At 57.5% G+C, this 115,343-nt stretch carries 96 protein-coding genes and 1 pseudogene (1 of these 97 running past the window's edge); 69 read left to right on the top strand and 28 right to left on the bottom strand.

Annotated features, from left to right (window positions below; genetic code table 11):
• The 4 genes from GOW48_RS19600 to GOW48_RS19615 form a co-directional block, all read left to right on the top strand.
• A partial coding sequence (locus tag GOW48_RS19600; protein ID WP_331251839.1) for an L-fuconate dehydratase occupies positions 1-1,357 on the top strand: 1,357 nt, incomplete at its 5' end.
• Between the two features lie 67 nt (positions 1,358-1,424).
• Entirely contained in the window at positions 1,425-2,399 is a 975-nt protein-coding gene (locus tag GOW48_RS19605; protein WP_170755798.1) for a sialic acid TRAP transporter substrate-binding protein SiaP, read from the top strand.
• 57 nt (positions 2,400-2,456) lie between these two features.
• Positions 2,457-2,999: a TRAP transporter small permease gene (locus GOW48_RS19610; protein WP_170755799.1), complete on the top strand. Its 543-nt coding sequence runs from the start codon at positions 2,457-2,459 to the stop codon at positions 2,997-2,999.
• On the top strand, positions 2,990-4,270 hold the full coding sequence (locus tag GOW48_RS19615) for a TRAP transporter large permease (RefSeq protein ID WP_170755800.1): 1,281 nt from the start codon (positions 2,990-2,992) through the stop codon (positions 4,268-4,270). The genes GOW48_RS19610 and GOW48_RS19615 overlap by 10 nt, the downstream gene beginning before the upstream one ends.
• Before the next feature lie 57 nt (positions 4,271-4,327).
• Here GOW48_RS19615 and GOW48_RS19620 read toward each other — a convergent pair whose 3' ends face one another.
• Together GOW48_RS19620 and GOW48_RS19625 are read right to left on the bottom strand one after the other, a co-directional pair.
• Positions 4,328-6,220 carry a DEAD/DEAH box helicase gene (locus GOW48_RS19620; RefSeq protein WP_170755801.1) on the bottom strand — a complete coding sequence of 631 codons (1,893 nt, stop codon included), beginning with the start codon at positions 6,218-6,220 and terminating at the stop codon, positions 4,328-4,330.
• 273 nt (positions 6,221-6,493) lie between these two features.
• Positions 6,494-7,246 (bottom strand): TetR family transcriptional regulator, encoded by a 753-nt coding sequence (locus GOW48_RS19625; RefSeq protein ID WP_234899532.1) that lies wholly within the window; start codon positions 7,244-7,246, stop codon positions 6,494-6,496.
• Between the two features lie 139 nt (positions 7,247-7,385).
• Between GOW48_RS19625 and GOW48_RS19630 the strand changes: the two genes are divergently transcribed.
• The 8 genes from GOW48_RS19630 (at position 7,386) to GOW48_RS19665 (ending at position 16,754) form a co-directional block, all read left to right on the top strand.
• Positions 7,386-8,492, top strand: coding sequence for a sugar ABC transporter substrate-binding protein (locus tag GOW48_RS19630; RefSeq protein WP_170356329.1), 1,107 nt, complete (start codon positions 7,386-7,388; stop codon positions 8,490-8,492).
• Positions 8,493-8,580: 88 nt separating this feature from the next.
• Complete coding sequence (locus GOW48_RS19635) at positions 8,581-9,546, top strand: ABC transporter permease (RefSeq protein WP_170356330.1); 966 nt, start codon at positions 8,581-8,583, stop codon at positions 9,544-9,546.
• Between the two features lie 10 nt (positions 9,547-9,556).
• Positions 9,557-11,065: a sugar ABC transporter ATP-binding protein gene (locus GOW48_RS19640; protein ID WP_170755802.1), complete on the top strand. Its 1,509-nt coding sequence runs from the start codon at positions 9,557-9,559 to the stop codon at positions 11,063-11,065.
• Between the two features lie 10 nt (positions 11,066-11,075).
• On the top strand, positions 11,076-12,017 hold the full coding sequence (locus GOW48_RS19645; protein ID WP_170356332.1) for an ABC transporter permease: 942 nt from the start codon (positions 11,076-11,078) through the stop codon (positions 12,015-12,017).
• Positions 12,014-13,048, top strand: coding sequence for a zinc-dependent alcohol dehydrogenase (locus tag GOW48_RS19650; protein WP_170755803.1), 1,035 nt, complete (start codon positions 12,014-12,016; stop codon positions 13,046-13,048). The genes GOW48_RS19645 and GOW48_RS19650 overlap by 4 nt, the downstream gene beginning before the upstream one ends.
• Positions 13,049-13,072: 24 nt before the next feature.
• Positions 13,073-13,630, top strand: coding sequence for a hypothetical protein (locus GOW48_RS19655; protein WP_170755804.1), 558 nt, complete (start codon positions 13,073-13,075; stop codon positions 13,628-13,630).
• Positions 13,631-13,653: 23 nt separating this feature from the next.
• The gene (locus tag GOW48_RS19660; protein ID WP_170755805.1) at positions 13,654-15,156 is read left to right on the top strand and encodes an aldehyde dehydrogenase family protein; all 1,503 of its coding nucleotides are present in this window, start codon (positions 13,654-13,656) and stop codon (positions 15,154-15,156) included.
• Complete coding sequence (locus GOW48_RS19665; protein ID WP_170755806.1) at positions 15,156-16,754, top strand: GMC family oxidoreductase; 1,599 nt, start codon at positions 15,156-15,158, stop codon at positions 16,752-16,754. Before GOW48_RS19660 ends, GOW48_RS19665 begins: the two co-directional genes overlap by 1 nt.
• 54 nt (positions 16,755-16,808) lie before the next feature.
• On the opposite strand, the gene GOW48_RS19670 is transcribed toward GOW48_RS19665, so the two are convergent.
• A complete protein-coding gene (locus tag GOW48_RS19670) occupies positions 16,809-17,627 on the bottom strand; it encodes an aldo/keto reductase (RefSeq protein ID WP_170755807.1) in 819 nt (272 codons plus the stop codon).
• Positions 17,628-17,773: 146 nt separating this feature from the next.
• Here GOW48_RS19670 and GOW48_RS19675 point away from each other — a divergent pair, with 146 nt between their 5' ends.
• From GOW48_RS19675 to GOW48_RS19685, 3 genes are read left to right on the top strand one after another with little or no spacing between them, the layout of a single operon-like run.
• Complete coding sequence (locus GOW48_RS19675; RefSeq protein ID WP_170755808.1) at positions 17,774-19,354, top strand: acyl CoA:acetate/3-ketoacid CoA transferase; 1,581 nt, start codon at positions 17,774-17,776, stop codon at positions 19,352-19,354.
• Positions 19,354-20,118, top strand: a complete 765-nt coding sequence (locus GOW48_RS19680) for an enoyl-CoA hydratase/isomerase family protein (protein WP_170755809.1) — start codon at positions 19,354-19,356, stop codon at positions 20,116-20,118. The genes GOW48_RS19675 and GOW48_RS19680 overlap by 1 nt, the downstream gene beginning before the upstream one ends.
• Positions 20,119-20,142: 24 nt before the next feature.
• Entirely contained in the window at positions 20,143-20,454 is a 312-nt protein-coding gene (locus GOW48_RS19685; protein ID WP_170755810.1) for a Dabb family protein, read from the top strand.
• Positions 20,455-20,474: 20 nt separating this feature from the next.
• Here the strand turns inward: GOW48_RS19685 and GOW48_RS19690 are convergent, their stop codons facing one another.
• The 4 genes from GOW48_RS19690 to GOW48_RS19705 are packed head-to-tail and all read right to left on the bottom strand — an operon-like array spanning position 20,475 to position 24,411.
• Entirely contained in the window at positions 20,475-21,335 is an 861-nt protein-coding gene (locus tag GOW48_RS19690) for a sugar phosphate isomerase/epimerase family protein (protein ID WP_170755811.1), read from the bottom strand.
• 5 nt (positions 21,336-21,340) lie between these two features.
• On the bottom strand, positions 21,341-22,489 hold the full coding sequence (locus GOW48_RS19695) for a dihydrodipicolinate synthase family protein (RefSeq protein WP_170755812.1): 1,149 nt from the start codon (positions 22,487-22,489) through the stop codon (positions 21,341-21,343).
• Between the two features lie 9 nt (positions 22,490-22,498).
• Entirely contained in the window at positions 22,499-23,269 is a 771-nt protein-coding gene (locus GOW48_RS19700; RefSeq protein ID WP_170755813.1) for a 3-ketoacyl-ACP reductase, read from the bottom strand.
• On the bottom strand, positions 23,266-24,411 hold the full coding sequence (locus GOW48_RS19705; protein WP_170755814.1) for an acyl-CoA dehydrogenase family protein: 1,146 nt from the start codon (positions 24,409-24,411) through the stop codon (positions 23,266-23,268). Before GOW48_RS19705 ends, GOW48_RS19700 begins: the two co-directional genes overlap by 4 nt.
• A 158-nt stretch (positions 24,412-24,569) precedes the next feature.
• Here GOW48_RS19705 and GOW48_RS19710 point away from each other — a divergent pair, with 158 nt between their 5' ends.
• The 3 genes from GOW48_RS19710 to GOW48_RS19720 are packed head-to-tail and all read left to right on the top strand — an operon-like array spanning position 24,570 to position 26,466.
• Positions 24,570-25,586 (top strand): aldo/keto reductase, encoded by a 1,017-nt coding sequence (locus GOW48_RS19710; RefSeq protein WP_170755815.1) that lies wholly within the window; start codon positions 24,570-24,572, stop codon positions 25,584-25,586.
• The gene (locus GOW48_RS19715; RefSeq protein WP_170755816.1) at positions 25,583-26,035 is read left to right on the top strand and encodes a MaoC family dehydratase; all 453 of its coding nucleotides are present in this window, start codon (positions 25,583-25,585) and stop codon (positions 26,033-26,035) included. Before GOW48_RS19710 ends, GOW48_RS19715 begins: the two co-directional genes overlap by 4 nt.
• Positions 26,036-26,046: 11 nt before the next feature.
• Positions 26,047-26,466: a GlcG/HbpS family heme-binding protein gene (locus GOW48_RS19720; RefSeq protein ID WP_170755817.1), complete on the top strand. Its 420-nt coding sequence runs from the start codon at positions 26,047-26,049 to the stop codon at positions 26,464-26,466.
• A gap of 60 nt (positions 26,467-26,526) precedes the next feature.
• On the opposite strand, the gene rtcR is transcribed toward GOW48_RS19720, so the two are convergent.
• Positions 26,527-28,095, bottom strand: a complete 1,569-nt coding sequence (rtcR, locus tag GOW48_RS19725; RefSeq protein ID WP_170755818.1) for an RNA repair transcriptional activator RtcR — start codon at positions 28,093-28,095, stop codon at positions 26,527-26,529.
• Between the two features lie 173 nt (positions 28,096-28,268).
• On the opposite strand from rtcR, the gene GOW48_RS19730 reads away from it, so the two are divergent.
• Positions 28,269-29,825, top strand: coding sequence for a vWA domain-containing protein (locus GOW48_RS19730; RefSeq protein ID WP_170755819.1), 1,557 nt, complete (start codon positions 28,269-28,271; stop codon positions 29,823-29,825).
• A gap of 476 nt (positions 29,826-30,301) precedes the next feature.
• Entirely contained in the window at positions 30,302-31,714 is a 1,413-nt protein-coding gene (locus GOW48_RS19735; RefSeq protein ID WP_234899533.1) for an RtcB family protein, read from the top strand.
• A gap of 161 nt (positions 31,715-31,875) precedes the next feature.
• Here the strand turns inward: GOW48_RS19735 and GOW48_RS19740 are convergent, their stop codons facing one another.
• Positions 31,876-32,208: a YegP family protein gene (locus GOW48_RS19740; RefSeq protein WP_170356350.1), complete on the bottom strand. Its 333-nt coding sequence runs from the start codon at positions 32,206-32,208 to the stop codon at positions 31,876-31,878.
• A 144-nt stretch (positions 32,209-32,352) separates the two neighbouring features.
• On the bottom strand, positions 32,353-32,976 hold the full coding sequence (locus GOW48_RS19745; RefSeq protein WP_170755821.1) for a TetR/AcrR family transcriptional regulator: 624 nt from the start codon (positions 32,974-32,976) through the stop codon (positions 32,353-32,355).
• Between the two features lie 128 nt (positions 32,977-33,104).
• On the opposite strand from GOW48_RS19745, the gene GOW48_RS19750 reads away from it, so the two are divergent.
• From GOW48_RS19750 to GOW48_RS19770, 5 genes are read left to right on the top strand one after another with little or no spacing between them, the layout of a single operon-like run.
• A complete protein-coding gene (locus tag GOW48_RS19750) occupies positions 33,105-34,157 on the top strand; it encodes an extracellular solute-binding protein (protein WP_170755822.1) in 1,053 nt (350 codons plus the stop codon).
• Between the two features lie 2 nt (positions 34,158-34,159).
• On the top strand, positions 34,160-35,005 hold the full coding sequence (locus tag GOW48_RS19755; protein ID WP_170356353.1) for an ABC transporter permease: 846 nt from the start codon (positions 34,160-34,162) through the stop codon (positions 35,003-35,005).
• Positions 35,002-35,775: an ABC transporter permease gene (locus GOW48_RS19760; RefSeq protein ID WP_170755823.1), complete on the top strand. Its 774-nt coding sequence runs from the start codon at positions 35,002-35,004 to the stop codon at positions 35,773-35,775. Before GOW48_RS19755 ends, GOW48_RS19760 begins: the two co-directional genes overlap by 4 nt.
• On the top strand, positions 35,772-36,821 hold the full coding sequence (locus GOW48_RS22810) for an ABC transporter ATP-binding protein (RefSeq protein WP_170755824.1): 1,050 nt from the start codon (positions 35,772-35,774) through the stop codon (positions 36,819-36,821). The genes GOW48_RS19760 and GOW48_RS22810 overlap by 4 nt, the downstream gene beginning before the upstream one ends.
• Positions 36,821-37,558 carry an MBL fold metallo-hydrolase gene (locus GOW48_RS19770; RefSeq protein ID WP_170755825.1) on the top strand — a complete coding sequence of 246 codons (738 nt, stop codon included), beginning with the start codon at positions 36,821-36,823 and terminating at the stop codon, positions 37,556-37,558. Before GOW48_RS22810 ends, GOW48_RS19770 begins: the two co-directional genes overlap by 1 nt.
• A 5-nt stretch (positions 37,559-37,563) precedes the next feature.
• Here GOW48_RS19770 and GOW48_RS19775 read toward each other — a convergent pair whose 3' ends face one another.
• Positions 37,564-39,222 carry an amidohydrolase gene (locus GOW48_RS19775; protein ID WP_170755826.1) on the bottom strand — a complete coding sequence of 553 codons (1,659 nt, stop codon included), beginning with the start codon at positions 39,220-39,222 and terminating at the stop codon, positions 37,564-37,566.
• A 15-nt stretch (positions 39,223-39,237) separates the two neighbouring features.
• Positions 39,238-40,020 carry a carbon-nitrogen hydrolase family protein gene (locus GOW48_RS19780; protein ID WP_170356358.1) on the bottom strand — a complete coding sequence of 261 codons (783 nt, stop codon included), beginning with the start codon at positions 40,018-40,020 and terminating at the stop codon, positions 39,238-39,240.
• On the opposite strand from GOW48_RS19780, the gene GOW48_RS19785 reads away from it, so the two are divergent.
• The 9 genes from GOW48_RS19785 (at position 40,019) to GOW48_RS19825 (ending at position 47,605) form a co-directional block, all read left to right on the top strand.
• Positions 40,019-41,059 (top strand): LysR family transcriptional regulator, encoded by a 1,041-nt coding sequence (locus GOW48_RS19785; protein ID WP_170756545.1) that lies wholly within the window; start codon positions 40,019-40,021, stop codon positions 41,057-41,059. The genes GOW48_RS19780 and GOW48_RS19785 overlap by 2 nt on opposite strands.
• Before the next feature lie 93 nt (positions 41,060-41,152).
• Positions 41,153-42,115 carry an agmatinase gene (speB, locus tag GOW48_RS19790; protein ID WP_170755828.1) on the top strand — a complete coding sequence of 321 codons (963 nt, stop codon included), beginning with the start codon at positions 41,153-41,155 and terminating at the stop codon, positions 42,113-42,115.
• 22 nt (positions 42,116-42,137) lie between these two features.
• Positions 42,138-43,214: an ABC transporter substrate-binding protein gene (locus GOW48_RS19795; RefSeq protein WP_170755829.1), complete on the top strand. Its 1,077-nt coding sequence runs from the start codon at positions 42,138-42,140 to the stop codon at positions 43,212-43,214.
• Positions 43,215-43,286: 72 nt separating this feature from the next.
• On the top strand, positions 43,287-44,345 hold the full coding sequence (locus GOW48_RS19800) for an ABC transporter ATP-binding protein (RefSeq protein WP_170755830.1): 1,059 nt from the start codon (positions 43,287-43,289) through the stop codon (positions 44,343-44,345).
• Between the two features lie 10 nt (positions 44,346-44,355).
• Complete coding sequence (locus GOW48_RS19805) at positions 44,356-45,195, top strand: ABC transporter permease (RefSeq protein WP_170755831.1); 840 nt, start codon at positions 44,356-44,358, stop codon at positions 45,193-45,195.
• Positions 45,192-45,977 (top strand): ABC transporter permease, encoded by a 786-nt coding sequence (locus GOW48_RS19810; RefSeq protein ID WP_170755832.1) that lies wholly within the window; start codon positions 45,192-45,194, stop codon positions 45,975-45,977. Before GOW48_RS19805 ends, GOW48_RS19810 begins: the two co-directional genes overlap by 4 nt.
• A gap of 7 nt (positions 45,978-45,984) precedes the next feature.
• A complete protein-coding gene (gene nthA / locus GOW48_RS19815; protein ID WP_170755833.1) occupies positions 45,985-46,572 on the top strand; it encodes a nitrile hydratase subunit alpha in 588 nt (195 codons plus the stop codon).
• A gap of 9 nt (positions 46,573-46,581) precedes the next feature.
• Positions 46,582-47,244 (top strand): nitrile hydratase subunit beta, encoded by a 663-nt coding sequence (gene nthB / locus GOW48_RS19820; protein ID WP_170755834.1) that lies wholly within the window; start codon positions 46,582-46,584, stop codon positions 47,242-47,244.
• Complete coding sequence (locus GOW48_RS19825; RefSeq protein ID WP_170768171.1) at positions 47,237-47,605, top strand: nitrile hydratase accessory protein; 369 nt, start codon at positions 47,237-47,239, stop codon at positions 47,603-47,605. Before nthB ends, GOW48_RS19825 begins: the two co-directional genes overlap by 8 nt.
• 81 nt (positions 47,606-47,686) lie before the next feature.
• Here GOW48_RS19825 and GOW48_RS19830 read toward each other — a convergent pair whose 3' ends face one another.
• From GOW48_RS19830 to GOW48_RS19850, 5 genes are read right to left on the bottom strand one after another with little or no spacing between them, the layout of a single operon-like run.
• The gene (locus GOW48_RS19830; RefSeq protein WP_170755836.1) at positions 47,687-49,063 is read right to left on the bottom strand and encodes a DUF4384 domain-containing protein; all 1,377 of its coding nucleotides are present in this window, start codon (positions 49,061-49,063) and stop codon (positions 47,687-47,689) included.
• Positions 49,060-49,470, bottom strand: coding sequence for an ExbD/TolR family protein (locus GOW48_RS19835; RefSeq protein ID WP_170755837.1), 411 nt, complete (start codon positions 49,468-49,470; stop codon positions 49,060-49,062). Before GOW48_RS19835 ends, GOW48_RS19830 begins: the two co-directional genes overlap by 4 nt.
• The gene (locus tag GOW48_RS19840; protein ID WP_170755838.1) at positions 49,467-49,895 is read right to left on the bottom strand and encodes an ExbD/TolR family protein; all 429 of its coding nucleotides are present in this window, start codon (positions 49,893-49,895) and stop codon (positions 49,467-49,469) included. The genes GOW48_RS19835 and GOW48_RS19840 overlap by 4 nt, the downstream gene beginning before the upstream one ends.
• Before the next feature lie 10 nt (positions 49,896-49,905).
• Positions 49,906-50,526 (bottom strand): MotA/TolQ/ExbB proton channel family protein, encoded by a 621-nt coding sequence (locus GOW48_RS19845; protein WP_170755839.1) that lies wholly within the window; start codon positions 50,524-50,526, stop codon positions 49,906-49,908.
• Positions 50,527-50,529: 3 nt separating this feature from the next.
• A complete protein-coding gene (locus tag GOW48_RS19850) occupies positions 50,530-50,946 on the bottom strand; it encodes a hypothetical protein (protein ID WP_170755840.1) in 417 nt (138 codons plus the stop codon).
• Between the two features lie 382 nt (positions 50,947-51,328).
• Here GOW48_RS19850 and tssA point away from each other — a divergent pair, with 382 nt between their 5' ends.
• From tssA to GOW48_RS19955, 22 genes and pseudogenes are all read left to right on the top strand, one after another.
• Positions 51,329-52,375 (top strand): type VI secretion system protein TssA, encoded by a 1,047-nt coding sequence (gene tssA, locus GOW48_RS19855; protein WP_170755841.1) that lies wholly within the window; start codon positions 51,329-51,331, stop codon positions 52,373-52,375.
• 67 nt (positions 52,376-52,442) lie between these two features.
• Complete coding sequence (tssB, locus tag GOW48_RS19860) at positions 52,443-52,958, top strand: type VI secretion system contractile sheath small subunit (protein ID WP_170356373.1); 516 nt, start codon at positions 52,443-52,445, stop codon at positions 52,956-52,958.
• A gap of 3 nt (positions 52,959-52,961) precedes the next feature.
• Positions 52,962-54,458 carry a type VI secretion system contractile sheath large subunit gene (gene tssC / locus GOW48_RS19865; RefSeq protein ID WP_170356374.1) on the top strand — a complete coding sequence of 499 codons (1,497 nt, stop codon included), beginning with the start codon at positions 52,962-52,964 and terminating at the stop codon, positions 54,456-54,458.
• Positions 54,459-54,554: 96 nt separating this feature from the next.
• Positions 54,555-55,049, top strand: a complete 495-nt coding sequence (locus tag GOW48_RS19870; protein WP_170755842.1) for an Hcp family type VI secretion system effector — start codon at positions 54,555-54,557, stop codon at positions 55,047-55,049.
• 79 nt (positions 55,050-55,128) lie between these two features.
• Positions 55,129-55,950, top strand: a complete 822-nt coding sequence (locus tag GOW48_RS19875; protein WP_170755843.1) for a type VI secretion system accessory protein TagJ — start codon at positions 55,129-55,131, stop codon at positions 55,948-55,950.
• On the top strand, positions 55,943-56,437 hold the full coding sequence (gene tssE, locus GOW48_RS19880) for a type VI secretion system baseplate subunit TssE (protein ID WP_170755844.1): 495 nt from the start codon (positions 55,943-55,945) through the stop codon (positions 56,435-56,437). Before GOW48_RS19875 ends, tssE begins: the two co-directional genes overlap by 8 nt.
• 4 nt (positions 56,438-56,441) lie before the next feature.
• Positions 56,442-58,319 (top strand): type VI secretion system baseplate subunit TssF, encoded by a 1,878-nt coding sequence (gene tssF / locus GOW48_RS19885; RefSeq protein ID WP_170755845.1) that lies wholly within the window; start codon positions 56,442-56,444, stop codon positions 58,317-58,319.
• Positions 58,283-59,350 (top strand): type VI secretion system baseplate subunit TssG, encoded by a 1,068-nt coding sequence (gene tssG, locus GOW48_RS19890; RefSeq protein ID WP_170755846.1) that lies wholly within the window; start codon positions 58,283-58,285, stop codon positions 59,348-59,350. The genes tssF and tssG overlap by 37 nt, the downstream gene beginning before the upstream one ends.
• A 5-nt stretch (positions 59,351-59,355) precedes the next feature.
• The gene (gene tssH / locus GOW48_RS19895; protein WP_170755881.1) at positions 59,356-62,073 is read left to right on the top strand and encodes a type VI secretion system ATPase TssH; all 2,718 of its coding nucleotides are present in this window, start codon (positions 59,356-59,358) and stop codon (positions 62,071-62,073) included.
• 62 nt (positions 62,074-62,135) lie between these two features.
• Positions 62,136-63,371: a hypothetical protein gene (locus GOW48_RS19900; protein ID WP_170755847.1), complete on the top strand. Its 1,236-nt coding sequence runs from the start codon at positions 62,136-62,138 to the stop codon at positions 63,369-63,371.
• 67 nt (positions 63,372-63,438) lie between these two features.
• Positions 63,439-64,293 (top strand): ion transporter, encoded by an 855-nt coding sequence (locus tag GOW48_RS19905; RefSeq protein ID WP_170356381.1) that lies wholly within the window; start codon positions 63,439-63,441, stop codon positions 64,291-64,293.
• A pseudogene (gene tssB / locus GOW48_RS22510) lies at positions 64,286-64,759 on the top strand (type VI secretion system contractile sheath small subunit); the annotation flags it as partial. The gene GOW48_RS19905 and the pseudogene tssB (GOW48_RS22510), both read left to right, overlap by 8 nt.
• Positions 64,760-65,419: 660 nt before the next feature.
• On the top strand, positions 65,420-67,972 hold the full coding sequence (locus GOW48_RS22815; RefSeq protein ID WP_414478923.1) for a type VI secretion system contractile sheath domain-containing protein: 2,553 nt from the start codon (positions 65,420-65,422) through the stop codon (positions 67,970-67,972).
• A 34-nt stretch (positions 67,973-68,006) separates the two neighbouring features.
• Positions 68,007-70,136, top strand: coding sequence for a type VI secretion system Vgr family protein (locus GOW48_RS19915; protein WP_170755849.1), 2,130 nt, complete (start codon positions 68,007-68,009; stop codon positions 70,134-70,136).
• Between the two features lie 11 nt (positions 70,137-70,147).
• Complete coding sequence (locus GOW48_RS19920) at positions 70,148-70,738, top strand: DUF6931 family protein (protein ID WP_170755850.1); 591 nt, start codon at positions 70,148-70,150, stop codon at positions 70,736-70,738.
• Between the two features lie 2 nt (positions 70,739-70,740).
• Complete coding sequence (locus tag GOW48_RS19925) at positions 70,741-71,046, top strand: PAAR domain-containing protein (RefSeq protein WP_170356385.1); 306 nt, start codon at positions 70,741-70,743, stop codon at positions 71,044-71,046.
• Between the two features lie 10 nt (positions 71,047-71,056).
• Positions 71,057-72,520: a type VI secretion system-associated FHA domain protein TagH gene (gene tagH, locus GOW48_RS19930; protein ID WP_170755851.1), complete on the top strand. Its 1,464-nt coding sequence runs from the start codon at positions 71,057-71,059 to the stop codon at positions 72,518-72,520.
• A 36-nt stretch (positions 72,521-72,556) separates the two neighbouring features.
• Positions 72,557-73,897 (top strand): type VI secretion system baseplate subunit TssK, encoded by a 1,341-nt coding sequence (tssK, locus tag GOW48_RS19935; RefSeq protein ID WP_170755852.1) that lies wholly within the window; start codon positions 72,557-72,559, stop codon positions 73,895-73,897.
• A gap of 93 nt (positions 73,898-73,990) precedes the next feature.
• Complete coding sequence (gene tssL / locus GOW48_RS19940; protein WP_170755853.1) at positions 73,991-75,424, top strand: type VI secretion system protein TssL, long form; 1,434 nt, start codon at positions 73,991-73,993, stop codon at positions 75,422-75,424.
• Entirely contained in the window at positions 75,421-78,993 is a 3,573-nt protein-coding gene (gene tssM / locus GOW48_RS19945; RefSeq protein WP_170755854.1) for a type VI secretion system membrane subunit TssM, read from the top strand. Before tssL ends, tssM begins: the two co-directional genes overlap by 4 nt.
• Positions 78,993-79,679, top strand: coding sequence for a type VI secretion system-associated protein TagF (tagF, locus tag GOW48_RS19950; protein ID WP_170755855.1), 687 nt, complete (start codon positions 78,993-78,995; stop codon positions 79,677-79,679). Before tssM ends, tagF begins: the two co-directional genes overlap by 1 nt.
• Complete coding sequence (locus tag GOW48_RS19955; protein WP_170755856.1) at positions 79,676-80,398, top strand: PP2C family protein-serine/threonine phosphatase; 723 nt, start codon at positions 79,676-79,678, stop codon at positions 80,396-80,398. Before tagF ends, GOW48_RS19955 begins: the two co-directional genes overlap by 4 nt.
• Before the next feature lie 8 nt (positions 80,399-80,406).
• Here GOW48_RS19955 and GOW48_RS19960 read toward each other — a convergent pair whose 3' ends face one another.
• A complete protein-coding gene (locus GOW48_RS19960) occupies positions 80,407-82,590 on the bottom strand; it encodes a serine/threonine protein kinase (protein WP_170755857.1) in 2,184 nt (727 codons plus the stop codon).
• Positions 82,591-82,626: 36 nt separating this feature from the next.
• Positions 82,627-83,160 (bottom strand): OmpA family protein, encoded by a 534-nt coding sequence (locus GOW48_RS19965; RefSeq protein ID WP_331251840.1) that lies wholly within the window; start codon positions 83,158-83,160, stop codon positions 82,627-82,629.
• Between the two features lie 247 nt (positions 83,161-83,407).
• On the opposite strand from GOW48_RS19965, the gene GOW48_RS19970 reads away from it, so the two are divergent.
• From GOW48_RS19970 to GOW48_RS19985, 4 genes are all read left to right on the top strand, one after another.
• Entirely contained in the window at positions 83,408-84,208 is an 801-nt protein-coding gene (locus GOW48_RS19970; protein ID WP_234899534.1) for a M15 family metallopeptidase, read from the top strand.
• A gap of 174 nt (positions 84,209-84,382) precedes the next feature.
• Complete coding sequence (locus GOW48_RS19975; protein ID WP_170755860.1) at positions 84,383-86,122, top strand: ShlB/FhaC/HecB family hemolysin secretion/activation protein; 1,740 nt, start codon at positions 84,383-84,385, stop codon at positions 86,120-86,122.
• On the top strand, positions 86,049-89,699 hold the full coding sequence (locus GOW48_RS19980; RefSeq protein WP_170756547.1) for a two-partner secretion domain-containing protein: 3,651 nt from the start codon (positions 86,049-86,051) through the stop codon (positions 89,697-89,699). Before GOW48_RS19975 ends, GOW48_RS19980 begins: the two co-directional genes overlap by 74 nt.
• Before the next feature lie 19 nt (positions 89,700-89,718).
• Entirely contained in the window at positions 89,719-91,653 is a 1,935-nt protein-coding gene (locus tag GOW48_RS19985) for a caspase family protein (protein WP_170755862.1), read from the top strand.
• A gap of 5 nt (positions 91,654-91,658) precedes the next feature.
• On the opposite strand, the gene GOW48_RS19990 is transcribed toward GOW48_RS19985, so the two are convergent.
• Positions 91,659-92,714, bottom strand: coding sequence for an OmpA family protein (locus GOW48_RS19990; RefSeq protein ID WP_170755863.1), 1,056 nt, complete (start codon positions 92,712-92,714; stop codon positions 91,659-91,661).
• 150 nt (positions 92,715-92,864) lie between these two features.
• Here GOW48_RS19990 and GOW48_RS19995 point away from each other — a divergent pair, with 150 nt between their 5' ends.
• Entirely contained in the window at positions 92,865-94,328 is a 1,464-nt protein-coding gene (locus tag GOW48_RS19995) for a caspase family protein (RefSeq protein ID WP_170755864.1), read from the top strand.
• A 4-nt stretch (positions 94,329-94,332) separates the two neighbouring features.
• Here GOW48_RS19995 and GOW48_RS20000 read toward each other — a convergent pair whose 3' ends face one another.
• The 4 genes from GOW48_RS20000 to GOW48_RS20015 all read right to left on the bottom strand — a co-directional run bounded on the left by GOW48_RS20000 (position 94,333) and on the right by GOW48_RS20015 (position 98,179).
• Positions 94,333-94,737: a hypothetical protein gene (locus tag GOW48_RS20000; protein WP_170755865.1), complete on the bottom strand. Its 405-nt coding sequence runs from the start codon at positions 94,735-94,737 to the stop codon at positions 94,333-94,335.
• Positions 94,738-94,748: 11 nt separating this feature from the next.
• Positions 94,749-95,450, bottom strand: a complete 702-nt coding sequence (locus GOW48_RS20005; protein WP_170755866.1) for a hypothetical protein — start codon at positions 95,448-95,450, stop codon at positions 94,749-94,751.
• Positions 95,420-96,964 carry a caspase family protein gene (locus tag GOW48_RS20010; RefSeq protein WP_170756548.1) on the bottom strand — a complete coding sequence of 515 codons (1,545 nt, stop codon included), beginning with the start codon at positions 96,962-96,964 and terminating at the stop codon, positions 95,420-95,422. Before GOW48_RS20010 ends, GOW48_RS20005 begins: the two co-directional genes overlap by 31 nt.
• 324 nt (positions 96,965-97,288) lie before the next feature.
• Positions 97,289-98,179: a LysR family transcriptional regulator gene (locus tag GOW48_RS20015; RefSeq protein ID WP_170755868.1), complete on the bottom strand. Its 891-nt coding sequence runs from the start codon at positions 98,177-98,179 to the stop codon at positions 97,289-97,291.
• Positions 98,180-98,465: 286 nt separating this feature from the next.
• Between GOW48_RS20015 and GOW48_RS20020 the strand changes: the two genes are divergently transcribed.
• The 8 genes from GOW48_RS20020 (at position 98,466) to GOW48_RS20055 (ending at position 110,506) form a co-directional block, all read left to right on the top strand.
• Positions 98,466-100,091: an AMP-binding protein gene (locus GOW48_RS20020; RefSeq protein ID WP_170755869.1), complete on the top strand. Its 1,626-nt coding sequence runs from the start codon at positions 98,466-98,468 to the stop codon at positions 100,089-100,091.
• A gap of 195 nt (positions 100,092-100,286) precedes the next feature.
• A complete protein-coding gene (locus GOW48_RS20025) occupies positions 100,287-101,942 on the top strand; it encodes a BCCT family transporter (RefSeq protein WP_170356405.1) in 1,656 nt (551 codons plus the stop codon).
• Between the two features lie 117 nt (positions 101,943-102,059).
• The gene (locus GOW48_RS20030) at positions 102,060-102,866 is read left to right on the top strand and encodes a crotonase/enoyl-CoA hydratase family protein (protein WP_170356406.1); all 807 of its coding nucleotides are present in this window, start codon (positions 102,060-102,062) and stop codon (positions 102,864-102,866) included.
• A gap of 199 nt (positions 102,867-103,065) precedes the next feature.
• Positions 103,066-104,565, top strand: a complete 1,500-nt coding sequence (locus GOW48_RS20035) for a CoA-acylating methylmalonate-semialdehyde dehydrogenase (RefSeq protein ID WP_170755870.1) — start codon at positions 103,066-103,068, stop codon at positions 104,563-104,565.
• Positions 104,566-104,588: 23 nt separating this feature from the next.
• Positions 104,589-105,866 (top strand): CaiB/BaiF CoA transferase family protein, encoded by a 1,278-nt coding sequence (locus tag GOW48_RS20040; protein ID WP_170755871.1) that lies wholly within the window; start codon positions 104,589-104,591, stop codon positions 105,864-105,866.
• Between the two features lie 97 nt (positions 105,867-105,963).
• Positions 105,964-106,737 (top strand): enoyl-CoA hydratase-related protein, encoded by a 774-nt coding sequence (locus GOW48_RS20045; RefSeq protein WP_331251841.1) that lies wholly within the window; start codon positions 105,964-105,966, stop codon positions 106,735-106,737.
• A gap of 18 nt (positions 106,738-106,755) precedes the next feature.
• Entirely contained in the window at positions 106,756-107,727 is a 972-nt protein-coding gene (locus GOW48_RS20050; RefSeq protein ID WP_170756574.1) for an enoyl-CoA hydratase/isomerase family protein, read from the top strand.
• Positions 107,728-108,166: 439 nt separating this feature from the next.
• Positions 108,167-110,506, top strand: a complete 2,340-nt coding sequence (locus GOW48_RS20055) for a hybrid sensor histidine kinase/response regulator (RefSeq protein ID WP_170755874.1) — start codon at positions 108,167-108,169, stop codon at positions 110,504-110,506.
• A gap of 5 nt (positions 110,507-110,511) precedes the next feature.
• Here the strand turns inward: GOW48_RS20055 and GOW48_RS20060 are convergent, their stop codons facing one another.
• The 4 genes from GOW48_RS20060 to GOW48_RS20075 all read right to left on the bottom strand — a co-directional run.
• Complete coding sequence (locus GOW48_RS20060; protein WP_214648689.1) at positions 110,512-111,129, bottom strand: hypothetical protein; 618 nt, start codon at positions 111,127-111,129, stop codon at positions 110,512-110,514.
• Positions 111,130-111,190: 61 nt separating this feature from the next.
• A complete protein-coding gene (gene torA, locus GOW48_RS20065; protein ID WP_170755876.1) occupies positions 111,191-113,650 on the bottom strand; it encodes a trimethylamine-N-oxide reductase TorA in 2,460 nt (819 codons plus the stop codon).
• A gap of 123 nt (positions 113,651-113,773) precedes the next feature.
• The gene (locus GOW48_RS20070; protein ID WP_170755877.1) at positions 113,774-114,403 is read right to left on the bottom strand and encodes a TorD/DmsD family molecular chaperone; all 630 of its coding nucleotides are present in this window, start codon (positions 114,401-114,403) and stop codon (positions 113,774-113,776) included.
• Positions 114,396-115,343: the 3' portion of a NapC/NirT family cytochrome c gene (locus GOW48_RS20075; protein WP_170755878.1), read on the bottom strand. Its footprint extends 231 nt past the window's final position; 948 of the gene's 1,179 nt are visible here — the last part of the coding sequence; its start codon lies beyond the right edge, outside the window; the stop codon is at positions 114,396-114,398. The genes GOW48_RS20070 and GOW48_RS20075 overlap by 8 nt, the downstream gene beginning before the upstream one ends.

Below are 115,343 nucleotides of genomic sequence, written 5' to 3' on the forward strand. Positions count from 1 at the left end.
CCGGCGACAAGATGGAGCTGGGGATCGAGGGACTGGGCGTGCAGCGGCAGGATGTAAAGGCCAGCGCATGACCCGCATCACCGGCATCCGAACCGAAGACCTGCGCTTTCCGACCTCGGACAGTCTGGACGGATCGGATGCAATGAACCCCGATCCCGACTATTCCGCCGCGTATGTGGTGCTGGAAACGGATGGTGCGCATGAGGGCCACGGCCTCACGTTCACCATTGGGCGCGGCAATGAGATCTGCGTGACCGCGATCAAAGCGCTTGGCGCGTTGGTCAAGGGTTTGGAATTGGATTGGATCACCGAAGATATGGGCCGCTTCTGGCGTCATATCACCGGGGACAGTCAGCTGCGCTGGATCGGGCCGGACAAGGGTGCGATCCATCTGGCGACTGGCGCAGTGGTGAATGCCGCGTGGGATTTGTGGGGGAAAGAGGCGGGGAAACCCGTCTGGCAATTGGTGGGCGACATGTCTCCTGAAGAGATCGTGCGCCTGATCGACTTTCGCTATCTGACCGATGCGATCACCCCGGACGAAGCGCTGGACATGCTGCGCGCCGCCGCGCCGGGCAAAGACGACCGCATCGCCAAGCTGAAAGCCGAAGGCTACCCGTGTTACACAACCTCGGCCGGGTGGCTGGGCTATCCCGACGACAAGCTGCGCCGCCTGTGTCAGGAGGCCAAGGATGCAGGCTTTACCCACACCAAATTCAAGGTGGGCCGCGACCTGGACGATGACATCCGTCGTCTGACCATCGCCCGCAAGGTTCTGGGCGAAGACATGAACATCATGATCGACGCCAATCAGGTGTGGGAGGTGGATCAGGCCATCGACTGGGTCAAAGCCCTGTCCTTTGCGCGCCCGTACTTCATCGAAGAACCCACCAGCCCCGATGATGTATCTGGCCACAAGGCAATCCGCGAAGGGGTCGCGCCGGTCAAGGTGGCGACGGGCGAGATGTGCCAGAACCGCATCATCTTCAAACAGTTCATCAAGGAAGGCGCGATCGACATTGTTCAGATCGACAGCTGCCGGATGGGCGGGCTGAACGAGGTTCTGGCCGTCATGCTGATGGCCGCGAAATACAACTTGCCCGTCTGGCCCCATGCCGGGGGCGTGGGTCTGTGTGAATACGTCCAGCATATGTCCATGATCGATTACATCGCGATCTCGGGCGAGAAAGACAGCAAGCGGATCGAATATGTCGATCACCTGCACGAGCATTTCGTCGATCCCTGTGTGGTGAGGAACGGGGCCTATATGGCGCCGGAAAAGCCAGGGTTCTCGATCGAAATAAAACCCGAAACCATCGAAGACTTCCGCTTTTCAGAGGAACTGGCGGCGGAATGAAACAACCGCCTGACCGGGCTGAAGAAACCGGCGGGCATCTTAAATCAACCTGGAGGAACTACCCTAAATGTTTAACTTTGGAAAAACGGCCTTTGGGGCCGCCTGTATTTTTGCGCTTTGCGCAACGGCTGGCCTGGCACAAGAGACCCTGCGGTTTGGCCACGTCTATGAGGCTTCGACGCCTTATCACGCAGCAGCTGTACGTGCGGCCGAGCTGTTGGAAGAAAAGACCGACGGGCGCTACAAGATGGAGGTCTTCCCGGCTTCGCAATTGGGCAAAGAGGCCGCGCTGAACGAGGCGCTGTCGCTGGGTACGGTTGACGCGATCTATACCGGCGTGGCTTTTCTGGGTCAGTCCTATGGCCCGATCAGCATCTCGGACTATCCGTTCACCATGCGGTCCTATGATCACTGGAAAGCTTATGTGAACTCGGATCTGTTCAATGAAATGGCAGCAGAATACAAGAACATTTCGGGCAATACCGTCGCGGCAATGACCTATTACGGCGCGCGTCACGTGACCTCGAACAAGCCGATCCTGGCGCCCGCAGATATGGACGGGCTGAAAATCCGTACCCCGAACGCGCCTGCCTATCAGATGTTCCCCAAGGCCACCGGCGCAAACCCGACACCCATGGCCTTTGCCGAAGTTTATCTGGCCCTACAGCAAGGTGTTGTAGACGCACAGGAAAACCCGCTGCCCACCATCCAGTTCAAAAAGTTCTACGAGGTGCAGTCGAACATCAACCTGACCGGACATATCACCAACTCGCTTGCGGTTGTGGTGTCACCTGTGACGCTGGGCAAGATGGGCGATGACGGGCAGGCGCTGCTTGACGCATTGGCCGAAGCGGCCTCGAGCACATCGGATGAAATTGTTCAGTCAGAGGCTGAACTGGCTGATTGGTTCCGTGAACAGGGTGTTACCGTGAACGAGGTGGATCGCGCACCTTTCATGGCCGCCGTCGCGCCGCTGTTGACGGGCAATGACGTGCCTTGGGATGCTGAGACGTTCGAACGTCTTCAGGCAATCCAGGACTAATCTAGACTGTGCCCGGCCTCGCGCCGGGCGCATTCTGACCGCACAAGGTGGCCCCGAATGACCCAGACCGAAACCCCGCCCGAGATCGACTTTGACGCACTGGCCGCCGAAGACGACGCTCATTTCCAGAATTTCCGCATCACAATCGGAGACTACGGTTTACTGGCCCTGTTCGGGTTGCTGTTTGGCGTGGTCTTTTTGCAGTTTTTCACGCGCTATGTGCTGAACGATTCAGTCGCGTGGACGGAAGAGGCCGCGCGATATCTGCTGATCCTTCTGGGCTTTGCCGGGGCGATCCGGTGTCAGGTTGTCGGCAGCCACATCGTTTTGGAATTTGTCGACAAATACTATGGGTTCCGCCTGCGTTGGGTCCATATCTTTGCGCTGGCGGCAACCTTCGTTTTGTTTGCCGTGATCATGTGGTCCGCGTGGGAGCTGATCCAGAGGACATCGTTCCAGCAAATGGTCTCATTGCCTTTCCCGAAATACTACCTGCACGCATGCGTCATGGCCTTGGCCGGGGCAAACCTGTGCGTCGTCGGTTGGCAGATTGTCACACGTTTGAAGCAGATTGCAAAAGGTGAAGACAAATGGGTCTGACTATTCTGTTCGTTTCGCTGTTCGGCCTGATGCTGCTGCGGGTGCCGATCGCTTTCTCGCTCGCGCTGTCCTCGTTTGCTTACATTCTGTATTCTGGCCTGCCACCGGTTCTGTTGATGCACAATATGGTCAACGGGATGGACAGTTTCCCGCTGCTTGCCATTCCATTCTTTATACTCGCGGGCGCATTGATGAACTCGGCCGGGATCACCGCGCGGATCTTCGGATTTGCGCGCGCCATCGTCGGCTGGATGCATGGCGGTCTGGGTCACGTGAATGTGGGCGCCAGCATCATCTTTGCGGGCATGTCCGGCGCTGCCGTGGCCGACGCTGGCGGACTGGGTGCGATCGAGATCAAGGCCATGCGTGAGGCAGGCTATGATGATGATTTCAGCGTCGGGGTCACTGCCGCTTCGTCGACTATCGGGCCGATCATCCCGCCGTCCTTGCCGCTGGTGATCTTTGGCGTCATGGCGTCGGTGTCGATTGGCAAGCTGTTTGTGGCCGGGATTGTTCCGGGGTTGTTGATGGCAGCGGCGCTGTCGGCGATGATCTGGTGGATGTCACGCACACGCAACTACCCGCGTGATGTCAGCTTTAGCCCCTCGGTCATCGTCACCCGGTTTCGGGCCGCGTTCCTGCCGCTGATGACACCGGTCATCATCGTGGGCGGCATCGTCTCGGGGGCGTTCACTCCGACAGAGGCCGCTATCGGGGCTGCCGCCTATGCGCTGTTTCTGGGCACCATCGTCTATCGCACCCTGACTCCGCGCAAGCTGGCGGTGATCTCGCTGGAAACCATTGAGACGACGGCTGCGATCATGATGATCGTTGGCGCGGCCTCGGTGTTCGCATGGATCCTGACCGCCAATCAGGTCGCCACGCATTTCGCAGAATTTGTGCTGTCATTTACCGACAGCAAGGCCGTTGTGCTGCTGTTGATCATGGCGGTTGTGCTGGTCGTGGGCCTGTTCATGGAGACCATCGCGGCGATTTCGATCCTCGTGCCGGTGCTGATGCCGGTGGCGGCGCAGTTCGGGATTGATCCGGTGCATCTGGGCATCATCGTAATCTTGAACCTGATGCTGGGTCTGCTGACCCCGCCGGTGGGCATGGTGTTGTTCGTGCTGTCGCGCGTCTCGAAGGTGCCATTCGAACAATGCGTCCGCGCCACGTTACCGTTTCTGGTGCCGTTGTTGGCGGTCTTGCTGTTACTGACCTTCGTACCTTCGCTGGTTCTGTGGTTACCGAACCTATTGTACGGCTCGTAAGGAGCGTTCAGGCGTTTAGTCAAGTTTTGAGCCGGTCATTGATTGCCGGCTCGAACTTTACTTGGACCGCCTTGGCATCGCATTGCCGCCTTTTGCCGCTGCAGCGCGCGCGCGATTTTTCTTGCTGCTCGGTTTGCCCTTTGGTGGCGGCGGGCCTTTTGGGCGACGCGGAGGTTTGGCCGCCTGATCGCCAGCCTTGCCAGAGTTGCGCTTGGGTTTAGCGTCGGTTTTCGGCGTGTCAGGGGACTTTCGCTCGGGCTTCTTCCACGCCTTGGCTGGTTTAGGCTCGACACTGCGCGGGGGCTTTTTGCCGGTTTTGGCAAATTCCTTCTTGCTCTTTTCGCCTCGCTTGAAGCTGGGTTTGCCTGCTGCGTGGAAATCGGGGGCGGCGTCCAGTTGAACGATTGCCTTTGTACTCTCAATCGTCATCTCGGGACCGATGGCCTCCAGAAAACCCGCAACGCTGCTTTCGCGGATTTCGATATATGTCTCGGTTTCAGCGATGCGGATCGCTCCGACGTCCGATTTGGTAATGTTGCCCGCTTTGCAGATCATCGGCAGCAGGTATCTTGGAGACGCGTTTTCGTTGCGTCCTTCGGACACTGCAAACCAGACGCTCGGGCCGAACGGAGCACTTGGTTTGGGTCCAGGTTCTTTGACTTCGTTTAGTTCCTCGGGCGCAGAATGTTGTCGCGCGTATTGACGGACATAAGCCGCGGCAAGTTGTTCTGGTGAGAACTTCGACAGCAATTCATCCACGGAGTTACGTTCAGAGTCGGAGATGTCCAATTGCCAGTCATCTGAGTTGAACATTCTCTGCAGGTCTTGTGCATTCACCTCTTCGGCGGAGGGTGCGGCGCCCCATTCAGCCGTCAGCTTGGCGAATTTGAGCAGACGCTGAGCCTTTTTGAATGAAGCCGGGGGCACGATCAGTGCGCTGACGCCTTTGCGGCCCGCACGCCCGGTCCGGCCAGAGCGATGCAATAGGGTTTCATGACTGTTTGGCAGTTCAGCATGGATCACCAGATCCAAGTTCGGCAGATCAATCCCGCGCGCGGCAACATCTGTGGCGACACAAACACGGGCGCGTCCGTCCCGCATGGCTTGCAGGGCATTGGACCGCTCACTCTGTGTCAACTCGCCTGACAGCGCGACTACGGGGAATCCGCGGTTCGACAATCTGGCGGTCAGACGGCTGACCATGGCACGCGTGTTGCAAAAGACGATCGCGTTGGGGGCTTCGTGATACCGCAGCACGTTAATGATGGCGTTTTCGCCGTCGCGTGGGGCGACGCTCATGGCTTTGTATTCGATATCGGCGTGTTGTGTACGCTCGCTGACGGTGCTGACACGCTGAGCGTCTTGTTGGTATCGTGTTGCCATGCTAACGATGGCGCGCGGCACGGTCGCGGAGAACAAAAGGGTCTGACGGTCGATTGGGGTTTGCTCGAGAATGAACTCCAGATCTTCACGGAACCCGAGGTCCAGCATCTCGTCGGCTTCGTCCAGAACTACGGCGCGAACGTTCGTTAGATCTATCGAGCCGCGCATGATGTGGTCCCGCAAGCGCCCCGGTGTCGCCACAACGATATGCGCGCCTCGAGACAGGGCCCGGCGTTCATCCCGCATATCCATGCCGCCAACGCAGGATGTGATGTAGGCACCGGCATCTGCGTAAAGCCACCCCAGCTCTCGCTTAACCTGCATTGCAAGTTCTCGGGTCGGTGCGATGACCAATGCCAGGGGCGTATCCGCTGTGTCAAACGCCTGTGCATCGCCCAGAATGGTTGGGGCAATCGCCAAACCGAATCCGATGGTTTTACCTGATCCGGTCTGTGCCGATACCAACATATCCCGCATCTGCAGTTCGGGCGCGGTGACGGCCTGTTGGACGGGGGTCAGAGTGTCGTATCCCTTGCGCTTCAGCGCAGTTTCGAGCGTTTGTTTCATGGTTCAGCTTTCCTGGGTGATGCTGTCACCCTCAGAGCGTCCAACACACGGATCATAATCGAAGCGCTGCTCATACCGACAGAAGCTGAGGATGTATAGAGCGGAAAATGTGCGGCCCGACCGCTTGCGAACCTCGGAGCCTGTTTGCGCAACAGGTGGGTTTTCGCAGTCACAGAAGGTTGGTTACCCTTCAAAGTGATTGGCAAGAACCTGTTTCTTCAAGGCCGCACTGCAAAAGATTTAAGGCCGAAAGCGACTGGTCAAAAGCGGTTCTCAATTCCCCTGTGCGTCAGCTCGGACCAATCTTAAAACAGTTTCAATGTTGAAGGCCAAACGTTCGTCCAGCGCCTTTTCTTCCATAAGATCGCGCCCGAACAGAAACGAGCCCGTATGCCGGTTTGTCAGGTAATAATAGCCGATCGCGGCGATCGTGATATTCAACTGAGCAGCGTCGATGCCGCTTCTGAATTCACCTGTAGCCTGTCCCTTGACCAGGATTTCGTCCACCATTCCAACCAGACCGCGCATAGTTTCTGGCAAGTTATCAAGCGACTTTATGTGTCGCGCGCCATGCAGGTTTTCGCTGTTAACCAGTGTAATAAATTCAGGATTATCAAGATAATACTGCCAAGTGAACCGCACCAGGGTTTCCAGTGCATCAGTCGGGGACAAATCTTCGAGGTTCAATTCCCGCTCGGCCTTGCGGATATCCAGATAGGCTTCCTCCAGTACGGTTCGAAACAGGTCTTCCTTACTGCCAAAGTAGTGGTACAGCATGCGTTTGTTGGCTTCGGCCAGTTCAGCGATTTCATCAACGCGTGCGCCACCCAGACCCCGTTTGGCAAACTCACTCTTTGCGGCCATCAGGATTCTGGACTTGGTCGCCTCGGCGTCTCTTTTCTTTTTTGTTTTCGGTATTTCGGCCACGGCTAAACCCTTCTGATGAACCTTTCTATTACTCTGATGAGCCGCAGAGGTGTAGCCACATCTGTTTTGAATGAACGATTGCCCCCTGTTTTCCATCATTCTTAACGCTTGACACATCATTTCGTAAAGAAGTAACTAGTTAGTGCATTAAAGGCGTGCATAGCCGCGATCAATGCCGCGCGTCCGAACCGGGTCATCAATCGCGGACCCAAGGTGCAGATCGTAATGGGAGGAAAATATGTCGTTCATCAAAAACTATATCGCGCAGGAGACGATAACCCGTCGCAACCTGTTGCTGGCATCAGCGTATGGTGTTGGCGGTGCAGCAATCTCTAGCATGTTGGGTGGAATGGCGCGTGCTGCCATCACGGACCCAACTGTTGCTTGGTCTTATCGCAATCGCACGAACCCATATTGGAATGAGATCGTGTCCGGCGGCGAGGCTTTTGTTGAAAGTCTGGGTAAACCTAAGGATTTCCTGACGCATCTGATCAACGAAGGCTCATCTGAGAAATCGCTGGCGGATGTAAAAGCGCTTTTGTCCAAGACAAACGGCGAACTCGCGTTGGCCATTGACACCAACGATGCTCCGAATGCGCGTCCGGTTGTGGAATCCTGTGTCGAAGCAGGGGCCTATGTTTCGACCCTGTGGAACAAGACCGACGACCTGCACCCCTGGGATTTCGGCGACAACTATGTCAGCCACATGAGCTGGTCCGACGAAGGCCCGGCCGAGCAAACCGCGCGCATTCTATTGGATGCCATGGGCGGTTCCGGTGGCGTTGTTCATCTGGGCGGTATCGCCTCGAATAACCCAGCGATCGAGCGGCTGGCCGGTCTGAAGAACGCGTTGAAAGACTACCCGAATGCCGAGTTGCTGGCGGCAGAGCCCGCCGACTGGGATACGCAGAAAGCCAATCAGGTCATGAGCGCGTTCCTCACTCGGTATGGGGATGACATCAAGGGTGTTCACTGCGCCAATGACACCATTGCTTACGGCGTGCTCGAGGCCCTGCGCGCGGAAGGCATCGAAGATATGCCCATCGTATCCTATGATGGTAACCCGCAGGCGGTTGAGCTGGTGGGCGAGGGCAAGATCCTGGCCACCGTCTTCACCAACCCGCACTGGGGTGGCGGTATCACGGCGGCATTGGCGTATTACGCGGCCACGGGTCACTTCAAGCCCTCTGACGAACCAAACGAACACCGCGAATTCTATGGCCCGACCATCATGGTCCGCCCAGAAGACGCCCAAGCGTTCAAGGCCGAGTATCTGGACAGTGTCCCGACCTATGACTGGAAAGATTTCTGGTCCACGTCGAACGGCCAAATTCAATACAAATAATGTGATTGCGAGCCGGTCTCAGAGCCGGCTCGTACATTCGGGTCCGACTTGATCGACCACCACCAGTTCACTCAGTGGGAGGAAGCACGTGAGCAATGTGCTGACACGGGATGTTCTGATCAAATGGGCGCCCCTGATCGTCCTTTTGGTTTTGGTCCTGTTCTTTACGGCGATGGAGCCGCGCTTTTTTTCACTGCGCAACTTTGCGCGGATCGGAATTTCTTCGGCTCCGGCGCTGATGGTCGCTATTGGCGTGACATTCATCATCATTATGGGATCGATCGACTTGTCGATGGAGGGCACAGTTTCGGTTTGTGCCGTGGTGTTTGCTTTTGCTTTCATTGCTTTGGGTGGCACGTTGGCGTCCTGGGCGTGGCTTGCCATCCCTCTGGCCTTGCTTGTCGGCGGGGCAATCGGGTTAGTGAACGGGCTTGTGCATGTCTTGCTGAAGATACCGTCGTTTATGGCGTCTCTGGCGATGGGTTTCGTCGGCACTGGTTTCGCGCTGCTGCTGACAGGGGGCGACCGCATCCGAGTGGAGGATGACCTGTTCCGTTCGCTGCTGACCGAGCGTTGGTTCGGATTTCCCATCATGTGCTATGTCGCACTTCTGTTTCTACTGATCGCTTGGTTCATCCAGTCCCGTACGACACTGGGCCGTAACTTCTATGCTGTTGGCGGGGGCGAGGAACTGGCTCATGCTTCAGGTCTAAACGTCAACCGCGTGCGGATCATGGGGTTTGCACTGGCCGGTGTCTTTTATGCGGTCGGCGCGTTGTTGGCCGTGGGGCGGATCGGTATTGCCGAGACAGCGACAGGGTCGAATTTCATGTTCGTGTCGATCACCTCGGTTGTGGTGGGTGGTACTGCTCTGTGGGGCGGGATCGGCGGTGTCTGGAATACGCTGATCGGTGTGTTGATCGTGAATGTCATTAACAACGGCATGGTTGTGATCGGATTGCCCGGCTACGTGCAAGACGGTGTTCTGGGCATATTGGTCATCGCCGCGGTGGTTCTATCGACCGACCGCAAATCCGTAACCTTCGTGAAATAGGGGCGGGCAGATGTACGAACTGATCAATGTCGACAAGAAATTCCCCGGCGTCCACGCTCTGAAATCCGTGGACTTCAAGATCGGGCGCGGCGAGATCGTGGGCCTCGTTGGCGAAAACGGTGCGGGCAAATCCACCCTGATGAAGGTCATCTATGGGGCACACCAACCCGACGGCGGCGACATCACCATCGACGGCACTAAGGTTCGGTTCCAGAACCCGCGTCAGGCGATGGATCACGGTATCGGCATGGTGTTTCAGGAACAATCGCTGATCACCAACCTGACCGTGATGGAGAACATCTTTCTGGGGTTCGAGCAGCAATTCGTCAGCTACGGCGTTATCAACTGGAAAGCCATGGCCGAGGCCGCGCGCAAGCAGTTGGCTAAAGTCAAACTGGACATCGATCCGGGCACCACAACCTCGAAACTGTCATTCGCGCAGCGACAACTGGTCGAGCTGGCCAAGGTTCTGACGCTAGAGGAACGGATCGACGGCGATCTTGTCATCCTGCTGGACGAACCAACCTCAGTTTTGGCAAAGGAAGAGGTCGAGTTGTTGTTCTCGCTGGTGCGTGAGCTGACAAAACGGGCGTCGTTCATCTTTGTCAGCCACCGAATGGACGAGGTTCTTGACCTGTCCGACCGTATCTATGTGATGAAAGATGGCGAAGTTGTAGACGTCGTCGCCCATGACGATGCGAATGTTGATGCGATCCAACACAAGATGGTCGGGCGCGATGTCGACAAGGAATATTACCGCGAGCAGAAGCAAAAACCTTATCAGGTTGAGGCAAAGCCGCTGGTTGCCTTCCAGAACGTGACTGCAACGGGAAAGTACTCGGACATTTCATTCGATCTGCGCCCCGGCGAGGTTTTGTGTCTGGTCGGCACCGAAGGCTCGGGACGCGAGGCGATCTTGCGCACGATCTTTGGGCTCGAAACTCCATCTGCCGGTGCCGTAAGCATCAAGGGCGTGCCAGTCAGCAAATTCAACGCGCAAGTCGGGGTCGCCAACGGCGTTGGTTACATCCCTCGCGAACGCAAGGTTGAAGGGATCGTCGCAGGCATGAGCGTTTACGAAAACATGACGCTCAGCCAGATGGGAAACTATGCCAATTCGGGCGTGTTGCGGATTGGTGAGGAAAAAACGCTGGCTCGCCGATGGATCGATCGTTTGGCGATCAAGACACCAGATGTCTACAAGGATTGTGGCGGGTTGTCGGGCGGCAACCAGCAAAAGGTTGTGCTAGCCAAATGGCGCTCGGCCGGGTCCGATATCATCCTGCTGGATCACCCGACGCGCGGTCTGGATATCGGCGCCAAAGAAGATGTCTATGACATGGTACGCGAGATGTCGGATGACGGCGTCGGCATCATTCTGGTCGCTGACACTTTGGAAGAGGCCATTGGCCTCAGCCACACGATTATCGTCCTGAAGGACGGTAACGCCCAGAAACGTTTCGATTGCAGCCCAGGGGACAAACCGTCGCTGTATGACCTTGTCCATCACATGATCTGAGGGCGAACACATGAGTTTTGAACGTATCAAACCGCATTTGCCCTGGATCACTCTGTTGGTTCTGGTTCTGGTTGTCGGGGCTGCAGATTCCAACTTTTTGCGCCCTTCCAACTTGATTTCGATGGCGGCGGATATCGTGCCGCTGTTCATCATGGCGCTTGGCATGACGTTCGCGATCTATATCGGCGGGATAGATTTGTCTGCGCAGTCGGTTGCCAACATGACCACAGTCGTGGCCACGATTGCCTTGCCAACCTTTGGCATTGGTGCCGCGTTGATCTGCATTCTAGCCGGTGTGGTTCTGGGCGGGGTTTCGGGCTTTGTCACGACGCGTCTATTTGTGCCGTCCTTTATCTCGACCCTTGCGGTTGGCGGCATCGCCTTTTCCGCCGCACAATACATGTCAGGGCAGCGCGCGCTGTTCATGGACGCTTCGCTTCGGGATTCGACCTTTGGTTGGATGACCGGATCGCTGGCGGGCATCCCCAGCGAATTGTTCATCGCCGCCGCGTTGGTTCTGGGTGCATGGTTCCTGCAATCACGCACCACCTTTGGCCGTGCGCTCAAGGCTGTGGGGGCGGGGGAACCTGCCGCCGTGGCCTCGGGCCTGAATGTCAATCGCATCAAGATCATGGCGTTCGCTCTGTCCGGTGGACTGGCGGCGATTGCGGGCTTGCTGTTTGCAGTGAAATTGTCCGGAGGCTCTCCCACTCTGGCAAACGGATTCCTGCTGCCTGCGATCGTCGCGGTTTTGGTGGGTGGAACACCGCTGACAGGTGGTGTGGGCGGAGTGATCAACACCCTGATTGGCACTCTGATCGTGGCTGTGATCCGGTCTTCGATGCTTTATTTTGAGGTCGACGCGACGCAACAGCAGATGGTGTTTGGCCTTATTCTGATTGTGGCCATCGCACTGACTATCGACCGAACCAAGCTGAGGGTTGTGAAATGACCCCGACCATGCGAGCGGCGGTGCTGACCGAACCCGGTCGGTTCGAGGTCACTGACGTCGCACGCCCCAACCCAGGCCGGGGTGAAGTTCTGGTTCGCATCATACGGGTCGGGATTTGCGGGACCGACATGCATATCTTTAACGGCCACTACGCGGCCGACAGCATGCCCCTGATACCCGGTCATGAATTTACGGGCACAATTGCCGAGTTGGGCGAAGGCGTAGCCGGCCTGACGGTTGGTGCGCCGGTTGTGGTCGATATGAATATCGGTTGCGGCACATGCTATTGGTGCCGCCGGAATGAAATCCTGAACTGCCCCGAGATGCAGCAGATGGGTATCACCATGGATGGCGCCTTTGCCGAATACATCTGCGTCCCCGCGCGCCTTGTTATTCCAGCTCCGCAGGACACAGCTGCCGAAGTGTTGGCGTTGACCGAACCTTTGGCCTGTGTTGTGCGCTGTGCTCGTAAAGCCAACATCACATTCGGCCAGTCGGTCGTGGTGCTGGGCGCGGGCCCCATCGGTAACCTGCACGTACAACTCTTGCGCACGATCGGGGCGGCGCCGATCATCGTTGCGGATTTGTCCAAGGCGCGTGTGAACATGGCGCTCGAGGTCGGAGCGGATGTTGGTGTCACCGATCCAGACCAACTGGAACAGGTGGTCAGGGATCATACGGATGGGCGCGGTGCTGATGTGGTGATCGAAAGCGTTGGCCTGCCTGCTCTTTATAAACAGGCCACCAAACTGGCTCGAAAAGGGGGTCATATCGCGGCCTTTGGACTGACTGGTGCAGGAGAGACCCTGCCTGTCGATATCCTGCAAACCATCCTGCAAGAGAATTCGATCAAAGGTTCTGTCGCTGGGATGGGGCAGGATATGCATGACGCGCTGACCCTGTTGACCCACGGTCGGATAAAAACTGAACGCTTTATCCAAGCGATTTATCCGCTGGATCGCATTCAGGAAGCTTTCGACAGTTTCCAGGATCGTCCGACTGATCTGAAAACCCAAATAACGATGACGTAAACGCCAGAGAGGGAGGAGCTCAGCATGACCGTCGAAGTCTATACATCCAAACCAGAAGGCATGATCCCAAACAGCCGTTTTCCCCTGCTGATCCATCGAGGAGCAATCCCAGGTGGCGGCGTGGATGCCGTCAAGGCCCGGTTCCGCGCAAATGGCTGGGGCAACAACTGGGAATATCCGGGCGTTTACGAGTACCCGCATTTCCATTCGACATCTCATGAATGTCTGGGATGTGCGCGGGGCTGGATGGAGTTTAACCTATCTGTCGAAGGTTGGACTCGGGTCCGGATCGAGGCTGGTGATGTTATCGTCATGCCTGCGGGTGTCAGTCATGAGATGGTCGGACGATCCGACGATATCATGATGTGCGGCGGTTACGCCGGGGGCCGCGACTGGGACAATATTCAAGAGGCTTTTTTGACTCCGGAAATGTTCCAGGCGGCCGCCAAACGGATCATGATGCTGCCGATTCCGGATAAAGACCCTGCGACCGGTGAAATTCTGCACCAATGGCATGACGCGCCGTCCTCGGTGGATGGTGGGTGGAACGATTTCCGCGATGGCCTGGACGCCTCTGCCTGACGCTTTTTTTCGGAGCCCCGACTATGGACCAAAACGCACAGATACTTACACCGCCTTCCGAGCCCCGTGAATTTGGGTTCTTCATGGCCGGCAAATGGGTTCCCGCCGGTGATCGCGACGTGTTCGAGCGGTCCTCGCCGGGTCATGGCGTGCCGGTCACGCGCATCCCGCGCTGTACCGAGGATGATCTGAACGAGATCGTCGCATCGGCGCGCACGGCGTTCGATGATCGCCGCTGGTGCGGGTTGTCCGGGTCTGACCGCGCGGCTGTTTTATTGAAAGCGGCCGATCTGATCCGCCAGCGCACCGATAAGATCGCCTATTGGGAAACGTTGGAGAACGGCAAGCCCATCGCGCAGGCGCGGGGCGAGATTAGCGGTTGCGTTGGTATGTTCGAATTCGCTGCCGGTCTGGCGCGAGCTTTGCATGGGGAGAGTTTCAACAACAGCGGCGATGGCGCGTTGGGGATTGTCACCCGTGAGCCGGTTGGCGTTGTCGGCCTGATCACGCCTTGGAACTTCCCTTTCCTGATCCTGTGCGAGCGGGTGCCTTATATCCTCGCTTCGGGCTGCACGATTGTTGCCAAACCTTCCGAGGTGACCAGTGCCACGACTTTATTGCTGGCCGAGATCCTGTCGGAAGCAGGACTGCCGGATAGTGTGTTCAATGTGGTCACCGGATCAGGCAGCGTGATCGGCCAGAAGCTGGCGGAACACATGGATGTGGATATGCTGTCCTTTACCGGCTCGACCGCTGTTGGCCGCTCGGTCGTTGCGGCGGCGGGGCAGAGCAATTTCAAAAAGCTGGGGTTGGAACTGGGCGGTAAGAATCCGCAGATTGTCTTTGCTGATGCGGACCTTGAAGATGCAGCCGATGGTGTGGCCTTCGGCATCGCGTTCAACACCGGCCAGTGTTGCGTTTCCGGTGCGCGCCTTTTGGTCGAACGCTCGATTGCAGAAAAGTTTGCAGGCATGGTCGCGGACAAGCTGCGCAAGGTCCGCGTGGGCGATCCGTTGGACGAACGCACCCAGGCGGGCGCGATCACGACAAACGCGCAGAACCGCACCATCCTGTCCTACATCGCCAAGGGTCAGGAAGAGGGCGCGACCCTGCTGATCGGGGGCGGAACGCCCGAAATCTCGGGCGGGCAATATATCGACCCGGTGGTATTCACTGATGTGACCAACGACATGGCCATAGCGCGCGAAGAGATTTTCGGCCCGGTTCTGGTTGTGATCCCGTTTGATACGATTGACGAAGCGATCTCGATTGCCAACGATACTGAATACGGTCTGGCGGCAAGTGTTTGGACCAAGAATATCGACAGGGCGCTGACCATCTCTCGCCGCGTTCAGGCCGGACGGTTCTGGGTCAACACAACTTTAGCTGGGGGGCCTGAACTGCCGATTGGCGGGTTCAAGGCGTCCGGTTGGGGCCGCGAGGCCGGGATGCACGGCGTCGAGGAATATACGCAGATCAAGTCGATCCATGTCGAGATCGGCAAGCGGTCGCATTGGGTAGAGTAATGGCAAACGGATTTGACTATATCATCGTTGGTGGCGGATCAGCGGGCTGTGTTTTGGCCAATCGCCTGACCGAAGACGGCGCCGTCAGGGTGTTACTGCTTGAGGCGGGCGGAAAGGACAATCACCCGTTGATCCACATGCCTGTGGGCTTTGCCAAGATGACGGACGGGCCGCATACGTGGGGTTTTAACACCGTCCCGCAAGTCAACGCCAATAACCGCGAGATCCCCTATGCTCAGGGCCGGGTGATCGGTGGTGGAAGCTCGATCAATGCCGAGGTGTTCACGCGCGGCAACCCGGTCGATTATGACCGTTGGGCCAATGAGGAAGGATGCGAGGGCTGGGCCTTCAAGGATATCCAGAAGTACTTCATTCGCTCCGAACGCAATGCGATCCTGTCCGGAGACTGGCACGGGACCGAAGGGCTTTTGGGTGTGTCCAACATCCCGGACCCGCAAGAGATGACCCGCGCCTTTATACGCTCGTGCCAAGAGGCGGGCATCCCTTATAACCCCGACTTCAACGGGGCGGTTCAGGAAGGTGCAGGTGTTTACCAGACGACCACCTGGAATGCGAAACGCTGCTCGGCCGCTGTGGGATATCTGAAACCGGCGATGTCGCGCGGGAACCTGACGGTCAAAACTGGGTGTCAGGTGCATCGGATTGTCATCGAAAATGGCCGGGCGACCGGAGTGGAATTTGATCAGGGCGGACAGGTTGAAACCGCATCGGCGGATCAGGAGGTGCTGGTCACTTCGGGCGCGATCGGAACACCCAAGCTGATGATGCTGTCGGGTGTCGGCCCCGCCGCGCATCTGCGCGAGCACGGGATCGAGGTGAAGCAAGACTTGCCCGGTGTGGGTGAGAACCTGAACGACCATTTCGGCATCGATATCGTGGCCGAACTGAACGGGCACTATAGTCTGGACAAGTACAACAAACCTCATTGGGCGGCCTGGGCCGGAATACAGTATTACTTGTTCGGCTCGGGGCCTGTGACCTCGAACGTGGTTGAAGGCGGGGCGTTCTGGTATGGCGACGACACGGCCCCCGTGCCGGATTTGCAATTTCATTTCCTTGCAGGTGCCGGTGCCGAGACCGGGGTACCCAGCGTGCCCAAAGGCAGCTCGGGTATTACGCTGAACTCATACACTGTGCGTCCCAAGGCCCGTGGTACAGTGCGCCTGCGGTCAAACAAGGTCGAGGATATGCCGCTGGTCGATCCCAATTTCCTGGGTCACCATGATGATCTGAAAATCTCGGTCGAAGGGGTGAAACACAGTGTCGAGATTTTCCGGCAGAAAAGTCTGCAAAACTACATCCGCAAAATTCACTTCCCCGGTGACAACGTGAAAACACAGGCCGAATACGAGGCCTATGCCCGCCAATATGGCCGGACATCTTATCACCCGACATGTACCTGTAAAATGGGTGTGGATGAGATGGCGGTCGTTGACCCGCAAATGCGGGTGCGCGGGATTGACGGGCTGCGGATCTGCGACAGTTCAGCCATGCCCAGCCTGATTGGGTCTAACACGAACGCACCGACGATCATGATGGCCGAAAAAGCGGCGGACATGATCCGGGGCAATCACTGAAATCGATTTACCTCCCCGAACTGGCGGCGCCTTGAATGGGCGCCGCTTTTTTCTTTAGTCCCAATCGGGGGCCCAAGGCACCAAGTCCTCGGTGACGATCCGATAACCTACCTGGGTCATGGCGTCGATCCGATCCATATCGACGTTGGACAAGATGAAATTCATCACGTCAAAATTGGCCTGAATGTTGGCGCGTTTTGTAGACATGGTGTTGATCGGAACACCCTTTTGCAAAATCCAACGCAACACGACTTGTCCGGCGGTTTTTCCGTAGCCTTGACCGATCTCGGCAAAAATCGGGTGCTTGAAAACCTCTCCACGCGCCACTGAGCAATAGGACGACAAAGGGATGCCCGTTTCAGAGGCGGCTGCCAGAAGCACATCTTGGTTCAGCAGCGGGTGAAACTCGACCTGATTGGACACGATCGGTGTTTCGATGATCTTGACTGCGTCTCGCATCATTTGCGCGGTATAGTTTGAGACGCCGATGTTCTTTGCCAGACCCTTTGCATGAGCCTGTTCAAGCAATTTCAAAGATGGCGCGATATCCCCCCCTATATGTGGCCAGTGCAACAACAGGACGTCCACGTAATCAAGGCGAAGCTTCTTAAGGCTTTCTTCCACGGATGGCAGGAACGCGTCGTCACTGAAATTGTCCGGATGCACTTTGGTCGTGACGCACATTTCATCTCGTTTCAGGCCAATTTCGGCCAGCGCGTCACCGGTTTCCTTCTCATTTTCATACATTTGAGCGGTGTCAAAGGACCGATACCCGATCTCGGCTGCAATCGCCATCGAGTCGCGAAGTTCTGCTCCGGTCAGGGGGAATGTGCCGAAGGTACGCTGATAAGTGTTTTGAAAATAGATGTTCACGGTGATCCTCCCAAAGAACAAACTCAATAAGTAACTTATTAGTTACTTGAGGTTCGGTCAATTCCCTTGTTTTGGTTATTTTTGTTGCTTTTCGGTGCACCTGAAGGCATAACTTATAACCAATTAGTTACTTTCGTGAGGATCGCATGAGCAAGCAGATGACGGCACGCGAAGCGGCAAATCTTGTACCCGATGGTGCGACGGTCGCGGTGAATTCTTCAAGTGGTTTGTGTTGTCCGGATGCAGTTCTGAAAGGCCTTGGCGAGCGCTTTGATGAAGAGGGTGCGCCAACAAATCTGACGACCATTCATCCCATAGCTGCAGGTGACTTTTTTGGCACGAAGGGGGTAGATCATATTGCCAAACCGGGTCTGCTAAGTCGGATAATTGGCGGGTCTTACCCATCGGGGCCGAGCAATGCGGAACCGCCGCTTGTCTGGCAGATGATCACGGGCGAACAGGTGCGCGCGTATAACGTACCGTCGGGTATTATCTTTGATATGCTGCGCGAGGCTGCCGCCAAACGTCCGGGTGTCCTGACCAAAGTTGGTATGGAAACCTTTGTCGACCCCGAGATCGAAGGCTGCGCAATGAATGCCGCTGCCCGTGCCGAGCCCATCGTGAAACGGATGGAGTTCGAAGGTGAAGACTGGCTGTATTTCAAATCAATGGCGCCGAATGTGGCGATTATTCGGGCAACCACAGCCGATGAAAAAGGCAACCTGAGTTTCGAACACGAGGGGGCCTATCTGGGCGCGATGGAGATGGCCTTGGCGGCGCGCAACAACGGTGGCGTGGTGATTGCTCAGGCCAAACGCATCGCGGCGGCAGGAAGTATCCGACCACATGACGTGCACGTACCCGGTATTTTGATCGACGCGATTGTCGAAGCGCCCGACCAGTTACAGACCACGGCTACGGAATATGACCCGGCAATTTCGGGCGAATTGACCCGCCCGATCGAAAGCTTTCGAACGGCCGACTTCAACGTCGGGAAAGTCATAGCGCGCCGTGTGGCGAAAGAGTTGAAGGATGGTTGGGCTGTAAATATCGGGTTCGGAATCTCGGCCAACGTTCCGCGTATTCTGGTCGAAGAGGGTTTGCATGGCTCGGTCACGTGGATGATCGAGCAAGGCGCGGTTGGCGGGGTTCCATTGTTGGATTTCAAATTTGGCTGTTCCGCCAATGCCGAGGCCTTCGTGCCGTCGCCACATCAGTTCTGTTATTTCCAGGCGGGCGGGTTTGATGCCTCGCTGCTGTCTTTCCTCGAGGTTGACAAACACGGCTCGGTCAACGTCTCGCGTCTGTCAGCCATTCCGCACCGGACTGCCGGAGCAGGAGGGTTCGTGGATATCACAGCGAGGGCGCGCAAGATCGTTTTTTCTGGCAACTTCAACGCAGGAGCCAAGATGACCATTGAGGATGGTCAGCTGAAAATTCTGAAAGAGGGGAAAGTGGCCAAGTTTGTTGATGAGGTCGATCAAATCTCATTTTCAGGTAAGCGGGCACAGATGCAGGGGCAGGACGTGACATACGTGACCGAGCGCTGCGTGATCAAGCTGACCGAAAAGGGCCTTATGGTGACCGAGATCGCGCCCGGGCTGGACCTGCAACGCGATATTCTGGATCAGGCGGCGACACCCTTGTTAGTTTCAGATGACCTTGTCCGGATGGACGCGGCCCTGTTTGACCCGGCCCTGATGGAGCTGCAACTCGCGGCGGGCTAATGGAGCATTTCCTTCTGGATATACGGGACGGCATCGCGCGGTTGACCCTGAACCGCCCCGAGCGCCTGAACGCCATGGATGAGGCGATGATGGATGCGCTCATGGCGCTGTGCCGTCAGATCGAACACACCCAGGACGCGTATGTTGTGATCCTGACCGGTGCGGGAAAGGCGTTTTGCGCAGGGGGCGATATCGACGCGTGGTCCAGCCAATCGGCAGACGCATTCGGCCGCCATTGGCTCCGCGATGGGCATCAGGCACTGGATGCCCTGACGCGGCTGCGACAGCCTGTGATTGCGGTGTTGAACGGGCATGTTTTGGGCGGTGGTCTGGAACTTGCGGCGTGCGCCGATTACCGCATTGCCGAGGATCACATTCGGATCGGACAGCCCGAGCCGGGGCTGGGGATCATTCCCGGCTGGTCCGGCACTCAGCGCGCGGTCCGGCGGTTCGGTGCCCAGCTTGTCCGGCGCATGGCGCTGTTCGGCGAGCAGTTCTCGGCCCATGATGCGTTGACTGCGGGGATTGTGGATCAGGTCGTCGAAAAAGGGCAGGGCCTTTCCGCTGCGGATGAGCTGGCCAACCGGATGCGCCATCGTGGGCCGGTGGCGACAGAGCTTGTCAAAATGCTGATCAACGCCGCTGAGGGCGAGGAACGTGAGCGTGTTTTCGAAGCGCTGGCAGGTCGGATCGCCGCCGTCCAACCCGAGTTGAAAACCGGTTTGGCCGCGTTCAAGGATCGCAAAAAACCTGATTTCTGGTAAGCATCAAATCATGAGGGCCTAAATATGATACGTCACCTTGTTCACCTGCGCTTTAAGGACGACGTGTCCGACGAAGAAAAGGCCACGCTCTATCGGGATCTGGCCGGCCTGTCGGGTCATATCGAGGGCATTCTGGATTTCCAAAGCCGAAGCAATGTGTCGGTCGAGACCGATCTGGTGCGGGGCTTCAATGACATGTTCTGGTTTGACTTCCGCGATGAGTCCGTGCGCGATGTTTATTTGGTCGACCCTGCGCATCAGAAGGTCGGAGGCCGGATCGTGGCCAAAACGGTCAATGGCCCGGACGGTGTATTCGTGTGTGATATCGAGGTGTAGAAGACGCGGCTAAACCAAGGTCAGCAACAGGTGCGGTACCGGTCCACGATCACGTCCAATACCTCGTTTGGGTCGCGTTTCCACCAGTTGCCGGCCGAGAAGATCTCGACTTCGCACAGCCCTTTGTAGCCTGCTTGTTCTACAGCGGAGCGTAGGGCCCGAAGATCCGCGACACCGTCGCCCATCATGCCGCGATCCAGCAGGATATCCGTGGTATCGGCCAGCCAGTCACACAGGTGATAGCCCAGAATGCGCCCGTTCGCGCGTCGCGCCAATGTATCGGCCAGCGTGGTGTCCCACCAGACATGATAAACGTCGACGGCCATGCCCACATTCGGTGCGCCTATCGTATCGCAGACATTCAAAGCATCGGCTGCTGTCATCAGGCAAGTGCGGTTGCCCGCGGTGGCGGGGTTCAGCGGCTCGAGCGCCAGGTTTACGCCGCGGTCGGCCGCATAAGCTGCGGCCCGTGCGACGCGGTCCGCCAGGATTTTCTGGCTGTCCAGAACGCCCTTGGTGCCAGGCTCTGGTCCGCCCGTGACAATGGTCAGAACATCCGTGCCAAGCCCTGCGGCCTGATCGATAGAGAGGTAAAAATCATCCATGATCTGTTGGTCCGAGGGCAGCGCCAGTGGTCCGATCAGGAACGGCGTTCGGCATAGGCCAACAACTTGCAGCCCGGCTGCGCGGACCTTGTCGCCGATCTCGGCCTCACGTCCGCCCAATTCTCGCCGCCAGAAGGTGATGCCTCCATACCCTCGCGCGGCACAGGCGTCGATGATCTGCTCGGGTGACCATCCCGCACCAAACCCGTCCAGATTATGGCCCAGTGTCGCGGTATTCAGCGCGAGTGCAGAATGATCCTGCGAGAAATCGCGCATCCGGATCAGACCCCGTAGAGTTTCAGCATGTGGCGCATCCGTTCGACCGCCAGATCGGGATCGCGCAGCAAACCGCATTCGTCAGCCATTTTAAAGCAGTCAGTAAAATAGGGCAGAGACCGCGTTGCCTGCGCCCCATTCAGCATGATGAAGTGATCCTGAAACCCGTTCAGCCAGGCCAGGAATACTACGCCCGTTTTATAATATTGTGTGGGTGCCCGAAAGATATGGCGCGCGAGCGGCACAGTGGGGTCCAGCGTGGCGCGAAAGGTTGACGCATCACCTTCGCTCAGTTTGCTGACCGCATAGGCAGCCGCTGGGGCAAGTGGATCGAAGATTCCAAGCAAGGCATGAGAATACCCTTGATCATCACCTTCGATCAGTTCGGGGTAATTGAAATCGTCGCCGGTATACATTCGAACGCCAGCGGGAAGGCGGCGACGCATGATGACCTCTTTTTCAGCGTCTAGCAGCGAGATTTTGATCCCGTCCACCTTGTCTGCATTTGCGCTGATAACGGTCAAAGCAGTGTTCATCGCATCTTCAAACGCGTCGGAACCCCAGTACCCGGTCAGTTGTGGATCAAACATCTCTCCCAACCAGTGCAGGATGACCGGTTGGTCACAGGCGGCCAGAACATCGCTGTAGACCGAGATATAGTCCTCTGGACCCCTAGCAACCCTGGCCAGCGCACGCGAGGCCATCAGGATAATGCGACCGCCGATCTTTTGGATGGCTTCGACCTGCTGCAGGTAGGCGCGGCGCACGTCGTCCAACGTCTTGGCATCTGCAGGATCAAGGTGGTCGGTGCCACACCCATTCCCGACCAGGGCATCCGGCAGTTCCTCTTTGGTGCGCCGGATCAGTTCCAATGCGCCTGTCCAGTCCAGACCCATGCCGCGTTGGGCGGTATCCATCGCTTCGGCAATGCCCATCCCCATATCTGCAAGATAGCGTCTGAACTCCAACGTCTTTTCCCAGTCCACATGGGCTGGACCCGTGGGGTCGTGGTCGCCGAACGGGTCTGCGACCACATGCGCCGCAGAATACAGCACCCGTGCGGAATTCGGCGTCAGTTTCGAGGGCGCAACCGGTGTGCCTGTCAGGTGATAGTCCTGCAAAGCGCCGGTTGTATCGGGAAGCTGAATTTTCATCGAAACACCTTAGAACCGAGGGACCAGCATACCGGCATCCGCCGAGATCGCTTGTCCGGTTGTGTAGGGAAGCTTGCCGCTGGCCAACGAGGCTATGATGCGCCCCATATCTTCGGGCTGGCCGACGCGGGGAAACAGGGTCAGGCCATCTTTGGCGCGCTGATCATACATCTCGATCACCGGTGCGGTCATGTCGGTCGAGATCAGTCCGGGCTGCACGTCATAGACCGCGATATTCTCTTGGCCCAACCGCACTGCAAAGGTTTTCGAGATCATCGCAGCGGCTGCTTTCGAGGCGCAGTATTCCGCACGCGGGGCCGCCACCGCCACAGCGTTGGATGAGGTGACATTAACGATGCTGTGGAACGCGTCGGCGTCACGCGTACGGCTTAGCAGCCGCTTGGCGAAGGCTTGCGACAGAAAGAACATCGCTTTGGTATTCACAGCCATGCAGCGATCATAGCTTTCTTCGGTCACTTCAAGAAGATCACCGCGTTGCATAACGCCAACGCCTGCATTGTTCACCAAGGTCGTAAGCGGGCCGATTTCTGCCTCGATTTCCGCCAGCTTGCTATCGTGCAAGGCGATATCGGACACGTCGAAAGGTGCCGTAACGACCGGTACGCCCATGGCGCGAATGGTTTCGGCGGCAGCTGCAAGTTCGTCATCCGCCACGGGGCCGTTCAGGGCGATCGAGAACCCCTCCTGCGCCAGTGCAACCGCAGCGGCCAAACCGATCCCACGGGACGACCCGGTCACAAGTGCGGCCTGAGGTGTCATGCTGCGGCCCCTTTCGCCAATAGCTCTCGTGCGATGATCATACGCTGAATTTGATTTGTGCCTTCGTAAATCTGCGTGATCTTGGCGTCCCGGTAAAGGCGCTCGACTTCGAACCCCCGGATATAACCTGATCCGCCAAACACCTGCACCGCGTCCGACGATCGTTGCACAGCCATATCTCCAGCAAAACACTTGGCCATCGAGCACGCCTTGGTCGCATCCAGCCCAGCGTCGATCTTGTAAGCAGCTGAATGTACCAGCAGCCGGGCCGCTTCGACATCTTTGGCAATATCGGCCAACAGCCATTGAACGCCTTGGAAATCCGCAATTTGCTTGCCGAATTGCTTGCGTTGTTGGGCATAATCGGTGGCGGCCTCCAAGCCGGCCTGACCAATCCCAACGGCCAACGCAGCTATGCCGACGCGACCCTTGTCCAGCACGCTCATCATCATGTGGAACCCGCGCCCCTCAATGCCCAGCAATGCGTCGGCGGGTAGCCGGACATCGTCGAAGGACAGAGGGCCTACCTGACTGGCGCGCTGGCCCATCTTGATCTCTTTCGGCCCGCGCGTCACACCCGCTGCGTGAAGGTCGACGACAAAGATCGACATGCCGCGATGACCGGCTTCGGGATCCGTTCTTGCAAGGACAAAGCCCAGATCAGCCACGGGCGCGTTGTGAATCCAGATTTTACCGCCATTCAGAACCCAGCTGTCCCCATCGCGCACGGCGGTTGTTCGGATGCCTGACACATCCGTGCCAGCCTCGGGTTCCGTGATACAGTAAGCGGGGCGCAATTTGGCAGCCAGCAGGTCAGCCAACCACTTACCTTGTTGGTCCGCGGTGCCGTGGCGCACCAGCAAGGTGGTGACCAGCTCCAGCAATCCACACTGATCCGCAATGGACGCATAGCCGCGCGAAAGCTCTTCCATCACCAGTGCGTAGGTGATCGTGTCAAAGCCGGGTCCGCCCATTTCTTCTGGAACGCAGATTCCAAACAGACCCAGCTCGGCCATTTGGTCGTAGATTTCGGCTGGAAAGCGGGAATCCCGATCCAGGTCTTCGGCCAGTGGTCGGATCACATTGTCGGCGAACTGGCGGGTCATGTCCCGAACCTGAATGTGGGTTTCCGTGAGAAACATAGTTGCGTCCCATAATGTAACTAATCAGTTACTAATATGCGTTGCACCCCTGCTGCGTCAAGTGGGTTGATCGCGTCAGTCGATTGCGATAAATAACCAAACAGTTACTTATTTGAAGTGCAGTTGGGCGGGCGTAGGCTTGCTTTAGGGAGGCTTGCATGAATCCGAACACAAAAAACAAATTTGGCCGCGTCGATCTGGAGGTTACCGCATTTGGCTTTGGTACCGCGCCCATCGGGAACATTTTTCGTGAGATCGACGAAGAGACTTCGGATGCGATGATCCAGCATTCGTGGGACAAAGGCGTTCGGTATTTCGACACCGCGCCGATGTATGGCCACGGGCTTTCGGAATTGCGAACAGGCCAAAGCCTGCGCTGGAAGAACCGGGACGATTATGTGTTGTCATCTAAAGTTGGCCGCGTACTGAAACCGGCCAAACGCAGTGATATCAATTTTGAACCGTGGACCAATGCGGCCCCATTCACGATGCATTTCGATTATACTTATGACGGTGTTATGCGATCCTTCGAGGACAGCCTGCAGCGCATGGCGCTGGAGCGGATGGATATTTGCTTCATCCACGATATCGACGTTTTTACCCGCGGCGACGAACAGCCTGAAGTGTTCAGACAGGCGATGGATGGGGCTTGGAAAGCACTGGAATCTTTGCGTGATCAGGGTGTCGTCAAAGCCATTGGCGTTGGGGTGAATGAATGGGAGGTCTGCCACGCCGCACTCGAGCAGCGAGACTTTGACTGTTTTCTGTTGGCCGGGCGCTACACGCTGCTAGAACAGGATGCATTGGATAAGTTCTTGCCTTTGTGTGAAGAACGGGGTGCGGCCGTGGTTGTAGGCGGTGGTTTCAACTCGGGCATTCTGGCAACGGGCGCCAAAGACGGGGCCAAATATAACTACGCTCCAGCCCCGGCCGAGATTATGGAAAAAGTTCGTAAGGTCGAGGCGGTCTGTGCAGACTACGACGTGCCATTGCCCGCCGCTGCATTGCAATTTGTTGTAGCGCACCCGGCAGTTCCCACTTTTATGGCAGGCACTCGGACGGTCGAACAACTGGACCAGAATCTCAACTGGTTCAGCCACGACATTCCGGCTGCCTTCTGGGCGGATCTGAAAGCCAAAGGGTTGTTGCGCGAGGACGCGCCCGTTCCGCAATGACCAAACGGCTTTCAGCGGGGCAATACGGGTATAACGACCTAAAGGTCGGCGACGTGATGAAAACCGGTTCTGCGACGATCACGACGGACTTGATATCGTCCTTTGCTGACCTGACCGGAGACAAATACGCCTTGCACATCGACGACGACCTGGCGCGCGGGCTGGGGTATAAGGCCCGCGTTGCTCATGGGCTGTTGGTGCTGTCGGTTGTCGATGGGCTCAAGTTTCAATCGGATGCGAAGCCGGCAGGTCTGGCGTCGCTTGGGTGGAACTGGCGTTTTGAACAGCCTGTCTTTGCCGGAGATGAGATCAGAGCCGAGTTGACTGTAACCGCGAAACGCCTGACGTCATCGCAAAGCCGTGGCATCGTCACGTTTCAGTTCAATGTGTTCAATCAACACGATCAAATAGTGCAATCGGGCACCAATGATCTGATTTTTGACCTGTAGGTGGAGGCGATATGGTTGTTTCGATCCCTAGGCACGTAATTTCTCAGATGGCGGCAAATAAGGCTGTCCAAACGGCCTTGGCGTTTGCTGATGAAAATGGGTGGAATGTCGCTGCGATCGTGGTCGACCTGAACGGGGATATGATCGCGGCGGGCCGCATGGACAAAACCCCCGCAGCCGTTATGGCTTTCGCAATGGATAAGGCCCGAACAGCTGTGTTGGGGAAACCCACAACCGAATTCGCCAAGCGGATGTTGTCCAGCGCCGAATTGAACCTTGGCATGGTCAACCGTCCGGGTCTATGTGCTTGGGACGGTGGCTTGCCGATCCGCGAAGATGGCGAGTTGATAGGTGCAATTGGTGTGTCGGGGGCGGCCGGACCTGACGATGTTAAATGCGCCACGGCAGGCTTGGCGTCTATTGGGCTATAATTCGGCAGTGTTTGCAGGCAGGACATTCACGAACAAAAGAGTCACGGGCACGTCTGTCTTTCACGCCGATAATGCGTCCCATTCCAAACCGAACTTTTGAAGGTATTTGCGTAAACGATCTGCGTCGTTTTGGGTTGTCCTCTTTTGACGGGATACGGCAAATAGTGTGCGACCTGCCGCGCTGAGGCTAGGCGAATTGCGGCATGTTTGAATTACCTTGGCCAGTTGGGCCAGATCGAACGGATCGATATCGTCGACCGCCGGCCCCAAAAGATCTCTGACCAATGCAAACTCGGCATCCTGCGCCGAGGCGCGCCAGTCAGATTGCAGGGTCCGGATTTCCTCGGTCACCATGGAACGCGTTATGCGCCCTCTGGGCGCTAGGGTGCACAACCGATTCACTGAACTGCTAAAATCGCGGAAGTTTCCCGGCCACGGAGTCGCGGGGTTGGTGGCGAACCGGACGAAAGCGTCGCGTGCGTCGACATTGAAGCCGACCTGAGTACCCATTGACCGTTCAGCCCGCCCCAGTTCGAAAGCAAGATTGGCCTCGACATCTTCGCGGCGATCGCGCAGCGCAGGCAACGTGAAGCTCCACATATTCAGACGGGCGAGCAGGTCAGAGCGAAAAGCGCCTTCGGCGGATAAAACTCGCAGATCTCGACTTGCACCTGCTATGACCTGAAACCGGGTGGACACCTCGTGGTCCGAGCCCAAGGGATAGAACCGCCCCGTTTCAATTGCATGCAACAGGATGGATTGTTCGTTCCATCCGAGTTCGTCAATCTCATCCAGAAACAGAACACCCCCATCCGCTTCACGCAATAGCCCGCTGCGTTCTGTTCCTGCCTGACCCGTAAAACTGCGCCGCTGCCCAAACAGTGTTGCCATGGCATCGGGGCCATTCAATGTGGCGCAATTGACGTGAACCATCCGGCCCTTGACCCGCCGCCGATCCAATTTGAGGTTGTAAATCCGCTGGGCCAATTCTGTCTTTCCGGTGCCGGTTTCTCCTAGCAACAGGATGGGTTCGTTCGAGTTGCTGGCGATCAGCTCTATCCGGTCAATTAGTGCGTTATATCGCGGATTGCGCGTTTCAATTCCTCCCTTCAATTGGTCGCCGTACTCGCGGGACAATTGGTCGAAGCGCTGCTGCAGGGCGTTGTACCTGCTGAGGTCAAGGTCAATGATGTCGAACTTAGGGATGGCGTCATCCGGTCCGGGTGGCCCGGTCTGGATCAGTCGCGCGGGGATGTGGCGACTTTCAGTAAGCAAAAACCAACAGATTTGTGCCACGTGGGTGCCGGTGGTCAGATGGACGTGATACTGCTCGCGATCTTCGTCGAACCCATAGGCGCGGGCAAAGTCAAAAAGCTTGCCGTAGACCTCCTGAAAATCCCAAGGATCGGCTAGGTCCATACGATGCAACAGAACTTCGGTTTGGGGTGACAGCTCTTCGATCTCGCGTTTTACCTGATGGGCGAGGCGATTGAACTTGTGGTCGTGCAGCAACTCAAGCCGATCGACGTTGAAGTGGTCATGGATGGTCAAGCTGGGCGTCGGTTTCCAGCGCCGCTTCTTGCCCATGTCCAGCTGCGTTCCTAGGAATCCAATGACAACGTTTTTCATAGTCTATCTAAATTTATATCTTACGATCCTGTTGTATCGTATCGCTGGTTGCGAATTTCATCAATAGTCAGGAATATTAATTAAAAATAACAAGATACCACGTTTTTGGTTTCTTTTCTTGTCGCGAACCGTTCCGTGCCAAAACATCCTCACAAACCAATGAGGATAAGGAAATGGCGAACAAATCCGTGTTTGCATCGTTGAAGGGCCGGTTACTGCCAAAGGCAACTGCAGTGAACGCTCATGGCGCTCCGGCTTATGCGTATTCCGATGCCCATGCTCTGGCACAGGTCGCTGTGACCGGGACCTTCGGGGGCATGTTTTATCAGTCGCCGCAAGAAGAACTGGAATACGTTCTGGATGTGGCTGAAACCGTTGAGCCAAAGTACCTGGCGCAAGCTGCGATCTATGCCCGTCAATCGGGATATATGAAGGACATGCCCGCTGTCTTGCTGGCTGTTCTGGCCCGGCGTGATCCGGTTCTGTTTCGGGCAGCTTTCGCTCGTGTGGTCGATAACGGCAAGATGCTGCGCACGTTCGTGCAAGTTATCCGGTCGGGTCAAACGGGGCGTAAATCGCTGGGGTCGGCACCGAAAGCGATGGTGCAGACCTGGTTGAACACAGCGTCTGACCGTGCGCTGCTGAATGCCAATATCGGGAATGACCCGTCTTTGGCGGATGTGATCAAAATGGTGCACCCGAAACCGGCCTCGGCCGAGCGGGAGGCGCTGTTTGCCTGGATCGTCGGGCGGCCGTGCAACCTGGCACGGCTGCCGCAGGCCCTGAGGGATTGGATCGCGTTTCGGGAAACCGGCAAGGGTCCGTTGCCGGATGTGCCGTTTCAGATGTTGACGCAACTGGAGCTGACGCAGGCCCAATGGGCGCGGATTGCGCGCAAGGGCTCGTGGCAGATGGTGCGGCAGAACCTGAACACGTTCCAGCGTCACGGCGTTTTCGACGTGGCCCGCAACGTGGATCACGTGGCTGCTTTGCTGCGCGACCCAAAAGCCATCGCCAAGGCACGGGCCTTTCCGTACCAGTTGATGGTGGCCGCGCAAAACGTGGTGCCGGAAATGCCGCGCCTGATCGTGGACGCGCTGCACGACGCGATGGAGATCGCCGTGCAGAACGTGCCGCAGGTTGCGGGGCAGGTGGTTGTGTGCCCGGACGTGTCGGGCTCGATGACGTGGTCCGTAACCGGGTATCGTCCGGGGGCGACCTCGGGCGTGCGGCACGTGGATGTGGCGGCGCTGGTGGCGGCGTCCTTCCAACGGGTGAACCGCGGGTGTCAGGTGTTGCCGTTCGATTTCGACGTGCGTGATGTGCGTCTGGAACCGCGCGACACGATCCTGACCAATGCCGAGCGTCTGGCCGCACTGGCCGGAGGTGGGACGAACTGTTCCGCGCCGCTGGCCTGGCTGAACAAGCGCGGTCGCGCACCGGATCTGGTGGTGTTCGTATCCGATAACCAGTCTTGGGTGGATGCCCGCGCTGGCGGTCAGGGCACAGCGATGTTGAAGGAATGGGAGGTGATCAAGCGTCGCAACCCGATGGCCAAGCTGGTCTGCATCGACATCGCCCCATACGGGACCACGCAGGCGCAGACGCGTGCCGATGTATTGAATGTCGGCGGGTTCTCGGATGCGGTCTTTGACCAGATCGCGGCTTTTGCCAGCGGTCAAACCGGCCCGGATCATTGGGTCGCTGAGATCGAAAAGATCGACGAATAAACAAGGCTCGGACGGTGCGCCGCCCCGGCCATCAGAACAACATCAGGCAGAATGCCGGTGGGACTACATCGCTGTTACCGATCCGCGCCCGTTGAGGGCGCTGCCTCACCACCCCTTGTCTGCCTGACCCAAACGAAAGGGCATGTCTCGGCGAATGCCGGTGGAACTACAGATTTCGACTCTCCAGGTCGCGGGTTCGAATCCCGCTCGTCCGAGCCCCACGGGGACGGACGGTAGCTCAGTCGGGTAGAGCAGGGCGTTTCACCAAACTCTTGTCGTCGAGACCCAAAACGAAAGGACACCCCCGGCGAATGCCGAAGGAACTACATGGCACCTCAGGGACAGGTCGAGCGGGTTCAACTCCCCTCCGTGCCGGCGCCCAGACGGCAAACGCATCTGCCCATTCAGATGCGGGGCGGGCCTCCCGAACTGTTTCTTCCCCACTTGTCGCCGGGGCCTGAATTTGAGTGAATATGATGATGGAAAACACATTTGATCCCGTAACGGGCGAACACCTGAAAGACTGGGGACATCGCCCGGGCAAGCAATTCCCCGCCCTGCTGGCGCGCGCGAATGAGATGCGGGCCGAAGGCTTCGGTCTGGTGCGCATCCGGAAGGAGCTGGAGGGCGAGATCCCTCCAATTGCGCCAACAATGGACCTGCGCGGGCCCGGCGAGGTGCAGTTTCACGAGAATATAGACGCCAGTGACCCGGATGAGGAAGACAATGTCGACAAAGTCCGCGAAACGATGACCGCGCTGATGCGGACCCCGACCATTGAGGCCGGGGCGATCATGCCCGATGCTTGTCCGGCCGGTCCGATCGGCACGATTCCGGTTGGCGGCGTCGCGGCGGCGCGCAATGCGATCCATCCGGGGATGCACTCGGCCGACATTTGCTGCTCGGTCATGATCACCGATCTGGGGAATGCTGACCCAAAGGCCGTGCTGGATGCGGCGCAGTCAGTGACGCATTTCGGACCGGGCGGTCGGCCGCAGGGCAAGCGCTTCACAACCTCGCTAAAACTGCTGGACGCGTTCCGTGAAAATCCGTTTTTGGACAACCCGAAATCGCTGCGCATGGCGCAGGAGCATATGGGGACGCAAGGCGACGGGAACCATTTTCTGTTTGTCGGCAGGTCACGCAAAACCGGACGGACGGCGATTGTGACCCATCACGGCTCGCGCGGGCCGGGGGCAGTTCTGTATAAGAACGGCATGGCCGTCGCGCATCGCTTCCGCAAGGAGCTGTCGCCGGGTACGCCGAAGCAAAACGCCTGGATTCCGGCTGACACGCAGGAAGGGCGCGATTATTGGGATGCCCTGCAACTGATCCGCAAATGGACCAAAGCCAACCACAACGCGATCCATCAAGCGACGGTTGAGGCCGCGCGTGTGGGCGATGTCGGGGACCGATACTGGAACGAACACAACTTCGTCTTCAAACGGGGCGATCTGTTCTATCACGGCAAGGGCGCAACCCCAGCGTGGGGTGACTATGCCACCGACGCGACCGGGCTGACCCTGATCCCGCTGAACATGTCCGAGCCGGTGCTGGTCGTGCGTGGCAAGGATGCAGGTCACGGTCTGGGCTTCAGCCCACATGGGGCGGGGCGGAATTTCTCGCGTTCCGAACATAAGCGCCGGATGGGGTCCGTCACGCCGGATGAGATGTTGAAGGCGGAAACCGAAGGTCTGGATATTCGCTTCCATGCCGGCAGTGTGGATGCCTCGGAACTGCCGTCCAGCTATAAAAGCGCGGACAGCGTTGTGGCGCAGATCAAATCCTATGATCTGGCCGAGATCGAGGACTATATCGATCCCTACGGCTGCATCATGGCCGGTGATGTGCCGCCGTTCTGGAAAAACAAGAAGAAAGGCCGCAGGTAGCTGCGGCCTTCGTCATCTGCACGCGTTGGTCGGGATTATGATGAAGCCCGCGTATGTATCTTGCTCGGGCGTTCCTGAAAGGTCTAATTAGCTATGCACATAATCCGCCAGCTGGTTGGGGTAATAGCCAGCCCAGCCAACGTCTGCGGATCGCAGTTGATTTAGGTTAAATCCTCAACCCGTGCGTCAGGTGCATTGCGTTTGACGGATTCGATCCCGTTGTCGCGTGCAGAGGTGGTTGTGTAGCTTTCGCTTGTGCCGATTACCTGACCATTGCTGGCTTTCAGATTGAACATATGGCCACCGGATTTGGTTTCCTTGCGTTCGAATCTTTCGTCGCTTGGTGCGTTTGTCTTGACGGATGAAATACCGTTCTCGGCGCTTGCTTTCTGGACATAGCCTTCGCTGGCCAGAATGATCTCACCGTTTCCGGCTTTCAGCCGAAACCTGAACTCTCCAGCCTTGTCTTTGTAAATCTCAAATTTGCCAGCCATGTGATGTCCCTCAATACTATTGCAATACTTGCCTGCGATGTTGCTACGTTTGCAACGCGGCAACAAGAGTTTTCAGGATATTCAGTGTTTGCACGTGACTAGAGCCGAGATTCATCAAAGACGAGCCGCGATTGCATTGCCCGTCTAATCTGAATTTACCGCAATCAAATGAGCGATTGGTAGGATTTGCGCCGCGATCTGATCTCTGAGTTGCGCGAGCGTCATATCGTCATTCTTGACGAACTCGACGAAAGCCTGATTCAGGGCATTGAAGATCAGCGCACCCAAGTCCGACGCAACAAGGCTTTGGCGCACTTGGCCCCGGTCTTGCAGGGCGCCGATTAACTCGGTCACTTGTGCCGCGAGGCGGCGATCCTGCTCGGCATAGCGCCGACCGCTTGGCGTATTGGGGTGCTCGATTGAGTGCGCGATCGCCGTACGCCACATCTCTTTCGAGAGATATTCGAGGGAGTGGTCGTAATACTGGTAAATCAGACCTAGGATCGCGTCCTCGACGCGTAAAGGTGGATTCGCCAGGATCGGCGCGCCCGCTGTGATGACCTCTTCGACCTCCATGGCGACCGTGGCGATCAGGATGTCCCCTTTGGTTTCATAGTAGTTGTAAACAGTGCCGACCGAGACCTCGGCCATCTCAGCCAGATCTTCGATTTTCACGGACCGATACCCGTGTGACCGGAATTTCGCAGACGCAGCTTCCAGGATGCGCCGCTCGCGCGCCGCCTTTTGCCGCTCTCTTAATCCTGCCATTTGGAAAAACGACCTCGTTTGGCATAAATCTAAGTTTAGAGTTGACTACAAAGGTGAGGCTGTTCAAGTTTTTTGTGACAGACCCGGAAAAAAACAGGGCAAACCGAAATCAACAGGAGATGAAACGAATGCAAATTGGACGTAAAATCCTTGGTGCGTCGGCGCTGGCCCTGATGGCTGGTACGGCCTGGGCCGAAGGCGAACTGAATGCTCTGGTGTGGTGCGACCATACCGATCCCGAACTGATCGCTCCGTTTGAGGCGAAGCACAACGTCAAGGTCAATCTGCGGGAATACGAGGGAACGGGGGCGGCACTTGCGCTGCTGGAGCAATCCAGACCCGGCGACTGGGACGTGCTTGTGGTCGACGGGATCGATGTGTTCCGCGCAGTCGAAGCCGGTGTTCTGGCCCCGCTGCCCGAGGGCGCGGTCTCGACTGCGGATTACTTCCCCGAAGTTGTCATGGCCGAAAACAACACAGTTGACGGCGTGACCTATGCCGTGACTGAGAAATTTGGCTACAATACGATCTCGTACAACTCGGCCAAGGTCGATCCCGCAGATATGGAAAGCCTGAGCACTGTCTGGTCCGAGAAATATGACGGGCGGATTTCGATCTATGACTACTACCTGCCCGTGATGGGGCTGGCCGCCATTGCCGAAGGCATTGCAACGGACGCAATTGGCGCGGGAGATTTGGCAAAGATCGATGGTGTCCTTTCAACCATGCGAAGCCGAGCTGCCTCGGTCGCGGGGGTGGTTGCGGCGCAAACAGCACTGGCGACAGGCGAAGTAGATATCGTTGTGGGTGGGGGTGAGTGGCTGACGGCCGTGCTCGCCTCGGAACAGCCGGAACTGACATGGACCATCCCCAAGGAGGGCGCGGTTCGCTGGGCGCAATCCATCGGCGTGGTCGAGGGGGCCAGTAACCCCGATCTGGCGGTTGAGTTCATCAAGTACATCACCAGCCCCGAAGGGCAGGCCCGTCTGGCGACGTCTTCGTGCTTTTGGGGAATGCCCGCAAATGCCAAGGCCGGAGACGTTCTGACCGACGTACAAAAAGACATCCTGCGCTGGGATCAACAGCCTGACTATCTGGCGTTGACACAGCTGTACCCTGCACCGGATGCAGATCTGGACATCGAAATGCAGGATCTGTGGCTGGAAACTCTGCAGCAGTGAACATGTCCAAGGACCAGGTCCGCGGCTGGGGCTTTGTAACCCCGGCCCTGCTGTGGACCATCGCCTTTTTCATCGTGCCTTTCGTTGTGATGGGCGCGATGAGCCTTGCTTCGCTTGAAGGGCGAACGCTTGTTTGGGATCTGTCACTGGCCAACTACGCCAAGCTGCTTGAAAAGAAATATCTATGGCGGGCGATCCTGGTTTCGCTGGAAATCACACTGACGGTGACGGTGATCTCGGTCGTGCTGGCATATCCGCTGGCCTGGATCATTGCCTTTCGTGTGTCACCGCGCTGGCAGCGTCTTGCCCTGCTGCTGGCAATCCTGCCGTTCTGGACCTCCTATGTGGTGCGCTCCTATGCATGGTTGCTGGTTCTGGCGCGTGAGGGCGTGGTGAACGAGACCCTGATGTGGATCGGAGCCATCGCCGAGCCGATCACGCTGGCCAATACGCGCTTTGCTACGGTGACTGGCTTTGTGCATTTCTTTGTGATGCTTCTGACTCTGACGATCTATGCCAACCTGATCCAGCTGTCCCCGAACTATCGCCGGGCGGCAATGGACCTAGGCGCTAACGCGTTTCAAACCTTCCGACACGTGATCTTGCCGTTGACTCTGCCCGGTATCGTCACCGGAGCATTCCTAACGTTTGTCCTATGTATCGGCGACTACGTCACGCCGCAGATTCTGGGCGGCAATACCGAATTGACCGTGCCGCAGGTTATCATGGTGCAACTGGGACGGCGCGCGGATTTTCCGTTGGCCTCGGCGCTGGCCATTGTCTTGATGAGCATCGTCGCGCTGGCCTATCTGCTGTCTGCCCGCTGGTTAAGGCTTGACCGGTTATGATGCGCTTTCTGCCCTGGGCCTACCTGATCGCTGCGTTTGTATTTATCTACCTTCCGGTGGGCGTGCTGGTCCTGTTCTCGTTTCAGGAAGGATCGCTGCCTGTGCCACCGTTCAACGGGCCGTCCCTGCAATGGTATCAGACCATTCTTGGGGACGAGGATTTGATGGCAGCGCTGCGCAATTCGATCCTTGTCGCGTTCGGGTCGTCTGCGGTTGCCGTGGCGCTGGGATTTCTGGCGGCATACGGGCTTGCGCGGCACGTTCTGCCGGGATCGGCCTTGATCCGAGGGCTGCTGATCGCCCCCCTGACGGTCAGCTACTTGATCGTCGGGCTGGGCCTGCTGATCGTTCTGACGCGCTCGGGCTTTGGCGTTTCGCTTTGGACCGCAGCCATCGGGCATGTGGTCATCAATTTGCCGCTGGCTTTCGCCATCATCTATGCCTCGATGGGAGCGCAACAGCAAAACGCCGAACGCGCCGCCCGCGATCTGGGCGCGTCCGAGCCCAAGGTGATCGTGTTGGTGACAATACCCATGTTGCTGCCCTCGATTGCGGCAGCCTTTTTCTTGTCGGTCACACTGAGCTGGGATGAGTTTATTATCTCCTTCCTTCTGACCCGTTTTGACGTCACCTTGCCGGTTGAAATCTGGTCGCTGCTCAGGTCGGGCCTGTCGCCGCAACTGAACGCAATCGGTAGCTTTGTCTTCCTGATATCGGTGGCCGTTGTGCTGCTGCTGGAACTCACCATCTTTCGGAAAGGCCGCCAATGACCGCGTCTGTCACGTTTTCGGGTCTCAATCACTGGTTCGGTCAGTTTCAGGCGCTGTCCGGGATCGACCTGCAGATCGAGGCCGGTGAATACGTGACTCTGCTGGGCCCGTCCGGCTGCGGTAAGACCACTCTTTTGTCGATCCTAGGGGGGTTTCTTGAGCCTACTCAGGGCCGCGTCCTGATCAGCGGTCAGGATATGACCCGTGTAGCGCCGGTCAAACGTCCCACGACCACAGTGTTTCAGGATTATGCCCTGTTTCCGCACATGTCCTTGCGCGACAATGTTGGCTTTGGCCTGCGTATGAGCGGTATGGGTCGAAAAGACCGCCACGCACGCGCCGAACAGATGCTGAATCTGGTTGGCCTGAAGGATGCCGCGCTCAAACGTCCTCATGCGCTGTCCGGTGGGCAGCGACAGCGTGTCGCCCTAGCGCGGGCGCTGGCGGTCAATCCGGACGTTCTGCTGCTTGACGAACCGTTGGGCGCGCTGGACCTCAAGCTGCGGCGATCCATGCAGGACGAGTTGAAAAGCATTCAGCAACAGATCGGCACAACTTTTGTCCATGTTACCCACGATCAGGAGGAAGCCATGGCGATTGCCGACCGGATCGTGGTCATGAGCCGTGGCCGGATCGAAGATCACGGTACCCCGGACCGGGTCTACCGCTATCCGGCAACCCTGTTCACGGCGGATTTCATGGGCGAAAATAACCACATTTCAGGTGTGAAATCCGGGGCGGGTTTAGAAACACCGTTTGGACTTTTGCCAACCCTGAACGCCCCGGCCTCGACCAAAGCCGCAATCTGCCTGCGCCCCGAGGATATCCGCGCCGACGATCAAGGATCATTCCCGATGGGGATGGCCACGGTGACTGCGGCGGCGTTTTTCGGAACCTATTGCCGGGCGCATCTTTCACCGGCCTGTGCCCCGGACCTGAGCCTGACGGCCTATCTGGCCCCTGACCGCCCTTGGGCGCAGGGCGATGTGGTATCGTTGTCCGCAGATGTCGAGAATTTTCGCCTGTTCGAACCGGAGACCCCCTGATGCAGCGCGCGCAACCGCAGGATTGGTACCGCACCACCCGCAAAGGTGAAGACATTACCCTGATCGATGAGCCTTTCATCACGCCTTTCTATCGCTGCAACATGTGGCATGTACGTGGACGCGACCGCGATATGCTGGTCGACAGCGGCATGGGCGTTGTGTCGCTGCGGACATGGGTGCCTCTGGTGACCGAACGTGCGTTGACGGCGGTCGCAAGCCACACCCATTTCGACCATATCGGCTGTCATCATGAGTTCGAGGACCGCGCGGTCCACAGGGCAGAGGCCGATATTCTGGCCAACCCGACGCGCGTGGCGACGCTGGCCGACCCCTACGTGACGGACGAGATTTTCGACTGCCTGCCGCCATTGCCCTACCGATCCGACACATATGCGGTCAGCGGTGCGCAGGCGACGCGACTGTTGGACGATGGCGATATCGTCGATCTTGGGGACAGGCATTTCGAGGTGATCCACACGCCGGGTCATTCGCCGGGCGGAATTGCTTTGTGGGAGGCCGCGACAGGCATCCTGTTCTCGGGCGATATTGTCTATGATGGCGAGTTGATCGAAGACACCTATCACAGCAATGCCCAGGACTACTACCGCTCGATGGTGCGCTTGTATGATTTGCCGGTGGAAACCGTGCATGGGGGTCACTTCCCCAGCTATGGTCGAGACCGCCACCGCGAAATCATTCGCGCGTGGTTGGATGGAAAGAACGCGTCAACGGCGTAAGGCTTTCAGTTTTTCGCCATGTAGGTCACGACCCCGTTGCAGATCGTAGCCTCAACGGCGGTGTCACCTGCGTTTCTATCCGTCAACACCCGGTCCAGAACTACGATATCAGCTAGCATGCCGGGGGCCAGACGCCCGAACTGATCATCGCGGCGGCAGGCATAGGCCCCTTCGCTGGTATAGGCGGCTAGGGTATCTTCAAAACTCAGTCGCTCGTCCTTTTGATCGGCGTCCCAGACCTGCCGGGTCAAGGCGATGTCGATCCCGGTCAAAGGTGGCAGGGCGGCAATCGGCCAATCGCTTGAGAAACAGATACGCGCACCCGCCTCTTTGAGCGTCCGCCACACATAGGCGTCAGGCCATTGGTCCCTGCCGATGATCGAGGCCAGAGGCTCTAGCGGGAAATCCCCGCATCCCGGCGGATGCGGCGGCATGAACGAGGCGACCACATCAAGCGCGGCAAAGCGGGGCCGGTCTGCAGGGTCGAGCAATTCGATATGTTCCACCCGGTGCCGATTACCCTGTGGGTGGTTGGCAGAGTGAGCGGCCTCATAACCGTCCAACACCACGCGCACGGCCCCATCCCCAATGGCATGAACCGCGATCTGAAACCCGCGCTTGTCCAGTGCCACCGCCAGATCGGCAAATCGGGCCGGGTCATGCAGCGGCGCGCTTTTGTGGCCAGGTGTATCGGGGTAATCCCGCACCCGGTATCCGGTGTGCGCATCCAGTGTACCGTCCATGAAAAATTTGACCCGGTTGCACCACAGCATCGGGCTGTTCAGCTTACGCCGCATCTGCTCGGCAATCTCGATGTTTTCGACGGGTTCGCCGGGCGTGAAGTGATAGGGTAGCTCAAGCCGGCAACACAGATCGCCTTCGGCTTCGATCTCTTGCAGAAGACTGGCCTGGTACAGGTTGCCGTCCATATTGATGATTGTCGTGATACCGTGCTGGGCGCAGTATTGCAGCCCTTCGCGCATCAATACCTTGTCGGCCTCGCGCTGAGCTTGCGTCACTTCTTGGGCCGGTTCGATCCCCTCCAGCCCCAGAACCTCACGCCCACCATGGCGGCCAAGCGCCTGTATCGTGGCAACGGCCGGAGGCTCAATCAGCGTGCCAGTGGCGATCCCGTCCGGGTCCAATTCAATATGCGAACCCGGTCCCAGATCGCGCCCCCGCAACACATCTGCAGCCTGTAGCGCCGCGGTATTTGCCCAGCCGTTATGAAAATCAGCGCTTTGCAGCAACAGCGGGCGATCGGGGCATATCGCGTCAAGAATATGCCGGTCCGGATTTTGGCGACCGTCAAAACTCGCGTAGGCCAGACCCTGTGCCACAAGCAGGCTGTCATCTGGGTTTTGTGCGGCAAACTTCCGAATGGCGCGGGTCAGGGCTGCAGTGCCCGTGATCGCCTCAAGCCGCAATACCTTCAGGGAATAGGCGCCGAAAAACAGATGCATATGGCTTTCGACAAAGCCCGGCAGAACCGTTGCGCCCTCGGCGTCGAGGACCCGGGTGTCGACGGTACATAATGCCTTGATCTCTTCCGTTGATCCAACCGCTGCGACCCGATCCCCCGACACGAATATCGCCTGCTGCCGAGGGCCACCGGGCTCCATCGTGCGCAGATCTGCATTCACGATCGCAAGCGAAGAGGTCATGCGCGCGGCTTTCAACTAGGGGTGGGTTAGGTTCAGCGCCACGGTGTCTGACAAATAGGGGTTCTCGTCGCGCGATTGGGCATAGGCACCTGGATCAATCGAAGCCGAGATCACCTGTCCGCCTTCCCCCGCAAAACCCAGCTGCTGACCGTCCGGGGCCACGATCGAGGACATACCCTGATAGGCATAGCTTTCGTCAGAGCCTGCGTGGTTGGCGTACACGACAAAGACCTGATTTTCAAAGGCGCGCACCGGCACAACCTGTTGCGTGATGAACGCTCCGGCTGGGCCTTCGGCCATCGCTGTTGGCACAATGATCACCTGCGCCCCGGCATGCGCCAACCGACGCACGTTTTCAGGAAATTCGATATCGTAGCAGATCAGAAAACCAAGGGTCAGACCGGCCATTGTGGTCATCACCAAGGACCGCTCGGGCGTCTGGAAGATACCTTTTTCATAGGGGCCATACAGACAGTTCTTGCGATAGATCAGCGGACTATCAGGGTCATCACGGTTGATGATCAAGGCGCTGATATAGCGGGCGTCGCCATCGGCCTCGGGGAAACCCGCGACAAGGCTGATGCCGCTGTCACGCACCGCCTGCGTCAACTGTTGAACCCATGGCCCATCTTTTGGTTGCGCCAGATCGCGCAGAACTGCACCGCGCCCGTATCCGGTGATGGCCAGTTCGGGCGCAACCAGCAGATCGGCATCCGAATCGTGCAAGGCCTGTTCGATTTGGGCTAACCGATCCTCGGTGCTGCCTCCGGCTTGCATCTGAAATGCGGCGATCTTCATGGCACTCGTCCCTATGTTCCGGCGCAGTTCGATCAAATTTTCAGCGCCCGCGGTCGCGACCGTATTCAGCGCGCCCGATTTTGCAAATAGTGCGTTGCAAAACGATACATTTCTCTGGCTCAATGCAAGGATGAAAATCACGGGTTCAGATATCCATCTTTTGACCGTTTTCGACAGTGTTGTTCGGAACCGGGGCTTCTCGGCGGCGCAGGTCGAGCTGGGCCTCAGCCAGCCCACGATCTCGAACCACATAACGGCGCTTGAAGAACGTCTGGGCGTGCGTCTGTGCCAGCGCGGGCGGCGCGGGTTTCTGCTGACTGAAAAAGGGCGGATGGTGCATCAGATCGGTCTGGCACTGATGGACTCGCTGGATCAGCATTCGACCCATCTGGCCGAGTTAAAGGGCAATCTGGTTGGGCGTCTAAAACTGGCCGTTGTGGACGCCACCACAACCGATGAGGCATTCAAGCTGCCGCAGGCGATCAAACAGTTCACGGAGGCTGCTCCGGCCGTGCGTATCGACCTTGTGATTTCCGAACCGCAAGATATTCAGCAAGGTGTACTGGACGGTACCTACCATATCGGGTTTGGCAGTTTTGACAATGTAAGCAATGGCTTAAGTCTGACCGACCTGTATCGCGAACATCACGCACTCTATTGTTCGGACACTCATCCGTTGTTTGGGGTTCCGGAACACGCCCTTGGTGATGATGCCATTGCCCAGCAGGCTTGGGTCCACCGCGGGTATTGGAACCAGCAAAGGCAAAAGTCCCAGCATTCCTCGGACCGAGACCTTTTTGCGCAAGAAATCGAAGCGCAGCTGATCCTGATCCTCAGTGGGGCATATATCGGGTTGTTGCCGCTGCATCTGGCCTCGGGTTGGGAAAAGCAGGGGCGGTTGCGGCGCTTGCCCAACAGCAGCCGTGATTATTCTTGTCCCATGCAGATCGTCACACGGTCCGGAGCTGTACCTAAGGTAAATGGACTGTTCATCCAGACCCTTCAACAAATGTATGAGGGGGAATACATTGTTAAATGACAATGTAAGGGTTTGCGCATCGCTATTTTTTGGCCCAACCGAGCCAATTAGGGTCAAAAGGACTTTCGTATGACCTCAGCCGCAGGAACCATAATGCCAGACACGACCGCGCCGCGTTACAACCAACCCCTGGGCGGCAATGACATGCCCCGTTTCGGAGGCGGCACGACAATGATGCGACTGCCCGCGCAGGAAACCGCCGCCGGACTGGACGCCTGTTTCGTGGGCATTCCGATGGATATCGGCACCTCGAACCGGACGGGAACGCGTCACGGGCCACGTGCGATCCGCGCCGAAAGCTGCATGTTGCGGCCCTTCAACATGGCCACGGGCGCGGCACCATTTGCCAAGATGCAGGTGGCCGATATTGGCGATGTGGCGATCAACACGTTTGATCTTAAGAAAACCATGGACATCATCACCGAGGCTTATGATGAGATACTCAGCCACGATGTGGTTCCGATCACACTGGGCGGAGATCACACGCTGACCTATCCGGTGCTGCGCGCGATCGCCCGCAAACACGGTCCGGTGGCCTTGATCCATGTGGATGCGCATTCGGACACGAATGACGAGATGTTTGGCGAAAAGATCGCCCATGGCACTCCGTTCCGCCGTGCGGTCGAAGATGGGCTGTTGCAGAATGACAAGGTGTTCCAGATCGGCCTGCGGGGGACGGGTTACGCGCCCGATGATTTTGACTGGGGCCGCAATCAAGGCTTTACTGTCATTCAGGCCGAGGAGTGCTGGCACAAATCCCTGACCCCCCTAATGCAGGATATCCGCGCGCGGATCGGGGATGTGCCGACCTACCTGACCTTTGATATCGACAGTCTGGACCCGGCCTATGCGCCCGGAACCGGGACGGTCGAAATGGGCGGGCTGACCAATATTCAGGCGCTCGAAACCGTGCGCGGTTGTGCCGGGCTGAACCTTGTCGGAACCGATCTGGTCGAGGTCTCGCCGCAATATGATGTCAGCGGCTGCACTGCGCTGATCGGGGCCAACTTGGCCTATGAAATGCTTTGCGTCCTGCCCAAGAACCGGGCCAACTGAACAAGACCAACAGGAGATCACAATGCCAACCACCCTTTCACGCCGCCGATTTTTGGGTACCGCTGCCGCAACCGGGGCTGCCGCGCTGGCCGCACCCGCCATCGTGCAAGCCGCCCAGTCACTTAAGGTTGGAACCTATGGCGGGTTCTTTGAAGACAGCTTCAAGCAGTTCATCTTCCCCGAATTCACCAAGGCCACCGGGATCGAGGTGAACTCGGTCGCCGTACCTACCGGCGAGACATGGCTGGTGCAGATCAAGAACGCTGCCCGCGCCAAAACCGCCCCTGCGGATGTGTCGCTGATGGCGGGTATCCCGCGCAGCCACGGGGCGGATCAGAAAGTGTTCAAGGCGCTGGACGACTCCAAAATCCCGAACCTGTCGAACATGCCTGACAGGTTCAAGGACCGCTATGACGACGGTACTCTGTACGGCGTCGGCGCGGTGTCGTGGTACATCACGCTGTGCACGAATTCGGACGAAATCCCCGAAGCTCCGGACAGCTGGGCCGCGCTGTGGGATGAGACCTATAAGGATCAAATCGGTCTGCTGGGACTCGCGTCAAACTCGCATATGCTCGAGGTAACGGCGGCCACTTTCTTTGGTGGTACGGATATTCTGGACACCAAGGACGGTATCCAGCAGGTGTTCGACAAGCTGTCTGAACTCGTCCCTAATGTGCGTCTTTGGTACAAGGACGAAGGCGCGTTCCAGCAGGCGCTACAAGATGGTGAGATTCCGATGGGTCAGTACTATCACGATGTGGCGGGTCTTGCCGCTGCCGAAGGTTTCCCGGTGGTCTCGACCTTCCCGAAAGAAGGCGCGGTTGTGGACTCGGGCTATTGGATCGTGCCCGAACACGCCCAGCCGGTGGATGAGATTCACGAGTTTATCAACTTTATCTCGGCGGCCGAAACGCAGGCCCTGTTGTCGCGCAACGTGGGCACCGCGCCGGTCGTCGACCCTGCGCTGACGGATTTGACCGAAGAAGAACTGGCGGCCGTCAGCAGCCCCAAAGCGCCGATCGTGCCGCGCTATGACATTTACAAGGATCACGCGGACTGGATTTCCGACACCTGGAATCAGATGATCGCGGGATAACACCACTCACGGCACTGGCCCGTCCCGCGCAGGTGGGGCGGGCCGCTTCCTTTGTTGAAAGAATAGACCCTTATGCCCGGTTTAAGCATCGAAAACGTCACCAAGAAATTCGGTACCGTGACGGCCGTCAAAGATGTGAACCTTCAGTTCAATACCGGCGAGATGATTTGTTTTCTGGGCCCGTCTGGCTGTGGCAAGACCACTCTGCTGCGGATGATCGCCGGGCTGGACGAACCCACGCAAGGCACGATCCGGTTCGAGGATCAGGACCTGACCGGCGTGCCCGTACATCAGCGCAATATCGGCATGGTATTTCAGTCTTTTGCGCTGTTTCCGCATCTGAATGTGGGCGAAAACATCAGCTATGCGATGCGCATTCGGGGTCATTCCCGGTCGGAATGCGAAGACCGCGCGCGGCAGTTGCTGGATATGGTTCACCTTCCGGGGCTTGAGGATCGCAAGATCTCGCAATTGTCGGGGGGTCAACGTCAGCGCGTGGCTATCGCGCGCGCCTTGGCACTGAACCCGCAGGTGTTCCTGCTGGATGAGCCGATGTCAGCGCTGGATGCCAATCTGCGCGAGGTCATGCAGATCGAGCTGCGCAAGCTGCAGCAAGAGCTAGGGATCACTACCGTCGTCGTCACCCATGACCAGACCGAGGCGATGACGATGGCCGATCAGATAGTGGTCATGGGCAAGGCGCAGGTGCTGCAGACCGGCACCCCGATGGAGATTTACAAGACTCCGGTCGACAAATTCGTGGCCGGGTTCATCGGCACCAGCAACCTGCTGCCTGCCAAGATGTCAGGGCCTGACAGCGTGCATGTGAACGGGGCCGTTCTGAACGTGGGCGGCAACACAGGTCATTTTGCCCAAGGCGATGACGTTCTTCTGATGACCCGCCCGGAAGAGGTGTTCGTGCATCACCCCTCAGATGTGGATGTGGCCAATTCGGTCACCGGCACAGTGACATTCGTGCGCGATATCGGCGCCACGATCGAGATTTTGGTGGATTGCGCCGGGCACGAGGTGATTTCGGTCTTGACGCCAAAGGACTGGCCCAATGTGAAAGTGGGCGATCAGGTCCATGTTGAAATGCCCGCTGCGGCCTGCAGCGTGCTGGCGGTTTAGGAGGGAGAAGATGCAATCGAGCGCGCTTTCCCGCTATATCGGGCTGATCCCGTCCTCGGTGATGATCGGGGCGTTTTTTGTGATCCCTTTCGTCCTGATCTTGCTGACCAGCGTGTCCACGCCAACCGATGACGGAGGCTATGCCACCGGCTTTGACCTGCAGCATTTTGAACGGTTCCTGACGTGGTTCTACATCGAACGGGCGCTGTTCTCGGCAGGTCTGTGTGCGCTGATCGCGGTGCTGAGCCTGTTGATAGCGTATCCCTTCACCTATTTCCTGACCACGTTCCCGCCGCGCTCGCAGACCTTTTGGTTGATCTACATTCTGGCGCAGCTATCCCTGTCCGAAGTGCTGATCGCCTTCAGCTGGCAAATCCTTTTGTCCCGCACCGCAGGCGTGGCCAACATACTTGTCTGGATCGGGGTGATTGAGAAAAGCTTTGCTATGACCCCCTCGGCAGGCGCAGTAGTCGCCGCGCTGGTCTATCTGACCGTGCCGTTTTCAGTCCTGCTGCTGTTTCCCGCGCTCAGCCGGTTGGACAAAAGCTTGATCGAGGCATCGCGCACGCTTGGGGCCTCGCCTTTGCGGACGTTTTTCACGGTGATCATTCCCGTTACGCGGCCTGCGATCATCTCGGGCGGGGTGACGGTGTTCGTGCTGACGCTGGGAGCCATCATTGTGCCGCAGGTTCTGGGTAAGCCCGAACACTGGACGCTGTCAGTGCTGATTACGGATCAGGCGATATTCAATTTCAATATGCCCTTTGCCTCAGCGCTGGCAGTGGTGTTGCTGGTTCTCAGCGCGACGGTGATCTGGCTGGTCACGAAATTCTCGGGGAAAAAGACATGAGGGCGCTGCGCAGTATCTATCTGGCGCTGTTCGCGCTGTATCTGATCGGGCCGATCCTTGTGATTGCGGCCGTTTCGTTCAACGCCAAAAAGTTCCTAGCCTTCCCGCCGCGCGGCTTTTCCTTCCGCTGGTATGCCGAGGTTTTTGTGGCGAATGATTGGTTTACTGCGCTGAAAAACTCTTTGTTCATCGCCTTCGCCTCGGCCAGCCTTTCGGTTCTGATCGCGATGCCGGTGGCCTATTTCGCGTGGCGCTATGGACTGCGCTATGCCAAGGCGCTGCTGGCGCTTGGGGTAGCACCGTTTATCCTGCCGCCCGTCATCATGGCGCTGGCCTTCCTGTTGTTCTTCACCGGGATTGGGCTGAACGGGCTGATGATCAACGTCATCATTGCCCATGCGGTTTTCCTGCTGGCCCTGCCTTTGGTGACGATCTCTCTGGGGTTGGAAAGCGTCGATCACGCGCTGATCGAGGCCAGCCAGACCATGGGCGCCTCAAACGCCGTTGTCTTCCGCACGGTGATCCTGCCGATTGCCGCCCCCTTTGCCTTTGCGGGGTTTGCGTTCTGCTTTGTCCTCAGCCTGAATGAATACATCATCGCGCTTATGACCGTGGGCTTCTCGGTCGAGACACTGCCGATCAAGATTTTCAACGCCCTGCGCTATGGCTACACGCCGGTTATTGCGTCGATTGCGGTGATCTTCATGGTGATAAATATCGTGATTTTCGCCCTGATCGCGCGGTTCTCGAACCTCGCTCGTATTCTCGGCGCGATGGAGTAACCGACCCATGCCCCATGATCACGATCCTCTGGAAGAAGGCCCCGCCCTGCGCGTGCGCGCGCTGGAGGAGCTGATGGTGGCCAAGGGGTTGGTCAAACCCGAAACGCTGGACAGCATCGTTGAATATTATGAGCGCGAAACCGGCCCGCGCAATGGCGCGGCTGTAGTGGCGCGTGCGTGGACGGATCCGGAATATAAAGACTGGCTACTGCGCGACGGGTCCGCGGCGATCAATGCGATGGGGTTCAGCGGGTTCCAGGGCGAACATATCCGGGTGGTCGAAAACACGGACGCGGTTCACAACGTCATCGTTTGCACCTTGTGTTCCTGCTATCCGTGGCCGGTGCTTGGCCTGCCGCCCACATGGTACAAAAGCCCCGCCTACCGGTCGCGTGTGGTGCGCGAACCCCGCGCGGTTTTGGCGGAATTTGGTGTCAGCCTGCCTGAAGAGGTGCAGATCAAGGTTTGGGACAGCACGGCCGAGATCCGCTATCTGGTTCTGCCACGCCGCCCCGACCGGACCGAGGGGCTTTCCACTGCAGAACTGGCTGATCGTGTCACCCGCAACGGCATGATCGGCACGGCTTTGGTTTAGGGGCAGGGGATGGATGGCATTCATGATATGGGCGGGATGCACGGGTTTGGCCCGGTTCCATGCGATCAGGATCGGGCCTTTGACCACGATTGGCAAAAGCGCGCTTTTGCGCTGACCGAGGCTTTGGCTTGGTCTGTGCCTTTCTGCGCCGATGAACACCGCGCGGCAATCGAACGGATTGCCCCCGCAAATTACCTGCGGCTGGATTACTTTGAAAAATGGACCGTGGCCGCGACTGCGCTGGTACAAGCTGCGGGTTTGGTCGACCCGCAGGAAGTCGCATCGGGTCTGAAACGGTTCGACATCCCGCAGGGTGATCATCCGGCGGTCGGTCCGGCTGACATATTGGCGGCCACCAAGGCAGGGGCCGAGATGACATTCCCCCCAACCACCGCCACGCCACGCTTTGCCATCGGTCAGTCAGTGCGCGTTCTGGCCAACAGTCCCGTTGGTCACACGAGGGTGCCTCGTTATGTGCGAAACCACGTCGGGAAGGTCATCGCCGATATGGGGGTGTTTCAGTTCGCCGACTCGATGGCAAGCGGGCAAGGCCCTGATCCTCAGCATTGCTATACGGTTGAATTTTCGTCCAAGGATTTGTGGGGCAGTGCTGCAGACGCCAATGGTTGCGTCTGTCTTGATCTTTGGGAGAGTTATCTTGACGATGTGTGACGCCCATGACGTGGCGTTGCAAAACGTCCGCCGCTCGATCCCCGGGCTGGATGAAAACGGCCCTTTGTTCCTTGCTCCATGGCAGACTCGGATATTTGCTCTTGTCGTGGCCATGGTCCAACAAGGGCATTTCCCTTGGACGACGTTCCAATCCCGCCTTTCGGCCCTGATCACTGAAATGGAAAGGCGCAACAGTGCAGGTACGGCACGGGCCGTGGAAACGGCTTACTTCGATTGCTGGCTGCGCGCTGTAGAGGATACCTTGACCAGTGAGGGTTCTCTGAATGCCCCGGAATTGGAAAACAAAATTTTGGATATTCAGCAAACAGTTGCCAAGATCAGAGCGGCACAGTCTGCGTAGATCCAAAGTTCCAGTGTTCAGGATTAGCATCGGGGTAAAGGGAGCAGGTCCTTCTGCTTAGATCACGGATTTGATGCGTCTCTATCGCTCGGCTGTGGTGATAAAGAAATAGACCCACTCTCCTTTGAAGTCAGGGTTGACGGCCCGAGCTTCGGCGACGCGAGATTTGAGGAACTTAAGGTAAGCATCTGCCGGTTCGATTAGTGGGCGATCCTCTTGGTATAGCGGATCTGACGCAGCAAAGGCGACGGCGATTTCCTGTCCGTAGGGTGGACCTATCGTGATGAAAAGGCCGGGATCACCCGGCGCGGCCGCGCCCACGCGCAATGCGGACATTGCGAGTGTCGGCTGCATCGGGGTTGATTCATTCGGTCGCAAATGGATGACTTGCCCTTGGGCATCAAAGTAGTCGACATAGACGTATGCGTCGTAGTCTGCTCCGGTCAGGTCAAGAACCAGTTGTTGACCGTTCACATAGCGAAACGCACGCGCGTGAACGTCTTCCCCAATCAATAGTGGATTGGTGATCTGGTCCGTTGATTGTGGCAAGCCAATATCGGCTATTCCGCTGAGTGCGCCGCATTGCGGGCGCGGCAGGATGCGCAACTTGTCCTCGACCTGGATGTTGGAACCCATCTGCGTCTGAAGGGCGGCCAGAACCGGGTTACGCAATCCATCCTCGGGGATATGTCCAATAAGCTGCAAAGTGTTTGTGTCTGGCTGAAACTGAACCTGCAGCCGTGCGCAGGGGACTTGCGCCAAAAGTCCATCGATCCCGTCGCGCAGGTTCTCGGCCGATTTTCCGGCATCTTCCGGCTGCATAAAGCTCTGGATCGCGGCCAATGAGACCGGGTCTATCGGTCCGTCGCCAGAGGTGGAAAACACCTCGGATGCTGCAGTTTGCGGGATGTCGGGAACCGTTTGTGTCAGGACGACGGGTTGGAGTTGCACGGATTGTGAGACGTCCGCAGTGGGTTGCGCCAGAGGCACGGCTTGCGCCAGCGGTTGCTTCAATGAGACCGGATTGGCCTGTACCGCGGCAGAGACCAACTGCGAAGCGGGTAATGTTGTCGCTTGCAGTGGCTGAGATGTGGCGGAAACGAACTGCGCGGGTTCGAGCTTTGCCTCAGACGCCGACAAAGCATCGGTTTCCGGAATAGTCACTGCAACCAGCTGCTGAGGAAGCTGAGCTGCAGTCGCTGTTGACTGTCGGATCGTGCTTTGGCCCAGCTGCGCGCCCGAGGCGTCCTCGGTTTGAGCGGTTTCTGAGTCTGGTTGAGATTCAACGGCCTCGCTTTGTTTTACCCGGTGGGCCGACAGCTGCATTTGTGTTTCGGGAACCGGCTGTTCATCAACCGGTTCGGGCTCGACGCTCCAGATAAGGGCAATGGCGCCTCCGACATGCAGGGCGAGTGAAACGACCAGCCCGATACCCCATAAGACGGTCCCCCGGATCATTGCGGCGATCCCGGAGGGGTTACTACCAACACCACATCGCGAGCGCCCATAGCCTCAAACTGAGCAATACGGGGCAGGATTGATCGTAAAGTTGCTTCGCGATGCGCATTAATGCGGATCAGAATGTCTGGTTGGGCCACCAGCAACGACTGAACGCGACGCTCGATGTCTTCCGGCGCTACGGTCTCACCGTCCAATGCGATTATGCCATCTGCTGCCACCGAGATTGTGATGCCGCCTGCGGGCATGTCCGCGCCGGTCACCGCGACGGGCGGAGCCACGTCAAAGGGTGCCGTGGCATCCATACGTCCGATCAGCATGAAGAAGACCAGCAAAAAGAAAACAACGTCGATCAGGGCAATGATCGTTTCGGGGTGGTGGCGTGGGGCAGGGCGGGTGATTTTCACGGGCTAGCCTCCAGTCGAACCACGCGCATGTTCACTGTCCCGGCCTGGGTGACTGTATCCATGACCGATACAAGAGATTGTAGCCTGACCCCTCCGGTAGGCAGCACGATGACCTGAAGACCGGGGTCTCGGCTTAGGCGTCGGGTCAATAGGTCGGACAAATCATCATGAGATACCGCTTGGCCCTGATGAAACGGGGCTCCGTCCGTGCCTATGCGGATCAGTAACGTTTCAGCTGTGCCCTCTCCGGTCGTCCCTTGTGCGGGGCTGTCGCGTTGCGCCAGCGCCGGGATCATGTCGAGGTTCAAATACGTCGACGTAACCATGAAGAACACCAGCAAGATCAACATGACGTCGATCATCGGCACCAGCGAGATCAATGGCCGGGTTGGCTTGCGTCTGTTCAGGCTGAGATCGCTGTCCATCGACATCTTCCTAATGCGCGCCGCGCTCCTCCAGTACCATGAGTTGTCCCACCGCGTTCTCGATGGATTGCGCGCCGGCTTCGGCCCGACCTGACAGTAGTGAAGCCCCAATCGCGGCTGGAATGGCGACCACCAACCCTGCTGCAGTCGTCAAAAGTGCTTGCCAGATACCACCTGCCAGAACCGAGGCATTTGCAGCGCCCTGTGCCAGCTCGAGCTCTTGAAAAGACTGGATCATGCCGGTCACTGTACCCAGCAAACCCAGCAGGGGTGATATCATTGCAATCAATTCCAGCACGCGAATCCAGCTGTTCATTGTGGCAAATTCCAAATTGCCGCGCCGTGTCAGCTCGGCCATTAAGGCGGGGCCTTTGAAGCCGTCGATAAGCCCCTGCATCGCGTAGGCACACACCCGGTCCGCTGGGGATTTGCCCGCGGCGACAGCCTGCTGCGCTGCTTGCCGTTCGCCCGTGGACCATTGAACAAAAGCTGCGTCCCTTACTGGTCCGCCCGAATTGACAGGGGCCAGTTTGATCACTTTGACGACGATTACGGTCAGAGACAGCAGGGATAGCAGCCCCAGAATGGCGATGATTGGGCCTCCGGTGCCCAAGTTTTCCAAGCCCGGCATGACTTATTGCGCCAGATTGGCAGCGGTCTTGCTGTCCAGCGCCAAAAGCGGGAAGCAATCGACAGGGTCAGAATTCTGCGGTTTGCATGCAGGCAGGTCGTGCAGCAGAATTTCAGAAATACCCGAGCACTCAATTTCGGGGATTTCGAACAGTTTCAGAGTGGTCCGCTGAACGGGCAGAGGGGCGGCGTCAATCGACAGAAGCCGGTCGATCACCCCATCTTTGTCAAGGATCGCGAGCGACATTTCAAATTCTTCGAAACTGTTGTCTGTCTGATTGCGAAAAAGGAAAAATGCGCGGCAGCCTCCGGCTTCGCCGGGTTCGAATTTGTTAAGCTCGATTGAAAGCCTGCTTTCGTCCGCCTGCGCCATTAAAGCTGCACATGAAAGCGCGATGGCTGCAATAAGTCTTGTTCTCATTCTTCTCCCCATTCCCGATTGGCGGCCTTGCGCCGTAGTTCCGAAACACCGCGTCGTCCGACTTTGAGCAATCATTGCAGCATTGAACCGCAGGCAAGAAGAAAAAAATACATTGCAGCTACATCTAAATCCGTCAGCCAAAAGAAAAATCGCTGTTGCCCACCGTAGCGGCCAAGCAATGTCGTAAAAAAAACGTATTTTTAAGGTTTGACTTTGTGCCGGGTGTGCGGCTGATTCAACACAATGACTGGGCTTAAAACGTGAAATGTGTGCAAGTTTTGTCACTCTGTGAAATAGTTCATATTGGTAGTCGGGAACATCACGTTAAGCGGTGCCAACAAACGAAAAAGCGGTTCTCAACCGCCACGTTATTGGGGAGAGTATGAATTTATCGTCTTATCTGGAGCCCAGAAACGAAGACCAGCCGAGCGGCGAAAACCTGGAATATGATCCGGCGTTTACCGATCTGGAAATAGCTGCGCAGCCCGGCGAAGAACGGCAAATGGGTGACGAGGTCGTCGCTGCCGAAGAACAGGACTGGGGCGATGTCGAGTCCAAAGCGCTGGCGATCATGGAGCAAAGCCATGACCTGCGTGCCGCCGTTTATCTGGCCGAGGCCGTATTGCACACCAAGGGCCTGCCTGCATTTGCGACCTCTCTGAATTATATCAAATCCCTGCTCGAAGATTTCTGGGAGACATGTCACCCCGAGCTGGACGAAGATGATGGCGATGCGACTATGCGGATCAACGCGGTGCGTGGTCTGGCTTCGTCGGATCGCATGGTAAAAGCGCTGCGCCGCACCGGTCTGACGGACAGCCGTATGTTTGGGCGCATGACTCTGCGTCACTTGGACGTTGTGGATGGTCGGATCAATATGCCCGCCGATCTGGACGACATCCCGGACGCCAACAGCGTTGCTGCAGCCTTCAAAGACACCGATGACGAGGTGCTGTCTGCAAATGCCGATGCGGTTTCGTCAGCGCTAGAGGATGTCAGCGCGATTGACGCTGTGTTCTCGGACAAGACGCCAGGCGAAGGCCCCGATCTGGATCCTTTGATTGTGGCGCTCAAGAGCATCAAGCAAGCACTGGCTCAATATGCCGATGTTGGTGAGGTTTCTGCCGATGACATGGCAGAGGCAAACGTTTCAGCGCCTTCTGCGGCCCCGACTGGTGGTGCGGCAGCGCCGGCATCTGCGGGCGGTGGTGCGATCAATTCGCCCGACGATGTGACCCGGATGCTGGATCGCATTATGGACTACTATGCGCGGTGCGAGCCATCCAGCCCGCTTCCCATTTTGCTGGAGCGGGCCAAGCGCTTGGTCAATGCCGACTTTCTTACGATCATCGAAGACATGGCCAAGGAAGGCCTGGACGAAGTACGCCAGATTGGTGGCCTGAAAGATGATGATGATGATGGATTTTAATCCGCGCCCGGCAGCGCCTGGGCGGGGACCGAAACAAAAAACTGACGGATGAATCGAGGAGCAACAGATGGCTGACAGTTCACAAAAATTCATAGCCCGGAACAGGGCTCCGAGGGTTCAGATCGAATATGATGTGGAGCTTTACGGAGCCGAGAAAAAGGTGCAGCTGCCCTTCGTTATGGGCGTCATGAGCGATTTGGCCGGTAAGTCTGAGGTGGAACAGCCTGCCGTCGCTGACCGGAAATTCCTGGAGATCGACGTCGACAATTTCGATGACCGGATGAAGTCGATGGCGCCGCGTGCAGCGTTTACCGTGCCGAACACGCTGACCGGTGAAGGTAATTTGGCGGTGGATATCACTTTCGAAAGCATGGACGATTTCAGTCCCGCTGCTATCGCCGCCAAGGTTGCTCCGCTGAAAGAGCTGCTGGATGCGCGGACGCAGCTGTCCAACCTGATGACGTACATGGATGGCAAAACCGGGGCCGAGGATCTGATTTCGAAAATCATGCAGGACCCCAGCCTGCTGAAAACACTTGCAGCCCAGCCCAAACCGGGCGGCGACGCTGCCGAGGAGGAATAAAAGATGGCCGATCAAGAAGCCAATGTAGAAGCCGCCGAAGGCGCAACAGCGTTTGGATCCTCAGAATTCGAAGCGCTGCTGACCAAGGAATTCCGTCCGAAATCGGATCAGGCGAAAACCGCTGTGGAAAGCGCGGTTAAGACGCTGGCCGAGCAGGCGCTGGCCAATACCGGCCTGATTTCGGATGACGCTTTGCGCTCGATCGAAGGTATCATTGCCGAGATCGACAAGAAACTGACCGAACAGGTCAACCTGATCTTGCACCACGAAGAATTCCAACAGATGGAAAGCGCGTGGCGCGGCCTGCATTATCTGGTGAACAACACCGAAACCGACGAGATGCTGAAAATCCGCGTGATGAACATCTCGAAGAAAGACATGCACAAGACCCTGCGCAAATTCAAAGGGACCGCATGGGATCAGTCGCCGATCTTCAAGAAACTCTATGAAGAAGAATTCGGCCAGTTCGGCGGCGAACCTTATGGCTCGCTGGTGGCGGATTACCATTTCGACCACAGCCCACAGGATATCGAACTGTTGGGCGAGATGTCCAAGATTGCTGCCGCAGCCCATGCGCCTCTGATCACCGGGGCCAAGCCCAGCCTGTTCCAGATGGACAGCTGGTCGGAACTGGCCAACCCGCGCGATCTGACCAAGATCTTCCAGACGCCGGAATACGCCGCATGGCGCTCCCTGCGGGAAAGCGAGGATTCCAAATATGTCGGTCTGGCGATGCCGCGCTTCTTGGGGCGTTTGCCTTACGGTTCCAAAACCGAACCGGTCGAGGCATTTGCGTTTGAGGAAGACACAAGCGGTGCCAACAGCGACAGCTATAGCTGGGTGAACGCGGCCTATGGCATGGCGGTCAACATCAACCGGTCGTTCAAGGAATATGGCTGGTGCTCGCGGATTCGCGGTGTGGAAAGCGGCGGTACGGTCGAAGGCCTACCCGCGCATACTTTCCCGACCGACGATGGCGGCGTAGACATGAAATGCCCGACCGAGATTGCAATCTCGGACCGGCGCGAGGCTGAACTGGCCAAGAACGGCATGATGCCCCTGATCCACCGTAAGAACAGCGACTCGGCGACGTTTATCGGCGCGCAATCGCTGCACAAGCCTGCGGAGTACGATGACCCGGATGCAAGCGCCAACGCAAACCTTGCCGCGCGCCTGCCGTATCTGTTCGCGACCTGCCGTTTTGCGCATTACCTGAAATGTATGGTGCGCGACAAAGTCGGGTCGTTCAAAAGCCGTCAGGACATGGAAAGCTGGTTGCAGGACTGGATCAACCAATATGTTGACTTCAACGCCGACATTTCCGCTGAAGCCGAAAAAGCGCGCAAGCCACTGGCCTCGGCCGAGGTTGTGGTCGAAGACGTGGAAGGAAACCCTGGATATTACACGTCCAAGTTCTTCTTGCGTCCCCATTACCAGCTGGAAGGTCTGTCCGTATCCCTTCGACTGGTATCCAAGCTACCGTCTGAAAAAGCTGGCTAAAATTGAGAAAGATCGGCGGCGAGTGAAGTGCTTCACTGCCGCTGATCCAAACCTCAAATAACTCAGTGCTATCTCTAATCTCCAAAGGAAACGAAAATGGAAAACATCTTTATCAAAATGGACTTCCCGGGTGAAGCCCGCGAAAAACAGCACACTGACTGGATCGCTTGTAAAGAGGTCAGCTGGGAAGTTTCGCGCACATTGGACATGGGCGACATGGGCACCACCCAACGCGGCTATGCGAATGCAAACTTCGGCAAGGTTTCTCTGCAAACCGAACTCAGCAAAGCGTCTGCCAAGTTGATGACTTATGCTGCATCGGGCAAAGCCAATGGTGAAATGACCATTCACCTGTGCCGTTCGGGCGATGACGAAAAGAAAGGCATGGAGCCTTATCTGATTTTCACTCTGCGGGACGCCATTGTGGACAGCTACTCGGTTACGGGTGGTGAGGAAACGATCCCGTCGGAAAACTGGACCGTCGCCTATCGCGGTATCTCGATCAAGTACAAGATCGCCGATTTCAAAACCGGCAAGCTCAGCGATTGCAACGAGTTCAAGTGGAACCTGGAAACCGGCGACGTCAGCTGATTTTCACCACGATCCGGGCTTTGGCGGCGCATGTCGCCCAAGCCCTCTTTAATTACTATCCTGACGACGCGAGGGCCGCATGACGCCGGAAGACCATCTAAGAACAGGCGATCTGACTGCCACGCTTACTGCGCTGCAAGACAAAATCCGCGCCAATCCCGCAGATGCCAAACTGCGGATTTTCCTGTTTCAGCTTTTGTGCGTTATGGGCGACTGGAAACGCGCAATCACGCAGTTGAAACTGAGCGCCGAAATGGATGAGGCGGCCACGATGATGGCCAAGACCTACCGCGAGGCGATCATCTGCGAAGTGTACCGTGAAAAGGTCTTTGCAGCCGAAAAGACACCCATGGTTTTCGGCGAGCCCGAAGAGTGGCTGGCCCACCTGATCGAAGCGCAGAAACTGACGGCCGGAGGTAATTTCGAGCAAGCTGCCGAAATGCGGGCGAAAGCCTTTGATGCAGCCCCTGCAACTTCGGGAACTGTCAACGGTGAGGCATTTGAATGGATCGCTGATGCAGATATGCGTCTGGGTCCGGTTCTGGAAGTTATTGTAAACGGTCGTTATTTCTGGCTCCCGTTTTCACAAATCGCCCGGTTAGAGATCGAAGCCCCCAGTGATCTGCGCGATGCCGTCTGGACGGCGTGCACATTGACTGTCGCCAGCGGCGGAGAAGTCGCTGCGCTGATCCCGACACGGTATCCCGGTACAACCCAGCAGGGTGATGATGCAGCACGTTTGGCGCGGGCGACAAGTTGGATGGATGCGGGCTTTGATACATTTGTGGGCGTGGGTCAGCGTCTGCTGACAACAGATCAATCCGATGTCGCCTTGTTGGATGTGCGCGAACTGGTACTGAACGTGGCCACCGAGGCCGGGGAAACGGCAGGAGATGGCTGAGAAGACCCTTGCCGAACGCCTGCAGCCTTCGCTTCTTGATCGGCTGACGGACGATGCGCCGGACCAGCAAAAAGAGGGGCGCGACGCGCGTGTGATCGACGTCGGAAGGCTTAGGGAAATCATCCAGCGCGATTTGTCCTTGCTTCTTAACACCACTGATCAGTCCGATCTTATCGATGAAGACGTTTACCCGCACGCGTCGAAATCTGTCCTCAACTATGGCATTCGCGAGACGTCGGGCGCCTTTTCCACATTGCGGCAAGCGCAACGTATTCAGCGTTCGATTTCCGACTCCATCGAGGTTTTTGAGCCACGGATCGTTAAGGGTTCAGTTGCAGTGGATTTGCGTTCTGAAAAGGGCTCGGGTGAAATGCATGTTGAATATGACATCCGTGCCGTCATGTGGGCGCAACCGATGCCCTTGGAACTCTATTTGCGCAGCCGTGTAGATATAACGACCGGCGAAGTCGCAATCGAGCGGAGTTGACGTAATGGACACCCGGTTGCTTAAGCACTACGAAACCGAACTGGCCTTTCTGCGCGAAATGGGGGCCGAGTTTGCGGCCGCTTACCCCAAGATTGCGTCGCGTCTGGGCATGGAGGGGATTGAGGTCGTCGACCCCTATGTAGAACGGTTGCTGGAAGGCAGCGCCTTTCTGGCGGCCCGGGTTCAGTTGGAACTGGACATGCAGTTCCCGGCCTTTACCTCGAACCTTCTCGAAATCGTGTATCCGCATTATCTGGCCCCTACGCCTTCGATGATGGTTGCCCAATTCGAGCCTGACATTGGCAACGCTGCGCTAAAAGAAGGTTATGAAATTCCCCGTGGTACGACGCTGCGTTCGCATTTGGCCGAAGGCGAACAGACAGCATGTGAGTTCACGACCTCAGCCGATATGACGCTGTGGCCCATCGAGATTACCGAGGCCGAGTATATCGACGGTCGAGGTGAACTGGTCGCAGCAGGGGTCGCAAAAGAAACTGACGCACGGGCTGGTATAAGGCTTCGTCTCAATCGGACCGATGGCGAGCCCATGTCAAAGCTGGCCTTGGACAGGCTTGTACTGCATCTGGACACTCAAAGCGGCAAAGCTTGGGCGCTGCACGAACTTCTGGCGACACAATGTGTCGGTTTGACAGGACGGTCGACGGATCGACGTGCTGACTGGACCGTCCGCTTGACTGGAGCGGATGCGGTTCCCAAGGGGTTTGAACGGGAAGAGGCCCTATTGCCGACGCCGCGCCAATCCTTTGATGGCTACCGGTTGCTTCAAGAATATTTTTCAATGCCTGAACGGTTTCTGTTCGTAGAGCTGACAGAGTTGCAGCCAGCGTTGCGGCAATCAACGGGTACCGATGTCGACATCTACGTTCTGTTGCGCGACGGGATGCGTGATGTTGCTCCGGCGGTCGCACCTGCAGCGTTCGCGTTGAATGCTGTTCCTGCCGTCAACTTGTTCCGTCGCAGATGCGACCGGGTGCACATTACCCAAATGGATATCGAACATCACGTCGTTCCTAACCGAACAGCAGGGCTGGACTTTGAGATTTTCGCGATAGACCGGGTAACTGGAATTCAGTCTGACGAGGAAGGGGACATCCCGTTTCGTGCCTTCTACAGCGAAACTGATCTGACGGCTGCGGGCGATAATCATTCGGCCTACTACACGATCAAACGCCGTATGCGTCAGCGCAATGAAAAAGAACGTCTGCGCGGCGTGCGCACCTCGTATCTTGGATCCGAGGTGTATCTGTCTCTGGTAGACCGGGCCGAAGCACCTTATCCGGGAACGCTGGATCAGTTGGCGGTCGAGGCTTTGTGTTCGAACCGCGATCTTCCCATGCTTCTGGCAGCAGGAGGCGCGGATGTTTTCCACTTGCCCGAAGGGGGCCCAGTCAAATCCGTGCGCACTCCGGTGACGCCCACACGCCCTCATGCAACGCTGGCACAAGGCGATGCGGCCTGGAAACTGATCAGCCATCTGAGCCTGAACTACTTGTCCATCGCCGGCGACGGCAAGGAAGGCGGCGCTGGGGCGCTGCGCGAATTGTTGGGAATTTACGCCCCTCTGGGCAACCGCGTGACGGAAAAGCAACTAGAAGGTGTTGTTTCCGTTAGCAGCCGTCCGATTGTACGGCGCATGAGCGACGAAGTTCTCAGCACCGCCGTTCGCGGGCTCGAGATCACATTGGGCTTTGACGAAAGCTTTTATGAGGGCACCAGTGTTTATGTTCTGGGTGCGGTACTGGAACGGTTTTTTCGAAAGTACACAACCATCAACAGCTTTACGGAAACTGTTCTTAAGACCGAAAGACGAGGAGAGATTGCCAGATGGCGACCAGCGGCGGGCCTGGGCAGGGTCATTTGAACCTGCTTGCCGCTCTGGCGGCACATCCTGAAAGGCATCACGTCTTTCAAGCGCTTCGCGTGATCGAGGCGCATTACGCCGACGCGCCGCGTCTGGGTGAATCCCGCCGTCCGCACGAAGACAAGGTGCGACTGGGTCAGGACGTGTCGTTGGCCTTTCCGCCCACCACGCTGACCCGGTTCGAACCGGCAACGGACGGCGCACCCGGTAAGCTGAGCAATTTGTTTTTTGGCTATTTCGGCCCGCAAGGGCCTTTACCGCTGCATCTGACGGAATTCGCTCGAGACCGGTTGCGTAACCACCGAGATCCGACCTTTGTCGCCTTTACCGACATGCTGACGCATCGAATGATGAGTTTGCTTTACCGGGCATGGTCGGCCGCTGAACCAGCCCCCAGTTTTGACCGTGGGGATGATCCCTTCGAACAACGCGTTGCCGCTTTGGCCGGGTTCAAGGGAGACGGGTTCGATGACCGGGACGAAATGCCTGACATGTTGCGTCGGTTTTTCGCCGGACATCTGGGATCAGGAACCAAGACCGTCGAAGGGCTTATCGCGATTCTGTCTGATTATTTCGGAGTCGAGGCTCATGTGCAGCAATTCGTCGGCAGCTGGCTTGAACTTGAACCCGACGATACATGGCAGTTGGGTGGACCCGCGCGTTTGGGGCAGTCCACAAGTATTGGCAACCGGGTTTGGTCGCGCTCTGCCAAGTTTCGCATCCGACTGGGGCCGGTCTCTTTCGAGGATTACAAACGCCTTCTGCCCGGAGGTTTATCGCAAAAACGGCTCGAGTCCATTCTTCGCACGTATGTCGGAGATACACTGGATTGGGAGGTCAATCTGGTGTTGACCGGTGACGAAGTCCCACGCGCCTCGCTAGGCGGTACAACGCAGCTGGGCCATACAAGCTGGATCAGAACCCGCGACGACCCGGATGAAATGCGTCCGGATGTAGACGATCTGATCCTCTACCCCGGATATATGAACCAAGAATTTGAGGCCGCTGAACCGGCCCATAACGAGAGGTAATGAAGATGACGGAAATCAGCCGCGTGTCGCTGTTCGGCAAGCTGAACAAGCTGGGCTATCAGGCGATCGAAGGGGCCACCGTGTTCTGCAAGATGCGGGGCAACCCTTATGTCGAAATTCAGCACTGGCTGCACCAGATTCTGAACGGTCAGGACAGTGATATTCACCGCATCATCCAGCACTATGATTTGGACCCCGGCAAGATCGCGTCCGAACTAACCCGTTCGCTGGATATGTTGCCGCGTGGGGCGTCCTCGATCTCGGACCTAAGCGATCATCTGATGGACGCGATGGAGCGCGGCTGGGTCTGGGGCTCGCTTCTGTATTCCGACAGCAAGGTGCGCACCGGCTATCTGATCCTTGGTATGCTGAAGACGCCTGCGTTGCGCAACATTCTGGCCAGCATGTCGCCAGAACTGGCCAAGATCGGTGCCGATGATCTGGCCGACAAGTTTGCCGAAGCCACCGATGGCTCGCCCGAGGACACGCTGGGCGCGCAGGATGGTTCAAACGTCGGTGGCGGGGCCGAGCCGGGCGAGGCCAGCGGCGCGATGGCCCCCGGTGCCATGGGCAAGGGTGAGGCGCTGGAGCAGTTCTGCACCGACCTGACCGAACAGGCTCGCAACGGTGAGATTGATCCGATCGTGGGTCGTGACGAAGAAATTCGACAGATCGTCGATGTGCTGATGCGCCGCCGCCAGAACAACCCGATCCTGACCGGTGAGGCCGGGGTGGGTAAGACCGCCGTGGTCGAGGGCTTTGCCCTGCGCATCGCGCGCGGCGACGTTCCGCCCGCTTTGAAAGATGTACGCCTGTTGGTGCTGGATGTGGGCCTATTACAGGCCGGTGCCTCCATGAAGGGCGAGTTTGAAAATCGTCTGCGTCAGGTGATTGACGAGGTTCAGGCCAGCCCGACGCCCATCGTGATGTTTGTCGATGAAACCCACACATTGGTCGGGGCAGGGGGTGCTGCAGGAACTGGCGACGCGGCCAACCTGCTGAAACCGGCGCTTGCACGGGGCACGTTGCGCACCATTGGCGCGACCACATGGGCCGAATACAAGAAATACATCGAAAAAGACCCGGCTCTGACCCGGCGATTCCAAGTTGTACACGTCGAAGAGCCCGATATCCCCAAGGCGGTTCTGATGATGCGCGGAATTGCCTCGATGCTGGAAAAACACCACCGCGTACAAGTTCTGGACGAAGGGATCGAGGCGGCTGTCACGCTTTCCGCCCGCTATATCCCCGCACGGCAGTTGCCGGACAAATCGGTCAGCCTGCTTGATACGGCTTGTGCGCGGGTCGCGGTGTCTCAGCACGCGGTGCCCGCCGAGGTGGATGATAGCCAACGCCGGATTGAGGCCCTGACCACCGAGTTGGAGATCATCGAACGGGATGAAACCGCCGGATATGACGTGGCCGACCGGCGCGAGGCGGTGAATGTTGCGAAAGAGGCGGAAGAGGCGCGGTTGGCCGAACTCAACGGGCGTTGGGAGGCTGAGAAGAAAGTGGTCGAGGAAATCCTCGACCTGCGAGCTAAGCTGCGCGCAGGCGGGCAGGAGGTCGAAGGCACCGGCACCGCAGAGGGCGAAGCCGCGACCGAAGAAGCGCCGGATGCACAATCCATCGACCGCGATGCGCTGCTGGCGGAGCTAAAAGCCAAGAACAACGAGTTGGAAGAACTGCAGGGCGACAGCCCCCTGATCTTGCCCATCGTTGATCATCAGGCGGTGGCGAGTGTCGTTGGCGATTGGACCGGCATCCCCGTGGGTCGAATGGTCAAGGATGAGATCGAGACGATCCTGAACCTTGAAACCCGTCTGGCCCAACGCGTCATCGGTCAGGACCACGCGATGAAGATGATCGCTAAGCGGGTGCAGACCAGCCGCGCGGGGCTCGACAATCCCAACAAGCCCATCGGTGTCTTTATGCTCGCAGGTACCTCGGGCGTCGGTAAAACCGAAACCGCGTTGGCGCTGGCCGAGGTGCTTTACGGTGGTGAACAGAACGTCATTACCATTAACATGTCCGAATATCAGGAGGCCCATACGGTCAGCAGCCTAAAAGGCGCGCCTCCGGGTTATGTCGGCTATGGCGAGGGCGGCGTTTTGACCGAGGCAGTGCGGCGCAAACCGTATTCCGTTGTGCTGTTGGATGAGGTCGAAAAGGCCCACCCCGACGTGCACGAGATCTTCTTTCAGGTCTTCGACAAGGGCGTGATGGAGGATGGCGAAGGCCGTGTGATCGACTTCAAGAACACGCTGATCCTGCTGACCTCGAACGTCGGCACCGAAATGATCATGGATATGTGCGCCGATCCCGACCTGATGCCGGAACCCGAAGGCATGGCCAAGGCGCTGCGCGACCCGCTGCTGAAAGTGTTCCCACCTGCGCTGCTGGGACGTCTGGTGACGATCCCATATTATCCGCTCAGCCCCGATATGCTGGGCGAGATCACCAAGCTGCAACTGGGCCGCATTAAGAAACGCGTGCAAGAGGCGCACGGTGTGCCGTTCGAGTACACGGATGCGGTGGTCGAAGAGATCGTCAACCGCTGTCAGGAATTGGACAGCGGAGGGCGTATGATCGACGCGATTGTGACCAACACGATGCTGCCCGATATCTCGGCTGAGTTCCTGAAAAGAATGATGGAGGGCCAAGAAGTTAGCAAAGTCGTGATCAATGTCACAGACGGCGACTTCACTTATGGATTTGACTGAGCGAGACCGCGCTTTTGACGGATCACAAACCAAAAGAATTTCGCCAGTGGAGGACCCCCTAGATGGCAAAGACAACAGTCACCAAGCATAAGTTTTACGTCGTCGATCTGATCCGATCGAAGCCCAAGCTGGAATACATCGAAATCCCGAAATACCGGGTCGATGTGGCGTTTGAAATCACAAAATCGGGCAAGCTCAAGAAACCCGATCCGGTGCCCTCGACGGCGTTGAAACGTTTGGAAGACGCCGGCCGGCAAGTTCTGGATGATTACGAAAAGACCATCACTCAAGAAGCTATCCGACTGGACAAGAAAGTCGGCGAATTGATGAAGACGCCTGGGAAAAAGTCCCAGGCTGAAGCTGAAAAGCTAATTCAAGGCGTCAACCAGTCGATCAAGAATGCCATGGCTTCCGCCGAAAGCGCGGCCCAGGTGGCGATTGAAAAAAAGCTGAAAGATGAGGCCAACAAAGACAAGCTGCTGAAAGAAGCGCGCGTCAAAACCACGGTTAAAGTGACCATGGGTGTGGTCAAGATTAGCGGAGCCGTCGCGCGTTTGGTGGCAACTTCAGGTGCGGATGCGATGGCGTATAAGACCATCGCCAAGCAGGTCTATTCCCTGGGCAAAGAGCTTCAGCAACAGCTGAAGGGCGAGGAAAAGCTGCGTAAGGATCTGTACAAGGCTATCCAGAACTACATGAAGCTGCGCGAAAGCGTCATCATGCAGGCGGCAGAGCGTCAGGGCATTACGGATACTTCGGGTATTTCTGTGAAAAAGCCTCTGGAGGCGATTAAGAAGTTCACCGCCAAAGCGGTGGCGATGGGTGAGGAAGTCACCAAAGGCAAAGACCCCAAGACAATCGCAAAGAACATGCTGGATTTTGCGGCCAAGGCAGTCAAAGGCAAGGCGGATGACGCCAAGAAAGCCAGAGAGAAATATCGCGAACACACGACGAAGACGCGGCATAAAGTTGATGACCTGGGCGCATCTGCAGACAAGCTTATGAAGGCTGCCCGAGGGTCGAAAACCCTGAAGGAGGGTATCAAACTGGGCGCAGAGTGTATGAATGTTAAACGCTCGGCCAGTGAATTGTCGAAAAAGCTGGAAGATCGGGAAAATTTCCTGACCGAAATGAACACTCTGATGGAAGGTAACGGACTAAAGGTGGATGACACAGCGATCATCGACAAGATCAAGGCGCTGGACAAGAAAACGATCGCGACAGAAGCCAAGAACATGTTCACCAACATCAAGACCGTGAAAGGTATGATCGACAATATCAGTGATGCTGTAGGATGATCGACATCTAAAAAGGCCGGGCGCATCACACGAGCGCTCGGCACCAGCAAGACGACAGGAGGCAAGGGTGGAAGACGGTATCGAGAAGAGCGAAACGCTCCGCGAAACCGTGCGCGCGTTCGTCGAACGCAAGGCGGTAACCAACACAATTCTGGGTGTGATCATTTTCAACGCAATCACGTTGGGACTGTCCACCTCACCTTCGGTTCAGGCCAATGTTGGTCATGTCCTTCGGGTTATCGATACTGTCGTGTTGGGAATTTTTGTGGCTGAATTGCTGCTCAAATTCTACGCTTACCGTCTGAGCTTCTTTAATAACGCCTGGAATATTTTCGATCTTGTGGTTGTAACGCTCGGCCTGCTGCCTAACCGTGATGGGTTGTCGGCGCTTCGGGGGTTGCGCGTTATTCGCGCGATGCGATTGCTGTCAGTCATTCCGCAGATGCGGTCGGTGGTGCAGGCGCTGCTGGACGCGCTGCCGGGGATGGGCGCGGTGATCATCATGATCTCGATCGTGTTCTATGTCTTTGCCGTCATGGCCACGCTGATGTACGGCCCAGATTTCCCCGATTGGTTCGGTACGCTGGGCCGGTCGCTTTACACGCTGTTCCAGGTCATGACGCTGGAAAGCTGGTCGATGGGCATCGTACGTCCGGTGATGGACGTGCATCCGACGGCCTGGATATTCTTTGTCCCCTTCATCGTCATAACTGCCTTTTCGGTATTGAACCTGTTCATTGGCCTTCTGGTCAACACGATGCAGTCGGCGGTTGAAGACGAGTCAGTGGAAGAGTTTTCGCACCTTCGGGACCTTGTTCGCAGTGAAACGGATATCGTGGACGAACACGTGATGGAGCTTATGGTCGAGGTTAAAGCCCTCCGCCGCGAGGTCGCGGAATTGAAAGGACAAGGCAATGGCTGACAACTCGCAAAAGTTCATTGCGCGTAACCGGGCGCCGCGCGTTCAAATCGAATATGACGTTGAATTGTACGGGGCCGAAAAAAAGGTCCAACTTCCGTTTGTGATGGGCGTGCTCAGCGACCTGTCAGGAAAATCCAACGCCGAGACCCCGTCGATTTCCGACCGCAAGTTTCTTGAGATTGACGTCGACAATTTCGATGACCGCATGAAGGCGATGGCCCCGCGCGTCGAATTCGCGGTGCCGAACACGCTGACCGGCGAGGGCAACCTGTCGGTCGATCTGACATTTGAGAAAATGGACGATTTCAACCCGGCCCAGATCGCCGCCAAGATCGAGCCATTGCAGAAGCTGCTGGATGCACGAACGCAGTTGGCTACTCTTATGGCGTATATGGATGGCAAGGCAGGTGCAGAGGCGCTGATCGAGAAGATCTTGGCCGATCCTGCGTTGTTGGCAACGTTGGCCAACAGTCAGGTCGATCAGCAAGATACGCAGACAACACTCGATGCCCTGCGCGAAATGGCGCCAGAGGAAGCTCCTGATGATCGCTCGGTCGCCGATGCTTTGGCCTCTCTGCCCGACGCTGAAATTGAAGAGCCCACAGAAGACACGTCAGATGTCTTATCAAATCTTTCCGCTGCTGCGCCGCAAGACGCACCGGAAGACAGGTCTGTGGATGACGCCCTAGCTTCTTTGCCCGAAGCTGTCGATGCTGACACTCCGCAGGATGAGTTTGCGGATGTGCTTTCAGATTTGGCGGAATCCGCTCCTGACGACGCACAACAGGATCGGTCGGTCGAAGAGGCCTTGTCTTCGGTTCCTGAGGTGACACATGAAGACGCCGAGGATGATACCACAGGTGTTTTGTCTGATCTGGCGGATCGCGCACCGGAAGAAGTTACAGAACGTGATACTCTCGAAAACGCATTATCGTCGTTGCCTGAGGTCGAAGACACAAGTGCGGCCGACCACTCGGATGTCTTGTCAAACCTCGCCGATGCGGCGCCAGAGGATGAGGCGTTGGACACCAGTTTGGATGATTTGCTGGGCGATCTGGCCGACATGGCTCCTGATGACGATCCGGAAGACACCAGTTTAGATGACTTGCTGGGCGATCTTGCTGACATGGCTCCTGATGAGGACACGTCCGACGAAAGCTCTGCGGCAGAGGCTTTGGCGTCGTTGCCCGATGTGGCTGAAGTCGAGGATTCCGATGACAGTGACGATATTCTGTCCGATTTGGCCGATGCAGTTCCTGATGACGATCCGGAAGACACCAGTTTAGATGACTTGCTGGGCGATCTTGCTGACATGGCTCCCGATGAGGACACGTCTGACGAAAGCTCTGCGGCAGAGGCTCTGGCGTCGTTGCCCGATGTGGCCGAGTTTGACGATGCGGACTCTGATCTTGATGATCTTTTGGCCGATCTTGCCGAGGCGCCCTCTGAGCAGGCTGACGCAAGTGATGACACCGATGACGTCTTGGCGTCCCTTCCTGACATTGACGAGGATGAGGACGCAGACAGTTTAGATGACGTTCTCGGCGATCTTGCCGACGCTGCCCCGGATGAGGACGCAGAGGATGACGATGATCTTGACGCGCTGCTGAACGATTTGGCTGAAACCGCTACTGAGCCGGACAGCGCGGACGACATAGACCTGGATGATCTTCTGGGCGATTTGAGTGCTGATGACACCGAACGCGATGGCGAGGCGCAAGAGCCCGACTTGGATGACCTCGATTTGGACAGCTTGTTGGCAGAAGACGAGACCGAAACCGAGGAAAGCAGCGAAGTTGACCTGGATGATCTGGATCTGGACGACCTGTTGGGGGATTTGGATGACGTATCCGAGTCCGAAGAACAGGGCGATGCCGATTTGGATGACTTGCTTTCAGGCGATGACGAATTGGATGACGCATCCGTTTCCCAAGAGGTCAAGACGGATGGCGAACCGGTGCTGGCCTTTGGCCGCATGAGCGCCGACCGGCCTGAACCTGAGCAGTTGAAACGCAGCCGGTTCCGCATTGCCATCTTTGGCGATTTCTCGGGTCGGGCGGCACGGGGGCAGATAGAAAAAGGCGATGCGCTGGCTGCGCGCGCGCCGATCCTGCTGGACGCCGATACAGTCGAAGATGTGATCTCAAGCTTTGCCACTAACTTGGTTCTGCCCATTGGTAAGGACGGCGCGGGGATTGAGGTCAAGCTGACCGAACTGGACGATCTGCACCCTGACGAACTTTATGAAAAGGTCGCGCTGTTCGAAGGGCTGTCGGGCCTGAAAGGCCAGCTTGGGGCCGGGGCAACCGCCGAACATGCGGCGAAGCAGTTGACCGCATGGGGCGAGGAATTCGGGCAGGCCGTGGTGCCGCCGCGCAAAACGTCGGGTGGAAATACCGTGCGGGCTGATCTGAAACTCAGTGATTTTCAGAAGCTGATCGGAGATACGAGCGGAGAGCTGGCGCAGCCTTCTCCGGTGGATGATCTACTGAAACGGGTGGTCGGGCCGCATATTCGCAAATTGCCCAGCCCGGACGTTGCGGCGATGAAAACAGCGGTGGATGAGGCGCTGAGTACGGCGATGCGCATGGTTCTGCATCATCCCGAATTCCAGTCGATCGAGGCGCAGTGGCGCAGTCTGGACCTGATCGCGCGCAGCGTTGAGGATGACGATACGCTGGACGTGATCCTCTATGATGTTTCGGCCGAGGAGATTGCGGCCGATCTGGCGTCGGAAGAGGATCTGGCCCAGACCGGTTTGGTCCGTCTTCTGACCGAGGAACCCTTGGACGAGGAAAACGGTCGCGGCGGCTATTCCGCCTTGATCGGGCTTTATACGTTTGAGGAAACCCCGCCCCATGCCGAGTTGCTGGGACGTATTGGCCGGGTCGCGGCCCATGTGGATGCGCCTTTCATTAGCGCGATCACCCCCGCCTATCTGGACATCAAGAAAGAGGATCGCCACCCGCTTGTGGTTAAAGCCTGGGATACGTTCCGCGCGATGCCCGAGGCCGGGCATGTCGGGCTTGCCTCACCCCGCTTTATGCTGCGACGGCCCTATGGGGCCAAGTCAGAGCCGATATATGAGTTCGACTTTGAGGAATTCACCGAAGCTGAAGGTCTGCGTGGGATGCTGTGGGCCAATCCGGCGGTGTTGGTGACAATCCTGTTGGCACAGTCCTTTAAGCAAAATGGCAAGTCTATGAATCTGGGGTCCGTTATGAGCCTTGGTGGGGTGCCCTATCATTTCGTCAACGACCGATACGGTGACCAGGTGGCGCTGCCCTGTACCGAACGCAACCTGACAATGGACAAGCACGAACACTCGGTTCAGCGGGGCTATATGCCGGTGCTGTCCGTCAAGGGACGGGATGAGATCCGGCTGGGCTCGTTCAACTCGGTCGCCGGGCAAGAGATTCTGGGGCCGTGGTCCGGTGTTCCCGCCCCGGCGCCTTCGCCGGATATACCTGATGCGCCCGAACCCGATGACCCAGAGTCTGATGAAACGATAGTCGAGGATGACTTTGATCTGGATGATCTGGGGCTAGAGGACGATACCGGTTCTGGTGACTCGGACGATTTGGATGATTTCCTTGCTTCCTTCGATGACGATGCGGAAGAAGACGAGGATGACGACGAAATGGACCCGGAACTGGCCGCATTATTGGCTGATCTGTAACGGCGTATCCAACGCGATTTGGAAGGATTAGGAAATGTCTGACAGTCTGCAAAGTAAGGAATGGCCGCTTCGGATCACGGGCAGTTACAAATATAAGGAAGACGAGCTTGTCATTCGTCGCGCGATCATCACCGAGAAGATGGGTGAACTGACTGAGATCCAGGTCGAGATGCTGTCGCCCGACAAAACCATCAAGCTGGAAGAGCTGCTGGGTAAAATTCTTACTATCCATATGGCTGCGGCCGAGGGGGAAGAACGCAAGTTCACGGGTACGATTGTGCGCGTTGAACGGCTGGCGCTGCGGGACGGGTTCGTGCATCTGCTGGCCGAGCTGCGCCCGTGGTTTTGGATGCTGCAACAGACCACCAACAGCCGCATCTTCCAGAACATGACGGTCGACAAGATCATCGAGGACGTTTTCAAAGCGCACGGGTTCTCGGATTTCCAGAAGAAGCTGAGCGGAACCTATGAACAGCGGGAATATTGCGTTCAGTACCGGGAAACCGATTTCGACTTTGTCTCACGCCTGATGCAGGAAGAGGGCATCTATTACTTCTTCGACTATGCGAAGGCGAATAACAAATATGAAACGTTGGTCCTGTGTGACGGGCTGTCGGGGCACACGCCGCTGACCGGAAAGTCGGACCTGTTTTACCGGGCGGGCGACGATTATGAACAGCGCCTGCCCGACAGCGTGACCGAATGGGCCAGCGCGCAGCAAATCGTTCCCGGTGTCGTTGCTTTAGGAGATTTCAATTTTGAGACACCCAGTGCCAAAATGGCCTCGGTGTCGAAAACCATCCTTTCGCCCGATCACAAGCACAACAAGTACGAGCTGTATGACACGCCCGGTCATTACATTGACGCCAACAAGGGCAAGCCCCGTGCGCAGGTTCGGATGGAGGCTGAAGAAACCGAATATGACCGCCGCCGGGGCCGTGCCTCGGTCCGGGCGATGGAGGTGGGCAAGACCTTCACTCTGAAGGAACATCCCGACAAAGATCAGAACCAGGAATATCTGGTCACTGCGGCTACCTTCTATCTACAGACGACCGAAGGCTACGGTTTTGAAAAGAACTCCAAAGACCTGGATACAGGCGCGTTGGAATTTCCCGAAGACAATAGCGAAATGTATATGGTTGAATTCGACGTTCAGCCCAAGAAGGTCCAGTATCGCAACGCCCGTACCACGCCCTGGCCCGAGATTGCAGGGCTTCACACGGCCATCGTCACCGGCCCTTCGGGCAAGGAAATCTACACCGACAAATATGGCCGGATTAAAGTACAGTTCCATTGGGATCGTGCGGGCAAGAAGGATGAGAAGACGTCTTGCTGGGTGCGTGTTGTCACCCCGTGGTCCGGTAAGAACTGGGGCATGATCCATATCCCCCGGATCGGGCAAGAGGTCGTCATCCAGTTTGAAGAGGGCGATCCCGACAGACCCATCTGCACTGGTATGTTGTATAACGCCGAAACGATGCCGCCCTATGATCTGCCGGCAAACCAGACGCAGTCCGGGATCAGGACCCGGTCGTCCGAGAAAGGCAAACCCGACACATTTAACGAACTGATGTTCGAAGACAAAAAGGATGCGGAACTGGTGCGCTTTCAGGCGCAGAAGGATCATGAGAAGCTGGTCAAGAACAAGTCCACGGTCACGATAGGCTACGACAAGCTGGACACGGGCGGCAACGGCGGCGACGGTTGCCTGAGCCAGGTGGTGAAGAAAGACGTGAATGAAACGATCAAGGAAGGGGATCATACCTTCACGATTGAAACCGGCAGTCAGAAGGTCAGCATCAAGACTGACCAGACTGAAACGATCGAGGGCAAATCCACCCGTACCGTTACCGGCAACGACACCGAAACGATCAAGCAAGGCAACATGGTCACGTCGGTCGATTCCGGTAACAAAACGACGACTGTGAAACTGGGGAACATTCAGGTCGATGCCAAGGCGGGCAAGATCACCATGACAGCCATGCAGTCAATCGAGCTGAAAGTCGGGACCTCGTCAATTAAGCTGGATCCGACCTCGGTGACGATCAAAAGCACAATGATCAATGTGCAGGCGACCGCCAAGATGGACGCAAAAAGCCCACTGACGACGGTCAGTGGCGATGCTATGCTGACCCTTAAGGGTGGCGTGACGATGATTAACTAAGGGGCGAACGGATGAGCGAACGATTTGCCAATTTGACCAAGACACCCCAGATGCCTGCCGCCCGGATGTTGGCGGATGCCAATGCGCGGCTGGGCACCAAGCTGGATGCACCGGCCAGTGCGCCTCTGGACGTTGTTCTGGCCGAGCTTGAAGAAAAAGGCGCCCCGATTGACATGTTGCGATTGCTGGGCGTGGCTCTACCGCCGCGCGAACGGGTCTGGTGGTCGTGTCTGGCTGCGCGTGACTATATCGGAGTCGCGCCCGATCACAACACGCCATCTCTGGCGGCGTCTGAGGCTTGGGTGTTTCGCCCGACGCAGGAAAATCGCGAAAAGGCCGAGCATACGATTGATCTGGCCGAGCCCGATGATGAGACCATAAATTGCGCCATGGGCGTGCTCTATGCCGACGGCACGCTTGGCACGGGCGAGCTTGCGTCGATGCCGGCCCCGCATGGCGCAGCCGAAGCGCTGGCATTTGCGATGAATGTCACAGCGATGGGCTATCATGATGGCGATTTCGACGCCTATGTGCAATTGCTGATCGACCGTGGCCTTGATATCGCTCGTGGTGGAAACGGCAATCTCGAGGCGAAGGAATAGACATGGGATTTCCACAAGCCCGCGTCGCGGATCTACACACCTGTACGTTTCTGGCCCCGCCGCCTGCGCCCCCCGCGCCGGTGCCTGCGCCGATGCCGATCCTGCCGCCCTGCTGCCCCACAGTGTTGGTGGGCAAGATGCCTGCCGCTCGCATTTTTGACATGGCCACACCCGCCTTTCCGCACCCGATCATCAAAGGCTCGGCGACGGTACTGATTGGCAAGATGCCAGCTGCGCGGGTGATGGATACCTGCGCTTGTGGCGGACCTATCGTCAAAGGTGAATTTACCGTGCTGGTCGGAGGATGAAGACAGAAGAATGACGGTCACGCTCAAATTCCAATCCACCGGCGTCGTGCCGGGCGACGGGCGTCCTGTATCGATGCAGGGGGGATCGCTGACTGTAGGGCGTGGTCCGGCCAATGATCTTGTACTGCCCGACCCCGAACGGACGCTCAGCAAGAATCATTTCGTGATCGAGGATCACAATGGCAACGTGGTGATCGTGGACCTGTCGACCAACGGGACCTTTCTGAACTATTCAAAGATTGCTTTGGGTCGAACGCCGACACCGCTGAACAATGGCGATGTGTTGACGGCGGGCGGTTATGAGATGGTGGTCGAGATCGGCGCCGATTTACCCTCGTTCGAAGAGATGATCCCGCAGCCGATGCAGCAGGGCAATGTCTCGCCCGGACAGTCGCAAAACGCGCCGGACCCGCTGGATTTGCTGGACGCGTCCTCGCCGGGAGGGGATTTTCTGGATGACCTGCTGGGCGGTGAAGCCCCTAAAGGACCGGGTCAGATCGCAACGCCTGATCCCATGGACGAACTGCTGCCACCGCTCGGTGATGATGACCCGTTCTTTGCCAAACCTGCCGATGCGCATCAGGGCTTGGGGGCGAGCGACCCCATGCACAACCCCTCGGCCACGGATGCGTTTTCAGCACCCGCCAGTGGCGGCGGCGCGAACCTGATCCCCGACGATTGGGATGATGATTTCCTGTCGCCGCAAGAGCCGTCCTCTTCGGACCCGTTTGCTGCGTCACCGCCGGAACCGGCCGCTCCACCGGCCAAGCCAACACCGGGCGGGCGTGCGGCCCCACCTCCGCCGTCGGAACCTGTGGCTCCGACGCCTGCGCCCGAGCCTGCGAATGAGCCCACAGTGGTCGAAACGCCTGCGCCTGCTGCTTCAAGCGGCGATCAATCCGCCGCCCGCGCGCTGCTTGAGGCGCTTGAGGTGGACGATCTGCGCATCGACGACGCCGATCTGCCCGCCACGATGGGCCGGATGGGGCGCGTGTTACGGGCAATGATCACGGGTCTGCGCGAAATTCTGATGACGCGTACCTCGATCAAGTCTGAATTCCGCATTGATCAGACGATGATCAGCGCAGGCGGAAACAACCCACTAAAATTCTCGATCAGCGCCGAACAGGCTATCGAGGCGTTGGTGAAACCGCGGGTCAAAGGCTACCTCGCTTCTGAGGAGGCCACCGCCGAGGCATTGAACGACATCAAGGCCCATGAGGTCGCCATGGTCACAGGCATGGAGGCCGCGCTCAAAGGCGTTTTGTCGCGGCTCGACCCCGAGGTGCTGGCCGGGAAAATCGAAGGCTCCGGCAAACTTGGGTCACTTTTCAAGGGTAAGAAGGCCCAATATTGGGAAGTGTATGAAAAGATGTATGCGGAAATTTCGGATCAGGCCGAGAATGATTTTCACGATCTCTTCAGCCGGGAATTCGCGCGTGCGTATAAAGAACAGCTGGAAAAGCTGAAGTAACGCCCCATCGGGCGCAATAAAAAGGGAGGGCAGCCATTGTCCTGGGACAGCAAGGTGCTTTGGACCGAAGGGTTGTTTTTGCAGCCCCACCATTTCCAGCAGGCCGACCGGTATACAGAGGCGCTGGTGGCCGGGCTTGCGCGCCGGGTGACACCCTATGCCTGGGGGCTGAGTGCGCTTGAGCTGGATGACGAAGTGCTCAAGGTCGGGCAAATTGCGCTTAAATCCTGTTCAGGGCTGACGCCGGACGGGCAGGTGTTTCGCGTACCGCAAGCCGAAGACCATCCGCCCGCTTTGGAAGTGCCCGAAACGATCAAGGATTGCGTTGTTTACCTGACCGTACCGCAGCGGCGGCAAGGCGCGTCTGAGGTGGATCTGAGCGGGGCGGAACAATCCGTCAGCCGCCTGCGTCCCGCCGAACAGGAAATCACCGACGTGATGAGCCAGCAGAAAAAGCCGGTGACGCTGGGCGTTGGCAAGCTACGGCTGCAATTTGCGCTGGCGGTAGACGATCTGGCCGACAAGCTGGCCATTCCGATTGCCCGCATCATCGAAGTGCGTCCGGACAAAGAGATTGTCCTGGATCGCGGCTTTGTGCCCTCGGTCTTGGATGTGCGCGCAGCCCCGGCATTGGCGGGGTTCATGAACGAGCTTGAGGGGATGCTGTCGCACCGGATGCAGGCATTAGCCGGGCGGCTGTCCGAAGGTGGACCTGCCAAGGGTGCTGCCGAGATTTCGGATTTCCTGCTGTTGATGGTGATCAACCGCAACCTGCCGCTGGTGCGTCATTTCGCCAATATCGAAAACGTGCATCCAGAACACGCCTACCGCGTTTGCGCAGCCCTTGCCGGTGAATTGGCCACGTTCATGAGCGCCGAGAAAGAAGCCGTGCAATTCCCCGCCTATCAGCACGACAACCTGACCGAAAGCTTTGCCCCGGTGATCCGAGTGCTGCGCCAATATCTCAGCTCGGTGCTGGAGCAGACGGCGATCTCGATCCCGTTGGAGCCGCGCAAATACGGCATCAGCGTCGGTGTGATTGCTGATCGCAAGCTGATCGGCTCGGCCGGATTTGTGCTGGCAGTTAATGCGGATATCCCCGCCGAAGACGTGCGGCGGCACTTCGCGGGTCAGGCCAAGACCGGCCCGGTTGAGGAAATCCGCCAATTGGTGAACTCGGCCCTGCCGGGCATCACTTTGCGCCCGCTGCCGGTCGCGCCGCGCCAGATCCCGTACCATTCGGGCGTGGTCTATTTCGAACTGGACGCAGCCAGCCCGTATTGGAGCAAGATGACCACTTCGGGCGGGATCGCGGTGCATGTGTCGGGGCAATATCCCGGATTGCAGATGGAGCTTTGGGCGATCCGCAATCAGTAGCCGTTCGGGCCGTTGATTGGTACGAAACAAATTGATGGGGCTGCCTGCGTGGACCACTGGACCATGCGGGCGCTGTGAGGAAGCAGGTAGATCATGTCCGACAACGATCCTTTTGCCGAACCGGACGATACAGATAAGACGGTCATTCGCCCCAACCCGGGTGGACGACGTCAGGCCGGGACCATGCCGCAACAACCCGCCGCGCCTCAGCAACCGGCGGGTTACCCCGAGCCGATGGAAGCGCCTCAGCCGCAGCCCGCTGCGGCAGGGGACGGATATGGCGTACCTCCGGCGCAGGCCCCACAGTCGCGCCCGCCACAAGGCGGTGGGGAACAGGTGGCCGCAACCGGGATGAACCGGTTGAACGCCTGCGCCGCACCGCTGTTTTCGCTGATCAGCCGTATTCGAAACCGCGCCCAGCACATGGACCCCGACAAGCTGCGCCAAAGCGTGGTGGCTGAAGTGCGCAGCTTTGAAAATGCCGCCCTACAGGCGGGCATCCCGGCGCAATCGGTCAAAGTGGCGCGTTATGCCCTATGTGCGACGCTGGATGATGTCGTGCTGAACACTCCGTGGGGCGGCCAGTCCAGTTGGGCGACGCAATCACTTGTTGGCACCTTCCACCGCGAGACGGTGGGCGGGGATCGTTTCTACGACCTTCTGGCGCGGCTGGAACAGGAGCCTGCGAACAATATCGAGCTGCTGGAATTCGTCTACATGTGCCTGTCGCTGGGCTTTGAAGGTCGCTTGCGGGTCGAACAAGGCGGACCGGACAAACATCTGCAAATCCGGCAGGGTCTGGCTCGGGTCATCCGGGCGCAACGTGGCCCTGTCGAACGTGATCTGGCCCCGCATTGGGAAGGTGTGGACAAGCCATACCGTGCGCTCAGTATGTGGAAACCGGTTTGGATTGCGCTTGGCGTGACGGCGCTTTTGCTGGTGATTGAATTCAGCGGTCTGTCCTATGTCCTGTCGAACAAGACGGAAAATCTTGTGGGTCAGATGTCGGTGATCGACGCAGGCCCCGTGACCGAGTTGCAGCGCCGCGCGCCTCCGCCTCCACCACCTCCTCCGCAGGCGCAACCTCAGATCGCGAAGGTCGTCGAATTCCTTCAGCCCGAGATTGACGAGGGGTTGGTCGAGGTTTTTGAGAAAGGCAATACTCTGGTCATCCGCATCAAGGGGTCGGGTATGTTCGGGTCAGGCTCGGATAGCCTGCAAGACAAATTCCAAGAGCCGGTACGCCGGGTTGCCGTAGCGTTGAATGCCGAGCCGGGCACGGTGATCGTGACCGGGCATTCGGACAATGTGCCAATCCGGTCAGCGCGCTTTCCGTCCAACCTCGCCTTGTCGCTGGCGCGCGCAAAATCGGTGATGAATAAGATGTCGCCCGAATTGACCGACCCCAATCGCCTCAGCGCTGAGGGCCGGGCCGATAGTGACCCGATTGCCGACAATTCCACCCGTGAAGGCCGCGCCACCAACCGCCGGATCGAGGTCCTGTTGGTGCAGGAGGATACTCAATGACCGCCCGTAGAATCCTGAGATTCATCTTCTTGTCGATTTACACCGTGCTGTTTTTTACGGCGACGGCGTTGTCCTTGTGCCTTTATTTTTTCGGACCACTTATTGGGTCGGATGAATGGCGTCCTTTGGATGGGATGACGGCGCGGTTGATCTGGTGCGGTGTGATTTATGCGTTTTTCCTTATCATTGCGCTAACCATCTTCTTTGTTCGTCGTCGTCGCGAAAAGAAGCTGACCGAAGAAATCACCGAAGCCGTCAGCGACGGCGGCGACATGATCGACAGCGAAATCTCGGAACTGCGCGGCAAGTTGAAAACCGCAATGGCAGAGCTGCGCAAGTCCAAGAACGGACGGCGGCATCTGAATGAGCTGCCGTGGTACGTGATGATCGGCCCTCCGGGCGCGGGCAAGACCACAGCCATTGTGAATTCCGGCCTGAACTTTCCGCTGGCCGATGAGATGGGCAAAACCGCGATTGGCGGTGTGGGCGGCACGCGCAACTGCGATTGGTGGTTCACCGAAAACGCCGTTCTGATCGATACGGCCGGGCGTTACACGACGCAGGAAAGCGACGCGCAGGTCGACAACGCGGCGTGGATTGGGTTCCTGGGGCTGCTCAAGAAATACCGTAAGCGCCAACCGATCAACGGGGCGATGATCGCAATCTCGTTGTCGGATCTGTCTTTGCAGGATGAGATCACCCAGAAAGAGCACGCCAAAGCCGTGCGTCGTCGTCTGGAAGAGTTGCGCGAAAAACTGGGCGTGCGCTTTCCAGTCTATATCCTGTTCACCAAGGCCGACCTGATTGCCGGGTTTGCCGAGTTCTATGACAATCTGGGTAAGGAAGATCGCGAACAGGTTTGGGGTTTTACCTTGCCATTGGACAAGTCCCGGTCTGAGCAATCCCCGGTCGCCGCCTTTGACGAGGAATTCGCGTTGCTGCTGGGCCGTTTGAACGCCCAATCGCTGGAGCGGATGCAGACCGAGACCGACCCCCAGCGCCGCGCTTTGGTTGCGGGCTTCCCGATGCAGGTGGCCTCGTTCCGAAAAGTGGCGCATGAATTCCTGACCGAGGTGTTTCAGGACAGCCGCTATCAACACCGCCACATGCTGCGCGGGGTCTATTTCACATCCGGCACGCAAGAAGGCACTCCGATTGACCGGCTGATGTTGGGCATGGCGCGTACCTTCGGGATCGGACGTCAGGCGATTGGTTCGGGTCAGGGCTCGGGCCGGTCGTATTTCCTGACCCGCCTGTTTGATCAGGTGATCTTCCGCGAGGCCGGTCTGGTCAGCGCCGATGACAAGGTTGAGCAGCGCTATAAGATCACCAAATGGGCCTCGGTCGCGGCGACGCTGATTGCCGCTGTTGCAGTGGGTGCTCTGCTGGTTCGCAGCTTTTCGGGCAACTCCGAACTGATCGCCGAAGCACAAGAAGGCGTGTCCGCTTATCAGGCTGCAGCGGCGACGCTGCCACCCAGCCCGGTGGGCGATACCGATCTGGTGCCGGTGGTGCAGGCGCTGAACACGCTGCGCGATCTGCCCGCGAACCCGACCCTGTCCGACCCGGACCCTGAAACGCGCCTGACCTATGGCCTGTATCAGGGGGATGTGATTGGCACGCAGGCGGCGCAAACCTACCGCGCGGCGCTGAACCAGCGCCTTCTGCCACGTCTGCTGTTGCGTCTCGAAGAACAGATGAGCGCCAATATCAACAACCCCGATGTGCTGTATGAGGCGCTGAAGGTTTATCTGATGTTGGGTCTGCAAGGTCCGATGAACCAGAATCTGGTCAAGGAATGGATGAATATCGACTGGACGGTGTCCTTCCCAGGCCCCTCGCGCGAGGAATTCCGCGCTGATCTGAACGACCATCTTGAGGCATTGCTGAGCCAGCCGATGCAGGCCGTTGCGTTGAACGGGCCCATGGTCGAGCAGATACAGGGCCTGCTGTCGGAGCTGCCGCTGGCGCAGCGCGTGTATAATGGGATCATCTCAAGCCCGTCCGCGACGGCTCTGCCTGAATGGCGGATCACCGAGGTCGGCGGCCCAGCGGTTGCGCGCGTTTTGGTGCGGTCCTCGGGCAAACCGCTGAATGACGGGATCGAGGGGATCTTTACCTATCGCGGGTTCAACGACGTGTTTGTCGGCGAGGCGGTTGGCGTGGCCAAACGGGTCCAAAAGGAAAGCTGGGTTCTGGGCCCGCGCGGCGAGGCGGAACAGACCGAACTGGCGCTGGCCGCGCTTAGCCGCGATGTGCTGGACCTGTATTACAACGACTATATCGCGCGCTATGACGCGATGCTGGGCGATATCGACATCGTGCCGATGGAAAGCCTCAGCCACGCTGTCGAAGTGACCAATGTGCTGTCCGGCCCGACCTCGCCTATCGTGAATATCCTGAACTCGATCTCGGACGAAACGAAGCTGACCGAAAGCCGATCGGTTCTGCCCAATTCGGATGCTCTGGGTGAAGGGCTGTCCAGCGCGGCCAGCCTCGAGTTGCAGTCGGCGACCTCGGTCCAGACGCAAATCCTGCTTGAGGCCTTGGCCAAATCCAGCGGCGCGACCGCATCGCAGCCGGTGCAAGAGCCGGGCCAATATGTCGAGGATCGGTTTGCCTGGCTGCACCAGCTTGTTGACCGGCCCGAGGGGCAGCCCTCGCAATTGGATCAGTTGATGGGGTCGTTGACGGGCGTCTATCAGGAACTGAACAAGATGTCCTTCAGCGGAACCTCGGGCGGCGAGTCCGGGCAGGCGCTGCAGCAGTTTCAGCAAGAAGCGGCTCGCATTCCCGGCCCAATGGAACGCTGGGCGGTGCAGATCATCGACGGATCGTCGGGGATCACGTCTGACAGTACACGGGCCTCGCTGAACGCACGCTGGCAGGCCAATGTGCTGGCCTTCTGCGAGCAGGTCGTCACTGACCGCTATCCGTTCAGTCGTAGATCCGGGGCAGATGTGGCGATGGGCGATTTCAGCCGGTTGTTCGGCCCGCAAGGTCTGATCGACACCTTCTTTACCAACAACCTCGCCAAACATGTGGACATGCGCACGCGCCCTTGGAGTTGGAAAAGCAGCGTAAACGAGGCCGATCTGGGCATTAGTCAGGCCGTTCTGACCCAATTCCAGAACGCCGCCGAAATCCGCGAGGCTTTTTTTGCCGCGGGCCCACAACCCCAGATTCAGTTCCAGATCATGCCCGAGGCGCTGGACCCCAAGGCAAAGGGCGTCACGCTTGAAATTGACGGACAATCGCTGGAATTCCGCCATCGCGGCGGGCTGCCTTCGCCGATGGCGGTCACGTGGCCGGGGCAGGTTGGATTGGCGCGGGTCACGTTCCAGCCCGATAAACGCAACATCGAAAGTGTGTTGTCCAAGGACGGGCCATGGGCGTGGTTCCGCCTTCTGGACGCGGCCGAGGTGCGGCGGACCAACGTATCGGACCGCAAGAAGGTGATCTTCAATGTCGGCGGCCGGATTGCGATCTTCCAGTTGCAATCTGGCTCGGTCATCAACCCATTTGCCCTTCCGGCGCTGCAAAAGTTCAGCTGCCCTAAATCGTTCTGATGCAGCGGACTGGGTTTGGCGCGTTTGGTAAGATGCCTTCGGTCGGAGATTTTTTTCGGCTGGGGGTTTCACAGGATTTCGTCCAGCCATGGGATACCTGGATTCAGCACAGCATGTTAAACGCTGCTGAAGCTCTGGGACCTGTGTGGGACGCGCATTACATGTCCGCACCCATTTGGCGGTTTTGTCTGGCGCCGGGATTGGCAGGCCCGCAAAAGATGTTGGGCGTTTTGATGCCATCAGTGGATCGGGTCGGACGACGGTTTCCCCTGACTTTGGTATCGGGCGTATCTAATGAAGGTTCGGCAATTCTGTCTCACTTCCGGGCCGAGGCGACATACCGCCAGCTTGAAGACTTGGCTTTGGCTGCGCTTGAGGATGACATGACGCGGGACAAACTGGCCGAGGGATTGGAGGCGTTGGTGGTTCCATTACAAGAGCCGACTTCTCCGGTTCGGGCCGAGGGAAACACGCTGGTTCTGACGCGCGGGGAAGTCGCTGACAGCCTGTTGCCCGACCTCGCGGCGGGGTTGGTCGCGCATCGCTATCGGTCTCCGACAATCTGGAGCACTGACATCGGCGGCGTCCCTCGGATGATGGTCTGCGAAGGTTTACCGCAAGGATCAAACATGCAAGGTTTGTTTAATCTTCACGCTGCAGTCTGGACCGAGGCAAGGCCACTATGAATTCAAGTCACCGCGTTCGGTACAGCGCCCGCAGCCACGTCGGCCTCAAGCGCAAGCTCAATGAAGATGCCGTTTTGGCCCTGCCCGAGGAAAGCCTTTGGATGGTCGCGGACGGTATGGGCGGCCACGAAGGGGGCGACTACGCCAGCCGTCTTGTCGCCGACATGGTCGCGGCAATCCCGCCGGCACTGCCACCAGCGGATCGACTGGTGAAGTTGCGGGATGTGTTACAGCAAGCGCATTCGGCAATCCGTCAAGAGGCTGAGACCCGTGGCGGTAAAACCATGGGCACGACCGTTGCCTGTATGATGCTGGCCAACGGCCATTTCGTCGGTTTGTGGGCGGGCGACAGCCGCATCTATTTGCTGCGTGACAACCAGATTCAAATGCTGACCACCGATCACTCGGTTGTGGCCGATCTGGTGTTGGCGGGCCAGATGAGCTGGGATGAAGCGGAACAGCATCCCCAATCAAATGCGATCAATCGTGCGGTTGGTGTCGGGGATGTGCTGGAACTGGACAAGATCCGGGGCGAGGTTCAGCCGGGCGACCGGTTCCTGATCTGCTCGGACGGGCTGAGCAAATACGCGACATTCCCGATGCTGGAAAAGGCGCTGTCCGAGATGCCGATTGAAACCGTCGCCGATCAGTTGATCCAGATCGCGCTGGACGGGGGCGGGGCCGATAATATCTCGGTGATCGTGGTCGATATTCCCTGAACCCCGCGCTATTGCGCGAGGGTGGTCAGGATACGGCTGTCCAGCGACAAAATCTGCGTTTCCACATTGCGATCCTGTTCGCGCAGCGCCTCGGCATATCCGGCGGCGGATTCCGTGGTGGGGCGCAGTGTGTCGAACAGTTGATTGTCGGTATGCAGAACGATTACCTTGCTTTTGCCCAAGGTGCTGTCATCAACCTGAAAGGCAATGCCGCCGTTTTCCTGACTTTCGGGGATGGAATACGCCACGCGAACCGACAATGGCCCACTTTCTCCATCCCGCAGCGCGGCAATCCCGTTTTCTTGCCGTGTCACGTTTGGCAGTAAGTGGAACACGTTACCAGACACATCGAGAACCGAGACAGACAGGAACCCGTCTTGCACATCCTGCGGTAAGTCCACGTCAATCACCGGGTTCTGTCCTACGACAAAATCTCCGGTTGGGTTCGGGGCGTCGTTTTGTTCACCGTTGAAAAACGCGATAGAGATGTCGCTGGCCGGAGCACTGGGTAGGTAGTTCTCGATCAGGCATAAGGTCGGGTTCAACACGTTCACACCGTCCAGATCAATCGGCCGCTCACCGACCAGAGCGGTCAAAGCGGTATTCAGCCCGACCAAACTGTCCTGAGACGCCAGAGTGCCACTGACCCGAACAGGTGTCTCAGGGCCGTACCCGGCGGTGGGGACGTTTTCCAGTTTCAGTGCGCCGCAATCGGCCAGACCGGCAAGGATCGGGCGGATATCGGCAGCGGGCAGGAACATTGGCTCAAGCTCTAGTTCGACTGAGCCCTGCAACCCGGCGGGCAGTCCTGCTGAATAAAGCTGTTCCAGCTTGTCATGCAGCGCCTGATCCGTGGTTTGTCCGGTCAATTGAGCATCGTTTCCGTTCACGACCAGCCGCCATTCATCCAGCTCCATCACTGTTTCGATGACGTCACTGACCGCAGCGCCCCAGCTTTCCGAGATTTCCCCAGACGCCAACGTCAGATCAACCGTCCCACCCTGATCGGTGATCTCGCGTGTCATCGTGTCCCGTGTGTCTTCCGAAGGAACAAAACCGACGGCGCGTGGCGGCAGGCCCTCGCGTTTGTCCGCTACAAGTGTGTAGGGCGCGGCCACGGGATATTGGGGCCCAGTAAAGCTGTCGAATGCGCCGCTGAAATAGGCACCTGCGCCACCGCCGACAATGACCAGCGCGCCAAGGGCGGCAACCAGCCCGGTGCGCGATTTCTCGGGCGTTTCGACCGGAGGTGCGGCGGGTGCTGCGACGGCCGGGGCAGGCTGCGCAGGGGCCGCAGGTTTGCTTTTGGGTACGATTACGGTTGCGTCGTCATCGGTTTCGGCAGGGTGGGATTCCGCCTGTCCCGACCGGGCCGAGGACAAAGCCCTCAATACATCGCTGGTCGACTGATACCGGTCATCGGGGTCCGGCGCGGTCATCTTGTCCAGCACGGTTTTCAGCGGCTCGGGCACATCTGCAGTGTCCAGCGGTTGTTTTTTACTTTCCACAACCTCCAGCAGGTTACGCCCGGAATTGGCCTTTTCGCCCCGGAAGTTCGCCAGCAGCAGCGCGCCCAGCGAATAGATGTCGGTACGTTGGTCGGTCTTTCCCGACAGCTGCTCGGGTGCGGCATAGGCGTATTTGCCCGCGAACTCTCCGCCCACGATGGTTTCTGCGCCGGGGTTGGTATCCTTGGCGATGCCAAAGTCGATGATTACCGCCTGCGCGGGATCACCGTCACGCAGGATGATGTTGTCGGGGCTCAGGTCACGGTGGACGATGTTGCGCGCATGCGCGGCCTCGAGCCCCTCGCAGACGCGCTTGCAGATGGTCAGAATATCGTCTGCCGACATTGGACCATCAGCCAGTTTCCGGTCCAACCCCGGCCCGTCCACATAATCCATCACCAGATAGACATGTCCGTCGGCAGTACGGTTGTTTTCGGAATAGCGCACCACCGCGTCATGGCGGATGTCGCGGATCTCTTCCTCACGGGTTAACAGAACGAGGTAATCGTCGTTGCTGGAAAATTCGGCCTTCAGAACCTTAAGCGCGGCCAGACGCCCCGATATCTCGGAGCGCGCGCGATAAACGTCAGAGGTACCACCCCGCCCAAGGATTGCCTCGATCCGATATGTATTGTTCACCAGATCGCCCGGCTGAAACAGGTCGCCTGCGCGGGATTCAGTCATGCTGCCCTCGAAATTGTGTTTTATGAGGAGACTAAATCAGCCGAGCGCCTGAAATTCAACGCGGCGGTTTTCGTCGGCGCGCGGATCGTCCTTGTTCAGAGGTTCGGCTTCACCTACGCCCAGTACTTCCAGTCGCCCTTCGGCGATACCGCAATCGCTGACCAGAAAGCGTTTGACTTCTTTCGCGCGCAGCAGAGACAGATTTTGGTTGTAGTCCGCAGATCCTGCGCTGTCAGTGTGGCCGATGATCTGAAAGACGTTGACGTTGACGTTTTTCATCGCTTGGCACAAGGAGGACAGCTTGGGTTTTTGATCATCGCGCAAGGCGGCCGAGGCGAAGTCGAACCGAACCTGAATATTAACCTGATCTTCCGAGGCCACCGGTTGATATTCGGCCGGGGCGGCAGCAACTGTGGTTTCCACAGCTTCGTCGGTTGCTTCAGTCGCGGATGTTGAAGGTACGATCACCAAGCCGCGCGTTTTTTGCTTGTTGAATGCATCGGTGATTTCGTCGGCTGTTAGTTCATTGGATTGGGCCAAAGCGAATTGTGTCGTGCAAACGAGGGCCACGGCCGAAGCCCCAAAAAATTTAAGTCGAGAAAAAGTAATCATTACCGGAGTCCTTCCCTGTTTGGGACAAAGAGTACCCGTGCCTCAGGTGTGCGACAATGAAGAAAGTCACATTTGTGATTAAGAAATAAAGCCGAGCACGTGACATCTTGCGCGACGACTTTTAGATTTGGGCGCAATTGAATTGAGATACAGGTAAACACATCAGATGCGCATAGTTCCGGCAGTAATTCTTGGGGTTTCGATTATGTTGGCCCCTGTTATCTGGTATGTTTTTCCACTGATCGTTCCTATGGAAAGTGATTTTGAGGGGCCGGCAATCGATTCAGGCGCGCGGATCGAAATCGAAATGCTGAGCCAGCAGGTTGAAGATATGCGCAAAGAGATTGAGAGGCTGTCGCTCGAGATATCGCGATCCCAAAGCGACGGTTCGGCCGTGTTGCAAGGCGCAGACGGGGCGGACGACTATGGATATGACAGCACCAGCCCAAACGAGATCATTGATGCTTACGCTCAGGTTGTCCTTATCGCCAACCGCAACGACGTTAATCAAGAACTCAAACTGGCGAGTTCGTCGTTTCTGAAAGAGAAATTCGGGCTGCCGCGCGAAGACTTAACAGACAATTGTCAGTCCATGACCAACCCGCGGTTAGAAGAAAACCTTGTATTAGAAGAAGTCGGCCCGGTACGGGTACGCATGTTGAAACCGGCAATAGACTCTCTGCGCGTTGTTTTCGAAAACATCCGTCGCACGGACCCCGACCTCTTTGCACGCATCAATACAGCCGGGTCCTTGTGTGTCCGGCGGATTCGTGGCGCGACCTCATCCGCATCGGCCCATGCCTATGGCCTGGCTGTTGACTTGAATATCGACGGAGTGTTGGACACGCTAGGCGATGGTAAAACCCAGCTGGGCCTGACTATTCTGGCCGACTTCTTCCGGCAGGAGGGCTGGGTATGGGGTGCGGCCTGGGGTCGAGAAGACTCGATGCATTTCGAGGTTAGCCGCAACAAGATCGAAGAATGGTTGGAGCAGGGACTTTTGTAAAATCGTCGAATGATACGACGCTCTGTGAACTAGGACACGGACAGTCTCGGAACCAATCGTGATATGGATAACCTCAATCCAGACGGGTATCCTGTATTGGGAAATACAATCTTGCTTTGGCCTGCGGGCTGGGCTTTGCTAGGTTCTGTTTTAAGGTTTCACTAAGGGTTACGAATGCCAAAGACTCTACCTCAGGCGATCATGCGGATTCCGCGTCTCAGCATGATATTTGCTCTTGCAACCGGTGGCAGTCTTGTCCTTTCGGACGCGGTGCTAGCCCAAAGCGCGTCGAATTTGGCACCGTCAACATTTCAGCCGCAAAATCAACGCAATACGGGCCCTGTTACTGTCGCCAGAGACCCTGGCGCGCCGGTTCCCGAAGGTGCGGACAGATTGTTTGTGACAGTCGGGCGCGTGGACATCGAAGGCGCTCTGCCGCAAATGGAGGCTGCCAACGCTGCCTTTATTGAACGACTGACGGGAAAGCGTGTTGCTGCCTCTGAAATTTTTGCGGCCACAAATCGCCTTGAAAGCGCGTATAGCAATGCCGGTTTTGTTCTGAGTCGGGTCGTTCTGCCGCAGCAAACTTTGCGAGATGGTGGAACGTTACGGATCGTTGTAGTCGACGGGTTCGTCGAGCGTATTGACGCAACAAAAGTTCCGGAAGAGGTCCGGGACCGCGTGGTCAAGATTACCCAGCCGTTAATCGGCAAGCGTGGCATCAAACTGCAGCAGATCGAGCGCGCCTTGCTGCTTGCAGGTGATACGTTCGGAGTTCGCTTGGCGTCGACCTTGTCGGCAGGTGACAGTAATGGCGGCACCGTTCTGACTTTGGACGGAGAGTTCAAGGAATTTACCGGCTCATATGGGTTCGACAATACACTGTCAGACGATCTTGGTCCGTTGAATCTGAGCCTTGGACTTGAGTTTAATGGCCTGCTGGATCTGGGTGAGACATTCTATTTTAACCTAGGTGGGTCTCCGACGCGGTTTTTCTCGGGTGACCCTGAGTATCGGATTTTGGCTGCAGGTGCGGTATTCCCGATCGGGTATGATGGCTTTACGATTAACGCCGAGGTGACCTCTAGCGAAGCGCGCCCCGACACGGATTTTTTACCTAACGAAAGCGAGTTCGAACGGTTTTCGCTGCGGCTCTATTATCCGTGGATTAGATCCAGGAAAGTTAATCTTTCGTCGCAACTGATCCTGGATCGTATCAGCGATACGCAGAACCTGTTGGTCGGCCCCTTTGAGATTCCGGTCTTTGACGACGATATCAGCGTGCTGCGCGCTACTTTGGATGGCACACGCGCCTATGATAATGGTGGCTTCCTGCGCGGGAGTGTAGTGCTTTCAAGGGGTTTGGATATCCTTGGCGCACGGACCTCGGTCGGCCCCGGAGAAACTCCATTCTCGCGCCAGGATGCTGAACCGGAATTTACGAAACTCGTTCTGTCTGGCCAGTATCAGCGTCCTTTGAATGCCAACTGGTCTTTGGCTTTGAACGGCCGAATTCAAACCAGCTTCGGGGACGCTCTGGTGACGTCCGAGCAATTCAGTATCGCAAGCACCAGCGAATTGTCGACCTTTGATGCGGGTTCGTTGCGTGGCGATGACGGATGGGTCGTGCGGTCCGAAGTGGGTCGATCGCAGCGGGTCGAAGTGGCTGGGTTGCCGCTGATCCTGAAGCCTTATGTATTTGGTGCTTACGGCGAATTGGGAATAGAACAACCTACGGTTTTTGAGCAAAGCACGACCACGGCCTACGCCTATGGGATCGGTGCTGATTTGATTGCAATTGAAGACTCGACCTACAAGTCGGGATCGTTACGAGTTGAATATGGGAGGGGTGAACGCGATGACCTGGGGGCAGACGAAAACCGCTTCACTATTGTTGCAAGCCGCAGATTTTAGAGCTCGCGCCACAGTGATCCGCGGCGCAATTTTGACAGCCACGGCAACGCTATGGGGCACGACAGCTCTGGCACAAACGCTGCCCAATGGCGGAACCGTGGCGGCGGGAACTGTTATGATTGCGCAACCCAGCGGCAACCAGCTGGACATTACGCAGGGGTCGGGCGCGGCCGTAGTGAATTGGAACGGGTTTTCGATCGGGTCTGGCTCGACAGTTAATTTCTTCCAGCCCGGGCAAGAAAGCGTGATTTTGAACCGGGTGACAGGGGATACTACCAGCGCAATTCTCGGCCAGTTGAATGCCAATGGTCAGGTGTTTCTGGTTAACCCTAACGGTATCTTTATTGGCCCCAACGGTGCAGTCAATGCGGGTGGCTTTGTGGCCTCGACCCTTGATGTAACGGATGAAGATTTCCTTAACGGGCGCTATCGCTTTGCCGGAAATGGAAGTTCAGCCGCAGTGGAAAACGCGGGAACAATCTCGATTGTTCCGGGCGGGTATGCAGCGCTAATTGGTGGGCAAGTTTCCAATTCGGGCTTGATCCGTGTGCCTCTTGGCAAGGTGGGGCTTGGTGCGGGTGAACAAGTAACACTGGATATTTCTGGCGATGGCTTTTTGCAGGTCGCTGTTCCTTCGGATAGCGATGACGCCATGATGGAGGCGTTGATTACCAATTCAGGGCGGATCGAGGCCAATGGCGGTTCTGTTCACCTTAAAGCGGCCAGTGCTCGGAATGCGGCGCGACAGGTAATCAACATGTCTGGCGTGATCGAGGCTCAATCGGTTGGCGGAGTATCCGGAGCTGTCGTTTTGGGTGGCAGCGGCGGCGGCGTTCGGGTCGGTGGCACGATCGATACGTCGGCTCAGGAAACACTTGTCGAAACGTCGCTTCGGCCAAAGGTACGTACTCAGAACGGTGGATCTATAACCATAACTGGTGAGGCGATCACGCTGGCAGGGGCTACGCTGACATCCGACGGGACGGGTGGTGGAGATGGTGGAACCATTCTAGTCGGTGGCGATTTTCAGGGCGGTGGTACGCTTCCGACGGCGCAGACAACCTTCGTAGATGCGAGCACCAGCATCTCAGCAGACGGCGGAGACGAAGGTAATGGCGGTCGCGTTATTATCTGGTCTGATGACCTGACCGAGTTCCACGGCCAGATATCGGCCCGTGGTGGGGATACCGCGGGCGATGGCGGCTTTGTCGAGGTCTCGGGGCAGATCGATCTGGTGTATCGCGGTTTTACCGACCTGCGCGCTCCGAATGGGGAAACCGGAGATCTGTTGATCGATCCGGTGAACATAACGATTCCAGGCACGTTTACCGAAGCGGGTCTGGAAGCCCAGCTTGAATCTGCGGATGTGTTTCTGACTACGTCTGTGACCGGCACAGATGACGGCAATATCACAATCAACGCTGATATCGATTGGATGGCGGCAAATACGTTGTTCCTGATCGCGGATAATATGATCACGATCAACGGTGCGATCAACGCGGTCAACGGTGGGTTGTTGCTGAATGCAATGGGGGCGGTCGACGGAGTAGGCCGGATCACCACCGGCCCCGGCGGTAGCATTAGCGTGGCCACGTTCAACTTGATTGCAGGGTTCTGGGATCAGGTTTCGGCCACGCTGCCCAGCTTTTTCGCGGGCGATTTCATCGTCTCGCCAAACGCCACATTCCTGCGCGCCACGGGCGGCAACGGGTCGGGCGCGAACCCGTTCCAGTTAACCGATATATATGGTTTGCAGGGTCTCAACGGCTCTAGCCAATCCTTTGCGCTGGTCAACGACATCGATGCCTCGCCCACGTCCAACTGGTCATTTGGTTTTGTCCCTGCAGATTTTTCAGGCACGCTTGAAGGTAACAGGTTTTCGATCAACAACCTGTTCATAGACAACGACTTCACCTTCGGCGGCCTTTTCGGCACTCTGGACGGTACCGTGCGTAACCTGAGTATCAGGAATGCGGATATTACCGCTCAGGGTGGCGGCATACTTGCCGGTGAAAACCTTGGTACAATCTCGGGCGTTAGTGTGTCGGGCAGCTTCACCGGCAGTGACGACGTGACCGGCGGGCTGGTTGGCATTAACGATGGCGGTACAATCAGTGACAGTTTTTCGACTGCCAGTGTGACGGTTGATCCGATCGAGGCTGATTTCGTTTTGGTCGGTGGCTTGGTTGGAGAGAATTCTGGGGTCATTCAGCGTTCGTTCAGTAGTGGTTCGGTGACCGGACTTGGCTTTGGCGAGTTTATCATGGGCGGATTGGTCGGCGAGAACTTCGGTTCGATCGTTGACTCGTATTCCAACTCGGACGTCCGGGGTGTAAGCCAATTTTCCAGCCCGATGGATACCGTAGCCGTCGGTGGTCTGGTCGGAATAAACAACGGTGGTTCGGTCACACGCAGCTATTCGAACGGCAGCGTGGATTTCTCCGGCAGCGACACTCCGATGTTGGGCGGATTGATTGGCAGTAATTCCGGGACCGTTACCGAATCTTTCTGGGACACGCAGAGTTCCGGGCAGAATACCAGCGCCGGTGGCACGGGACTGTCCACGTTCCAACTGAACGACACAGTGACGTTCTTCAACCTTGCTTCGGCACAAGGCTGGGACTTTGAAAACACCTGGGCTCCGGGATCGGGTGAGACAGGCCCGGCAAATTACACGACCTCGCCGGTTGTGTTTGCTATTCCCGACGATATCGCGGTTGTTGAGGGCGAACAGCCGCCCAATGCGACGACGGGCACGATTTTTGGTGGGCCTTCCGTTTACCTGTTTGGTCCCCCATCTGATTCTTTGGATACGTCCACAGTATTTGAGGGGTTGAACTTCATCGAAAACGACGATGGCACCACGACATTTACGCTGTCGACCTCGTTTTTGCTCAGCTCAGCCGAAATAGGATATCAAGTTGTGTCTTTGCCCGGTTCGGTTGTGACAGTAGTGGAGCCGATACCCGTTCCGCCCACACCCGAGGTAGTAGTGGAGCCGATACCCGTTCCGCCCACACCCGAGGTAGAAGTTACTCCGACCGTTGATACCACTATAACCGGAGGCGGCGGAGGTGGTGGCACTGCCGTGACAACAGTCGCCGAGGCTGAAGCAACACTTGGGACTGTTGAAAACGTATCCGAGGAATTCGGAGGCGAGATCGCATCCTGTGCCAGCAGTGGTGAGAATGTCAGTGAATACCTGGCCTGTCTTGCCGAAGCGATGGATGACTATGCGTCCGAACTTGACGGTATCGTGAAGGGTTTGCCACCGGGGCTCGAATCCGTCGGTGACATCATTCGCGGCGCCAGCGCGGGTATCCGCGAGGCAGGTGACGAAGCCAATCGCCGCCTGTCGCTGGCCACTACCGCAGAAGAGCGCAACGCGATCCGCCGCGAGGCGGTACAGCAGGCGCGGCGGCAAATCCGTCAGGCCCAGCGTGAGATCCGCAAGGCCATCACGTTGATAAGAGCAACCGATCCCGAGCTTGCCATCGTTCAGAACCAACAGGTAGAAACGATTGTGGCAGCGGTCGGTCAGGCGGATATCGGACTGACCCGCGCCATCGGCCTTTGACACGTCGGAGAGTAGACCATTGGCTCTGAAACGGTGCTTCGCAGCGCTTTTCCTGATGCTGTTCAGTGCGACCATCGCTCTGGCGGACAAGCGGGTTGCGCTGATTATCGGCAATTCCGACTACGTGTCGGTTAGCCCGTTGGACAATCCGATCAACGATGCCTCTGATCTCGCCATCGCTTTGGAGGGGTTGGGGTTCGAGGTGTTTCTGGGCACCGACCTGACACGGGACGAGATGCTGTCGCTGGCGGAATCCTATGGCACGACTGCTGCGGATTCCGACGTATCGCTGCTGTTTTATGCCGGGCACGGGTTTCAGGTGAACGGGCGCAACTATTTGGTTCCTGTCGATGCGCAGATCACCAAGCCCGAAGACATCCCCGAGCAGACAATCCAGATGGAGGAATTCGTCAACCGGATGGAACGCTCGGATGGCATCCGTCTGGTGTTTCTGGATGCCTGCCGCGACAACCCATTCGAAGGAACGGGTTTGGAGGTCGGCGGCGAGGGGTTGGCTCGGGTCGGCAGCGCGGCGGATTTCATGTTCGCCTATGCGACGCAGCCGGACAACGTGGCCTATGACGGCACCGGCCGGAACAGCTTTTTCACCGAGGCGCTGCTGAGCCATATCTATACGCCGGGTCAGGACATTTCGGACCTGATGATCTCGGTGCGTAAGGACGTGCTGGCTTCGACAGGGGGACGTCAGATTCCGTGGGACAACTCATCCCTGACGCGGCAGTTCCGGTTCGACAACAGCCCCGTGACTGCGTCCGAGGAGACGCTGCTGTGGCAGGTGGCCGCCAATGCGCAGGATGCGTCCCTGATGCAGCTCTATATGGATCGCTACCCGCAGGGCGCGCATGTGAATGAGGTCGTGGCCTTTCTGGATCGGGCCGGGCAGGGGCAGACACTGACCCGCGCGGTAACGGTTGAGGACGCAGACGAACAGGCCGAACGTCTGTGGAAACTGGCTCAGCGCAGCCGGATGCGCCCTCTGCTGGAGTTCTACCTTGAGCAATATCCCGACGGCGCCCATGCGGCACAGGCGCAGCGTCTGATCGCATCCATCCCGCGCCCCGAGGACAGCACACCCGGCGGCATATGTGAACGTTTGGCTACCCACCCGCGCGACCGCACGGCCAGCATCCCCGGCGTGCCCTTCAGCCGTCTTCAGGAAAACGCCCTGACCGCCATTCAGGCGTGCAGCGCTGCAGCGGCGCAGACGCCAGACCTGTCCCACTACGTGGCCCTGCTGGCGCGGGCTACGATTGCGGCAGGGGATGTGGACCGAGCGGTGACGCTTTACAAGCAGGCAGCCGAAGCGGGGGACTTGAGGGCCATGGTTTCTCTGGCGCAATTGCACGAGGGCGGCACCGGTGTTCCGCAAGATCTGGCCGCTGCGCTTTCTCTGTATGAACAAGCCGCTCAAGGGGGCAGCTTTGATGCGATGATCAATCTTGCAGTGACACTGTTCGAGGGACAGATCGTCCCCAAGGACGAAGCGCGCGCCATCGCGCTGTTGCAACAGGCTGCGGATGGTGGGTCAGCCAAGGCGACTTTCAATCTGGGCGTTCTGGCTCAGGATGGGATAGCAGGCACTCCGGATCAGGCGCTTGGCTATTTCCAGCGCGCCGCACGTGAAGGCGAATATCAGGGCTATCTGGCGGCGGCGATCCTGCTGGACGAAGGGCGCGGCGTGCCCCGCGATCCGCTCGAAGCCGCGCGTATGCTTCTGCGTGGTGCTGCCGAGGATGACGGAGCGATCGTGAACCAACTGTCGCTGGCCTCGGACCAGTGGACGCGCGAGACGTTGATGGAAGTGCAAAAGCTGCTGCAAAAGGCCGGCTACTACAACAGCACCATCGATGGGGTGCCGGGGCCGAATTTCATCTCGGCCCTGCAACAATGGCGCAGCGGCGGGTTCGATCCGATCATCCTGGCGGCGAACTGACGCCTCTAGTTCACCGGCACAAATTCGATCCGGCGGTTGCGGCGTTTGCCCTCAGCCGTGTCGTTCGAGGTCACGGGGCGGCTTTCGCCATAGCCTACGGTCACAAGACGTTCCGGCGCGATCCCCTGATTTACCAGATAGGCGTTCACCGCCTGCGCCCGCCGTTCGCTGAGCACACGGTTGGCGGTGTCTGAGCCATCGCTGTCAGTATGCCCGCCGATCTCGATTGTTAGTTCCGGGCAGCGGTTCACGATGTCATGCAGGTTCGTCAGCAGTGGGATAGAGTCTTCGGACAAGCGCGCGCTGCCCGATGTGAAATAGATGTTTCCGGTGCGGGACAGGATCTCCATCCGACCTTCACAGGCTTCGCGGTCCAGATTGCCCTTGGTCTCAAGCGCCGCAGCGCCGGGGGTGGTCGAGGCCGCGACCAGTCGCGGCGGCGTGCCTGCCTGCGCGCGGTCGAACACGAAGCCAAAGCTGACAAAACCGAAGGGCAGGATATCAACGCCCGCGGCCTCTTGAAGCTTGCCGCGGCCTTCTTCCAAGTTGAAATCGGGCAGGGCGATGGCAATCGGTGTGGTGTTGGCCACGGCCACGCGGTCGTTGTCGACCAGAGTGATCGCAACCTGCGCAACGCCGTCCTTGGTCACACCGTGTAGCGACAGAGAATAGGGAAGGTCGATGATCTTGTGCCGCGCCTGATGCAGGTCGACCAGTTTTTCGGGGGGAAGCTGGGCGGTGATGATGGCCTCAGGGTACTTGAAGGTTTCAAAGAACAAAAACCGCATCCGCACGTTGCGCAAGTCGATCTTGGTATCCACGCTGTCCATCTGCACCCGTATCTCGGCGGCACCATCGGGGCCGATCACGCCTGACAGGCTGGCGAAACCGCTGTTCTCTGCAACCGAGCTTTTCTTGACGGATAGAAATTGCAATTCCGAGGCGCCTGCATCCAACGTCCAGCCATGTTCAAACGGATCCGCGCTTTGCGCCCATGCTGCGTTAGACAGCAAAATGATGGCTACAGCACAAATGCTTCGCATCAAGTTTGAGCCTGGCATGTGTGAACCTCTTCCTATGCTTGCTGGTCAATTCGGGATATGTCAGGCGATGGCCACAATAAAGTCAAATGACATATTTAAATATAATCAGGCTTACGTGATGCCATGGCGTCACGGGCGTGATAAAGGACCCGAAACAAAGGACCCGACGTGCTTCGCATTTTTTACTTTCTGATTGCGATGATTTCGATCTCGTGGGCCGCGCCGGCGATGGCCGAGCCGCGGATCGCATTGGTTATTGGCAATTCGGCTTATGCGTCGGTGTCGCCATTGGACAATCCGGTTAATGACGCCACGCTGATCTCGGCAAAACTTAAGGGCCTTGGGTTCGACGTTCGCAATTTGACTGACAGCACGCAGATCGAGATGAAGCGCGCCATTGCCCAGTTTGGTCGCGATCTGCGGCAGGGTGGCGAGGATGCGGTTGGGTTGTTCTACTATGCGGGCCACGGGGTGCAGTCCTTTGGATCGAACTATTTGCTGCCTGTCGATATCTCGCTTAGCGACCCCGCTGATCTGGATTTGATGGCGGTCGAGGCGCGTTCGGTCCTGCACCAGATGGCCTCGGCGCATAACAAGACCAATATCGTCATTCTGGATGCCTGCCGGAACAACCCGTTCGAAAATCTGGCCGATATGGATGACAACGGCCTGGCCGAGATGAAAGCCCCCACAGGCACATTTCTAGCCTATGCTACCGATCCCGGCGGCGTCGCACTGGATGGTGAGAAGGGTAACAGCCCGTTTACGTTGAGCTTGGCCGAACACATTGAAACGCCGGGAATGGCTATCGAGCACTTGTTCAAGAAAGTCCGCGTGGATGTTCTGGATCAGACCCGAGGGTTGCAAACGCCTTGGGATACCTCGTCCCTGACACAGGATTTTGCCTTCTCATCGCAGGTTCAGACGCCCACCGTCCAGACCCGAAGCGAAGAGGAGCTTTGGCAGGAGGCAACGACTTCGCGTGATCCGGTTCAGATCATGCTGTTTATGCGCGCCTATCCAGACAGCGCTTATGCTGCCGAAGCAAGCGATCTTTTGCAGACTGTTCTAGCCGAATCCTTTGGAACCGCGCCGCAACCCAAAGTGCCGGAGCAAACGGTGATCGAAGCAAATGAAACCGAACGCCTGATGTACGAACTGGCGTTGGCTGATGACACAGTCCACGCATATGAGGTCTATCTGCAAAGTTTCCCTGAAGGGGTGTTCTCGGGCAAAGCAGCCGAACGTTTGGCTGCCTTGAAATACGGTGAGGAAACCGTGACCCGTAAGACTGAGGCGGATGGTGAGTTGTCAGAAACAGGACCACCGGGCAACACCCCGATGACGCTCGATTCTGTACTGGATTTCGGCAACGACCATGTGCGCGGGCAAACGATTAACCAACTGGTGGCAGGCGCGCCACTGTTCCCTCCGATCGAGGGTTTGCCGGATGAGTTGTGGAAAGACCAGTCCTGTTCGAATTGCCACCAGTGGACGCCCGAGGACCTGTGCAATCAGGCCCAGACCTATGTCAACCGCCCCGAAGCCGGGAATGTCGCCAAGCAACACCCCTTTGGCGGCGGTTTGAAAGTCAACCTGCGCCGTTGGGCATTGGGCGGATGTCAGGGCTAAACGTTTAACCCGACAGTTTAGCTAAATCGGCGCTGAGTGCGCGCGCGTCCGAGATGCTTTTTTGCAGGGCCGTCAGTCTGGCTTCTGGCGTAGCCCCCCCAGGCGTGTCGTTCAAAACACGGTCGATGCGAGCCGCCGTTGCTGCGTCGCCTCCGCCAGTCGCGTCGCGTTGTTGTAGAATTTTGAGCTTGAGCTTGGCCAGTTCAGATTCCGACGATCGAATTTGCGCAGCAAGCGCATCATTTCGTGCCTGCGCCGTGGCCACATCCCCCTCGGCTGCGGTGATACGATCGTCGTAGGCACCGGTAGTAATTCCAGAAACACCGGCGAAGAAACCACCGTCTGCAGGATCAGTCGTGGTTTGGCACGCGGTAAGAAACAGGCAGGCTAGGGCGGCAAAGCGGATCATTCGTGCACCCTTCACAACGACGACGCCAGATCACTGGCGATCCCGCGCATCTGAGTGATCTGGTTCGACAAAGCCGTAAGATCCGCATCTATTGGTGAAGTTGTCTGTCCGCGGGCAATTGTAAGAGAGCGGGCCTCGGTGAATTCGGCCTGTCGTTTGGCGGCACCGTCAATGGCCAGTTCCATCTGGGTCAAGTTTACGTTGGCTTCGACAAGTTCTCTTTCGATCTGCGATGGGTCGGCCGTGCCTGCGGCGATGCTTGCGTTCAGTGCATCCAGTTCGGCTTTCTGTGCAGCCAGAACCTGGTTCATAACGGTTAGTGTCGTCTGCATTTCAGTTGTGTTGCGATCCAGGTCTTTCTTGATCTGTCGCAAACGTGCCTCGCGCCCTGCATAGCTGCGCTGGACGAAGGCGACGTAAGTCCCTGCTAAAGCCCCGGCGCCAAAACCGATCGAGATGCCTGTGCCCACATCATCACTACCACCCAGGCCAAAGCCGATCCCTCCGCCTACCGCGCCTCCGGCGACTGCGCCCTGTAGGATCGTTTTTTGCATGGCTGCGGCCTGTTTGACCAAATCAGCCTCGGCTTGTGTCATGCCCGAGGGGGTGGTTGCTGGAGCCGACGTCTGAGTGCTGTCGCCACAGGCCGCCAGGACTAAGGTCGCAACAACAAGGCTTGCAGCTATTCGGGAGGGATAAGATCGGCCAGCCATTGGTAACTTCCTTTTCTGCTATCATCTGCTTGCGATACATGCCGCAGGAACAAGCTCGCGTCCTGCGTCAGTTGCGCATTGGCAAAATCGAGATCACGTGACCCTGATGCGGCATTGACAATCGAAGCATCAATGTCAGGTGGAAAAAAAATAACAGCGCGGGCCAGTACCTCATCATAATAACTGCGGCTCTGGTCCAGACGGCGCAGGATAATCCCGCGCGACCGGTAGATGTCGTAGATATCACTGCGTGCCTGTTGCAAAACCGGCAATGCGTCTGCATTTGAACGGGCGATGTCTTCTATTTGCTTCAAAGCATCTTCGGCAATGGTCAGTGTGCGCTCGACGCTGCGAAGGGCTATAATGTCGGTGCGCAGCCTTTGCATCGTTGTGACCGCCAGATACACCGAAACCTGTGCCGCGTCTTCAAATAGCCGCTCCGGCGTGGCTGTTTCCGCAGCTGGCAAACCCCTCCTATAGCTGTCCAGTGCAGGGCCAAGGTCAGAAGACTGCGGTTCTTTGAGATGCCCCAATGCCATCAAGGCGGTCGCAAGCTTCTGAGGATCGGCCTGTGTGAATGTGGCACTGACCGGTGTCAGCGGAGTCGCCGCCGGCGTTTCAAGGGATGCCAGCTGTTCTCGGGCAAATGTGGCAAACAACCCATCGGGATAGGTTTTCAAGTAAGTTTTGAATTCCCGGCTGTCCGAACTGGAAGAGATACGTCTCCAATGTTCCAGATCGGCAGTGATTTCGTCTTTGGGCGAACTGTTGGGCAGGCCGGGTGCAAAACTGTGTTCGTCCAGCACAGATTCCTCGACCCAAGGGATCTGGCGCCCATCGGTTTCCAAAACCACTTGCTGGCGGACACGACCCAACATCAGTCGAACGTCCAGGTCCGGCGTCGCAATATGGTCCAGTAGCCCATTGGTGAAAACGCTGTTCTTTCCTTGCCCGTCATACGCCACGTTTCCTGGGTCTGTCGCGTAGGCTATCAACAAACCCGCTCCGCCACGCATTCTGACAAGGCCATGTTCGACGAGGCCCTTGTCGGAAAACGGATTGTTACGGCAGGCATCCAAAAGCAGGACGCCGACATCGGGCCCGGCCTTGGTCATAACGTCTCGCACTCGGTCCAAGGTGATCGAACTGCGTTTAAGTGCCTGCAGGCTATTTCCGTTGAAATCGGTTCCGATCAGATAATTTGCTCCGCCGATCTGTACCCCATGCCCGGCATAGAAGAACACGGCCATCTTAGCGCCTTTTGAGATAGCACCAAACTTGTCTACCGCCTCTTGCATGGTTCGTGCGTTTTGGTTTGTGGCCTGAATGACCGTGAAACCAAGCTCTTGCAACGTATTGCCCAAAGCTTCGACATCGTTGCCGGGATTTCGCAGTGACATTTCCTGCGTGGCATAGTCCGAATTGCCAATCAATAATGCGACGCGATCGGCTGCGTAGGATTGTGCCGCACTCAAAGCCAAACACAGTAGAATGATGGGTGTTCCGATGGTCATGCGGGTCTGGCACATGATTTCACGATAGCCCAACAGATGAACAGATAACAATCTGATTTGGGACGCTCAGTCGCCGGGGTTCGGTCAGGCGTTTTTGTCCGGGCAGTGTTTGTTGAGAGCAGCCGAGAGAGTTCGCTGAAAGCCGTGCGTCAATAATATGCGCGCGTCCTGTTGCATCCTGTGTTGTTGCATCATTGTATTGGCCGGCATTCAGGGCTGTAGCGGCAGGTTTGCAAAACATAGACTATGTCGACTTGTACAGACATTGATCCTGCAGAAAAGTTACGTTCTCCGATAGTAGTGTTAGGAACCACTATCCAGTCCTTAGTCGGTTTCTGGAGCGAGGGCATTGTAGATTTTCTGACCTTCTTCGGATTGAAAAAAACCCTTGCGACCCAAAAGCCAATATCCACTGGAGGAGGTAGCCTCGTACTGGGAAAGTTGAACAAGACTGCCGGCGTTCAGGTGGCCTTGTAAAACGCCGTGCCATCCCAGTGCGATCCCTGATCCTGCCAGCGCCAAATGTAGCGCCATACCATGATCGTTTACGATGATCCGGTTGTCCAAGAAGTTCCAGTTCTCGGAACTGGCCCCAAGCCAGGATTGCCAGTCTAACCAGCGGTGCTCAGTGTCTTCCAGTTCGATGAAGGGAACGCCTCCGGTTTCAACCCGGTCCTTCAATTTAAGAATCTGCCGGGCGACGCTGGGCGACGCGACCGGGAAAACACGTTCCCGGATCAACAGGCGGGACTCGAACCCGGGCCAGTATCCGTCTCCGAATGCAATCCAGCAATTTGCCTCTTCTCGAAACAAGTCAGCATCCGTTACTAGCGTTACGACTTTGGTGCGCACGTTTAGGTGTTTGGAAAGTGCCGGTAGGCGGGGTGACACCCAATGCGCGGCGACACCGGCATATGTTGCGATCGTCCAGACCTGCTTTTGATCGGCACGTCGAATCCGGGCCGATGTCTCACGGATTCCATCAAAAGCTCGTGAAACCGAGTGAAACAAATCATGCGCTGGCGGTGTGGGCTCAAGCTTGCCGTTTTTTCGCAGGAAAAGACGAGTCCCCAAGTCTTCTTCTAACTGTTTGATTTGATAACTTATTGCTGGCTGTTGGACGTTCAGGGCATCGGCGGCCCTAGTAAAGTTGCCCAGAATGTAGACTTCTTCGAAGGCGCGCAGGCCCTTGAGTGTCGGTGTACGTCGTGACATTGAAAAATTCGATACCCCTTAAAAATTTTTCCATATTTTACAGAATCCGCATTCTAATTAAACAACGCGGACCAGAAATTAGTCAGACAGAAAAAGATACAATGCGCCAGAAGTGATCCGGGTTGGTTTCCAAAAAGTTAACTACGTCTTCTCGTGGCGTGTGGTGGCTTGACGGGTTCCTGTTTCGGCGCTGACAGTGCCATTGAGCTTTCTTCCTGAACGTTCTGAGCCGCCAACAGTTGGTGGCAAACTAAAAAACTGATCTGGTCGTTTGGGAGGAAAGGCCATGCAGCACAACTATGACGCATTGGCGCAAAATGCAGCGAACTTTGTACCGCTTTCACCGCTTTCGTTTTTGTCGCGGGCAAACTCGGTCCATCGAGACCGTGTCGCGGTTATCTATGGGGATGTTCGCCGCAATTGGAGCGATATAGCCGCTCGGGCGAGTGCTGTTGCAAGCGGCTTGAAGGCGTTGGGTTTGTCCAAGGGCGACACGATTTCTATCCTAAGCCCGAACATCCCGGAATTGTTCGAGCTTCATTTCGCCATCCCGCTGATGGGCGCGGTTCTCAACACGCTCAATACACGGTTGGAAGCCGAAACGATCGCTTACATTCTGGATCATGCAGATACCAAACTGGTGATTGTTGATCGTGAGTTCGTTCCCCTCCTGTCGCAGGCTTTCGAGCGACTTGGCCGCACGGTCCCAGTGGTCGAGATCAACGATGTGAACGCGCCAAGGTCCGACACGTTGGGTGGCAGAAACTACGAGGACCTCGCCGCTGCTCCTGTCGATCCTGATCTGTTGGTCTCGCCAGCCAGTGAATGGGATGCGATCGCTCTGAATTACACGTCGGGCACATCGGGGCGCCCGAAGGGCGTCGTGTATCACCACCGCGGTGCGTATCTGATGGCTTTAGGTACTGTTGCCGCTTGGGAAATGCCGCACTATCCGATCTATCTGTCTGTGGTCCCGATGTTCCATTGTAATGGCTGGGGCCATCCGTGGATGATGGCTATTCTGGGCGGAACCAAGGTTTTCACGCGGACGCCCGCAGCAGACAAAGTTTTGGACGCGATCCGGACTCATGGTGTCACCCACTTAGGAGCAGCGCCTATCGTACTTCAGATGATCGCGGAGCACGAAGATACCGATGCCGCGCCGTTTGATCCCGCAATTCGTGTCCTTACCGCTGGTGCGCCGCCGCCGCCTTCTGTCTTGGAAAAGACCAAGGCGATGGGTCTGGACGTCATGCAGGTTTACGGCCTGACCGAAACATATGGCCATATCTCGCAGTGCTTGTGGCAGGATGAATGGGATCACAAGCACCCCGAGGAGCAAGCCCAGTTGCAAGCCCAGCAGGGTATCGCTTTCCCGATGGTCGAAGATGTGACGGTTCTGGATAGCGAGACCGGGCAAGAAGTTCCGCGCGACGGCGATACGCAAGGCGAGATTGCCATTCGGGGCAACACGGTGATGAAGGGGTATTACAAAGATCCCGAAGCCACGGCCAAGGCGTTCAAGGATGGATGGTTCTGGTCTGGTGATGCCGCCGTTATTCAACCGGACGGCTATATCCAAATACGCGACCGGTTGAAGGATGTGATTATCTCGGGGGGCGAAAACATCTCGTCGGTCGAGGTTGAGGCCGTGTTGTTCCGCCACCCGGCAGTTCAAGCAGCGGCGGTTGTTGCCAAGGCTGACCCGAAATGGGGGGAAGTGCCATGTGCATTTGTTGAACTGCGCTCGGGTCACGAGGCTGACGAAGCAGAAATCATCAGCTTTTGTCGCGCAAATCTGGCTGGGTTCAAGACTCCTAAATCGGTGATCTTCGCTGAGTTGCCCAAGACATCGACCGGAAAGATCCAGAAATTCCAGCTGCGGGAAACCGCCAAAGCCGCAAAGGAGTAGATGGATACAGTCACACCGGAAGCACGTTTGCGCGATCAACGCTCTGAGGCGCGAAAAACGGGTTTAGGGTGAGAGACACTCGAACACAAAACACCGCTCGATACACAAGACGGAGACCTAGGTGCCGGGCGGATCGTGCTTAATGACCACCTAATTTAAGTGCGAACTTTACGAAATCACGGAGGAGAAACATAAATGGCAAAAGAACCACCACTGATGGAGTTGCCCATCGAAGTCAGCGAAGGCGGCTTTTATGATGGCTTCAGCAAAGACGTCACAATCGCGTCAAAAATCCTAGTCGGTGCACTGATCTTCTGGGCGATTGCCTTCCCAGAGAACGCATCGAGTGTTTTGGGCGCAATGAACAGCTTCCTGCTGTCGAACTTTGCGGCCTGGTACACGTGGGTCGTGGCGTTCTTCATCATCGTCTGTGTGGTGCTGGCGCTGATCCCGTCGACTGGCCGTCTGAAAATGGGCCTGCCCGGTGACAAACCTGAGTTTTCAAGCTTTTCCTGGTTCTCGATGATGTTCGGGGCGGGGATTGGCATCGGAATGCTGACGTTTGCAACCGCAGAGCCTATGTACCACTTTGCCAATAACCCCGAGGTTATTCAGGGTCTGGCAGAAGGGTCGTCGGCTGACAACGTTCGCAATGCCTATAAGTGGTCGTTCCTGCATTGGGGCTTCTCGGCTTGGGCGTGCTATGCGCTGGTTGGCTTGTCGCTGGGGTATTTCTCGTACCGCCGCAACCTGCCGCTGACCATCCGCTCGGGTCTGGCACCGCTGTTCGGCAGTGCGCTGTCGGGTAAGCTGGGTCACGCGATCGACATCGTTGCCGTTGTTGCCACCATTCTGGGCGTCGCACAGACGCTGGGCTTTGGCGTTGAACAGTTCGTCGCCGGTCTGCACCGGATTGGTGTTGGCGATTGGTTGTTGAATGAAGATGGGAAAGCCACCACTGCTGCCATCGTTGTTGCTCTGCTGGTCATCATGGGTGCGTCCACCTTGTCTGCTCTGTCGGGCGTCGGCAAAGGCATCAAATGGCTGTCGAACATCAACATGGGCCTCAGCTTCTTCCTGCTGGCCTTCTTCTTGATCTTCGGCTCGGCTCTGTTCGGCCTGCAAGCACTGTTTGTCGGCTTGTTCGACTATATCGTGGCGTTGCCGGGTATGCTGTTCAACGTCTGGAAAGCTGATGGTACCGAAACTGGCGATGCGCTGGCCAGCTGGCAGGGCGGATGGTCCGTCTTCTACTGGGCCTGGTGGATCGCATTTGCACCATTCGTGGGTGTGTTCCTGGCGCGTATCTCGCGCGGGCGGACCGTTCGTGAATACGTGCTGGGTGCGATCATCATCCCCTCGATGATGTGCTTCGTCTGGTTCACCATCGTTGGTGGCACCGCCATCGACCTGACCCTGAACGGCACCGCTGGTGATGCGATTTCGGGTGCCGGTCAGCAGGCACAGCTGTTTGCGATGCTGGACGTGATCCTGTCGTCTGGCTTTGCCTGGGTAATGGCGGTAATTGTTGTGATCCTGCTGCTGACCTATCTGGTCACTTCGGCAGACTCGGCTGTTCTGATCGTGAACACCATCAACTCGGGCGGTGACGAAGGCCCCAAAGGCCGTCCGCACATCATCTTCTGGGGCACGGCTCTGGCGTTGGTTGTGGGTGCCTTGTTGATCATCGGTGGACTGGGCGCGATCCAAACCGCGATGGTGATTGGGGCGCTGCCGTTCAGCCTGGTGATGGCGCTGATGGGTGTTGCACTGATCAAGGGCATCATCCGTGACAGTCGCCGTGAAAAGCTGGGCGTGACCAGCGTTCACGCCGCTGAACCGGCCGAGTAAGGTCTGAAAAATCGGGGCGGGCGCGTAAAAACGCCTGCCCTTTTTTTGTGCCCGCCCTTTCGCGGGCCCCAGAATTCGTTAGATGTTTGACCCAGACAAAAAGCCATAGGATAGACGATGCTGACCCTCGACCAACTGAGTGAACTGAAGAATCTGGTCGTTGAGCGACACGAAGATGGCGTCTGGATTGTGCGACTGAACCGCCCGAACAAACGCAACGCGTTGGATATTGCCACGATTGATGAACTGGTTGACCTGTTCAGCAGCGCGCCTCGACTTGGCGCCGCGGCGATTGTCCTGACGGGTGAAGGCGATCACTTTTGCGCTGGCCTCGATCTGGTCGAGCACCATCAGGCCGATCGCAGTCCTGCTGATTTCATGCATGTCTGCCTGCGTTGGCATGAAGCGTTCAATAAAATGGAATATGGCGGCGTCCCCGTGATCGCCGCCCTTACTGGCGCTGTTGTGGGCGGCGGATTGGAACTGGCCAGTGCGGCGCATATCCGTGTCGCCGACGCCAGCACTTATTTCGCTCTACCCGAGGGCCAGCGTGGGCTGTTCACCGGCGGAGGGGCCACTATTCGGGTGGCTGATCTTGTTGGCAAGGCCCGCATGGTCGACATGATGCTGACGGGCCGCGTTTATCAGGGGCAGGAGGCAGTTGAAATCGGCCTGGCGCAATACCGTGTCGAGGGATCCAGCTTTGACAAAGCGTTGGACCTTGCGCGCCGCGCGGCTGAGAACCTGCCGTTGACCAACTTTGCCATCTGCTCTGCGATCAGCCACATGCAGAACATGTCTCCTTTGGACGCGGCCTATGCCGAATCGGTCGTTGCCGGTGTGGTGAATACTCAAACTGATGCCCGCGCGCGACTTGAGGCGTTTGCCAACAAGACGGCCGCGCGTATTCGACCCGACAGTTAGTGCATCGAGCGTCACCTTTGGGCGCTGAGGGAGTCATAATCTACTCGTTTTCCCGTAAATTAATTTTCTTAAAAACAAGTTATTAGACGCTTTCTGTCGGTTCTATATTAACGCTGCTTATATCACTTGGTATGATTAGTCATTGGATTTGTTTTGTTTGGATTTGGCAGATTGAGGTCGACCCAAGGAGGAGGCATCCATGACGACGACTGCAATCGGTCATTATATCAATGGCGAGGTTTATGGTGGTGCGCGCACCAACACTCAGGACGTGTTCAACCCGGCGACGGGGGCTCTGACGGGGCAGGTTGATCTGGCCTCGGTTGGGGATGTGGACAAGGCGGTTGCGGCGGCCAAGGCGGCGTTTCCGGCGTGGTCGAACATGCCTCCGATCCGCCGCGCGCGGTTGATGAACAAGTTCCTGAACCTGCTGAACGAGCACAAGGACGAGCTGGCCCGCGCCATCACTGCCGAGCATGGCAAGGTCTTCACCGACGCCCGCGGCGAGGTTGAGCGCGGCATCGATATCGTCGAGTTCGCCTGCGGCATCCCGCAGCTGCTCAAGGGCGATTTCACCGATCAGGTTTCGACCGGCATCGACAACTGGACCCTGCGCCAGCCGTTGGGTGTGGTGGCGGGCGTGACCCCGTTCAACTTCCCGGTGATGGTGCCGATGTGGATGTTCCCGGTGGCGATTGCGGCGGGCAACACGTTTGTCCTGAAGCCTTCGCCGACCGATCCGACGCCGTCGCTGATGTATGCCGAACTGATGAAAGAGGCCGGCTTCCCCGATGGTGTCTTCAACGTGGTGCAGGGCGACAAGGTGGCCGTGGACGCGCTGCTGGAGCACCCCGACGTGCAGGCGATTTCCTTCGTCGGCTCGACCCCGATTGCGAACTACATCTACGAGACCGGCGCCCGTCACGGCAAGCGCGTGCAGGCGCTGGGTGGGGCCAAGAACCACATGCTGGTGATGCCCGATGCCGATCTGGACAAGGCCGTCGATGCGCTGATGGGCGCGGCCTATGGCTCGGCTGGCGAGCGTTGCATGGCGATCTCGGTGGCCACGCTGGTGGGCGACGTGGCCGACAAGATCGTGCCGATGATCAAGGACCGCCTGGCCTCGCTGAAGGTCAAGAACGGGGTCGAGATGGACGCCGAGATGGGCCCGATCGTCACCAAAGCGGCGCATGAGCGGATCACCGGCTACATTGCCAAAGGTGTCGAAGAAGGCGCTGATCTGGTGGTCGATGGCCGTGGCTACACGGTTGAGGGTCACGAGGATGGCTATTGGATGGGCGGCACGCTGTTCGACAATGTCACTAAGGACATGACGATCTACAAAGAGGAAATCTTTGGCCCGGTTCTGTCCTGTATCCGCGTCGAAAGCTTTGCTGAAGGTGTGCAGCTGATCAACGACCACGAGTTCGGCAACGGCGTGAGCATCTTCACCCGTGACGGCAACGCCGCGCGCGAGTTCGGGCGTCAGATTCAGGTGGGCATGGTTGGTGTGAACGTGCCGATCCCGGTGCCGATGGCCTGGCACGGCTTTGGCGGCTGGAAGAAGAGCCTGTTCGGCGACACCCACGCCTATGGCGAAGAGGGCGTCCGCTTCTACACCAAGCAGAAGTCGATCATGCAGCGCTGGCCTGAAAGCATCTCAAAAGGCGCTGAGTTCACTATGCCCGTCGCGCGCTGATTGTCTGGTTGGGAGGAGGAACCATGCAAAAATCCGAAGACGAAAAACTGGAAGGCGGTCCCCTGTCGGGGATCACCGTTCTTGACTTCTCGCGCGTGCTGGCGGGGCCTTATTGCACCATGGTGCTGGCCGATCTGGGCGCGCGGGTGATCAAGGTTGAAAAATTCGGGACAGGCGACGACACGCGCGCCTTTCCCCCCTTTATCGACGCTGAAAGCGCCTATTTCATGTGCTTCAACCGGGGCAAGGAAAGCATCGTTCTGGATGTGAAATCGCCCCGCGACCGTGAATTGCTGGAACGCCTGCTGGATACGTCCGATGTTCTGGTCGAAAACTTCCGCCCCGGCGTGATGGACCGCCTTGGCTATGGCGCAGAACGGCTGGCCAAGACGCATCCGCATCTGATCTATGCCTCGATCTCGGGCTTTGGCCATTCCGGTCCGATGACCGATCTGCCCGGCTATGACATGGTCGTGCAGGCCATGGGCGGCGTCATGAGCCTGACCGGCTGGCCCGGCGAGCGCCCGGCGCGCGTCGGCACCAGTTTTGGCGATCTGGGCGCGGCGTTGTTCGGCGTGATTGGCATCCTGTCGGCGCTGTATAAGCGTACCAAGAACGCACAAGGCGAGCGGGTCGATATTGGCATGCTGGACTGTCAGGCAGCGCTGATGGAAACCGCGCTGGCGCGGTATGATGTCGAAGGCGTCGTGCCCACGCGCACCGGCGACTGCCACCCCTCGCTGGCCCCGTTCGAGACGTTTCAGGCCAAGGATGAACGCTTTGTCATCGCCGCCGGGAACGACCAGCTGTTCCTGCTGATGGCCGATGCGCTGAACGCGCCCGATCTGGCGATGGATCCGGATTTTGCGTCCAACGATCTGCGGGTGCGCAACCGTCCCAAGATGGTTGAGGCGATCGAAGCCGTTACCACCAAAATGCCGATGGAACACTGGCTGGACGCGTTGAACGAGGCCGGTGTGCCCTGCGGCCCGGTCAACACCATCGACAAGCTGCTGGACCATCCGCAACTGCTGTCGCGCAACATGATCGTGCAGGTCGAGGGTAAGGGCAAAAAGCCGTTCCGCACCGCCGGCAATCCGATCAAGCTGTCGGCCTACAAGGATATGGACCCTGACCAGCCGCAGGTCGCGCCGGGGCTGAACCAGCACCGCGAGGCGATTCTGGCTGAAAAGATGGCGGATTTCGAATCCTACGATCAGAACGGCTCGGCCAAGGCCAAGCACAGCGATGAAGCGCCCGCCGAGGGCACTAACTGGACCGATTTTGGTCTCAAGAACTGAATCAGATTCCGGGAGAAAACTCATGACGACCAACAAGACCAAGGCCAAAGCCGCCGACACCGCCAAGAAAGCCGCACCCACAGCCAAATCCGAGCGCATCGCACTGGAGGAGATCATTGTCGAGCGTCGCGAAAGTGTTGGCCTGATCACGCTGAACCGGCCCAAAAGCTTGAACGCGCTGAACCTGCAACTGGCCGCCGAGGTGATGCAGACCCTCAAGGAATTCGACGCCGATGACCGCATCGGTGCCGTGGTCATCACCGGCAGCCCGCGTGCCTTTGCTGCGGGTGCCGATATCGAGGAAATGGCCGAAAAGCACCTGGTGGATCTGCTGGCAAATGACATCTTTGCCGACTGGGATCAGATGCGGTTCATCAAGAAACCGGTGATTGCAGCGGTCAGCGGCTTTGCGCTGGGTGGCGGGTTCGAACTGGCGCTGATGTGCGATTTCATCATCGCCAGCGAAGATGCGCAATTTGGTCTGCCCGAAATCAAACTGGGCATTCTGCCGGGAATCGGGGGGTCTCAGCGCCTGACCAAATCGATTGGCAAAGCCTTTGCGATGGACCTGATCCTGACCGGGCGGACAATTGGCGCAGCCGAAGCCAAGGAATCGGGCGTCGTCGCCCGCGTGGTTCCTACCGAAGATCTGCTGCAAACTGCACTGGAGGCTGCACATCAGATCGCTGGTCTGAACGCCCCTGCCGTGGCTATGGCCAAAGAAGCAGTGAACAACGCGCTGGAGACCGGGCTGACCCCGGGCGTGCTGCATGAACGCCGCCTGTTCCAGGCCGCGTTCGCGACCGATGGCCAGAAAGAAGGCATGGCGGCGTTTATCGCCAAGCGGGCACCCGTATTCCGCAACCGCTGAGGCATGGCGGAACAAGCCATGTCACTGGTCAATGTTGAAAAACAAGGGCGTTCAGGCATCATCTGCCTGAACCGCCCCGAGGCGATGAACGCCCTGAATCTTGAGATGATCCATCAGATAGACGCGGCCCTGGACCAGTTCCAGGACGATCCGGCCGTGTTCTGCGTGGTTCTGACATCCTCCAGCGACCGGGCCTTTTGTGCCGGGGGCGACATGCGCCGGGTGCGCGATCTGGTTCTCGCCGAGCAGCTGGACGAGGCCGAGCAGTTCTTTCGGGAGGAGTACGCCCTGATCGAACGGATCGCCGGGTTTCCCAAACCTTATATCTCGGTGATTGACGGGATTTGTATGGGCGGCGGTATGGGGTTGTCGGTGCACGGAGCCTACCGTATCGCGACCGAGCGTGCACTGTTTGCCATGCCGGAAACCGCAATCGGGTTCATTCCCGATGTGGGCGGCAGCTATTTCCTGTCACGTATGCCGCATCATTGCGGTGTCTGGATGGGCCTTACCGGGGCCTCGGTTCGTGGGTTTGATGCGCATGGACTTGGGATTTCGACCCATATGACGGCGACAGAATCCCTGCCTGCACTGATGAAGGCCCTGTGTCATTCAGACCACTCGATCGACGATATCCTGACTGATTTGTGCGTCACGAACGTAAATCAACCAAGTATATTGATGTTGTCCGATACGACCGGCTGTTTCAGTCCCACATCGCTAAGCACCATTGCCGAATGCCTTCAAAAACGCCCCAGCAAACGCAAAGAGGCGGCTCTGAAGGCGCTGCGAAAGGCGTCTCCGCGTAGCTTGCTGGAATCCCTGAACCTGTTGCGCAATGGAAAACATCTGACTTTATCCGAATGTCTGGAACAGGAATTCGAAGCTATGCGGATGGCCATACGCCACCCAGATCTGATCGAAGGTGTCCGCGCAGTGCTGGTCGACAAGGATCACAGCCCGAACTGGCATTCGTGCAGTAACTCATAATACAGGCGCCGCCCTTCTGACGACACGAGGGGCGGTGATGACCCAAGGTTCGAAAGAATTAAACTACATGATCGTGACGGACGGCTTGGCCGGATGTGCTTTGGCTGATCGCTTCTCGGAAAACCTTCAGAATAAGGTGTGCTGGTCAAGGTAGGGCAAGAATACCTGTATCTGAATGTAAATCCTCGTCAGTTACTTGTGTTACATGAGTAATCCCCCGACCGATTGTGGCGTCAGGGCCCGGGACAGGATCGGTTGATCTCGCTCGCGCTGAACTAACCGCAGCACGGTTGGAACGATGTGCACCGAGCCGGCTACTTGTTGGATATGAAACACGGCGCGCGATTGAGTTCATGGGCTGTGACTATCCTGCGCATGGACCCGTGGCAGTGTCTGAATTTACAATGAGGCCAGAGCCTAAGAACAGCCGGAATAAGTGATGCTGCAAGTCTCAAACCTGATAAATTCCCATACCGAGTGGCTGACCGATCGGGTGATCCACTATGCGCATAAAAGGGACTATACTCAGTTCTCATCCACCCTGCGTGAAGCCTGGAGGATTTCGGTCATCGGGCTAAGTGAACCTCTGGTCGATTTGATTGAAACCGCTCATTCTAAAACGCTGCCTCATGAAGCTATGCTGGATCACGCTTCTGAGTTTGGGGTGCAACAGGGGCTCAAACATCGGGCACGCGGGATAAACATAGTGGACTTCGTCGGGCTGATGAAGCTGTACCGAAACGCCTATTTGGACTTGGTGGTCGAAAAATCCAACCCGGACAATCAGCGCGAGGAGCTGCGCAACCTGATCTTGGAACTTTTTGATGCTATGGAAACCGGTCTGATCAAGACATGGCAAGCTACGAACAGTTCTGATCGGCTAGAAGAACTTCAGACGCTTAACCGATCGTTGAGTAACGAAAAGAACAAATACCTAACCGTGTTCGAGAGTATAGCTGAACCTGCGATCTTGCTGGACAGCGAGAACAAACCCACACATGTCAATGTCGCGGCCAATCGTCTTCTATTAGGTCAGATGCAATCCGGTGCCGGATACTACACCGAAATTCAGTCGGCGGCTTTGTCGCAGGTCGTTGCGAAATTGTTGAGCGCCCGTGGTCCGTCGCTGGAACCTGTTGTGCTTGATACCCCACACGGCACCCGCTCTTTCGATGTTGCTATCCAGGAAATGCTTGATGTCAGCGAGAAATTTGAAGGGCGCGTTATTATTCTGCAAGACATCACGGACTACCTGAAAGCCATAGATGCCGCGCGCGAGGCCGACCGCGCCAAGACCGTGTTTCTGAATACGATCAGCCATGAAATCCGAACTCCGATCAACAGTATTCTGGGCTTGACCCGCCTGTTGGAAGAAGACTTGGCTCCGGCTACCAACGACAAGCTACTCAGTATCCGGGCGTCGGGTACGGTTCTGGCCTCACTGATAGAAAATGTGCTGGGTCTGTCCAAGGCGGAAAACGGCGCATTGCAACGCGTGGATCAGGATTTCGATCTTGATGAACTTTGTAGTTCTATTGCGCAGATTGTTTGGTTGCATCAGCCTTCGGAGCAGTCACAGTTCAAGCTGCGGATCGCGCCCGAAGTATCGCGACACTTGAACGGGGATATGCACAAGTTGCGGCAGGTTTTGTTGAATCTGTTGTCCAATGCGCGCAAATACGCGGGCGAGGGGGAGGTGGTTCTCAACGTCACGGCTGAAGGCTGCGGAGCACCTGATAGAACACGCCTGATATTCAAAATTTTAGATTCCGGTCCCGGAGTTCCGGAAAGCGCCGTATCCGATCTTTTTGAGCCCTTTACGCAGATCGCGCAGGGCGACAATTTGGGGCTGAATACTGGGACCGGGTTGGGGCTGGCGATCAGCCACAGATTGGTGAGTTTTCTGGGCGGACGGTTGGAATATCTGCCGAATCCCACGGGCGGCAGTATCTTTGCATTTGCGATTGAAATGCGGGTGCTATCGGGAAAGATTTCCAGCCAACCCAGTGGCCGTAGGGTCCTTGTTGTCGAAGACGACCCGTTGAATGCCACTGTGATAGAGGGCTATCTGAGCGACCTAGGAAATCACGTAGTTACAGCCAACAGTTTCGCTCAGGCCAGAGACGTTCTGAAGGATCCGAATTTTGATGTCGTAGTCACCGATTTTCAATTGGGCTCTCATACGGGGCTGGATGTGGCGCAGCATGTCAAGTCTGTCGGTGCGAATTACGGTCATAGCATTCCAGTTATCGTTGCAACTGCAGCTTTGCCGCAAGATGGGCTGAATATGCTGCGTAAATCGGGTATCAGCCGTTTTTTGGAGAAACCATTTACCAAGGCTGAACTTGGGGCTGCTTTATCCGGCGCTATTCCTGCTGACGACACACAATCAGAAACTGCGTCGACTCAAAACGCGATTGCAGATGCAAATCTAAGGCAGCTCTTTGCCGATCTCGGTGTGCAGAGGGGGTGCGCGGTTGCGGACAGGTTTTTTGAAAGCTGTCCCGATTTGGTTTCCAAAATGAATGCTGCACTGATTGCGGACGACTACTCAGGCATAGCTGAGTTAACCCACCAATTGACCGGAGCCGCAGGGTTTGTTGGTGCCACTCGCTTGGTTGCATTGGCCAAAGAACTGAACCAGCGCAGCAAACAAACCGACAATGCAACGTCCATCAAGCAAAAGCTGAACGAGGTCGAGACCGAAAGTCTGCGCGCAACCAAGGCGTTGCATGAGCTGGTGCAGGAATTGTCAAACGCCCCGAAAGCAGGGGCCTGACTGGATTATGGGTTTTGCGTCAGTCGAGCGCTGTCCTTCGCATGATGCTGCATATAGGTGCGGATCAGAAACTGGCCCTCTTTCGGCAACCCGGTTCGGGGCCCCATCACCTTAAGGTGGCTGGTCCACTGGTTCGCGGTGTAGTGATCGGGAATGCGGCGTTGATGACAGGCGGTGCAGCGCTTGGCGAACAGCGGCTCGGCGCGCGCCCAGATCTGGTTCAGATCGGATTGCAGCGCGGGGTCGTGTAGCCACCCGCGTAACTCGGTCCGGGTCCATGTCAGGCCAGTTTCCGGGTCATCCTGCGTGTCAGTCAGGATCAGATCGCCCACCGCCGATTTCGGTAAGGTGGCCGACAGCACACGAATGCCGGGGGCCGCATAGATCACGCGTTCGGCCCCGGCCTGGGTCCAGCCGGTGATACGGACCTGCACCCAATCTTCCTGACGGCTCAGTACCTGCAGCGGTGTCGCAACAAAAGCCCGGCCGGGCTTGCTATCGGTTGAAGGGGTTAGGTGGATGGCGGCCATCTGATCCAGATACTGCAGATCGGGGTCGGCATGGGCGGTTTCGGCCATACCAAGAGCCGCGCAAAGAATAAGGAGTCGGTACAGATTAAACATTTCGGCACCTGAAAGGAAAAAGGCGCGCGCCCGAAAGCGCGCGCCAGTAGGGAGGTTAGGATCAGCCCTCTGCCGGGGCGTTAAAGACGTTCACCTCGGGCAGTTCGCCGGTGTATTTCTCGACTTCTGCCATGCCGGTGTGGCCGCAGTTACCCTGCGCCAGGCTGGATGTACCGCGACCAACAGTCAGACAGTTGACGTCGCCATATGCGTCCAGCGAGCCCAGCTCACCGCCATTGACCGGATCGTACCAGCCGCCTTCGAAGATGCGGATCACGTTGGGGCGGATATCGTCCGAGACGATGGCCCCCACCAGAACCTGACCGCGATCGTTGAAGACGCGCACAGTATCCCCATCCGCTATGCCACGGGCGGCGGCGTCCTGCGTGTTGATCATGCAGGGCTCACGTCCGCCAACCACGTATTTCTCGCGGGTGACCGTGCCACACAGCTGCGAGTGCAGACGGAATTGCGGGTGGGCCGAGTCGATATGCAGCGGGTAGGGCGCGTTGCCACCCAGACGCTCTTCGGGTTCGTACCATGTCGGGTGCGGACCACAGTCGTCATAACCCATCTTCTCGATATTACGTGAGAAGATCTCGATCTTACCGGTCGGCGTGCCCAGCGGCTCCAGCAGTGGGTCGTCGCGGTAATCAGCATAGCGGACGAACTGCTTGGAGCTTTCGGGGATATCGAAGACCACGACACCGGCGTCCCAGAACTCGTCAAAGCTGGGAACGTCAATGCCTTTGCCCGGACCCTGTTTGGCGGCGTCTTCATAGAAGCCCTGGATCCAGCCCATCTCGTCCTTACCTTCGGTAAAGGCGTCACCGGCACCCAGACGGGTGGCAATCTCGGTGAAGATGTCAAAGTCGGTGCGGGATTCGAACACCGGATCGACGATCTTCTTCATGCCAAGGATCGCCTTGAGCGAGTAGTCCCCGATATGTTCGATATCGTTGCGCTCGTAGGATGTGGTGGCGGGCAGAACGATGTCGGCAAAGCGCGCGGTTGCGGTCCACTGGAAGTCCTGCACAACAACCGTTTCCAGTTTCTGCCAGGCTTCGACCATACGGTTCCGGTCCTGCTGGTGCGAGAACGGGTTGCCGCCGGTCCAGTAGACCATCTTCACTTCGGGGAAGGTGGTGCGGGTGCCGTTAAAGTCGAACTCTTCGCCCGGACGTTCCAGCATCTCGACAATCCGGCTGACCGGGATCGAGGCTGCGCCGGCCTGTGTCAGCCATGCTGCGCCTTCGACCGCTGCGCCGCCATCCGAGATACCCGGCAGAACAACCGAGTCCGCCGACGGTGCGCCACCGTTGGCATAGTGGTAGCTGAGGCCAAAGCCGCCGCCCGGCAGACCGATCTGACCCAGCATCGAGGCCAGAGTGACCAGCATCCAGTGCGACTGTTCGCCGTGGTGCTGACGCTGGATCGACCAGCCTGAACCCAGCATGGTGCGGTTGCTGGCGAACAGGGCAGCCAGTTCCTTGATCTGCTCGGCAGGGACTTCGCAGATTTCCGCAGCCCATTCCGGTGTCTTGGCAACGCCGTCGCTTTCGCCGGTCAGATAGGGCAGGAAGTCTTCAAAGCCTGCGGTGTATTCGTCCAGGAAGTCGGCGTCATGCAGGCCCTGCGCATACAGCTCATGCGCGATACCCAGCATCATGGCGACGTCGGTATGCGGACGGATCGGAATCCACTCGGCATCGAAGAACTTGGCTGTTTCCGTGCGGATCGGGTCGATAACGATGACCTTCTTGCCGGTTTTGCGGAACTCTTCGTAGTAGGGATAGGTGTCGTGATCGGCCACGGTCCAGCCGATCTGGTTGGTTTTGACTGGGTCGGCAGCCCAGAAGACCAACACGTCGGTGCTTTCGATCAGCACAGGCCAGACGGTCTGCTGCTCGTACACTTCCAGCGTGCCCATCACGTGCGGCATGATGATCTGGCTGGCGCCGGTCGAATAGTCGCCCGAGCTGTTTACGAACTTGCCTTCCAGACCCACGTTCAGCGCACGGCGCAGCAGGTTCTGACAGTTATGCAGCTTGCCCGAGCTTTTCCAGCCATACGAGCCCGCATAAACGCCGGTCGGACCATAGGTGTCGCTGACGCGTTTGAGTTCATTGGTGACCAGTTCCAGCGCCTGATCCCAGCTGACGCGCACGAATTCTTCGTTGCCGCGGCCTTCGGGGTTCGCACCTGCGCCACCTTCCAGATAGGCTTTGCGGACCATCGGGTATTTGATGCGCGAAGGCGAATAGACGCTGTCCATGACGCCTTCGAGCATTTCACTGGGATGGGGGTCTTGTTCCCAGGGGCGGATTTTGGTCCAGACGCCGTCTTCAACGGTGCCGTAGAACGCACCCCAGTGCGAGCCCGACAGGACCTCGCCCGAGGTTGCGGCATGGGCAGCACCTGCATGCAGCAATGCCGGAGCAAACGCGCTGAAGACACCCAGCGATGTTGCCCCTTTCAGCAGACTGCGACGTGACAGTTTGGTGGATGTATTAATGGACATTCTTCCCTCCATTACTTCGTCAAACGGGTCGAAAGGACTGGCCTTTCGGGTTTCTGATGCGGCCCCCCGTCTTGGGTGTAGGGGATCGCTGTGCGGTGTGGCTGATCCGACCTTCAGGTCGGATCACGCTGCGGTTTGGGCCGCCTGAGCGTTGTCCTGACCAAGCGCCAGAGCGGCGCGGGCGGTTTCCGCGATCAGGGCGGGGTCGCGCTGCTGCTCACAGCGATGCGCGAATTGGGGCAGCCAGGTCAGGACGTATCGGTCCAGGAACTCTGACGGTGTCAGTGGCAGGTCGTCCCCCTGATCGGCGCGGTCCAGCAACTCGGCCATGACCTGAAGCTGAACGGCCAGATGGTCGGGGGGTTCCTTCAGATCGGTGGGCAGACGCATGTCCAGCTCTTGCAGAAGGGCGGCCATGTCGCGGGCGGGTTGTTGAAACAGCCGGCCGCTGTCACTGAGGTAAATCGAGGCATAAGGCAGTGCCCCGTGCTTGCCGCCCATATCGAAGATCCGGCTGTAGGCACGGACGATCCGATCGTGCAGGGCGTCCAGGTCTTGTCCTTCTGCCATCTCGTCAGTGATCCACTGCACCAGAGGCTTCAGCGCGGGAAAGGTGGTGCATTCTGCCAGGAATCTCAGACCATCGTCGCTGCGATACGCCAGCAGTTCGGGCCGGGTCGGGGGACACAGCAGAAGCTGTGCCAACCACCGATAGGTTGCGCTGCGGGGCAGGGGTTCGGACCGATCAGCCATGGCTACCCGCTCCACCTGTGTCCTTGGCGTTCAGCTGGAGGTATTTCTGAAGAATACGGTATTCTTCCTTGTCCAGCGTGATGAACCGTTTCATCGCTTTCAAAGAGCCAATCCACTGGTTCGCCAACGAGTGTCCCGGATCAGGTTTCGAGTGGCAGGTGCCGCAGCTGGCGGAATACATCTCGGATGTATATGTCCACAGCTGGTCCACGTCCGAGATCAGATCCTTGTCAGCCACCCAGCCGTCCAGGCTGACCTTGTGCCATACCAGATCGGTATCCGGGTCGGTTTCGGTGCCATGGTTCTGAACCAGGTCAACCTTGGCCTTCTTCACCGTCGCCTCAAAGATCCGTTGACCGCGCAGAGCATAGACAACCTGTCCGACTCCATCCTGTTGCCAGCCTTCGACCTGAACATTCAGTGCGCCCTTGCTGCGATCTTTCACATGCATATGGGTTGCAGCCAGAACCTGACCGATGACGTTTTCACCTGCGGCCGCATCAGCAGCGGTTTCATAGAGCGGTACAGTTTTGATCGGGTACAGATCGTCACCGGATACACCATGGGCAGCTTCGGCTGTCAGGTCTTCGAATTTCTTCTTATACCCTTGCGACAGGTCGGGCAGTTTGTGCGCGATACCTTTGTGACAGTCGATACAGGTGTCACCCCGTTCGATCCCGGCCTGCATCAGCTCGGCCGCTTTGGGGCTTTGCAGTTTGAAGTCCATATGTTCGACCGCGTGACAGTTGCGGCATTCCAGCGAGTCGTTGGCCTCCATCGTGGCCCAGACGCTTTGCGCCATTTCGGCCCGGTGGGCTTCGAATTTTTCAGGTGTGTCGATAACGCCCGTTACAAAGTGGCCGTACAGTTCTTGCGATGCCTGAATTTTGCGGATCACCTTGGGAAACCACTTTTTCGGCACGTGGCAGTCAGAACAGAC

It is taken from the genome of Ruegeria lacuscaerulensis (genome assembly GCF_013033355.1).
Classification (GTDB): domain Bacteria; phylum Pseudomonadota; class Alphaproteobacteria; order Rhodobacterales; family Rhodobacteraceae; genus Ruegeria; species Ruegeria lacuscaerulensis_A.

Excerpts from the sequence above, each read along its gene's own strand:
- GOW48_RS19605 (WP_170755798.1), top strand. The coding sequence starts at position 1,425 with ATGTTTAACTTTGGAAAAACGGCCTTTGGGGCCGCCTGTATTTTTGCG.
- GOW48_RS19610 (WP_170755799.1), top strand. The coding sequence starts at position 2,457 with ATGACCCAGACCGAAACCCCGCCCGAGATCGACTTTGACGCACTGGCC.
- GOW48_RS19615 (WP_170755800.1), top strand. The coding sequence starts at position 2,990 with ATGGGTCTGACTATTCTGTTCGTTTCGCTGTTCGGCCTGATGCTGCTG.
- GOW48_RS19620 (WP_170755801.1), bottom strand. The coding sequence starts at position 6,220 with ATGAAACAAACGCTCGAAACTGCGCTGAAGCGCAAGGGATACGACACT.
- GOW48_RS19625 (WP_234899532.1), bottom strand. The coding sequence starts at position 7,246 with ATGATGGAAAACAGGGGGCAATCGTTCATTCAAAACAGATGTGGCTAC.
- GOW48_RS19630 (WP_170356329.1), top strand. The coding sequence starts at position 7,386 with ATGTCGTTCATCAAAAACTATATCGCGCAGGAGACGATAACCCGTCGC.
- GOW48_RS19640 (WP_170755802.1), top strand. The coding sequence starts at position 9,557 with ATGTACGAACTGATCAATGTCGACAAGAAATTCCCCGGCGTCCACGCT.
- GOW48_RS19645 (WP_170356332.1), top strand. The coding sequence starts at position 11,076 with ATGAGTTTTGAACGTATCAAACCGCATTTGCCCTGGATCACTCTGTTG.
- GOW48_RS19650 (WP_170755803.1), top strand. The coding sequence starts at position 12,014 with ATGACCCCGACCATGCGAGCGGCGGTGCTGACCGAACCCGGTCGGTTC.
- GOW48_RS19655 (WP_170755804.1), top strand. The coding sequence starts at position 13,073 with ATGACCGTCGAAGTCTATACATCCAAACCAGAAGGCATGATCCCAAAC.
- GOW48_RS19660 (WP_170755805.1), top strand. The coding sequence starts at position 13,654 with ATGGACCAAAACGCACAGATACTTACACCGCCTTCCGAGCCCCGTGAA.
- GOW48_RS19665 (WP_170755806.1), top strand. The coding sequence starts at position 15,156 with ATGGCAAACGGATTTGACTATATCATCGTTGGTGGCGGATCAGCGGGC.
- GOW48_RS19675 (WP_170755808.1), top strand. The coding sequence starts at position 17,774 with ATGAGCAAGCAGATGACGGCACGCGAAGCGGCAAATCTTGTACCCGAT.
- GOW48_RS19680 (WP_170755809.1), top strand. The coding sequence starts at position 19,354 with ATGGAGCATTTCCTTCTGGATATACGGGACGGCATCGCGCGGTTGACC.
- GOW48_RS19685 (WP_170755810.1), top strand. The coding sequence starts at position 20,143 with ATGATACGTCACCTTGTTCACCTGCGCTTTAAGGACGACGTGTCCGAC.
- GOW48_RS19690 (WP_170755811.1), bottom strand. The coding sequence starts at position 21,335 with ATGCGCGATTTCTCGCAGGATCATTCTGCACTCGCGCTGAATACCGCG.
- GOW48_RS19695 (WP_170755812.1), bottom strand. The coding sequence starts at position 22,489 with ATGAAAATTCAGCTTCCCGATACAACCGGCGCTTTGCAGGACTATCAC.
- GOW48_RS19700 (WP_170755813.1), bottom strand. The coding sequence starts at position 23,269 with ATGACACCTCAGGCCGCACTTGTGACCGGGTCGTCCCGTGGGATCGGT.
- GOW48_RS19705 (WP_170755814.1), bottom strand. The coding sequence starts at position 24,411 with ATGTTTCTCACGGAAACCCACATTCAGGTTCGGGACATGACCCGCCAG.
- GOW48_RS19710 (WP_170755815.1), top strand. The coding sequence starts at position 24,570 with ATGAATCCGAACACAAAAAACAAATTTGGCCGCGTCGATCTGGAGGTT.
- GOW48_RS19715 (WP_170755816.1), top strand. The coding sequence starts at position 25,583 with ATGACCAAACGGCTTTCAGCGGGGCAATACGGGTATAACGACCTAAAG.
- GOW48_RS19720 (WP_170755817.1), top strand. The coding sequence starts at position 26,047 with ATGGTTGTTTCGATCCCTAGGCACGTAATTTCTCAGATGGCGGCAAAT.
- rtcR (WP_170755818.1), bottom strand. The coding sequence starts at position 28,095 with ATGAAAAACGTTGTCATTGGATTCCTAGGAACGCAGCTGGACATGGGC.
- GOW48_RS19730 (WP_170755819.1), top strand. The coding sequence starts at position 28,269 with ATGGCGAACAAATCCGTGTTTGCATCGTTGAAGGGCCGGTTACTGCCA.
- GOW48_RS19735 (WP_234899533.1), top strand. The coding sequence starts at position 30,302 with ATGATGGAAAACACATTTGATCCCGTAACGGGCGAACACCTGAAAGAC.
- GOW48_RS19740 (WP_170356350.1), bottom strand. The coding sequence starts at position 32,208 with ATGGCTGGCAAATTTGAGATTTACAAAGACAAGGCTGGAGAGTTCAGG.
- GOW48_RS19745 (WP_170755821.1), bottom strand. The coding sequence starts at position 32,976 with ATGGCAGGATTAAGAGAGCGGCAAAAGGCGGCGCGCGAGCGGCGCATC.
- GOW48_RS19750 (WP_170755822.1), top strand. The coding sequence starts at position 33,105 with ATGCAAATTGGACGTAAAATCCTTGGTGCGTCGGCGCTGGCCCTGATG.
- GOW48_RS19755 (WP_170356353.1), top strand. The coding sequence starts at position 34,160 with ATGTCCAAGGACCAGGTCCGCGGCTGGGGCTTTGTAACCCCGGCCCTG.
- GOW48_RS19760 (WP_170755823.1), top strand. The coding sequence starts at position 35,002 with ATGATGCGCTTTCTGCCCTGGGCCTACCTGATCGCTGCGTTTGTATTT.
- GOW48_RS22810 (WP_170755824.1), top strand. The coding sequence starts at position 35,772 with ATGACCGCGTCTGTCACGTTTTCGGGTCTCAATCACTGGTTCGGTCAG.
- GOW48_RS19770 (WP_170755825.1), top strand. The coding sequence starts at position 36,821 with ATGCAGCGCGCGCAACCGCAGGATTGGTACCGCACCACCCGCAAAGGT.
- GOW48_RS19775 (WP_170755826.1), bottom strand. The coding sequence starts at position 39,222 with ATGACCTCTTCGCTTGCGATCGTGAATGCAGATCTGCGCACGATGGAG.
- GOW48_RS19785 (WP_170756545.1), top strand. The coding sequence starts at position 40,019 with ATGGCACTCGTCCCTATGTTCCGGCGCAGTTCGATCAAATTTTCAGCG.
- GOW48_RS19780 (WP_170356358.1), bottom strand. The coding sequence starts at position 40,020 with ATGAAGATCGCCGCATTTCAGATGCAAGCCGGAGGCAGCACCGAGGAT.
- speB (WP_170755828.1), top strand. The coding sequence starts at position 41,153 with ATGCCAGACACGACCGCGCCGCGTTACAACCAACCCCTGGGCGGCAAT.
- GOW48_RS19795 (WP_170755829.1), top strand. The coding sequence starts at position 42,138 with ATGCCAACCACCCTTTCACGCCGCCGATTTTTGGGTACCGCTGCCGCA.
- GOW48_RS19800 (WP_170755830.1), top strand. The coding sequence starts at position 43,287 with ATGCCCGGTTTAAGCATCGAAAACGTCACCAAGAAATTCGGTACCGTG.
- GOW48_RS19805 (WP_170755831.1), top strand. The coding sequence starts at position 44,356 with ATGCAATCGAGCGCGCTTTCCCGCTATATCGGGCTGATCCCGTCCTCG.
- GOW48_RS19810 (WP_170755832.1), top strand. The coding sequence starts at position 45,192 with ATGAGGGCGCTGCGCAGTATCTATCTGGCGCTGTTCGCGCTGTATCTG.
- nthA (WP_170755833.1), top strand. The coding sequence starts at position 45,985 with ATGCCCCATGATCACGATCCTCTGGAAGAAGGCCCCGCCCTGCGCGTG.
- nthB (WP_170755834.1), top strand. The coding sequence starts at position 46,582 with ATGGATGGCATTCATGATATGGGCGGGATGCACGGGTTTGGCCCGGTT.
- GOW48_RS19825 (WP_170768171.1), top strand. The coding sequence starts at position 47,237 with ATGTGTGACGCCCATGACGTGGCGTTGCAAAACGTCCGCCGCTCGATC.
- GOW48_RS19830 (WP_170755836.1), bottom strand. The coding sequence starts at position 49,063 with ATGATCCGGGGGACCGTCTTATGGGGTATCGGGCTGGTCGTTTCACTC.
- GOW48_RS19840 (WP_170755838.1), bottom strand. The coding sequence starts at position 49,895 with ATGGACAGCGATCTCAGCCTGAACAGACGCAAGCCAACCCGGCCATTG.
- GOW48_RS19845 (WP_170755839.1), bottom strand. The coding sequence starts at position 50,526 with ATGCCGGGCTTGGAAAACTTGGGCACCGGAGGCCCAATCATCGCCATT.
- GOW48_RS19850 (WP_170755840.1), bottom strand. The coding sequence starts at position 50,946 with ATGAGAACAAGACTTATTGCAGCCATCGCGCTTTCATGTGCAGCTTTA.
- tssA (WP_170755841.1), top strand. The coding sequence starts at position 51,329 with ATGAATTTATCGTCTTATCTGGAGCCCAGAAACGAAGACCAGCCGAGC.
- tssB (WP_170356373.1), top strand. The coding sequence starts at position 52,443 with ATGGCTGACAGTTCACAAAAATTCATAGCCCGGAACAGGGCTCCGAGG.
- tssC (WP_170356374.1), top strand. The coding sequence starts at position 52,962 with ATGGCCGATCAAGAAGCCAATGTAGAAGCCGCCGAAGGCGCAACAGCG.
- GOW48_RS19870 (WP_170755842.1), top strand. The coding sequence starts at position 54,555 with ATGGAAAACATCTTTATCAAAATGGACTTCCCGGGTGAAGCCCGCGAA.
- GOW48_RS19875 (WP_170755843.1), top strand. The coding sequence starts at position 55,129 with ATGACGCCGGAAGACCATCTAAGAACAGGCGATCTGACTGCCACGCTT.
- tssE (WP_170755844.1), top strand. The coding sequence starts at position 55,943 with ATGGCTGAGAAGACCCTTGCCGAACGCCTGCAGCCTTCGCTTCTTGAT.
- tssF (WP_170755845.1), top strand. The coding sequence starts at position 56,442 with ATGGACACCCGGTTGCTTAAGCACTACGAAACCGAACTGGCCTTTCTG.
- tssG (WP_170755846.1), top strand. The coding sequence starts at position 58,283 with ATGGCGACCAGCGGCGGGCCTGGGCAGGGTCATTTGAACCTGCTTGCC.
- tssH (WP_170755881.1), top strand. The coding sequence starts at position 59,356 with ATGACGGAAATCAGCCGCGTGTCGCTGTTCGGCAAGCTGAACAAGCTG.
- GOW48_RS19900 (WP_170755847.1), top strand. The coding sequence starts at position 62,136 with ATGGCAAAGACAACAGTCACCAAGCATAAGTTTTACGTCGTCGATCTG.
- GOW48_RS22815 (WP_414478923.1), top strand. The coding sequence starts at position 65,420 with ATGGCTCCTGATGAGGACACGTCCGACGAAAGCTCTGCGGCAGAGGCT.
- GOW48_RS19915 (WP_170755849.1), top strand. The coding sequence starts at position 68,007 with ATGTCTGACAGTCTGCAAAGTAAGGAATGGCCGCTTCGGATCACGGGC.
- GOW48_RS19920 (WP_170755850.1), top strand. The coding sequence starts at position 70,148 with ATGAGCGAACGATTTGCCAATTTGACCAAGACACCCCAGATGCCTGCC.
- GOW48_RS19925 (WP_170356385.1), top strand. The coding sequence starts at position 70,741 with ATGGGATTTCCACAAGCCCGCGTCGCGGATCTACACACCTGTACGTTT.
- tagH (WP_170755851.1), top strand. The coding sequence starts at position 71,057 with ATGACGGTCACGCTCAAATTCCAATCCACCGGCGTCGTGCCGGGCGAC.
- tssL (WP_170755853.1), top strand. The coding sequence starts at position 73,991 with ATGTCCGACAACGATCCTTTTGCCGAACCGGACGATACAGATAAGACG.
- tssM (WP_170755854.1), top strand. The coding sequence starts at position 75,421 with ATGACCGCCCGTAGAATCCTGAGATTCATCTTCTTGTCGATTTACACC.
- tagF (WP_170755855.1), top strand. The coding sequence starts at position 78,993 with ATGCAGCGGACTGGGTTTGGCGCGTTTGGTAAGATGCCTTCGGTCGGA.
- GOW48_RS19955 (WP_170755856.1), top strand. The coding sequence starts at position 79,676 with ATGAATTCAAGTCACCGCGTTCGGTACAGCGCCCGCAGCCACGTCGGC.
- GOW48_RS19960 (WP_170755857.1), bottom strand. The coding sequence starts at position 82,590 with ATGACTGAATCCCGCGCAGGCGACCTGTTTCAGCCGGGCGATCTGGTG.
- GOW48_RS19970 (WP_234899534.1), top strand. The coding sequence starts at position 83,408 with ATGTTGGCCCCTGTTATCTGGTATGTTTTTCCACTGATCGTTCCTATG.
- GOW48_RS19975 (WP_170755860.1), top strand. The coding sequence starts at position 84,383 with ATGCCAAAGACTCTACCTCAGGCGATCATGCGGATTCCGCGTCTCAGC.
- GOW48_RS19980 (WP_170756547.1), top strand. The coding sequence starts at position 86,049 with ATGGGAGGGGTGAACGCGATGACCTGGGGGCAGACGAAAACCGCTTCA.
- GOW48_RS19990 (WP_170755863.1), bottom strand. The coding sequence starts at position 92,714 with ATGCCAGGCTCAAACTTGATGCGAAGCATTTGTGCTGTAGCCATCATT.
- GOW48_RS20000 (WP_170755865.1), bottom strand. The coding sequence starts at position 94,737 with ATGATCCGCTTTGCCGCCCTAGCCTGCCTGTTTCTTACCGCGTGCCAA.
- GOW48_RS20005 (WP_170755866.1), bottom strand. The coding sequence starts at position 95,450 with ATGGCTGGCCGATCTTATCCCTCCCGAATAGCTGCAAGCCTTGTTGTT.
- GOW48_RS20010 (WP_170756548.1), bottom strand. The coding sequence starts at position 96,964 with ATGACCATCGGAACACCCATCATTCTACTGTGTTTGGCTTTGAGTGCG.
- GOW48_RS20015 (WP_170755868.1), bottom strand. The coding sequence starts at position 98,179 with ATGTCACGACGTACACCGACACTCAAGGGCCTGCGCGCCTTCGAAGAA.
- GOW48_RS20020 (WP_170755869.1), top strand. The coding sequence starts at position 98,466 with ATGCAGCACAACTATGACGCATTGGCGCAAAATGCAGCGAACTTTGTA.
- GOW48_RS20025 (WP_170356405.1), top strand. The coding sequence starts at position 100,287 with ATGGCAAAAGAACCACCACTGATGGAGTTGCCCATCGAAGTCAGCGAA.
- GOW48_RS20030 (WP_170356406.1), top strand. The coding sequence starts at position 102,060 with ATGCTGACCCTCGACCAACTGAGTGAACTGAAGAATCTGGTCGTTGAG.
- GOW48_RS20035 (WP_170755870.1), top strand. The coding sequence starts at position 103,066 with ATGACGACGACTGCAATCGGTCATTATATCAATGGCGAGGTTTATGGT.
- GOW48_RS20040 (WP_170755871.1), top strand. The coding sequence starts at position 104,589 with ATGCAAAAATCCGAAGACGAAAAACTGGAAGGCGGTCCCCTGTCGGGG.
- GOW48_RS20050 (WP_170756574.1), top strand. The coding sequence starts at position 106,756 with ATGTCACTGGTCAATGTTGAAAAACAAGGGCGTTCAGGCATCATCTGC.
- GOW48_RS20055 (WP_170755874.1), top strand. The coding sequence starts at position 108,167 with ATGCTGCAAGTCTCAAACCTGATAAATTCCCATACCGAGTGGCTGACC.
- GOW48_RS20060 (WP_214648689.1), bottom strand. The coding sequence starts at position 111,129 with ATGTTTAATCTGTACCGACTCCTTATTCTTTGCGCGGCTCTTGGTATG.
- torA (WP_170755876.1), bottom strand. The coding sequence starts at position 113,650 with ATGTCCATTAATACATCCACCAAACTGTCACGTCGCAGTCTGCTGAAA.
- GOW48_RS20070 (WP_170755877.1), bottom strand. The coding sequence starts at position 114,403 with ATGGCTGATCGGTCCGAACCCCTGCCCCGCAGCGCAACCTATCGGTGG.